Annotated in this window: 93 protein-coding genes and 2 pseudogenes (1 of these 95 only partly in view); 52 read left to right on the plus strand and 43 right to left on the minus strand. The window is 64.3% G+C overall.

Annotated elements, in window-relative coordinates; translation table 11 throughout:
- The 4 genes from IVB13_RS26970 to IVB13_RS26985 all read left to right on the plus strand — a co-directional run.
- Nucleotides 1-790, plus strand: the 3' portion of a protein-coding gene (locus IVB13_RS26970; RefSeq protein ID WP_247299325.1) for an aldehyde dehydrogenase family protein. 707 nt of this gene lie to the left of the window's left edge; 790 of the gene's 1497 nt are visible here — the last part of the coding sequence; its start codon lies beyond the left edge, outside the window; the stop codon is at nt 788-790.
- 119 nt (nt 791-909) lie between these two features.
- Nucleotides 910-2037, plus strand: a complete 1128-nt coding sequence (locus IVB13_RS26975; protein ID WP_026232520.1) for an alkene reductase — start codon at nt 910-912, stop codon at nt 2035-2037.
- Nucleotides 2038-2254: 217 nt separating this feature from the next.
- Entirely contained in the window at nt 2255-2758 is a 504-nt protein-coding gene (locus IVB13_RS26980) for a GFA family protein (protein WP_018453376.1), read from the plus strand.
- Between the two features lie 105 nt (nt 2759-2863).
- The gene (locus IVB13_RS26985; RefSeq protein WP_018453377.1) at nt 2864-4525 is read left to right on the plus strand and encodes a thiamine pyrophosphate-binding protein; all 1662 of its coding nucleotides are present in this window, start codon (nt 2864-2866) and stop codon (nt 4523-4525) included.
- Nucleotides 4526-4685: 160 nt separating this feature from the next.
- Here the strand turns inward: IVB13_RS26985 and IVB13_RS26990 are convergent, their stop codons facing one another.
- Complete coding sequence (locus tag IVB13_RS26990) at nt 4686-6065, minus strand: LLM class flavin-dependent oxidoreductase (RefSeq protein ID WP_018453378.1); 1380 nt, start codon at nt 6063-6065, stop codon at nt 4686-4688.
- A 241-nt stretch (nt 6066-6306) separates the two neighbouring features.
- Between IVB13_RS26990 and IVB13_RS26995 the strand changes: the two genes are divergently transcribed.
- The 6 genes from IVB13_RS26995 to IVB13_RS27020 all read left to right on the plus strand — a co-directional run bounded on the left by IVB13_RS26995 (nt 6307) and on the right by IVB13_RS27020 (nt 11994).
- Nucleotides 6307-7716, plus strand: coding sequence for a M20 family metallopeptidase (locus IVB13_RS26995; protein ID WP_018453379.1), 1410 nt, complete (start codon nt 6307-6309; stop codon nt 7714-7716).
- Between the two features lie 99 nt (nt 7717-7815).
- Complete coding sequence (locus IVB13_RS27000) at nt 7816-8727, plus strand: amino acid ABC transporter substrate-binding protein (protein WP_026232521.1); 912 nt, start codon at nt 7816-7818, stop codon at nt 8725-8727.
- A 115-nt stretch (nt 8728-8842) separates the two neighbouring features.
- On the plus strand, nt 8843-9574 hold the full coding sequence (locus IVB13_RS27005) for an amino acid ABC transporter permease (RefSeq protein ID WP_026232522.1): 732 nt from the start codon (nt 8843-8845) through the stop codon (nt 9572-9574).
- A gap of 4 nt (nt 9575-9578) precedes the next feature.
- Nucleotides 9579-10271 (plus strand): ABC transporter permease subunit, encoded by a 693-nt coding sequence (locus IVB13_RS27010; protein ID WP_018453382.1) that lies wholly within the window; start codon nt 9579-9581, stop codon nt 10269-10271.
- An 8-nt stretch (nt 10272-10279) separates the two neighbouring features.
- On the plus strand, nt 10280-11011 hold the full coding sequence (locus tag IVB13_RS27015; protein ID WP_018453383.1) for an amino acid ABC transporter ATP-binding protein: 732 nt from the start codon (nt 10280-10282) through the stop codon (nt 11009-11011).
- A gap of 122 nt (nt 11012-11133) precedes the next feature.
- Nucleotides 11134-11994 (plus strand): D-amino-acid transaminase, encoded by an 861-nt coding sequence (locus tag IVB13_RS27020; RefSeq protein WP_018453384.1) that lies wholly within the window; start codon nt 11134-11136, stop codon nt 11992-11994.
- A 158-nt stretch (nt 11995-12152) separates the two neighbouring features.
- On the opposite strand, the gene IVB13_RS27025 is transcribed toward IVB13_RS27020, so the two are convergent.
- The 3 genes from IVB13_RS27025 to IVB13_RS27035 all read right to left on the minus strand — a co-directional run bounded on the left by IVB13_RS27025 (nt 12153) and on the right by IVB13_RS27035 (nt 15556).
- Entirely contained in the window at nt 12153-12614 is a 462-nt protein-coding gene (locus IVB13_RS27025; protein WP_026232523.1) for a carboxymuconolactone decarboxylase family protein, read from the minus strand.
- A gap of 29 nt (nt 12615-12643) precedes the next feature.
- Entirely contained in the window at nt 12644-14257 is a 1614-nt protein-coding gene (locus IVB13_RS27030) for an MDR family MFS transporter (protein WP_018453386.1), read from the minus strand.
- A gap of 117 nt (nt 14258-14374) precedes the next feature.
- A complete protein-coding gene (locus IVB13_RS27035; RefSeq protein ID WP_247490908.1) occupies nt 14375-15556 on the minus strand; it encodes an HlyD family secretion protein in 1182 nt (393 codons plus the stop codon).
- Nucleotides 15557-15831: 275 nt separating this feature from the next.
- Here IVB13_RS27035 and IVB13_RS27040 point away from each other — a divergent pair, with 275 nt between their 5' ends.
- The gene (locus tag IVB13_RS27040) at nt 15832-16743 is read left to right on the plus strand and encodes a LysR family transcriptional regulator (RefSeq protein WP_247299329.1); all 912 of its coding nucleotides are present in this window, start codon (nt 15832-15834) and stop codon (nt 16741-16743) included.
- Here IVB13_RS27040 and iaaH read toward each other — a convergent pair.
- Together iaaH and IVB13_RS27050 are read right to left on the minus strand one after the other, a co-directional pair.
- Complete coding sequence (iaaH, locus tag IVB13_RS27045) at nt 16738-18162, minus strand: indoleacetamide hydrolase (protein ID WP_247490910.1); 1425 nt, start codon at nt 18160-18162, stop codon at nt 16738-16740. The genes IVB13_RS27040 and iaaH overlap by 6 nt on opposite strands.
- 75 nt (nt 18163-18237) lie before the next feature.
- A complete protein-coding gene (locus tag IVB13_RS27050; RefSeq protein ID WP_247490912.1) occupies nt 18238-21687 on the minus strand; it encodes an indolepyruvate ferredoxin oxidoreductase family protein in 3450 nt (1149 codons plus the stop codon).
- Between the two features lie 153 nt (nt 21688-21840).
- Between IVB13_RS27050 and IVB13_RS27055 the strand changes: the two genes are divergently transcribed.
- Entirely contained in the window at nt 21841-22296 is a 456-nt protein-coding gene (locus IVB13_RS27055; protein WP_018453391.1) for an Lrp/AsnC family transcriptional regulator, read from the plus strand.
- Nucleotides 22297-22399: 103 nt separating this feature from the next.
- Here the strand turns inward: IVB13_RS27055 and IVB13_RS27060 are convergent, their stop codons facing one another.
- The 4 genes from IVB13_RS27060 to IVB13_RS27075 all read right to left on the minus strand — a co-directional run bounded on the left by IVB13_RS27060 (nt 22400) and on the right by IVB13_RS27075 (nt 25999).
- Nucleotides 22400-23185, minus strand: a complete 786-nt coding sequence (locus tag IVB13_RS27060; RefSeq protein WP_018453392.1) for a fumarylacetoacetate hydrolase family protein — start codon at nt 23183-23185, stop codon at nt 22400-22402.
- Nucleotides 23186-23200: 15 nt separating this feature from the next.
- Nucleotides 23201-24568, minus strand: coding sequence for an LLM class flavin-dependent oxidoreductase (locus tag IVB13_RS27065; RefSeq protein WP_018453393.1), 1368 nt, complete (start codon nt 24566-24568; stop codon nt 23201-23203).
- Nucleotides 24569-24604: 36 nt separating this feature from the next.
- Complete coding sequence (locus IVB13_RS27070; RefSeq protein ID WP_018453394.1) at nt 24605-25657, minus strand: Ldh family oxidoreductase; 1053 nt, start codon at nt 25655-25657, stop codon at nt 24605-24607.
- Between the two features lie 72 nt (nt 25658-25729).
- Complete coding sequence (locus IVB13_RS27075; RefSeq protein ID WP_247395396.1) at nt 25730-25999, minus strand: hypothetical protein; 270 nt, start codon at nt 25997-25999, stop codon at nt 25730-25732.
- On the opposite strand from IVB13_RS27075, the pseudogene IVB13_RS27080 reads away from it, so the two are divergent.
- A pseudogene (locus tag IVB13_RS27080) lies at nt 25953-30067 on the plus strand (EAL domain-containing protein). The gene IVB13_RS27075 and the pseudogene IVB13_RS27080 overlap by 47 nt on opposite strands.
- Here IVB13_RS27080 and IVB13_RS27085 read toward each other — a convergent pair.
- From IVB13_RS27085 to IVB13_RS27100, 4 genes are all read right to left on the minus strand, one after another.
- Nucleotides 30041-30382 carry a hypothetical protein gene (locus tag IVB13_RS27085; RefSeq protein ID WP_018453396.1) on the minus strand — a complete coding sequence of 114 codons (342 nt, stop codon included), beginning with the start codon at nt 30380-30382 and terminating at the stop codon, nt 30041-30043. The pseudogene IVB13_RS27080 and the gene IVB13_RS27085 sit on opposite strands and share 27 nt — an antisense overlap.
- Nucleotides 30383-30665: 283 nt before the next feature.
- The gene (locus IVB13_RS27090; RefSeq protein WP_018453397.1) at nt 30666-31475 is read right to left on the minus strand and encodes a WecB/TagA/CpsF family glycosyltransferase; all 810 of its coding nucleotides are present in this window, start codon (nt 31473-31475) and stop codon (nt 30666-30668) included.
- Complete coding sequence (locus tag IVB13_RS27095) at nt 31468-33837, minus strand: exopolysaccharide transport family protein (RefSeq protein WP_018453398.1); 2370 nt, start codon at nt 33835-33837, stop codon at nt 31468-31470. Before IVB13_RS27095 ends, IVB13_RS27090 begins: the two co-directional genes overlap by 8 nt.
- Nucleotides 33838-34128: 291 nt before the next feature.
- Complete coding sequence (locus IVB13_RS27100) at nt 34129-34929, minus strand: methyltransferase (RefSeq protein WP_018453399.1); 801 nt, start codon at nt 34927-34929, stop codon at nt 34129-34131.
- Between the two features lie 394 nt (nt 34930-35323).
- On the opposite strand from IVB13_RS27100, the gene IVB13_RS27105 reads away from it, so the two are divergent.
- Nucleotides 35324-36352 carry a glycosyltransferase gene (locus IVB13_RS27105; protein WP_018453400.1) on the plus strand — a complete coding sequence of 343 codons (1029 nt, stop codon included), beginning with the start codon at nt 35324-35326 and terminating at the stop codon, nt 36350-36352.
- A gap of 15 nt (nt 36353-36367) precedes the next feature.
- Here the strand turns inward: IVB13_RS27105 and IVB13_RS27110 are convergent, their stop codons facing one another.
- Complete coding sequence (locus tag IVB13_RS27110; protein ID WP_018453401.1) at nt 36368-37354, minus strand: glycosyltransferase; 987 nt, start codon at nt 37352-37354, stop codon at nt 36368-36370.
- Between the two features lie 246 nt (nt 37355-37600).
- Between IVB13_RS27110 and IVB13_RS27115 the strand changes: the two genes are divergently transcribed.
- The 4 genes from IVB13_RS27115 (at nt 37601) to IVB13_RS27130 (ending at nt 42281) form a co-directional block, all read left to right on the plus strand.
- Nucleotides 37601-38668: a glycosyltransferase gene (locus IVB13_RS27115; RefSeq protein ID WP_018453402.1), complete on the plus strand. Its 1068-nt coding sequence runs from the start codon at nt 37601-37603 to the stop codon at nt 38666-38668.
- A 41-nt stretch (nt 38669-38709) separates the two neighbouring features.
- Nucleotides 38710-40110, plus strand: a complete 1401-nt coding sequence (locus IVB13_RS27120) for an O-antigen ligase (RefSeq protein WP_018453403.1) — start codon at nt 38710-38712, stop codon at nt 40108-40110.
- A gap of 65 nt (nt 40111-40175) precedes the next feature.
- Nucleotides 40176-41321 (plus strand): GNAT family N-acetyltransferase, encoded by a 1146-nt coding sequence (locus IVB13_RS27125; protein ID WP_247299339.1) that lies wholly within the window; start codon nt 40176-40178, stop codon nt 41319-41321.
- A gap of 75 nt (nt 41322-41396) precedes the next feature.
- Nucleotides 41397-42281, plus strand: coding sequence for a class I SAM-dependent methyltransferase (locus IVB13_RS27130; protein WP_247490915.1), 885 nt, complete (start codon nt 41397-41399; stop codon nt 42279-42281).
- Nucleotides 42282-42284: 3 nt separating this feature from the next.
- On the opposite strand, the gene IVB13_RS27135 is transcribed toward IVB13_RS27130, so the two are convergent.
- The 4 genes from IVB13_RS27135 to IVB13_RS27150 form a co-directional block, all read right to left on the minus strand.
- Nucleotides 42285-42512, minus strand: a complete 228-nt coding sequence (locus IVB13_RS27135) for a hypothetical protein (protein WP_157642889.1) — start codon at nt 42510-42512, stop codon at nt 42285-42287.
- Between the two features lie 31 nt (nt 42513-42543).
- Nucleotides 42544-43143, minus strand: coding sequence for an NAD(P)H:quinone oxidoreductase (wrbA, locus tag IVB13_RS27140; RefSeq protein WP_018453406.1), 600 nt, complete (start codon nt 43141-43143; stop codon nt 42544-42546).
- Nucleotides 43144-43278: 135 nt separating this feature from the next.
- The gene (locus IVB13_RS27145) at nt 43279-43977 is read right to left on the minus strand and encodes a pirin family protein (protein ID WP_018453407.1); all 699 of its coding nucleotides are present in this window, start codon (nt 43975-43977) and stop codon (nt 43279-43281) included.
- A 36-nt stretch (nt 43978-44013) separates the two neighbouring features.
- Nucleotides 44014-44766, minus strand: a complete 753-nt coding sequence (locus tag IVB13_RS27150; RefSeq protein WP_018453408.1) for an SDR family oxidoreductase — start codon at nt 44764-44766, stop codon at nt 44014-44016.
- Between the two features lie 117 nt (nt 44767-44883).
- Between IVB13_RS27150 and IVB13_RS27155 the strand changes: the two genes are divergently transcribed.
- Nucleotides 44884-45819 (plus strand): LysR family transcriptional regulator, encoded by a 936-nt coding sequence (locus IVB13_RS27155; RefSeq protein WP_085350126.1) that lies wholly within the window; start codon nt 44884-44886, stop codon nt 45817-45819.
- A gap of 129 nt (nt 45820-45948) precedes the next feature.
- On the opposite strand, the gene IVB13_RS27160 is transcribed toward IVB13_RS27155, so the two are convergent.
- Nucleotides 45949-46206 carry a hypothetical protein gene (locus IVB13_RS27160; protein ID WP_026232525.1) on the minus strand — a complete coding sequence of 86 codons (258 nt, stop codon included), beginning with the start codon at nt 46204-46206 and terminating at the stop codon, nt 45949-45951.
- 154 nt (nt 46207-46360) lie between these two features.
- Here IVB13_RS27160 and IVB13_RS27165 point away from each other — a divergent pair, with 154 nt between their 5' ends.
- Together IVB13_RS27165 and IVB13_RS27170 are read left to right on the plus strand one after the other, a co-directional pair.
- A complete protein-coding gene (locus tag IVB13_RS27165) occupies nt 46361-47344 on the plus strand; it encodes a tripartite tricarboxylate transporter substrate binding protein (protein ID WP_018453411.1) in 984 nt (327 codons plus the stop codon).
- Nucleotides 47345-47439: 95 nt separating this feature from the next.
- Nucleotides 47440-47796 (plus strand): hypothetical protein, encoded by a 357-nt coding sequence (locus tag IVB13_RS27170; RefSeq protein ID WP_018453412.1) that lies wholly within the window; start codon nt 47440-47442, stop codon nt 47794-47796.
- 68 nt (nt 47797-47864) lie between these two features.
- Here the strand turns inward: IVB13_RS27170 and IVB13_RS27175 are convergent.
- From IVB13_RS27175 to IVB13_RS27190, 4 genes and pseudogenes are all read right to left on the minus strand, one after another.
- A pseudogene (locus tag IVB13_RS27175) lies at nt 47865-48705 on the minus strand (adenylate/guanylate cyclase domain-containing protein).
- Between the two features lie 55 nt (nt 48706-48760).
- Nucleotides 48761-49228: a YbaK/EbsC family protein gene (locus IVB13_RS27180; protein WP_018453414.1), complete on the minus strand. Its 468-nt coding sequence runs from the start codon at nt 49226-49228 to the stop codon at nt 48761-48763.
- A 21-nt stretch (nt 49229-49249) separates the two neighbouring features.
- Nucleotides 49250-49999 (minus strand): haloacid dehalogenase type II, encoded by a 750-nt coding sequence (locus IVB13_RS27185; RefSeq protein WP_018453415.1) that lies wholly within the window; start codon nt 49997-49999, stop codon nt 49250-49252.
- A gap of 92 nt (nt 50000-50091) precedes the next feature.
- Nucleotides 50092-51102, minus strand: a complete 1011-nt coding sequence (locus tag IVB13_RS27190; protein WP_026232526.1) for an NAD(P)-dependent alcohol dehydrogenase — start codon at nt 51100-51102, stop codon at nt 50092-50094.
- 84 nt (nt 51103-51186) lie between these two features.
- On the opposite strand from IVB13_RS27190, the gene IVB13_RS27195 reads away from it, so the two are divergent.
- On the plus strand, nt 51187-51534 hold the full coding sequence (locus IVB13_RS27195) for a MerR family transcriptional regulator (RefSeq protein ID WP_018453417.1): 348 nt from the start codon (nt 51187-51189) through the stop codon (nt 51532-51534).
- A 112-nt stretch (nt 51535-51646) separates the two neighbouring features.
- Here the strand turns inward: IVB13_RS27195 and IVB13_RS27200 are convergent, their stop codons facing one another.
- Nucleotides 51647-52531, minus strand: a complete 885-nt coding sequence (locus IVB13_RS27200) for an amidohydrolase family protein (protein ID WP_247299343.1) — start codon at nt 52529-52531, stop codon at nt 51647-51649.
- Between the two features lie 322 nt (nt 52532-52853).
- Here IVB13_RS27200 and ykgO point away from each other — a divergent pair, with 322 nt between their 5' ends.
- The 3 genes from ykgO to IVB13_RS27215 all read left to right on the plus strand — a co-directional run bounded on the left by ykgO (nt 52854) and on the right by IVB13_RS27215 (nt 54120).
- On the plus strand, nt 52854-52979 hold the full coding sequence (ykgO, locus tag IVB13_RS27205) for a type B 50S ribosomal protein L36 (RefSeq protein ID WP_006611362.1): 126 nt from the start codon (nt 52854-52856) through the stop codon (nt 52977-52979).
- A 117-nt stretch (nt 52980-53096) separates the two neighbouring features.
- On the plus strand, nt 53097-53735 hold the full coding sequence (locus tag IVB13_RS27210; protein ID WP_026232527.1) for a tetratricopeptide repeat protein: 639 nt from the start codon (nt 53097-53099) through the stop codon (nt 53733-53735).
- Nucleotides 53736-53859: 124 nt separating this feature from the next.
- Entirely contained in the window at nt 53860-54120 is a 261-nt protein-coding gene (locus IVB13_RS27215; RefSeq protein WP_018453420.1) for a hypothetical protein, read from the plus strand.
- A 12-nt stretch (nt 54121-54132) separates the two neighbouring features.
- Here IVB13_RS27215 and IVB13_RS27220 read toward each other — a convergent pair whose 3' ends face one another.
- The gene (locus tag IVB13_RS27220; RefSeq protein WP_007596968.1) at nt 54133-54315 is read right to left on the minus strand and encodes a hypothetical protein; all 183 of its coding nucleotides are present in this window, start codon (nt 54313-54315) and stop codon (nt 54133-54135) included.
- Nucleotides 54316-54640: 325 nt separating this feature from the next.
- Here IVB13_RS27220 and IVB13_RS27225 point away from each other — a divergent pair, with 325 nt between their 5' ends.
- Nucleotides 54641-55597, plus strand: coding sequence for an alpha/beta hydrolase (locus tag IVB13_RS27225; RefSeq protein ID WP_247299345.1), 957 nt, complete (start codon nt 54641-54643; stop codon nt 55595-55597).
- A 108-nt stretch (nt 55598-55705) separates the two neighbouring features.
- Here the strand turns inward: IVB13_RS27225 and cycA are convergent, their stop codons facing one another.
- On the minus strand, nt 55706-56101 hold the full coding sequence (gene cycA, locus IVB13_RS27230; protein WP_247490917.1) for a cytochrome c-550 CycA: 396 nt from the start codon (nt 56099-56101) through the stop codon (nt 55706-55708).
- Between the two features lie 273 nt (nt 56102-56374).
- Between cycA and IVB13_RS27235 the strand changes: the two genes are divergently transcribed.
- Entirely contained in the window at nt 56375-57868 is a 1494-nt protein-coding gene (locus tag IVB13_RS27235; protein WP_085350117.1) for an FAD-linked oxidase C-terminal domain-containing protein, read from the plus strand.
- Between the two features lie 53 nt (nt 57869-57921).
- On the opposite strand, the gene IVB13_RS27240 is transcribed toward IVB13_RS27235, so the two are convergent.
- Nucleotides 57922-58257: an antibiotic biosynthesis monooxygenase family protein gene (locus IVB13_RS27240; protein WP_026232528.1), complete on the minus strand. Its 336-nt coding sequence runs from the start codon at nt 58255-58257 to the stop codon at nt 57922-57924.
- A gap of 214 nt (nt 58258-58471) precedes the next feature.
- On the opposite strand from IVB13_RS27240, the gene IVB13_RS27245 reads away from it, so the two are divergent.
- The 4 genes from IVB13_RS27245 to IVB13_RS27260 all read left to right on the plus strand — a co-directional run bounded on the left by IVB13_RS27245 (nt 58472) and on the right by IVB13_RS27260 (nt 62901).
- Nucleotides 58472-59710, plus strand: coding sequence for an FAD-binding protein (locus IVB13_RS27245; protein ID WP_085361264.1), 1239 nt, complete (start codon nt 58472-58474; stop codon nt 59708-59710).
- Complete coding sequence (gene glcF, locus IVB13_RS27250) at nt 59707-61029, plus strand: glycolate oxidase subunit GlcF (RefSeq protein WP_018453426.1); 1323 nt, start codon at nt 59707-59709, stop codon at nt 61027-61029. The genes IVB13_RS27245 and glcF overlap by 4 nt, the downstream gene beginning before the upstream one ends.
- A 99-nt stretch (nt 61030-61128) precedes the next feature.
- Entirely contained in the window at nt 61129-61482 is a 354-nt protein-coding gene (locus tag IVB13_RS27255; RefSeq protein ID WP_083926345.1) for a histone, read from the plus strand.
- A gap of 414 nt (nt 61483-61896) precedes the next feature.
- Entirely contained in the window at nt 61897-62901 is a 1005-nt protein-coding gene (locus IVB13_RS27260; RefSeq protein ID WP_026232529.1) for a TorF family putative porin, read from the plus strand.
- Between the two features lie 244 nt (nt 62902-63145).
- Here the strand turns inward: IVB13_RS27260 and IVB13_RS27265 are convergent, their stop codons facing one another.
- Entirely contained in the window at nt 63146-64909 is a 1764-nt protein-coding gene (locus IVB13_RS27265; protein ID WP_247490919.1) for an ABC transporter ATP-binding protein/permease, read from the minus strand.
- A gap of 312 nt (nt 64910-65221) precedes the next feature.
- On the opposite strand from IVB13_RS27265, the gene IVB13_RS27270 reads away from it, so the two are divergent.
- Both IVB13_RS27270 and IVB13_RS27275 read left to right on the plus strand, forming a co-directional pair.
- Nucleotides 65222-66886, plus strand: a complete 1665-nt coding sequence (locus tag IVB13_RS27270) for an L-lactate permease (RefSeq protein WP_247490921.1) — start codon at nt 65222-65224, stop codon at nt 66884-66886.
- A 138-nt stretch (nt 66887-67024) separates the two neighbouring features.
- Nucleotides 67025-67423: an META domain-containing protein gene (locus IVB13_RS27275; RefSeq protein WP_247490923.1), complete on the plus strand. Its 399-nt coding sequence runs from the start codon at nt 67025-67027 to the stop codon at nt 67421-67423.
- Between the two features lie 196 nt (nt 67424-67619).
- Here the strand turns inward: IVB13_RS27275 and IVB13_RS27280 are convergent, their stop codons facing one another.
- The 3 genes from IVB13_RS27280 to IVB13_RS27290 all read right to left on the minus strand — a co-directional run bounded on the left by IVB13_RS27280 (nt 67620) and on the right by IVB13_RS27290 (nt 71105).
- On the minus strand, nt 67620-68831 hold the full coding sequence (locus IVB13_RS27280) for a hypothetical protein (protein WP_247490925.1): 1212 nt from the start codon (nt 68829-68831) through the stop codon (nt 67620-67622).
- A gap of 199 nt (nt 68832-69030) precedes the next feature.
- Entirely contained in the window at nt 69031-70662 is a 1632-nt protein-coding gene (gene groL / locus IVB13_RS27285; protein WP_085350111.1) for a chaperonin GroEL, read from the minus strand.
- 146 nt (nt 70663-70808) lie between these two features.
- The gene (locus IVB13_RS27290; protein ID WP_247490927.1) at nt 70809-71105 is read right to left on the minus strand and encodes a co-chaperone GroES; all 297 of its coding nucleotides are present in this window, start codon (nt 71103-71105) and stop codon (nt 70809-70811) included.
- Between the two features lie 313 nt (nt 71106-71418).
- Between IVB13_RS27290 and IVB13_RS27295 the strand changes: the two genes are divergently transcribed.
- Nucleotides 71419-71940 (plus strand): hypothetical protein, encoded by a 522-nt coding sequence (locus IVB13_RS27295; protein ID WP_007596953.1) that lies wholly within the window; start codon nt 71419-71421, stop codon nt 71938-71940.
- A 249-nt stretch (nt 71941-72189) separates the two neighbouring features.
- Here IVB13_RS27295 and IVB13_RS27300 read toward each other — a convergent pair whose 3' ends face one another.
- Entirely contained in the window at nt 72190-72969 is a 780-nt protein-coding gene (locus IVB13_RS27300; protein ID WP_018453435.1) for a protein phosphatase CheZ, read from the minus strand.
- Nucleotides 72970-73283: 314 nt separating this feature from the next.
- On the opposite strand from IVB13_RS27300, the gene IVB13_RS27305 reads away from it, so the two are divergent.
- A complete protein-coding gene (locus IVB13_RS27305) occupies nt 73284-74078 on the plus strand; it encodes a L,D-transpeptidase (RefSeq protein WP_085385433.1) in 795 nt (264 codons plus the stop codon).
- Between the two features lie 73 nt (nt 74079-74151).
- On the opposite strand, the gene IVB13_RS27310 is transcribed toward IVB13_RS27305, so the two are convergent.
- The 5 genes from IVB13_RS27310 to IVB13_RS27330 all read right to left on the minus strand — a co-directional run bounded on the left by IVB13_RS27310 (nt 74152) and on the right by IVB13_RS27330 (nt 79237).
- Nucleotides 74152-74964 (minus strand): DUF2076 domain-containing protein, encoded by an 813-nt coding sequence (locus tag IVB13_RS27310; RefSeq protein ID WP_018453437.1) that lies wholly within the window; start codon nt 74962-74964, stop codon nt 74152-74154.
- Between the two features lie 136 nt (nt 74965-75100).
- Nucleotides 75101-75946 carry a ChbG/HpnK family deacetylase gene (locus tag IVB13_RS27315; protein ID WP_247490928.1) on the minus strand — a complete coding sequence of 282 codons (846 nt, stop codon included), beginning with the start codon at nt 75944-75946 and terminating at the stop codon, nt 75101-75103.
- Nucleotides 75943-77004 (minus strand): glycosyltransferase family 2 protein, encoded by a 1062-nt coding sequence (locus tag IVB13_RS27320; RefSeq protein WP_204512399.1) that lies wholly within the window; start codon nt 77002-77004, stop codon nt 75943-75945. The genes IVB13_RS27315 and IVB13_RS27320 overlap by 4 nt, the downstream gene beginning before the upstream one ends.
- Before the next feature lie 100 nt (nt 77005-77104).
- Nucleotides 77105-78082, minus strand: coding sequence for an ATP phosphoribosyltransferase (gene hisG, locus IVB13_RS27325; RefSeq protein WP_018453440.1), 978 nt, complete (start codon nt 78080-78082; stop codon nt 77105-77107).
- A gap of 3 nt (nt 78083-78085) precedes the next feature.
- A complete protein-coding gene (locus tag IVB13_RS27330) occupies nt 78086-79237 on the minus strand; it encodes an ATP phosphoribosyltransferase regulatory subunit (RefSeq protein ID WP_204512398.1) in 1152 nt (383 codons plus the stop codon).
- A 733-nt stretch (nt 79238-79970) separates the two neighbouring features.
- On the opposite strand from IVB13_RS27330, the gene IVB13_RS27335 reads away from it, so the two are divergent.
- A complete protein-coding gene (locus IVB13_RS27335; RefSeq protein WP_247490930.1) occupies nt 79971-80915 on the plus strand; it encodes a helix-turn-helix domain-containing protein in 945 nt (314 codons plus the stop codon).
- Between the two features lie 9 nt (nt 80916-80924).
- On the opposite strand, the gene IVB13_RS27340 is transcribed toward IVB13_RS27335, so the two are convergent.
- Nucleotides 80925-81677, minus strand: a complete 753-nt coding sequence (locus tag IVB13_RS27340; RefSeq protein ID WP_018453443.1) for a 16S rRNA (uracil(1498)-N(3))-methyltransferase — start codon at nt 81675-81677, stop codon at nt 80925-80927.
- Between the two features lie 209 nt (nt 81678-81886).
- On the opposite strand from IVB13_RS27340, the gene IVB13_RS27345 reads away from it, so the two are divergent.
- Nucleotides 81887-82546 (plus strand): hypothetical protein, encoded by a 660-nt coding sequence (locus tag IVB13_RS27345; RefSeq protein ID WP_085350104.1) that lies wholly within the window; start codon nt 81887-81889, stop codon nt 82544-82546.
- Complete coding sequence (gene ubiA, locus IVB13_RS27350) at nt 82543-83475, plus strand: 4-hydroxybenzoate octaprenyltransferase (RefSeq protein ID WP_018453445.1); 933 nt, start codon at nt 82543-82545, stop codon at nt 83473-83475. Before IVB13_RS27345 ends, ubiA begins: the two co-directional genes overlap by 4 nt.
- Here the strand turns inward: ubiA and IVB13_RS27355 are convergent.
- On the minus strand, nt 83472-83990 hold the full coding sequence (locus IVB13_RS27355) for a DUF6101 family protein (RefSeq protein ID WP_018453446.1): 519 nt from the start codon (nt 83988-83990) through the stop codon (nt 83472-83474). The genes ubiA and IVB13_RS27355 overlap by 4 nt on opposite strands.
- 264 nt (nt 83991-84254) lie before the next feature.
- Here IVB13_RS27355 and IVB13_RS27360 point away from each other — a divergent pair, with 264 nt between their 5' ends.
- The 7 genes from IVB13_RS27360 (at nt 84255) to IVB13_RS27390 (ending at nt 90375) form a co-directional block, all read left to right on the plus strand.
- Nucleotides 84255-85658, plus strand: coding sequence for a TldD/PmbA family protein (locus IVB13_RS27360; RefSeq protein WP_247490932.1), 1404 nt, complete (start codon nt 84255-84257; stop codon nt 85656-85658).
- Entirely contained in the window at nt 85645-86463 is an 819-nt protein-coding gene (locus IVB13_RS27365; protein ID WP_018453448.1) for a 3'(2'),5'-bisphosphate nucleotidase CysQ, read from the plus strand. The genes IVB13_RS27360 and IVB13_RS27365 overlap by 14 nt, the downstream gene beginning before the upstream one ends.
- A 60-nt stretch (nt 86464-86523) precedes the next feature.
- The gene (locus tag IVB13_RS27370; protein WP_007596929.1) at nt 86524-86766 is read left to right on the plus strand and encodes a DUF4170 domain-containing protein; all 243 of its coding nucleotides are present in this window, start codon (nt 86524-86526) and stop codon (nt 86764-86766) included.
- Entirely contained in the window at nt 86763-87476 is a 714-nt protein-coding gene (locus IVB13_RS27375) for a lysophospholipid acyltransferase family protein (protein ID WP_018453449.1), read from the plus strand. The genes IVB13_RS27370 and IVB13_RS27375 overlap by 4 nt, the downstream gene beginning before the upstream one ends.
- The gene (locus IVB13_RS27380; protein ID WP_018453450.1) at nt 87439-88785 is read left to right on the plus strand and encodes a 3-deoxy-D-manno-octulosonic acid transferase; all 1347 of its coding nucleotides are present in this window, start codon (nt 87439-87441) and stop codon (nt 88783-88785) included. Before IVB13_RS27375 ends, IVB13_RS27380 begins: the two co-directional genes overlap by 38 nt.
- Nucleotides 88778-89794 carry a tetraacyldisaccharide 4'-kinase gene (gene lpxK, locus IVB13_RS27385; protein WP_247490934.1) on the plus strand — a complete coding sequence of 339 codons (1017 nt, stop codon included), beginning with the start codon at nt 88778-88780 and terminating at the stop codon, nt 89792-89794. The genes IVB13_RS27380 and lpxK overlap by 8 nt, the downstream gene beginning before the upstream one ends.
- A gap of 140 nt (nt 89795-89934) precedes the next feature.
- The gene (locus IVB13_RS27390) at nt 89935-90375 is read left to right on the plus strand and encodes a GYD domain-containing protein (RefSeq protein ID WP_247490937.1); all 441 of its coding nucleotides are present in this window, start codon (nt 89935-89937) and stop codon (nt 90373-90375) included.
- Nucleotides 90376-90702: 327 nt separating this feature from the next.
- Here IVB13_RS27390 and IVB13_RS27395 read toward each other — a convergent pair whose 3' ends face one another.
- On the minus strand, nt 90703-90897 hold the full coding sequence (locus IVB13_RS27395) for a hypothetical protein (RefSeq protein WP_083926320.1): 195 nt from the start codon (nt 90895-90897) through the stop codon (nt 90703-90705).
- A gap of 492 nt (nt 90898-91389) precedes the next feature.
- Between IVB13_RS27395 and IVB13_RS27400 the strand changes: the two genes are divergently transcribed.
- Nucleotides 91390-91695 (plus strand): hypothetical protein, encoded by a 306-nt coding sequence (locus IVB13_RS27400; protein WP_247490939.1) that lies wholly within the window; start codon nt 91390-91392, stop codon nt 91693-91695.
- Between the two features lie 16 nt (nt 91696-91711).
- Here IVB13_RS27400 and IVB13_RS27405 read toward each other — a convergent pair whose 3' ends face one another.
- A complete protein-coding gene (locus IVB13_RS27405; protein WP_007596922.1) occupies nt 91712-91939 on the minus strand; it encodes a DUF2093 domain-containing protein in 228 nt (75 codons plus the stop codon).
- 175 nt (nt 91940-92114) lie between these two features.
- On the opposite strand from IVB13_RS27405, the gene IVB13_RS27410 reads away from it, so the two are divergent.
- The gene (locus IVB13_RS27410; protein ID WP_247490941.1) at nt 92115-92939 is read left to right on the plus strand and encodes a dienelactone hydrolase family protein; all 825 of its coding nucleotides are present in this window, start codon (nt 92115-92117) and stop codon (nt 92937-92939) included.
- Between the two features lie 223 nt (nt 92940-93162).
- A complete protein-coding gene (locus tag IVB13_RS27415; RefSeq protein ID WP_166517608.1) occupies nt 93163-93333 on the plus strand; it encodes a hypothetical protein in 171 nt (56 codons plus the stop codon).
- A gap of 263 nt (nt 93334-93596) precedes the next feature.
- On the opposite strand, the gene xseA is transcribed toward IVB13_RS27415, so the two are convergent.
- The gene (gene xseA / locus IVB13_RS27420) at nt 93597-95219 is read right to left on the minus strand and encodes an exodeoxyribonuclease VII large subunit (RefSeq protein WP_247490943.1); all 1623 of its coding nucleotides are present in this window, start codon (nt 95217-95219) and stop codon (nt 93597-93599) included.
- 137 nt (nt 95220-95356) lie between these two features.
- Here xseA and IVB13_RS27425 point away from each other — a divergent pair, with 137 nt between their 5' ends.
- The 4 genes from IVB13_RS27425 (at nt 95357) to IVB13_RS27440 (ending at nt 97819) form a co-directional block, all read left to right on the plus strand.
- Nucleotides 95357-96466 (plus strand): alpha/beta fold hydrolase, encoded by a 1110-nt coding sequence (locus IVB13_RS27425; protein ID WP_247490945.1) that lies wholly within the window; start codon nt 95357-95359, stop codon nt 96464-96466.
- Nucleotides 96463-97017 carry a hypothetical protein gene (locus IVB13_RS27430; protein WP_085361283.1) on the plus strand — a complete coding sequence of 185 codons (555 nt, stop codon included), beginning with the start codon at nt 96463-96465 and terminating at the stop codon, nt 97015-97017. Before IVB13_RS27425 ends, IVB13_RS27430 begins: the two co-directional genes overlap by 4 nt.
- The gene (locus IVB13_RS27435) at nt 97017-97316 is read left to right on the plus strand and encodes a transcriptional regulator (protein ID WP_018453460.1); all 300 of its coding nucleotides are present in this window, start codon (nt 97017-97019) and stop codon (nt 97314-97316) included. Before IVB13_RS27430 ends, IVB13_RS27435 begins: the two co-directional genes overlap by 1 nt.
- Nucleotides 97317-97639: 323 nt before the next feature.
- Nucleotides 97640-97819 carry a hypothetical protein gene (locus IVB13_RS27440; RefSeq protein ID WP_085357155.1) on the plus strand — a complete coding sequence of 60 codons (180 nt, stop codon included), beginning with the start codon at nt 97640-97642 and terminating at the stop codon, nt 97817-97819.
- Nucleotides 97820-98170: the final 351 nt, after the last annotated feature.

The following is a 98170-nucleotide window of genomic DNA, read 5'->3' on the forward strand; positions in this document are numbered from 1 at the left end:
CGTCGACAAGGTTGCCTTCACCGGCTCGCATGTCACGGGCCAGTCGATCATCCGCGCCTCGGCCGGCAACCTCAAGCGCGTCTCGCTCGAGCTCGGCGGCAAGTCGCCGGACATCGTGTTCGCGGATGCCGATCTCGATGCGGCCGTGCCGGGCGCTGCGATGGCGGTGTTCGCCAATTCGGGACAGATCTGCAGCGCCGGCACCCGGCTTTTCGTCGAGCAGTCGATCTATGAGGAGTTCGTCGGCCGCGTGGCCGAGTTCGGCAAGAAACTGCAGGTCGGCAACGGCCTCGATCCCAACACCCAGATCGGACCGCTGGTGTCCGAGCAACAGCTCGAGCGCGTCACCAGCTATCTCGACATCGGCCAAAAGGAAGGCGCGCGGGCGCTTGCCGGCGGTGGCCGCGTCACCGAAGGCGCGCTTGCAAAAGGCTTCTTCGTCTCGCCGACAGTGTTCGCGGGCGTCCAGGACAATATGCGCATCGCGCAGGAGGAGATCTTTGGTCCCGTCATTTCGGCGATCGCGTTCAAGGACATGGACGAGCTGGTCAAGCGCGCCAACGCCACCACGTTCGGTCTCGGCTCGGGCCTGTGGACGCGGGACGTCAGCAAGGCGCATGCGGTCGCGAAGAGGCTCCGTGCCGGTTCGGTGTGGGTGAACTGCTACCAGGCGATGGACCCGGCCGTGCCCTTCGGCGGCTACAAGATGAGCGGCTACGGCCGCGAATCCGGCAAGCAGCACGTCGAGGAATATCTCAACGTGAAGGCGGTGTGGATCAAGACGGCGTAACACTGGTCTTTCCCGCGTTCCGCGGGAGGGAATATCTGCTTTTGCAGGGGCGGCGCCTTCTCTCGGTAGCCGCCCCTCGCTATATGATGCGCATCCTTCCTTCGCCATTCGAGGCCAGCATGAAATTCGAGGCGTTGTTTCAACCGTTGCAGGTCGGTCCGTACACGCTCGCGCATCGCGTCGCGATGGCGCCGTTGACGCGCATGAGGGCCGAGCGCGAGAGCTTTTCGCCGCGGCCGCTCAACGCCGAATATTACGGCCAGCGCGCCACCCAAGGCGGCCTGCTCATCGCCGAGGCCTCGCCCGTGCTCTCGCACGGCCGCGGTAATCCAGCGACGCCCGGCATCTATTCGGAGACGCAGATCGCGGGCTGGCGCAAGGTGGTCGACGCCGTGCACGCCAAGGGCGGCATCATCTTTCTCCAGCTCTGGCACGTCGGCCGCGTCTCGCATTCCTCCTTCCACGGCGGGGAGCTGCCGGTCTCGGCCTCCGCGATCCCGATCAAGGCCGAAGGCATGAAGGCGATGACTGCCGACGGCAAGATCTCCAACTATGAGACGCCGCGCGCGCTGGACACGGATGAAGTCAAGGGCATCGTCGAGGCCTTCAGGCAGGGTGCGAAGAACGCGCTGGCCGCCGGCTTCGACGGGGTCGAGATCCACGGCGCCAACGGCTATCTGCTCGAGCAATTCCTGCAATCACGCAGCAACCAGCGCACCGATCAATATGGCGGTTCGATCGAGAACCGCGCGCGGCTTCTGCTCGAAGTGACCGAGGCCGCGATCGACGTCTGGGGCGCGGGCCGCGTCGGCGTGCGGCTGTCGCCCCACGGCATCGCCAATGATTCCGGCGAGCCCGATCCGATGCCGCTCTACACGCACGTGGTCAACGCGCTCGACAAGCTCGGTCTTGCCTATCTGCATTTCATCGAACCGCGCTCCAGCGGCTCGGGGCGCGCCGAAGTCAACTGGCAGAACGTGCCGTCGGCGATGCTGCTGTTCCGCCCGCTCTACAGCGGCGTGCTGATGACCGCCGGCGGATTTACCGGCGAGACCGCGAACGCCGCCATTGCGGAGGGGCATGCTGACATCATCGCCTTCGGCCGCATCTTCATCTCCAACCCCGATCTGCCGCTCCGCCTGCAGCACGATTACCCTCTCACGCCGTATAACCGTGCGACGTTTTACGGTGGCGAGGAGAAGGGTTATACGGATTATCCCGCGTACGACGAACTGACGCCGGTCTGACACTGCTGTAGCCCGGATGAGCAAAGCGATATCCGGGGTTCACTCAAGCTCTGGTCTTCCCGGATGTCGCTTCGCTCATCCGGGCTACAGAGTTATTGTGTTGCCCCGACTGACACCACGAACTCCGTCATTGCGAGCGCAGCGAAGCAATCCAGACTGCCTCGGCGGCAAGACTCTGAATTGCTTCGCTGCGCTCGCAATGACGAGAGGAGAGACAATGGCCAAAGCCGCAGCCGCCGCAGGTATAGCCACCGGCCAGTGCCTCTGCGGCAGGGTTACCTTCGAGATCGACGTTCCCGCACGCTGGGCCTGGCACGATCACTCCGCCGCCAGCCGTCGCGCCCACGGCGCCGCCTATGCAACCTATGTCGGAAGCTGGAAGAAGCGGTTTCGCATCACCGCAGGTAAGACGGCGCTGACGCGCTACGAGGACAAGGCAACGAAGACCGCGCGCAGCTTCTGCGCGCATTGCGGCACGCCGATCGCATATGAGCGCCCGCGCGGGCCGCATATGGTCAACATCCCCCGTGCGCTGTTTAGGGAACGCACCGGCCGCCAGCCGCTCTATCACATCGCGATCGAAGAGCTGCAGGAATGGACCTATACCGGCGAGCCGCTGGTGCCGCTGAAAGGCTTTCCCGGTGTGGTCTGGCAGCGCTCGAAAAAAAAGAAGCGGGCGAGCGGCGAGGATCCGTTCGAGTTGGGGCGCGAGGAGATGTAGCGCTGTCCCACGCAACGCAGCCATGACCGCGCTTCCTTGCGCGCCTCCCGCGATTTCGGCCATCATGCTTTTTGCCTTGCGGCAACGTCCGCCTCTGGAGGAAACATGAAGAACAAGATCACCGGCCGCTCCGCCTTTCTCGCGTTGCTCAAGGACGAGGGCATCACGCATCTGTTCGGCAATCCCGGCACCACCGAGCTGCCGATCATGCATGCGCTGAAGGATCACCCTGACCTCGCCTATGTGATGGCGATGCAGGAGAGCCTGGTGGTGGCGATCGCGGATGGCTATAGCCGCGCCTCCGGAAAGCTGGTCGCCTGCAACGTCCATGTCGCGCCCGGCCTCGGCAACGCGATGGGCTCGCTCTACAACGCCCAGTTCACGGGCACGCCGATGATCCTGACCGCGGGCCAGCAGGAGCAGGGCCACGGACTGATGGAGCCGGTGCTGTATGGGCCGCTGGTGCGCATGGCCGAGCCGCTGGTGAAATGGGCGGTCGAGGTGACGCGGCTCGAGGATCTGCCGCGCATCGTGCGCCGCGCCGCAAAAGTCGCAACCACCCCGCCGACCGGGCCGGTGTTCATTTCATTGCCCGGCGATATCCTCAACAGCGAGGCAGGGATCGATCTCGGTCGCTCCACCCGCATTGACGCTCGCACAAGACCATCGGATGAGGCACTGAAGGCGTTCGCCGCCCGACTGCTCAGGGCCGAGCGTCCCGTGATCGTCACCATGGACGAAGTGGTCAAGAGCGATGCGCTGATGGAGGCCGCCGAACTCGCAGAACTACTCGGCGCGGCTGCCTACCAATCCTCGACGCCCTATGGCTCGCACTTCCTCTCGGAGAGCCCGAGCTTCGTCGGCACGCTGGCACGTGTCCAGAAAGTCGCGCGCGACACGCTTGCGCCCTTCGACCTCTTGATCGCGCTCGGCGGCGATCCCTTGCGGATGTCGGTCTACAGCGAGGTCGACGCGCTGCCGGAGGGCCTTGGCATCGTGCAGATCGGCCTCGGCGATTGGGAGATCGCCAAGAACTACGGGGCTGAGATCGCGCTGAAGGCGGATTTGAAGGAAACGCTGCGCGCGCTGATCCCGGTGTTGAAGGAGATGGGCGGCGCTGCCCTGGCGAGCCGCGCGAAGCAACGGCTGACCGAACTCGCGCCGAGGAACTGGACCGCGCGGCGCACCGCGCTGGTCGAGCAGATCGGCAAGGCCGCGGACCGCAGCCCCATCGATCCGGACTGGCTGGTGCTGCAAATGGTCGAGGCCATGCCCGCTAATGCCATCCTCGTGGACGAAGGCCTCACCTCGAGCCGCCAGATCACGGCCTTGCGTGCGCACCGCGATCGCTTCGGCTATCACGGCCTTGCCTCCGGCGGCATCGGCTGGGGCCTGCCGGCCTCCGTCGGCGCCAGCATCGCCAATCCCGATCGCCCGGTGGTCTGCTTCTCCGGCGACGGCAGCGCGATGTATTCGATCCAGTCGCTGTGGACAGCGGCGCATCACAAGCTGCCGCTCAATGTGGTCATTGCCAACAATGGCGGCTACCGCATCATCAAGCAGCGCCTGCTCGCCTTCCACGGCGACGACAATTACGTCGGCATGGATTTTGTCGATCCGCCGGTGGATTTCGCGGGCGTGGCTAAGGCGCTGGGATGTGAGGCAATCAAAGTCAGCGATCCCCGAGAGTTGAAGGCGACGCTGGCGTCGGCGTTTGGCCGGCCGGGGACGAAACTGATCGAGGTGATGGTGGACGGGAAGCTGTAGGGCAGCGTCACCTGCGGCATTGGTGCCGCCACATTATCAGTCGTGATCACCCGCGAAGGCGGCTGATCCAGTATTCCAGAGCCGGCGGTGATTGAGTCGAGACGCTGCGGCGTACTGGATGTCCCGGTCAAGCCGGGGCATGACAGCGTACCTAGCGGCGCTACCCCTTTCTCCCCACTCTGAACCCTGCCGCCGGATGCGGCGCACCTAGCCGCGCCCGCCCCTCGCCGAACAGCTTCTCGCGTAGCGTGCCCTGCGCGTACTCCGCCTTGTACCGCCCGCGTCGCGTCAGCTCCGGCACCAGCATGTCGGCGATGTCCTCGAAATCGCCGGGTGAGATCGCGAAGGCGACGTTGAGGCCGTCGACATCGGTCGCCTCGAACCACGCCTCGATCTTGTCCGCGACCATTTCCGGCGTGCCGACCACGACGGGACCTGCGCCGCCGACGCCGACATGCTCGATGACGTCGCGCACGGTCCAGACGCGATCGGGATCGGCGCGGGTGACGTTATCGAGTGCGCTGCGGCCGGCATCGTTCTGAACATGGCGCACCTGCTGATCGAGCTCGTAGCCGGAGAAGTCGATTCCGGTCCATCCCGACATCAGCGCCAGCGCGCCTTCCGGGCTGATGTGGCGGCGATAGTCGGCATATTTTTCGTTCGCTTCGGCTTCCGTCCGCCCGAGGATGATCGTCATCATCGAGAACATCAGGATTTCCGCCGGATTGCGGCCGAACGCGGCGGCCTCCTGACGGATCGCCGATACGCGCGGCGCGATCACCTTGGCTGACGGCCCCGACATGAACACGCATTCGGCGTGCCGTGCCGCGAACTGCCGTCCGCGCGGCGAGGTGCCGGCCTGATACAGCACGGGCGTCCGCTGCGGCGACGGTTCGCTCAGGTGGATGGTGTTGTTGATGCGGTAGTTCGCGCCCTCGTGGTTGACGCGATGGACCTTTGTGGGATCGGTGAAGATGCCGCGCGTGCGGTCGCGCAGCACGGCGTCGTCCTCCCAACTCCCTTCCCAGAGCTTGTAGACGACCTCCATATATTCGTCCGCGATCTCGTAGCGGTCGTCGTGCCCGATCTGCTTGTCCTTGCCGGCGCCGCGCGCGGCGCTGTCGAGATAGCCGGTGACGACGTTCCAGCCGATACGCCCCTCGGTGAGATGATCGAGCGTCGACATCCGCCGCGCGAACGGATAGGGCGGCTCGAAGGAGAGATTGCTGGTGACGCCGAAGCCGAGATTCTGCGTCACGGCGGCCATTGCCGACAGCAGCAGCAGCGGATCGTTCGAGGGCGACTGGGCTGCGTTGCGCAAGGCTGCGTCAGGACTGTTGCCGTAGACGTCATAGACGCCGAGCACGTCGGCCAGGAACAGTCCGTCGAAACGGCCGCGCTCCAGCGTTCTGGCAAGATCGATCCAATAGGGCAGGCGGTTATATTCGGCAGTGCGGTCGCGCGGATGGGTCCACAAGCCCGGTGATTGGTGCGCGACGCAATTCATCGCAAATGCATTGAGCCTGATCTGCTTGGCCATGATGGTCCCCCGGCGCCCTGTACCGGGCGCTCTTCGAATGATAGAGCTGCGCCCGAACTTGGCGAAGTTCTTGCATATAGCGCGACGTTGGCAAGGCCAAAATCAGCGGCGCTGCCGCGCTTGGCAAGCCAATCTCAAGAGAGCAAGAACGAAATCCCAAGACTATCGAAGTCCCCGCCACTTTCGGAGGCCTGCCCGTATCGGGTATGCTCCTTCGCCTCGCAACCTAAAAAAGAAAATAATGACCAGAGCCGATGCCATCGCCCGCGCCCGTGACGATTTTGAATCGGGCGCGTTCCTCGCCGAACTCGACCGCCGCGTCGCCTACCAGACCGAGAGCCAGAATCCGAACCGGAGCGTCGAGCTGCGCGCCTATCTGGAACAGGAGATGGTGCCCGCTTTTGCCGCGCTCGATTTCGAAAGCCGGATGATCGAATCTCCCAGCGGCAAGGCGCCGTTCCTGTTCGCCGAACGCCGCGAAAGTGAGACGGCGCCGACCGTGCTGATCTACGGCCATGGCGACGTCGTTGACGGGATGGAAGGCGAGTGGCGCGACGGCCGCGATCCCTGGCGCACCACGGTTTCGGGCACGCGTCTCTACGGTCGCGGCACCGCCGACAACAAGGGCCAGCACAGCATCAACATGGCGGCACTCCGCGCGGTGCGCGAGGCCCGCGGCGGCAAGCTCGGCTTCAACGCCAAGTTCATCCTCGAGATGGGCGAGGAGATCGGCTCGCCGGATCTCGGCAAGGTCTGCGATCTCAATCGCGATGCGCTCAAGGCCGATCTGTTCGTGGCCTCCGACGGGCCGCGCCTGTCCGCCGACCGTCCGACCCTATTCCTCGGCTGCCGTGGCGGCATCCGCATTCATCTCGATGTGAACCTTCGCGACGGCGGCCATCACTCCGGCAATTGGGGCGGTGTGCTCGCCAACCCAGCGACCATTCTGGTCAACGCGATCTCGACGCTGGTCGACGGCCACGGCCGCCTTCAGCTGGACGCGCTGAAGCCGCCGCGCCTCACCAACCAGATCCGCAGCTATCTTGCGGACGTGCAGGTGGTGCCGACCGAGGACGAGCCGGCGTTGGCCGAGAACTGGGGCGAGGAGGGTCTTTCGGCGGCCGAGCGGCTCTATGCCTGGAACACGCTCGAAGTGCTGGCGATGTCGTCGGGAAACATCGAGAAGCCGGCCAACGCCATTCCCGGCCACGCCAATGCCGTGCTGCAACTGCGCTTCGTGGTCGGCACCAAGGTCGACGGCCTGATCGAAGCCGTCCGTGCGCATCTGGTCGAAAGGGGTTTTCCGATGGTCGAAGTGCGGGCCGCACAGAGCTTCGCGGCATCGCGCACCGATTTCGACAGCCCCTGGATCGCATGGGCGGCGAATTCGGTGAAGGAGACCACCGGCAAAGTGCCGGCGGTGCTGCCGAATTTCGGCGGCTCGCTGCCCAATGACGTGTTTTCCGAGATATTGGGCCTGCCGACGATCTGGGTGCCGCACTCCTATCCCGGCTGCTCCCAGCATGCGCCCAATGAGCACATCCTGCTGCCATTGACCGAAGAGGCCTTGACGGTGATGGCCGGCCTGTTCTGGGATCTCGGGGAATTGCCAAGCCCGCTAACAAGCCCGCTAACGCGCCCGCCGGCCTGAGCCGTTAACCGGAGCCGCGATCCAGCCAAAAGTCACATTCTATTCCAACCCAATTTGTGCTTGCATCCCGCCGGCATCATCCTGAAAGGGGACCAAAACGTGAAACATTTCCGTAGCATCGGCCTCGCGCTCGCCGCGACCTTCGCCGTCGGCCAGGCCGGGGCCGAGGAGCTGACCGGCACGCTCAAGAACATCAAGGACACCGGCGCCATTACGCTCGGCTTCCGCGACTCCTCGATCCCGTTCTCTTATCTCGACGACAACCAGAAGCCCATCGGCTACGCGATGGACATCTGCTACAAGATCGTCGACGCCGTGAAGAAGGAGCTCAAGCTCGACAAGCTCGAGGTCAAGCTCAATCCGGTGACCTCGGCGACCCGGATCCCGCTGATGGCGAACGGCACCATCGATCTCGAATGCGGCTCGACCACCAACAATGCCGAGCGCCAGAAGCAGGTTGCCTTCACCAACACCCATTATTTGACCGCCAGCCGCTACGTCTTCAAGAAGTCGAGTGGCCTGAAGGCGATTGACGACCTCAAGGGAAAATCGGTGGTTTCCACTGCCGGCACCACCAACATCAAACAGCTCACCGAGGCCAATGTTGCAAAAAGCCTCGGCGCAAACATCATTCCGGCCAAGGACCACGCCGAGGCCTTCCTGATGGTCGAGACCGACCGTGCGGTCGCCTTCGTGATGGATGATATCCTGCTCGCGAGCCTCGTTGCCGGCTCGAAGTCGCCCGATGACTACGTCATCTCCAAGGACGCGTTCTCCAAGCCTGAGCCCTACGGCATCATGCTGCGCAAGGACGACGCGGCCTTCAAGAAGGTCGTCGACGCGGCGACCGCTGCGCTCTACACCTCCGGCGAGGGCCAGAAGATCTACGACAAGTGGTTCACGCAGAAGATCCCGCCGAAGGGCCTCAATCTCAACACGCCGATCTCGGCCGAGCTGAAGAACGAGTTTGCCAAGCCGACGGACTCGCCAAACCCGGACGATTATAAGTAAGCTATAACCTCGATCTTTCGATCGGGATCGTGTCCGGCCATCTTGACTCCAGGATGGCCGGACATTTGCATAGGCGCCAGGACATCGATGACTGGCGCGTTCGCGCGGGGGACACGTGAACTACAACTGGAACTGGGGAATCTTTTTCCAGCCGAACCCGATGGGGACCGGCACCTATCTCGACATGCTGTTGTCGGGCCTGGTGCTGACCCTCAAGACGGGTGCGCTCGCCTGGATCATCGCGCTGATCACCGGATCGATCGTCGGCGTGATGCGCACACTGCCGTCGAAGGGAGCGTACTGGTTCGGCTTTGCCTATGTTGAATTCTTCCGCAATATGCCGCTGCTGGTGCAGCTCTTCCTGTGGTTTTTCGTGCTGCCGGAAGTGTTGCCAAGGTCCGCGGGATTGTGGCTGAAACAACTGCCGAACGCGCCGTTCTGGACGGCCGCGATTGGCATCGGGTTCTTCATGTCGGCGCGCGTCGCCGTGCAGTTGCAGGCCGGCATCGGATCGCTGCCGCGCGGGCAGAAGATGGCGGCGACCGCACTCGGCCTGACGACCCTGCAGGCTTATCGCTACATCCTGCTGCCGATGGCTTTTCGCATCATCCTGCCGCCGCTGACGTCCGAGTTCCTCAACACCATCAAGAACACGGCTGTGGCCATCACCATTGGTTTGCTCGAACTGACCGGCCAGGCGCGCTCGATGCAGGAATTCTCGTTCCAGGTGTTCGAGGCCTTCACCGCTGCGACCATCCTCTATCTCCTCGTCAACGCCGTCGTCGTGACCGCGATGCGCTTCCTCGAGCGCTGGGTCGCGATCCCCGGCTACATCACGGGGAAGTAGCGCCATGTTCAGCAATTTTGATTTCGGGGTCATCATCCGCACGCTGCCCTATCTATTCTATGAGGGCATGACGTTCACGCTGATGCTGACCGGGCTTGCTGCACTCGGCGGCCTCGTCTTCGGCACGGCGATCGCGCTGATGCGGCTGTCCGGCTACAAGGTGCTGGGCCGCATCGCGGGCGTCTATGTCGACTTCATGCGCTCGCTGCCGCTGGTGCTGGTGATCTTCTGGTTCTACTTCCTGGTGCCCTATATCGGGCAATGGGTAACTGGCGCGTCGCGTCCGATCAGTGTCGGCGCGTTCGCGTCCTCGCTCATCACCTTCATCATGTTCGAGGCCGCGTACTTCTCCGAGATCATGCGTGCCGGCATCCAGTCGATCTCGCGCGGCCAGCCGGCCGCAGCCAACGCGCTCGGCCTGACCTACGCCCAGACCATGCGCTACGTCGTTCTGCCGCAGGCCTTCCGCAACATGCTGCCGGTCCTGATCACGCAGACCATCGTGCTGTTCCAGGACACCTCACTGGTCTATGTGCTGTCGATCACCGATTTCCTCGGTGCGGCTAGCAAGGTCGCGCAGCGCGACGGCCGTCTGGTCGAAATGTATCTATTCGCAGCGATCGTCTACTTCACCATCTCCTGTATCGCGTCCTTCGGCGTTCGCCGCCTGCAGGCGCGCATCGCCATCATTCGATAGAGTTTGCCATGATCGAGATCAGCCACGTCGACAAATGGTACAGCCCGGCCTTCCAGGTGCTGACCGACTGCACCACCAGCGTCGCCAAGGGCGAGGTGGTCGTGGTCTGCGGTCCGTCGGGATCAGGCAAGTCGACGCTGATAAAATGCGTCAACGCGCTGGAGCCATTCCAGAAAGGCGACATCAGCGTCGATGGCACTAAGGTCAACGACCCCAGGACCAATCTGCCCAAGCTGCGCGCGCGTGTCGGCATGGTTTTTCAGCACTTCGAGCTGTTTCCGCATCTGAAGATCATTGATAATCTCTGCCTCGCGCAGCAGAAGGTGCTCGACCGGTCGCGCGACAAGGCGGTGGCGAAAGGCATGCAGCTGCTGGAGCGGGTCGGCCTGAAGGAACAGGCGCAAAAATTTCCCGCGAACCTGTCCGGCGGCCAGCAGCAGCGCGTGGCGATCGCCCGCGCGCTCGCGATGGATCCCATCGTCATGCTGTTCGACGAGCCGACCTCGGCGCTCGACCCCGAAATGGTGAGCGAGGTGCTCGACGTCATGGTAGACCTCGCCCATGAGGGCATGACCATGATGGTCGTGACGCACGAGATGGGCTTTGCCCGCAAGGTCGCCAACCGCGTGATCTTCATGGACCGCGGCGAGATCGTCGAGGACGCCCCGAAGGACGATTTCTTCGGCAAGCCCCGCAGCGACCGCGCGCAGAAGTTCTTGTCGAAGATTCTGTCGCATTGATCCCACTGTCATTCCGCGACGTGCCTCCTGGCGCCGGTCGGGAATGACGGGTTGAGGGTTTCGTGGCACCGACAAATCCCTTATACCAGCGGGTAATCCCTATTCCCGCCAGGAGACCTGCCTTGGATCCGATCGCCTATGTCAACGGCTCATTCGTCCCGCTTTCGGACGCCAAAATTTCGGTCCTCGATCGCGGCTTCCTGTTCGCCGACGGCATCTATGAGGTCTCGGCCGTGCTCGACGGCAAGTTGGTCGACAATGCCTCGCATCTGGCGCGGCTGGAGCGCTCGGTCGGCGAGATCAAGCTGAGGCTCCCGGAGACGGTCGAGCGCATCACCGAGATCCAGCAGGAGCTGATTGCACGCAACAAGGTCGAGAACGGCCTCGTCTATCTCCAGGTCACCCGCGGCGCCGACAAGGGCCGCGACTTCGCCTTCCCCAAGGGCGACGTCAAGTCGAGCCTGGTGATGTTCACGTCGGAGAAGGACATCATCAACGCCGCCTCGGCCAAGACCGGCATCAATGTGATCACCGTGCCCGACATCCGCTGGGAGCGGCGTGACATCAAGAGCGTAGCATTGCTGGCGCAAGTGCTGGCAAAGCAGGCCGCGGCCGAAGCCGGTGCGGGCGAAGCCTGGATGCTGGAAGACGGTTACGTCACCGAAGGCGGTTCGTCTTCAGCGTTCATCCTGACCCAGGACGACGTCATCGTGACCCGCAAGAACTCCAACGCGATCCTGCCGGGCTGCACCCGCAAGGCGGTGGTGGCGCTGGCGGAAGAGCGTCAGCTCCGCGTCGAAGAGCGTTCCTTCACGGTCGCCGAGGCGCTCGCCGCCAAGGAAGCCTTCGCCACCTCGGCGTCGCTGTTCGTCCAGCCGGTGGTTGCGATCGACGGCAAGAAGGTCGGCGACGGCAAGCCCGGCCCGATCGCCATGCGGCTGCGCGAGATCTACGTGGAGTTCGCGAAGGCGACGGCGGTTTAAGCTACCTACCGCCGTCATCGCCCGGCTTGACCGGGCGATCCAGTACTCCGTGACGGGAGTGCTGGACTCGAGAAGCCGCGGCGTACTGGATGCCCCGGTTAAGCCGGGGCATGACAGGCGAATGTATTGAGGCAGTTTGGCCTCCACACATCAGCACCTCACGCCACCGATGCCTTCACCTTCACCGGATGAACCGCACGGAACGCGATCGCGATTCGGTTCCAGGCATTGATGGCGCCGATCAGCATGGTCAGGTTCACCGTCTCCGCGTCGGAGAATTGCGGGCGGACCTGCTCGTAGACGTCATCAGGCGCGTGCGTCTCGGAGATCAGCGTCACTGATTCCGTCCAGGCCAGCGCCGCGCGCTCGCGGTCGGTGTAGAGCGGTGATTCGCGCCAGGCGTTGAGCAGATAGATGCGCTGCTCGGTCTCGCCGCGCTTGCGGGCGTCCTCGGTGTGCATGTTGATGCAGAAGGCGCAGCCGTTGATCTGTGACGCCCGGATCTTGACGAGCTCGATCAACGATTTCTCAAGGCCCGTCGACTGGATCTGCTCTTCCAGTGCCATCAGCGCCTTCATCGTGTCGGGTGCGGCCTGGTAGAAATTCATGCGGGGTTTCATGGTCGTTCTCCTTGCTGGCTGGGTTGACGTCAGTGGGCGCCGCCGGCCGAGGCGTGGCCGGCCTTCTTCAGGAAGAGGGTGGCGATCAGCGCGACGATCAGGGCCACGCCGAGCAGATAAAAGGTGTCGCTGAAGGCGAGGATATAGGCCTGCTTCTGCACGATATGGCCGATCGCAACATAGGCGCGATGCAACGCGTCCGCCCGATCGAGAATGCCGTGATTGACGAAGTATTGGGTGAGCTGTTCCAGCCGCGTCCGCGTCGCCTGCTCGAACAGCGAGACTGACTGCATCAGCACGTTGGAGTGATACTGCTCGCGCTTGGTCAGCAGGGTCTGCAACAGCGCGATGCCGACGGCGCCGCCGAGGTTGCGCATCATGTTGAACAGGCCGGAGGCCGAGCCCGCGTTCTCCGGTTCGATGCCTGAGGTCGCCACCGCAGACAGCGGCGCCATTACCAGCGCCTGGCCGATCGCACGAACCACATTGGGCCAGAGCAATTGATCGGCGGCATAGTTGCCGGTCATGTAGATGTTCATAAAGTTGGAGGCCGCGAACAGGACGAAGCCGACGCCGATGATGAGCCGCGCATCGAGCTTCTGCATCAACCGCGGGACCAGCGGGATCAGCACCAGCTGCGGCAGGCCGGTCCAAGCCAGCACCATGCCGATCTGCTCGGCATTGTAGCCCTGGATGCGGGCCAGATATTGCGGCAGGATGAACACCGAGCCGTAGAGCGCGATTCCCAGCAGGAAATTCGCGAGCATGCCGAAGCCGAAATTGCGGCGGACCAGCAGACGCAGGTTCAGGAGCGGCTTCTTCACGGTGAGCTCGATGATCAGGAAGGCGCTCAGCGCCACGGCCGCGATGACGGACAGCTTGACGATGAAGGGCGAGCCGAACCAGTCGTCTTTGTTGCCTTCCTCGAGCACGGTCTGCAGCGCCGACAATCCGATCGCCATGGTGATGATGCCGGCCCAGTCGCCGTCGCGCAGCAACGACAGCTTCATGGGCTTTGCATCGAGCGCGTACCAGAGCATGCCGACCATGATCGTGCCGGGGACAACGTTGACATAGAAGATGTACTGCCAGCCAAAATTCTCGGTGAGATAGCCGCCGATGGTCGGGCCGATCGCGGGCGCGAACGTCGCCGACAGCGCGAACAGCGCAAGGCCCACGGGTTGCTTGGCGCGCGGCAGCAATGTGATGATGAGTGTGAACGCCATCGGAATCAGCACGCCGCCGGTAAACCCTTGCACCGCCCGCAGCACGATCATCTGCGGCAGGTCTTGCGCCAACGCACAGGCGGCTGACAGGACCAGGAACAGGACCGCATTGGTGAGGAGATAGATGCGGATCGAGAACACCTGCGCCAGCCAGCCGGACAGCGGGATCACCACGATCTCCGCGATCAGATAGGAGGTCGAGATCCAGCCGCCGTCATCAATGCCGGCGCCGATCGCGCCCTGGATATCGGCGAGTGAGGCATTGACGATCTGGATGTTCAGCACCGCCATGAAGGCGCCGAGCGTCGCGCCGATCACGGCGATCCAGGTCTTGGTCGAGACGGCGGGCGTTGCGGGGGCCGCGACGGGAGCGGGGATATCGGCCGTGGTATTAACGGTCGGTTGGAGCGTGCTCATGGAAGCCTCGTCTCGGTTACGGAGACAGGATGGATCAGGCAGTTCGTTTCGATAATCGACCAAGTTTGGGAAGGATCATCCGGTAGGACTTGATAGTCCCGCCGGACCTTTCCGGCTTCAACCGCCGTTCGGACGGGCCGCGTTGTCGGCGAGATGCTTCGCCGTCTCACGCTCGGCCAGCACGGTCTGCTTGGTGTCGACGGTCGGCACCGCGGACATGCCGGGGCGCAGCAGGCCGGTCAGGCTGTGGTCGTCGAGCACGATCTTCACCGGCACCCGTTGCACGATCTTGGTGAAATTGCCGGTGGCGTTGTCGGGCGGCAGCAATGCGAATTCAAGGCCGCTCGCCGGCGACAGGCTGTCGACATGGCCGCGCAGGGTCTGGTTGCGGAAACTGTCGACGTGCAGCTCGACCGGCTGGCCGGCGCGGACATGTGTGAGCTGCGTCTCCTTGAAATTCGCCACGACATAGACCGCATCGAGCGGCACCACCGCCATCAATTGCGTGCCGGCCTGCACGAACTGTCCCACGCGCAGTGAGCGGGCGCCGACCGTTCCGTCGACCGGCGCGGTAATCTCGGTGTAGGAGAGATTGAGCGTCGCCTGCTCCGCGACCGCACGCGCATGTTCGAGCTGGGCAATAGCCTGCGCGCGCTGGGTCGTGAGCACGTCGACCTTGCGTTGCGCGGCCACGAGGCCCGACCTGGCATGTTGCAGTTGCGCGTTGCTGGCGCGCAACGCGGCGTCAGTCTGTTGCGCGCGCTGAATCGTGCCGGAGCCCGACTTCATCAGGTCGTCGTAGCGGGCGCGCTCCTCCTGCGCAAATTTCAGATTCGCGTCCGCAGCAGCGACATCGGCTGTGCTCTGCTCGATGATCGGCTGCTGGAGTTCGAGCTGGGCGTCGAGGTTCCGCACTGCCGCTTCCGCCGCAGCGACATCGGCGCGGGCCTGATTGAGCGCCGCCTTGAAGTCGCGGTCGTCGATCTTCGCCAGCAGCTGGCCCGCTTTGACCTTTTCGTTGTCGCTGACCAGCACCTTGGCGATGTAGCCCGAGACCTTTGGCGCGATGATCGTGGAGTCGGCCTTCACATAGGCGTCGTCGGTTGTCTCGAGATAACGGCCGTTGACCCAGTAGTCGTGTCCGTAATGGACAACCGCAGCCGTGCCCGCAAGGAACGCGAGCGCCAGCGCCGCCCGCCGGACCGTATTCCGGGCGGGACCACGCACCGGCGCCGTCGGGGTAGCTTGCGGTATTTCAGTCGCTTGCTGAAAGTTTTTGGTGCGGGGCATCTCGGACATGGCAGTCTCCTTCGGCTGACCCAGACTATCGGTCTTCCTCGTCCGATCGATAATCAGCGAAATGCCGAAAGGATTATCCGCTGACAGTGGATAGTCCCGGGATCTCGCCTTGGCCCGTATGATCTATCGAGCCGGAGGTACGACTGCCCCAGAGCGATTGCCGCGCCTGTCGAGGGATTGCGGCTAACGCATCCGCGCTGCCCGCAGGAGCGGTTTGATGGATAATCGGACGGAATTCCTTGCGATTATCTCTCAAGAGCGGATAATCAGTCGGCATGGACCGATTGACCAGTCTCGAAGTCTTCAGCCGGGTGGTCGAGACCGGCGGCTTCTCTGCAGCAGCCCGCAAGCTCAACATGTCGACCACCATGGTGAGCAATCACGTCCAGGCGCTGGAAGACCGGCTCGGCGTGAGGCTGCTTCAGCGCACCACGCGCAAGGTCAGCCTCACCGACATCGGCAAGGCCTATTACGACCGCTGCATCCAGATACTCGCCGAAATCAAACAGGCCGACGATATCGCGAGCGAATTGCAGTCGGTGCCCCGCGGCACGCTACGGATCCACGTCGCCACGCACATGGTGCCGTTCGTTGCGCCCGTGGTGGCGAAGCTCCTGTCGTCCTATCCGGAGCTCAAGATCGATCTGCGGATGGGCGAGGCCGAAATCGACCTCATCGAAGAAGGCTATGACGTTGCTCTGCGCATGACCGCGCCGCCGGATTCGAGCCTGATCGTTCGCAGCCTCGCAACCTGGCGGCACGTGCTGTGCTGCTCGCACGACTACCTCGAAAGGCACGGTCGCGTGCAGAAGCTCGATGAGCTCACCGCGCACAATTGCGCCCGTCACTTGAATTATCCGTTCGGCGAAGATTGGCGCTTCTTCGATCGCAAGGGCACGCCGGCATCGGTGCGCATCTCCGGCAGCTTTATCACCAACAGCGGTGAGGCCTTGCGAAAGGTGGCGCTGGAAGGCGCTGCCGTCTGCCTGATGGCCGGTTTTCTCGTCCAGGGCGATCTCGAAGCCGGTCATCTCGTTCGCCTTCTGCCCGAATATCGTCCCGTCGAGATGTCGATGAACGCGGTCTATCCGCACCGGCATCATCTGTCGGCGAAGGTCAGGACCTTTATCGACATGCTCGTGCATCACAGCGCCGAGCAGCAGAAGCTGATCAATCCCTATTCATGAGCGGGGTGGCGCCGGCAGCCGTCCGAACACTTTTTCAAGCGCCATGCCGAGCGCAAGCAGGCGGCGGTCGCTGCCTGCAGGGCCATCCAGCTCGAGTCCGATCGGAAGTTTGCTGACCGCGCCGAGCGCAATCGGGATCTGGATGCCGGGAATGCCGGCATTGCTGCCGGGATCGGTGTTCTGGATGAACAACCCGAAATTCTCGAGGCTGCTGGAATCCGGATTGGAGGCAATGGCGACGCGCGGCGTGGTCGGGAAGGCGATGGCATCGAGCCGGTTGTCGGCGAAAGTCCTGCTGTAAAGCACCTGGAGCGCGGGGCGTGCACTATTGATCGCGGCGTCATAGATCGGCTTGGCGTCAACCAGCGTGCCATCGGGGGCAGGCAGTTTGCGCGGGATCACCAGGCCATCATAGGTGCCCTTGACGTCGGCGCTGGAGATGTCCCTTGCCATCGCCTCGATGCTGAGGCCCGTGCCGGTGTGGTCCAGATAGGCGACCAGATCGTCATAGGCTTCGTACAGCGCGACCGGAAAGCTGACCTGGCCATTGAACTCGGCCAGTTGCGGCATTTCGATCTCGACCATCGTGACACCCTGCGCTTTCATCTTCGCCACTGCTGCCTGGAAAGCGGCGTTGGTGTCAGCGTCGAGATTTGTCAGCATCGACCTCACGATGCCGATTCGCATCTGCTTCAGATCGGCCGCCTGAACGGCTTCGCCACCTGCTATGACGCGGTCGAGGAGTTCGACATCCGCCGCGGTCGCCGCCATCGGGCCCGCGGTGTCGCGGGTGTGCGAGATCGGCGCGATGCCAGCTTGCGGATAGCGTCCGACCGTCGGACGCAGCGAGGCACATCCATTCAGTGCGGCGGGGACCCTGACCGATCCGCCAGTGTCGGTGCCGAGCCCGCCCGCGACGATCCGCGCGCCGATCGCGACGCCCGTTCCTGAGGAGGAGCCGCCCGCGATCAGGGTGCGGTCATAGGCGTTGCGCACGCCGAACTCCGTGCCGGTCTTGAATGCGGTGTTGTAGCCGGAGATGCCGAAAGCGAGCTCGTGCATGCTGGTCTTGCCGATGATGACCGCGCCCGCCGCGCGCAATTTTGCGACCACCGGCGCGTCGGCCCTCGGAACGTAATGCTTCAGCGCCGGCGTTCCTGCGCTGCAGGGGAGCCCCGTGACCTCGATATTGTCCTTGATCACGATGGGAACACCGCCGAGCGGCTTGTCCTTGTTGTCGTTCGCGTCGAATGCGGCCGCAGCCTTCAGAGCGCCGGCCTCGTCCAGGGTGACGAAGGCATTCAGATCGGCATTGGCCTTGGCGCGGGCGAGAGCTTCCGTCGTGAGCGCGGTGCTCGTGACTTTTCCGGCGCGGAGGTCGGCCACAGCCTGGGTCAGGGTCAACTGGTCGAAATCCATGAGGCGTCACCCGGTTGCAGGAGCGCCATCAGGGCGCCCCTCGGCTCCAGAGGCTGAAGTCTCGTCGGCGCTCCGTCAACCGTAGGCGCGCATCCTTGCAGGTGATGGCGCATTGAGCTCGGCGAACAGCCGTTCGACCTCGGCCTTCACCTTCCCGATCGCGGCGTCCTTAACCGGCCCGTAGCCCCGGATATCCATCGGCGCTTTTGCAATGGCGACCAGGCTTGGCAGTTGCGCCGCGTCGAGTCCGCCGAGCAGCCGTTTGATGACGCCATCGTACCAGGTGATGAGTTCCCGCTCGGCGCGCCGCTCCGCCGTGTAGCCGAACGGATCGAACGGCGTCCCGCGCAATCCCTTCACCCGCGCCAGCATGGCGAGCGGCATCTGGATCCACTGTCCGAAGGCGTGCTTGCGCGGACGTCCGCGGGCATCGCGCTTCGACGGCAGGAACGGCGGGGCAAGGTGATATTGGATGCTGAAGTCGCCTTCGAATTCGCCTTTCAACTCGTCGAGGAAGCCGGTCTGCATGTGCAGGCGCGCCACCTCGTACTCATCCTTGTAGGCCATCAGCTTGAACAGGGCGTGCGCGACCGCCTGGGTCAATGCCTCGCTATTCAGGCTGGCTTCGGCATGGCGAACACTTGCAACGCGCTCTCGATAGCGCGCTGCGTAGGCATCGTTCTGATAAGCCGTGAGGAAGTCGGCGCGGCGGTCGATCAGCTGGTCGAGCGTCTCGGCCTTCGGCGCTTCGTCCACCTTCGGCAAGAAGTCGGGATCGGCGGCTGCAATCCGGCCCCAGGCGAAAGCCTGCTTGTTGCTTTCGACCCCGACGCCGTTGAGCTCGATCGCGCGCAACAGCGCCGACAGCGAGACCGGCAGCAGCCCGCGCTGCCAGGCAAAGCCCAGCATGACGATATTGGCATAGACGGCATCGCCGAGCAGGCGCTCGGCCAGCGCATTGGCGTTGATGGTGTCGAGATTGCCGTCGCCGATCACCTGGCCGATCGCACGCAGGCGGGCGGGTGAGGCGAGATCGGCGTCACGGAAGCGGACGACGTCGCCGGTCGGCATCTCCGCGGTGTTGACCGCGGCGCGCGTACCTTTTCGATAGGTGCCGGACGCCTTCGGCGAGGAGCTGACGACGAGGTCGCAGCCGATCAGCGCATCGGCCGCGCCCTGGTCGATACGGACCTGGTGCAATGCGTCGGGGGATGCGGCCAACCGGATGTAGCTCAGCACCGGCCCGAATTTCTGCGCAAAGCCGGTAAAATCCAGCACCGAGACACCGTTTCCTTCGAGGTGGGCCGCCATGCCGATCAGCGCGCCGACCGTGATCACGCCGGTGCCGCCGACGCCGGTGACGAGCAGATCATAGGGACGGTCGAGCGTTGCGGGCGCGGGCAGGGGAAGCGTGGCCGCGTGGCCGACCGCGTCGATCCGACTCGCGCCCTTCTTCCGGCGCCTCGCGCCCTCGACGGTGACGAAGCTCGGGCAGAACCCGTTGAGACAGGAAAAGTCCTTGTTGCAGGATGAGAGGTTGATCCGGCGCTTCCGGCCGAACGGCGTCTCCTTGGGCTCGACGCTGAGGCAGTTGGATTCGACCGAGCAGTCGCCGCAGCCTTCGCAGACGAGATCGTTGATATAGGCGAAGCGTTTGGGATCGATCATCTGTCCACGCTTGCGGCGACGCCGTTTCTCTGTCGCGCAGGTCTGCTGATAGATCAGCACCGAGACGCCGGGAATATCGCGCAGCTCGCGCTGCACGCTGTCCATCTTCTCGCGCGGATGGAGGGACACGCCGACCGGAAGATCGCCTGGCGGAAATTGCGCCGGATCGTCCGACACCAGCGCGATGCGCGCAACGCCCTCGGCGCGGACGCTGTGCGCGATAGCGTGGACGCTGATTGGGCCGTCGACGGGTTGGCCGCCGGTCATCGCCACGGCATCGTTGAACAGGATCTTGTAGGTGATGTTGGCCTTGGCGGCGATCGCCTGCCGGATCGCCATCGAACCCGAATGATAATAGGTGCCTTCGCCCAGATTCTGGAACACGTGCATGTTGCCGGTGAAGCGTGACGAGGCGGCCCAATTCACGCCTTCGCCTCCCATCTGGATCAGGGACGATGTCTCGCGGTCCATCCAGCTGGCCATGAAATGACAGCCGATGCCGGCCAGCGCCTTCGAACCCTCGGGCACTTTCGTCGATGTATTGTGCGGGCAGCCCGAGCAGAAATAGGGCGTACGCGTCGCACCGCTGACGTTGATCGTGCGCGAGGCCTCAGGCATCAAGCCGGCTGCGCGTGCGGCGAGATTGAGGCCTGGGAACATCGGATCGAGACGGCGTGCGAGCACCCCAGCGAGCGCACGCGGTGACAATTCGCCGATCCAGGAGATCAGCCGCGCCCCTTGCTCGTCATGCTTACCGACCATGCGCTCGGGTTTTTCGCCCGGATAATCGTAAAAATATTCCTTGAACTGGCTTTCGATGATGCCGCGCTTCTCCTCGACGACAAGGATCTCGCGCTTGCCCCTCACGAACGCCATCGCGTCATGCAGCGCCAGCGGCCAGACCATGCCGACCTTGTAGATGTCGATGCCGATGCTGCGGCAGTCCGCTTCGTCGAGACCCATCAGCCGCAGCGCTTCCATCAGATCGAGATGGGCCTTGCCCGTGGTGACGATGCCGTAGGTGGCGTCCGGGATGTCGTAGATGTGACGATCGATCGGATTAGCCTTTGCGAAGGCGTAGACCGCGTGCTTCTTCGCCTCCAGCCGCTCCTCGATCTGCGGGCCGGGCAGATCGGGCCAGCGATAGTGCAGGCCGCCGGGTGGCGGCGTGAAGTCTGGCGCGTGGAAGGCCCGCGGTGGGCGCAGCGCGACGGACGCGCCGGATTCCACGATCTCAGAGATCGCCTTGAAGCCGACCCACATGCCGGTGAAGCGGCTCAGCGCGTAGCCATATTCACCGAATTCGAGATATTCGCTGACGCTTGCGGGGTGGAGCGTCGGCATGAACCAGCTCATGAAGGCGACGTCGGACTGGTGCGGCATCGAGGACGAGACGCAGCCATGGTCGTCGCCGGCGACCACCAGAACGCCGCCATGCGGTGAGGAGCCGTAGGCGTTGCCGTGTTTCAGCGCATCGCCGGAGCGATCGACGCCGGGGCCCTTGCCGTACCAGAGAGCGAACACGCCATCGACCTCGCGGTCGGCTTGCGTCTCGACCTGTTGTGAGCCGAGCACGGCGGTCGCGGCAAGATCTTCGTTCACTGCGGGGAGGAATTCGATGCGGTCCCGCTTCAGTCGCTCGTGGATGCGCCACAGCTCGAGGTCGATCCCGCCGAGTGGCGAGCCGCGATAGCCTGAGATGAAGCCCGCCGTGTTCAGCCCCGCGGCACGGTCGCGCCGCACCTGGTCGAGCGCGATGCGGACGATGGCCTGCGTGCCGGTGAGGAAGACGCGGCCCCGTTCGCGATCGTAGCGGTCGGAAAGCTCGTAAGGATCGAGAGACGAAATGGCGGCCATGCGGACCTCCCCACGGCATCCTTGCCGGATGGGAGAAGGGTAAGCCTGGGCAACTGGTAGGTCTTACCTTTCTTTCCGAATGGCGTACCTATTATGGTAGAGTTATCCAAAACGATCTACGGGAAGGTAGATTAATCCATTTTGGTGGTTTCCATGATCGAAGACCAGGACGCGCGGATTCTCGCCTATCTTCAGAAGGACGGCCGCGCCACCAACCAGCAGCTCGCCGACGCAGTCGGCATGTCGACTTCGGCATGCTGGCGCCGGGTGCGCGCGCTGGAGGAGAGCGGTGCCATCCGGGGCTATGCGGCCCTGGTCGCGCGCGAGCAGGCCGGCTTTGCGATGTCCGCGATCCTCCACGTCTCGCTGGAACGGCACGACGCAAAATTCGTCGACGAGTTCGTCGCGCGGGTGACCACGCGGCGTGAGGTGCTGGAGTGCTTTGCGACCACGGGCGATGCCGATTACCATTTGCGTGTCGTCGTGCAGGATATGGCGGCGTACAACAGATTCCTCGACGACTTCATGTTCCGCATTCCCGGCATCCGCTATGTCAGAAGCAACGTGGTGCTGAAGGAGATCAAGACGGGCGTCGCGCTGCCGTTTTGAGCTTGTGCTGAGGAGGCCGCGTAGCGGCCGTCTCGAAGCGCGACGCCACAACCGGGCCTTCATCCTTCGAGACGCTTGCTTCGCAAGCTCCTCAGGATGAGGATCACCGCTCCTCCCGCACGAACCTGTTCCGCAGCGTGCCGATGCCGGTGATGTCGATCTCCACGACGTCGCCGTGCTTGATATCAGGCGAGGCACCATCCGTGCCCATCCAGATCACATCGCCCGGCCATAGCGTAAAATACTTGGTCAGCTCGACTAGGAACGGCACCACGCCAAAGATCATGTCGTTGGTGTGGAAGCGGTTGGTCTCCTTGCCGTTGACCCGGACGATCGTTTCCATCTTGTCGAGGTCGGCCTCGGTCTCGATCCACGGGCCCATCGGCTTGAACGTGTCGGCGTTCTTCGAGCGCCACAGGCTGCGGTCGGCCTTCTGCCAGCTGCGCTCGCTGACGTCGTTGCCGATGGTGTAGCCGAAGACGCAATCCATCGCATTCTGATTGGTGAGATGCTTCACCTTCTTGCCGATGACGACAACGAGTTCGCCTTCGTAGTGGATCTTGTCCGTCGCAAAGGACGGGATCGCGACGTCCTCGTCATGCGCAATCAGCGCGTTTTGCGCGCGATAGCCGATCTCGGGGCGGTCGGGGACAGCAGGCACTTCGCCGCGCTTGTCGGCGGCTTCCTTCAGATGCTTGAGGTAATTCAAGCCGACGCAGTAGAAGGTGCGCGGAATCAGCGGCAGTTCGATCTTGACCTGCGAGAGCTGATACGTGCGCGAGGTGCGTTGCCATTCTCCGAAGGGATCGCCCTCGATCGCGATGACCTGGTCACCCTCGACGATCCCCCAGGACGTCTTGTCCGCAGCGGTGAATTTCAGCCAGCGCATGCCGTGTCTCCGTTGTTATTCCGCGGCATCGCGCGGCTGCACTTTCCAGTCGCCGGCAGCCGGCCGCTTGAGCCCGAGATTTTCCCGCAGCGTCTTGCCGCGATATTCCTTCTGGAACAATCCGCGCCGCTGCAATTCCGGGACGATATGTTGCACGAAATCGGCATAGGAGCCGGGCACATAGGTCGCGGCGATGACAAAACCGTCGCAGCCGCGCTCAACGAACATTTCTTCGAGCTTGTCCGCGATCTCCTTGGGACCGCCGACCATCGCATCCTGGACCTGGCCGCGGCCGGAGAAGGTGACGAAGTCGCGCGCGCTCGGATTGCTTTTGCCGGAGTTCTTGAGCACGCCGTCGCGGATGCCCAGAATGCCCTGCATGCTCTTCAGCTCTGCAGTCGTCAGCGGCTCGTCGAGATCCTTGGAGGCGAAATCGTAGTTGAGCGCTTCGGCCAGCAGCGACAGCGCGTCGATCTGCAGCGGCAGCTTGTTGATCAGCGCCATCTTGTCTTCGGCCTCGGCTTTGGTCGCGGCGCAAACCGGTGTCGTCAGGTTGCAGAGGAACATCGCCTCCGGATCGCGGCCGGCTTTCGCGGCCTCGTTACGCACCGACGCATAGCCTTCCTTGGCGGCGGCGAGATTGCGTGCAGCGGTGAAGATCACCTCACCCCATCGTCCTGCAAAGCGCTGGCCGCGGCCGGACGCGCCGGCCTGGATGATCACGGGATGGCCCTGGTCGGAGCGGGGCACCGTGAAGGGACCGCGGGACTTGTAGAATGGGCCCTTGTGATCGAGCCGCTTCACCTTGGCCGGATCGGCAAAGCGGCCGCTCGTCTTGTCCATGATGAGCGCGCCGTCTTCCCAGGTGTCCCAATGGCCGAGAACGATCTCCATGAATTCGTCGGCGCGGTCATAGCGGGCGTCGTGCTCGGGATGAGAATCCCGGCCCATGTTGAAGGCCTCGCCGTCATTGAGCGAGGTCACGACGTTCCATCCGGCGCGTCCGCCCGACATCAGGTCGAGCGTTGCGAAGCGGCGGGCGATGTCGAAGGGCTCGAAATAAGTCGTCGAGCCGGTCGCACCCAACCCGAGCTTCTCCGTCACCATGCCCATCGTCGTCAGCACGATCAGCGGATCCATCTTCACGCAGCGGATGCCGTATTCGACGGTGTGGGCGTGATCGTTGCCGTAGCGGTCCGGCATCGCCAGCCGGTCGTCGAAGAAGGCCATGTGGAACTTGCCGGCTTCGAGGATTTTGGCGATCTCCTGATAATAGTCCGCCGACATCGAATCGTCGCGCGAGTCCGGATGTCGCCACGAGCTCGGCAAATTCGTGCAGTTCTGGGCCTGAAGGAAGCCGACCAGTACCATCTGCCGCGTCATGCTGCTGTTCTCCGAATTGCGTCAGGCCGAAATCCGTCAGGCCAGGTCGAGGACCGTGTCGAGCCTGTACTCGCGCGCCAGCGCGCGCAGTTTTTCCCAGGTCGCATCCTCGATCTCGATGCCGTCGCGCAGGCGCTGCTGCTCACGCAAGCCCTCGATCTCACCGGGATAGAACACGCCCTTGCTGCCCTCGGAGGGCGGGGTCGATTTGAGATAGTGTGCGAACTCGGCGACCTCGCGCTTGAAATCCTGCAGCGGGCGAAACGCGGCGACGTTGAACACGGCCATGAAGCAGCCGTCATTGTGCCGGCCCGTGGGCTCGACGCCGAAACCGAGGCCGGTGAGCAGGCCGCACAGGACCTCGACCATTGCGGCGAGGCCGCTGCCCTTGTAGCCCTCGGTGCCGCCGAGCGGCAGCAGCGCGCCGCCCTTGCGATACTGGGTTGGATCGGTAGTGTGCCGTCCCTCGGCATCGATGATCCACCCCGGCGGGATTTCCTCGCCGCGGGCGACCGCGAGCTGGATCTTGCCGGCCGCGACCGCAGAGGTCGCCATGTCCAGGTAGAACGGCGCATCGAGGTCGGACGGCACCGCGATCGAGATCGGATTGGTGCCGAGCCGTGCCTCCTTGCCGCCGAATGGCGCCACATGCTTCGGCGAACGGCCGGAATCCGCCGTTGCGATCCCGATCATGCCTTCGCGCATTGCCATCAGCGGATAGGCGGCGAGGCGGCCGACATGGCTTTGCCGGAACACGGTGCAGGCGGCGACATTCGCCGTCTTCGCTTTCTCGATCGTCAGCGCCATCGCCTTGGCGTTGACGTGGAAGCCAAAACCCCACTGGCCGTCGATCACGGTCGTCGTCGGCGATTCCTGCACGATGGTCCATCTGGCGCCGGGCACGATGTGGCCGGCCTTGATCCGGTCAACATAGGTGGGAATGGCGATCACGCCGTGGGAATCGTGGCCGGCGAGATTGGCGTTGACGCAGCCGTTTGCGACCGCGTCGGCCTCTTCCTCGGAAGCCCCGGCAACCCGAAGCAGCGCTGCGCTGATGCGCGTGAGGCGGTCGGCATGGACGATCGGCATGGCGCTTCCCCGGCATGGTGCCCTTAACAGGCTGCTTGTTGGGCGCCATGGTCTCAAAGCGCGGCTGCGATATCAATCTCCTGTAAACCAATACAGGGCTGCAAATTCGCAGCGAGCAGGGCCGTCGGGCGAAGATTCGTCCCGCGCGGTGGCATTTTCGACAGATTGGCGCAGGTCGTTCGCAGCTCGTTCACTTTGATCGATGGTTTGCAGCGCGCAATAACGACCACTTAGGCGATCGCCGGTCATAACGTCATCCGGGAAAAAAAGGCAGAAATGCCCGGGAGCTGAGATCGTGCCGACGACACTCGCGCGCACCTTTGCGGCGTTGAGCGCCATCAACGAAGCGATCCTCTACGCGAAATCGCCGGATGAGCTGTACCAGAAGGTCTGCGACGCCGGGTTTGCGAGTGGAGACTTCATGGCCGTGGCCGTGTTCCTTGTGGAGCCGGATGGCCATAAGCTTCGCTTTGCCGCTGGTCGCGGCGATGACGTGGCGCGGCTGAGCGCGATCGAGATCACCACGCAGGCTGGCACGCCGGAAGGCTTGGGCGTGGGCGGCGAGGCGTTCCGCAGCCAGAAGCTCTGCATCAGCAACGATTTCCTGAACGATCCGCGTTCGCTGGCATGGCGCAACGGCGCGGTGGCGGCGGGTGTCGGCGCGGCCGCGGCGCTACCCCTGGTCTGCATGGGACGCAGTATTGGGGTGTTGTATGTTACGCGGTCGGGCGCCGGCTCGCTCGACGAGGCGATGGTCTCGTTGTTCGAGCGGATGTCGGCCAATATCTCTCACGCGCTGGAGAGCTTCGCGACCGAGGGAGCCCGCCTGGATGGCGAGCGGGCAGTGCGGCGGCTCAACCGCATGTTCGGCGCGCTCAGTGCGACGAACGAAGCAATTCTGCAAGCCAGCACTGAGCTGGACTTGTACCAGCGGGTCTGCGACGCCGCTGTTTATAGCGGCAAATCGCTTGCCACTTTCGTTCTGCTGCACGAGCCGGATTCCGAATGGCTGACGCCGGTGGCAGCGACCGGACATAATCTGGATCTGATCAGACAGTCGCGCTACTCGATTGATCCGGAGAGTCCCTACGGCAAGGGCATCTCCGGCGAGGTGTTCCGGACCCAGCAAGCGATCGTCGAGGACGACCTCGTCAATCGCACCAAGGGGACCACCTGGGAGCAGGCCAACGTCAATGCCGGCGCCGTCGCCTGCGTGGCTGCTCCATGATCAAGCGTGGCACCAGCATCGGCGTGCTGTTTTTCTTCGTGAGCAAAGCCTGGGCGAAAGACGAAGGCATCGTCGCATTGTTGCTGCGCATGACCGAAAACGTGTGCTTTGCGCTCGAGAACTTCGACCGCGACAAGGAGAAGGCCCAGATCGCCTTGGAGGAGGATCGGCTGGCGCGTATGTACGCAGCGCTAAGCGCGACGAACGAAGCCATTCTGCGGGCAAGGTCGCGCAGCGAACTGTTGGATCTGGTTTGCGAAGCCACGGTGCACGGCGCCAAGTTCGCCTCGACCTCCATTGCATTGCTTGACCGCGATGCGGGACTGCTTCGTGTTGTTGCGTCCTTCGGACCGAACGCCGAGGAAGTGCGATCCTTCAGGCTGTCGGTCAGCGACAAGGAGCCGGAAGGACGAGGGCTGACCGGCACCGCGTTCCGGACGCGGCGGCCCTGTATCAGCAACGACGTCCTGGCAGACGCCCGCCTCAAGCCTTGGCACGCCAGCGCGCGTCGCAATGGCATTAGGTCCTCAACCGCGATGCCGCTATTCAACGGCGACAGCGTCGAAGGCGTATTCCTGTTCAATTCGCCCGAGTGCGGCACTTTCACGGACGAATTCGTCGAGCTATTGCGCAAGCTCCAGGCCAATGTCGCCTTCGCGTTGGAGAACTTCGACCGTGCCGACGAGAAGGCGAAGGCCGACAGGCAGCGTGACAGGTTGAGCGGCATGTTCGAGGCGCTGAGCGCGACGAACGAGGCAATCATGCGCGCCAAGACGCGCGAGGAGCTGTTCGAAGGGGCGTGCCAGGCAGCCGTGCTCGGCGGCGTATTCGCCTCGGCGACAATCGGCATTATGGACGACCAGCGTGAACTCGTTCGCGTGGTCGCCGTGAAGGGGCGCCTCCAGGAGCGGATGGTGGGACGCACCTGCTTTGTTTCCGCCGACCATCCTGAGGGTCGCGGAATCATAGGGATGTCGCTGCGGACCCGCGGGCCCAGCGTCATCAACGACTATCTCCACGACCTCCGAGCGGCGCATTGGCACTCTAAGGCGATCGAAGATGGAACGCGAGCGGCTGCCAGCTTCCCGCTGCTGCGCGCCGGCCAGGAGCCGATCGGCATTCTGCTTTTCCTCGCGCCGGAAGAGAATACGTTCACACCCGATATGGTCGAGTTGCTCGGGCGCCTCGCCGAGAACGTGTCATTTGCACTCGATAATTTCGATCGCGCCGAGGAAAAGGCCCGCAACGAGGCGCGGACGGAGCGTTTGGCTCGCATGTTCGCGGCGCTGAGCGCGACCAACGAGGCGATCATGCGGGCGAAGTCGCGCGCCGAACTGTTCGACCTCGTCTGTCTCGCCGCATCGAACGGCGCCAAGTTCACCTCGACCACCATTGCGCTGGCGAGGGTCGATAGCGATCAGCTGGAGATCGTGTCGAGCGCCGGACCGTCGTCTGACACCACGCGCAATGTCCGCCTATCAATCGACCCCGAGCGCCCCGAGGGGCGCGGAATGAGCGGCACGGCGTTCCGCACCCGCCAGCCCTGCATCAGCAACGACTATCTCAATGACGATCGCGTTCGCGCCTTTCATTCCATTGTCCGCAACGACGGCGCGCGGTCGGGCGCGGCTTTTCCCCTCGTCGCACACGATCGGGCCGTCGGCGTCATGATCTACATGTCGACCGAGCCCGGCACCTTCACGGCCGAGTTCGTCGAGCTGTTGCAGCGCCTCGCCGACAACGTCTCCTTCGCGATGGAGAATTTCGACCGGGCCGACGAGAAAAACCAGGCCGACGAGCGAATCGAATACCTCGCTTCGCACGACAGCCTGACCGACCTGCCGAACCGCGAGACCTTCAACGGGTTGCTGCATGAGGCGATCGACGAGGCGCAGCGCCACGATCAGCGCTTTGCGGTGCTGTTCATCGACCTCGATCGTTTCAAGGTCATCAATGATTCGCTGGGCCACGAGGCCGGCGACCTGCTCCTGCTCGAAGTGGCCAACCGGCTGCGTGGTGCCCTGCGCGCAAGCGACGTGGTGGCGCGGCTCGGCGGCGACGAGTTCGTAGTGATCCTCGATCAATGCGGCGAGGTCGACGACGTCCAGCGCATCGCGACCGGGCTGCTGACGGCGCTTGCCGAGCCCATGGAGCTAGCGGGGCACGAGTGCCACACCACGGCCTCGATCGGCATCGCGATGTATCCGACCAACGGCTCCGACGTTCAGATGCTAACAAAGAACGCCGACATGGCGATGTATCTCGCCAAGGAAGATGGCAAGAACGGCTATCGCTTCTTCTCCAAGGAAGTGAAGACGCAGTCGATCGAGCGGCTGTCGTTGGAGAGTGCGCTGCGCCGGGCGCTGGAGCGGAATCAGTTCACTTTGAACTACCAGCCCAAGGTGGACATGGAGACCGGCCAGATCACCGGCGTGGAAGCCCTGCTGCGCTGGAGGCATCCCGATCTCGGCAGCATCTCGCCGGCGCAGTTCATTCCGCTTGCGGAGGAGACCGGATTGATCGTGCCGATCGGCCGCTGGGTGGTGAAGGAGGCCTGCGCGCAAGCCATGGCCTGGCAGCGCCGCGGCCTTTTGCCGGTATCGATGGCGGTCAACCTGTCGCCGCGCCAGTTTGTCGACGAGCATCTCTTGCAGGACGTCGACGAGGCGCTCGCCGCAAGTGGAATGTCGCCGGTGCTGCTCCAGCTCGAAGTCACCGAGAGCATGATGATGCGCAACGTCGGGCGCGCGCTCAAGGTGCTCGACGCCATCCAGAGTCGCGGCATCCGTCTCGCCATCGACGATTTCGGCACCGGCTATTCGTCGATGTCTCTGATGAAGCATTTCCCGATCGACACCATCAAGATCGACCGCTCCTTCGTGCGCGACCTGCCGCAGGATTTGGAAGACCAGGCGATCGCGCAGGCGATCATCAGCATGGGCAAGGCGCTCGGCATGACCGTGGTGGCGGAAGGCGTCGAGAATGCCGAACAGGAGGCATTCCTGCGCGCCCATGGCTGCGACGAGATGCAGGGCTTCCTGATCTCCAAGCCGCTGCCGGCGCGGCAGATGGCCGAGCTGCTGCAGCCCATGGAGCTGCCCTACGCGCCGCCGCTCCAGCCGGAGCCGGACCATGCCGCCACCGCGGCCGCGGCGCTACGGTTGAAAAGCGCTGTCGTCTGACGGCTGCGGGTGCAGCTCGCGGGCGTCGTCTTCCTTGATTTCCGCCTTGCGCGGAAAATCATCCGGCCAGGTCGGCGAGGTTTGCTTGGCGAACAGGGCGAGCAGGGCGTGCGCGCCTTCGGCAAAGCTCGAGTCGTGGCTCAGACCGAGTTCAGAACACCACGCGTGTGGCATCGGCTCGTGCGCGTCGAGCACCGCCATTGCCGGACCCCACCACCAGGCCGGCGCTGGCGATCGTTCGCCCTCCGGTACGGCCTGCCAGAGGACGAGCTCGTCCATCATGCGCTCGAATTGCAGGTTTGCGGCCTGATGCATTCGTTCCGTGCTCCCTTGGGTCGCGCCTGAAAGCAGGCCGATGCGCGGACTCGATCGTGGCCTTCGCTGTGAAAAGCTGGCTCGCGCAATTGGCTGAGCCGATTGTGCCGCTTGTGTCGGCGGCCATACAAAACACGCGGCGGCCGGGAAAGTTGCCGACACCGACTGTGACAGTCTCTTTAGCCGCTTATGAGCCCGGCCCGCAAGGCGCAATACCGGCGCCGCTGGCGTTGAAATAGCGCAGGCGGGGCTGGCAACCGGCGGCGATCATGTCGTCGTCTACTCAGCGATTATTAAAGGGCCGATGGCGGCTGAACAGCAGATAGATTGCGCGTGGGTTGGTGGTTAAATAGCGCCAGAACAGGCGGCGGGGCTCGAGCAAGGTGCGCCAAGCCCATTCCAGCCCGATCTTCTGCATCCATCGCGGCGCGCGGGCGCGGCTTCCCGACAAGAAGTTGAACAGGCCGCCGGATGTCTTGATGACGCCGACATTGGTGAGATGCGGGGTGAATTCCTCGACGAACGCCTGCTCGTTTGGCACGCCCAGCGCAACCCAGAGATAATCCGGCGCAAGCGCGTTGATCTCGTCGACCTTCGCGCGCAGCGCGTCGCCACGGAGATAACCGTGGCTGTAGCCAACGATCTTGAGGTTTGGATACATCTTTCGGACGTTCTCGACCGCAAGGGCGTTCTCGTCCTCGCTGGCGCCGAACATGTAGAAGGTGCGGCCGACCGCTTCAGCCTTGCGCGCGACGACGTGAAACAGGTCCGTCGTGGCGACCCGCTCGGGCAACGGAAACCAGGATTGTAGCCTGGACGCCGCCACCAGCGGCTGGCCATCGGCGTTGATCAGGTCAGCGCTGCGGAACAGGCGCTCGGTCTCGGGTTCGGTCGAGCACCGCGCCAGCACCTCGCCATTGGCCGAGGTCAGGTGCAGCGGACGGCCGATGCGATGGCGCGGATCGGTCGCCTCGATCATGAAATTTGCGGTCGCTTCCAGATCGAGTGCGGCCATGCGAAGGCCGCCGATGGTGATCCGCGGCACGTCGGCGGTTGCGGCCCGGCCATCGAGATTGATGCGGCGCTCAAGCATATTGTCTGCCTCGTTGGCGAGCTTGGGCCATAGGGGTGAGTTCGTCGAGCACGACGCCGACGAGCTTGCGCTCCGCGCGGCCGAGTGTGCTCAAGATCTCCTCCAGGCCGTCGTTGATGTCGAGGCTGGTCGGCAGCACCGCCACCAGCGCGTCGGCATCATCGAGCAGCTTACGGCTGCCGGCCGTGAGTGGCGCCGCGGGGCCGTCAAGGATCACAAGGTCATAGCCGCCGGCGGAGCGCGCCTGCTCGATGGCCTTGCGGATGGCGTCAGTGGCCTTGCCGGCGTCGCGTTCGGCGGCCGGCAATATCGAGATGCCGTTGAGTGTCTTGATCTCGCGCGCGGCCTTGCTGCCGATCGAAAGCCATCCGACCTTGCTGGGCTCGCTCTTGACGGGACGGCTGACCTTGTTCGAGAGCGGGTGCGCCTGATGGTCGGCATCGATCATCAGGACCCGGGCGCCGTCGCGCGCGGCCGCGAGCGCGAAATTCAGCGCGGTCACGCTGCGCCCGGTGGTCTCACCGGCACCGACGAGCGCGATGACCGGCATTGTCTTTCCGCCGGCGCGCCGGGCCGCCGTAGCGCGCATGTCGCGCCAGGCGTTGAGCAGCGTCGTCAGTGGAAAGCAGGGGCGCAGCGTTGGCCAGCCGAGCCGGGTGAGGTCGATGCCGCCGCCGGTGGCGAGAATGGCACCGAGCGTGTGGATGACGTCGGCCTCCTGGAGGCGCGCGATCAGCGGCTTTTCGATCAGGGGCTTCTCGACCATCGAAGGTTGCAGCGGCGGGGCGGCGAGTTCCGGCAGTGCCTCCGCGACTTCCGGGGCTCGCGAGACCGGCTGGGACCGGGCAGTCTCCGGCGCCCGCGAAGGCTCTGGAGCTCGCGGAGCTTGCGGCAACGGAGTGCGATTGGGACGGGCCGGCGCCGGTGCGAACGCACCGGCCACCAGCAGCTCTGCCGCGACGAACCAGCTCGATGCAGCGATTGCGCCGAAGATAAAGCCGATCATGGCGAACAGGCTCATCGCCGGCGGGAACGAGCGCCGCTGCGGCACCGTCGCTTCGCCGATGATTCGGGCCGCCGAGGTGTTCAGCGTCTCCTGCTCCTCGGTCTCGCGCGAGCGCTTGAGGAAGGATTGATAGACGTCACGGCTGGCATCGGCTTCGCGCTCGAGTTCGCGCAGGCGCACGGCGGCCTGGCTGAGCTGGACGCTCTGCCGCTTCTGCGCCTCCAGCGCCCGGCTGAGCGAGGCTTCAAAGTCGCGGGCGCGCGTCAAATCGTTCTTGGCGGACTGGGCGAAGCGGTCGATCTCTTCGTTGATGGTGCGCTTGAGATCCTCGACCTGCTTTTCGGTCTGGCGCAGCGCTGGATGACGCGGGCCGAGTTCGCCGGCCTGCTCCGCATATTTCTTGCGCGCGTCGGCATATTGCGCGCGCAGGTTGGCGATGGTTGGCGATTGCAGCGCCTCGGAGTTCGCGCCTGCATCTGCCGTCGTGCGCCGGCTCGCCTCGATCTGGTCGAGGCGCGCCTGCGCGTCCATCGTCGCGGCGCGGGCGGCGGAAAGCCGCTGGTTGCTGGCGGAAAGCTGCTGGTCGCTGATCAGCGCGTCCTGGGTGCCGACGAAATTGTTCTGGGCCTTGTAGGTCGCGAGCACGGTCTCGGCGTTGCGCAGCCGCTCGCGCAGTTCCTTCAGGCGGCCGGAGAGATCGTTGGTGGCGCGCCGCGCGGCTGACGCCTGCGAGTTGCGGGACTCCGCGAGGTAGGCGCTGGTCAGCGTGTTGGCGAGCATTGCCGCTTTCGCCGGATCGGTCGACCAGACTTCGATATCGACGATGAAGCTCTTCTCGGTCTTGCGGATCGTGATGTGCCGGTTCAGCGCCTCGAGGGCGGCGAGCTGCACTTCCTTTTTCTCCGCGGCGGAGGGCGCGTGGGGCTGAAGGCCGATCAGGCCGAGCAGCGACGACATCACGCCTTTGCCGTCGGCGCCGCCGCCGAATTCGGGATCCTTGTCCAGATCAGCCTGCTGGATCACCTGGAGCAGCACGCTGTTGGAGGTGATCAGGCGCGCCTGGCTCTCGACCACCATCGACATGCCGGAGACGTCCTGCGCGCGGGGCGTTAGCTCGCGGTCGACGAGCTGAAGCTCGCGCGGGTCGACATAGAGCTGGGCGGTGGCGGTGTAGCGGGGCGTCAGGCTCTTGCCCACGGTGACGGCAAGCGTCGCACCGAGCAGCGCGGCAACGGCAATCGCGATCTTCCGCCGCCAGAGCAGATTGACCAGCTCCAGCACGTTGAAGCCGGCCTGAGGCCGGTGCTGCGGGGCCTCCGGTCTGGCCCGATCTATCGGCTGGTTATAGTCAAGCATGATCCCCAGCTTTCATTCCAAGTGCCGCGAGCTGAGGGGGTACTCTTCGCTCTACGCCACGCACCTCAGATATAGGTGCCCACTCAACGCAACAGGGAAAATTAACCATACTCATTGAGGGACTATTCACCGAAATGGCAAACAAAGCGTTTAAGCGCGTGCCTCTCTTCGACGCGTCGTCGTGACGCGTGCGATGGCGCGGTCCTTCAGAGATTAACGGTTCGTTACCCCGTGCGGCGTGGCCGCGAGGCTTCGCTGGTCTTGCGATCGGCCGCGCGCGCACCATGGCCGTCAGCTTTTCCGCAGGATGACGTGATAATCGCCGCGGCGGACGTCGGTCCCGCGCGGGAGCACGGCGTTGAGAACGGCGGCGCCGGCGTCGACCAGGGCTGCGAACAGCGGCTTGCGCCGGCGCATCTCGGGATAGCGCGGGCTCTCGACCTCACGGCGGTAGATCATCTCGAGGCCACTGGCGGCGGCGAACGCTTCGAGCCTCGGCAGCGACACCAGGGGATGGAAGAAGGTCGGGAACGGCGGCTCGCCCGGCAGGCCGGCATCCTTGATGCCTCGAATGTGCCGGTAGAACCAGACGTGGAACCAGTGCGGCGAGTATTTGGTGACGACCCCGGACAATGAGCGCGGATTGGGCGCGCCGATCAGAATCATCCCGCCGCGCTTGAGCGCATCGCGGAAATTCAAGAGTGCGGCGTCGACCTTGGGAAGATGTTCGATCACGTTGTAGCAGATCACCAGATCGAAGGTCTCGCGCCCGAAGCGGTAGGTCTGGACGTCGCCGAGGATCGCTTCGTCCGCGTAGCTGTTGTTGCGAACCTGGTCCTCGTCGATGTCGACGACGGTGACCTTGCTGCGGTTCAGCAATTCCGGTGGCAGGACGCTGCACGAGCCGCCTCCGGCTTCGTAGGTGGCGAGCTGGCCCCGTGGCAGTTCGCGGCGCAGTACGTCGTGAACGGCGAGCAGGCTGTCGCGGGCTTCACCGGGGACGAGATCGTGCAGCGCCTGAGTGTGTGCAATGGCCGCGGGAATTTGGACCGCCGTGGTTGTCGCGAAATCGATCGTGGCTGGCTTGTTCATTTTTTTCGGACCGCGCTTGTTCGACTTAAATTTACAGGAAAAATCTCGTGTGCCCGTAGAGCAAATCCGATGCCGCGACGCTTCACCCGCCGCGGTGCTTACGATGGGGTTAATGAGCATGTGCGTTAACTACGGCATCCTCCGCGCCAGCCGCCGTCGGCACGGTGGACCGCGAATTGCAGTATCACGCGTGCAAGGTTTCGCGGCAGAAACACCCGAAAGCGGTTAAGTGCATGGATGGCGGAACATCGGCGGCCTTGGCGCCGTCGTCAGGCTCAAACCGGCCGTTCATTTTGGGACGCATCCGTCCCGGGGCGATGTGCCGTCGCGGGACGGCGCTGATCCCGGGATCGAAGCAGGGCTTTTTCAATCTATCTCGGACATCTAGAACGTCATGACATTGATCCCGACAGACCTGTCCGCCACGCGTATCTCGCATGCCGTGCGCGATCCCAACCGGGAGATCGCGGCCAGCTCCCGGATCATCGACCTGTCGGTTGGTATCGTCGTCTGCATCCCCTGCTTCCGCCGCCCGCAGCATCTGCGGTTGACACTGGACTCGCTCGCCAGCCAGCGCACCCCGCGCTCTTTCGCCGTCGTCATGGCCGAGAACGATGCGGTCCGGCGCGAAAGCGCGCCGGTGGCCGCGGAGTATCTCGCCGATGGCAGACTTCAGGGTGTCTGCCTGGTCGAGAAACGGCAAGGCAACGTCCAGGCGATCAACGCCGCCTTCGAGACGGCGCTGGCGCTGTTTCCCGCCGCGACCCGGTTCCTGATGATCGACGACGACGAGATTGCCTCGCCCGATTGGCTCGAGCTGATGGTCCGCACCGCGGAGGCGACCGGCGCCGATGTGGTCGGCGGGCCGGTGCTGCCGGTCTTCGAGGACCACCGCATGCCCTGGCTTTCGCGCCACCCCGTTTTCTGTCCCGCCTATGATTACAGCGGCGCTGTGCCCTTGATCTACGGCTGCGGCAATTGCCTGATCACGCGTGCGGCGTTCGAGAGCTTTGCCCGTCCCGCCTTCGACCCGCGCTTCAACTTCCTCGGGGGCGGCGACTGCGATTTCTTCGTGCGCTGCCGCGACGCCGGCATGACCTTCCACTGGACGGCGGAAGCAGTCATCACCGAGACCGTGCCGCAAAGCCGCACCAGTTTCGGCTGGATCGTGAAGCGAGGCCTGCGCATCGGCGCGATCAATTATCGTGTGCAGTCCAAGGCCGCGCAGGGCGCTGCGGCGCGAGTGTGGGTGTTTGCGCAGATGCTCGGGAGGTTGCCGCTGTCGCTGTTGCGCGCGGCCGCTCTGCTGAAATCGTCGAAAGCCGTCGTCGCGATGCATCCCGTGATGGTCGCGCTCGGCTCGGCGCTCGCCGCGTTCGGCATCGAGCCGAAGCCCTATGAGGCCTCGAAGATCGTGTCCTGACGCCGAGGCGGCGGGCTAAATACCGAAGCAGGCGAGGGCGACCCTGACCGCGGAACGCGGCAGCGATTTGAGCGAGCGGCGCCCGACTATCCCGAGATAGGCGAAGGCCTGGCGATATCTACCGAAGCGGACCGCTTGCATTGCCGAATACGTGACGAGATGAACCTCGGCGGCCTGGCGCAGCCCGGCCGCCATGCCCGCGGGCAATCGCGCCATGATCAGCCCGTCGTCGAACACCCGCGCGATCGCCGGAAAGAAATCCTGTGGCGTCCGCACCGCCGCGTTCATGGTGTTGGCCGTGTGAAGGCGGTAGTCGAGCAGAAGGTTCGGCGCAAATTCGAATTCGCCGATCGCGGCAAGGCGGCACCAGCAGTGCCAGTCCTCGCAATATCTGAGCGAGACGTCGAACCCGCCGATGGCGCGGAAGGCCTCTGCACGTGCGAGCGCAATGCCGCCATTGACGATGAAGTTGCCGGCGGCGAGCCGCGCCAGCACGTCGCCGGACGGTTTGCGGCGGCCCTTGAGCAGATCCCGACGGCCGATCTGCCGTCCCTCGCTGTCGATCGTATTGTAGTCGCCGTAGACCAGAACCGCTCGCGGCGCGCCACGCGCAGCCGCCAGCAGCGCCGCGACCGCGCCGGGCCGCAGGCGATCGTCGGCATCGAGGAAGAGCAGCCATTGGCCGTTCGCATGCTGCGCGCCGAGATTGCGCGCTGCCGATACGCCGGCGGCGCCGTTGGTCATCAGGCGCAGTCGAGGGTCACGAATGGCGCGGACGATGGCGGGGGTATCGTCGGTCGAGCCGTCGTCCACGACGATCACTTCGGTGACCTCGGTTTGTGCCAGTGCGCTGGCGAGGGTTTCGCCGACATAAGCCGCAACATTCTTGGCCGGAATGACGACGGACACCGACGTGGTTGAGCCGACCTGCAGCGGGACGCGCGCCGCTGGAACGACGCGCGATGTGGCAGGCAATTCGAGAATGTCTTCCGCGGTGATCAAGATACGGCTCGCCTTTAACGGTCTGTTAACCAGGGCGCATCTGCGCTTGGCAATGCGATCGATCGCAACCCTGGCCGCCCTCGATGATACTCGCATCGGGAAAAAAGCGTCGCCACGAAGGCTGCCGCAGCGTTGGTTTCGTCAATTAGCGTTAAGCCGCCGGCATTAAGCCTGTGGCAAATTAGGAAGAGTGCGACAGCCGGTCCCATGCGAGAATGCGCATCAGGCCGCCGCGGATGGACACCAGTGCCCGCAAAGACATTCGACTACGATCCCGACGATATGGTCCTCAACCTGTTCTACGAGGACAAGGATGATCGCTGGTTTCCCGGCGACCGGCATCTGCGGCGCATGGCGCGTCGCATGCTGCTTGGCGAGCCGCGCATGAGCGGGCAGCTGCGCGTGTTCCTCAATCTCTGTGCGGGGCTCGATCGGCTCGGTATCCGCTATCGCGTCAACGACTATGGCTACATCGCGCGGCATCCGGGCGAACTCGCCTGCATCATCGGCCGCACCTTCTTGCTCGACAAGTTCGCCTGGAAAAATCCGATCCTGCTCGGCGTCGCCGCCCACAATCATCCGCTCGACGATCCCGACCTGTTCAAGCGCCTGCCGGTGAAGAAGGTCGTGGTGCCCGGCCCGTGGTACGCCGACATGTATCGGCCGCATTGGCCCGACACGGAGGCCTGGCCGATCGGCATCGACACGGATCTCTGGGCACCGCCGGCGACGTCGCAGAAGAGCGTCGACGTCCTGATCTACGACAAGGTGCACTGGGACCGCGATCGCTACGCGGCGGAGCTGATCGAGCCCGTCCGCGCCCGGCTCACGAGGGAAGGCCGCTCGTTCGCCGAGCTGCGTTACGGCAGCTACAAGGAAGAAGACTATCGGGCCGCGCTCGCGCAATCGCGTGCGATGATCTTCCTCTGCCAGAACGAGAGCCAGGGCATCGCCTATCAGCAGGCATTGTCTTGCGGCGTGCCGGTGCTGGCCTGGGATCCAGGCGGGCCGTGGCGAGACCCCGACTACTATCCGCATCGGGTCCAATTCGCGCCGGTGTCGTCGGTGCCGTACTGGGACGATCGTTGCGGCGCCAAGTTCGTCGACATCGCCGGGTTTGAGGCGGGCTGGGATGATTTCTGGGCCGGGTGCGCCGCCGATACGTTCGATCCCCGCGGTTTCGTGCTGGACAACCTGACGCTGGAACAGCGCGCGCTTCAATATTACGAGATCGCGCGGAGCATCGTGCGGCAGCAGGCGGTGCCGCAGCGCCCCGCTGGACTGGTTGACGGATGCTTAACAGGGATCGGCTAAGACTTCGAGCTTCCCCCGGGCTTCACCACCAGCCTTGAGCCATGGATCGCAGCGCCATTGACATGACCGACGTCGAGGCCCGATCGTTCGGCGGCGTCCTGCGCGATGGGCTTGCAGGGGTCGACGCCGTGCGGGCGGCGCGCTGCCTCGTCGCAGTCGCAGCGCTGCTCCTCGTGCTGGTGACGCTCGATCCGTTTCCCGACCTGCGCAGCGAGGATGTCACCACCGTCGTCGGCGGACGAATGGCGCTCACTTATGTCGCCTGGGGCCTGCTGGCCGCGCTCGCAGTCCTGTTGGTCGCCGCAACGGATGCGCCCGCGCTTAAGACGCTGGTGACGCCGCTGCATCTCTGCCTGGTCGGCTGGCTGTTGATCAGCATCGTCTTCTCCGAGAATCGCGGAGTCTCGATGCAGCGCTTCATGCTCGCAGCCAGCGTGATGTCGCTCGCGGTGCTGTTGCCGTTGCTGCCGCCGACGCAGCGCAGCTTCAACCTGTGCCTCGGCGGCGCCGCCCTCGTACTGCTTGCGCTCTGCTATCTCGGCGTCTTCGTGGCGCCGCAATACTCGATCCACACCGCACTCGACGTCACCGAGCCGCAGTTGGCCGGCGACTGGCGCGGCAGCTTTGGTCACAAGAACATCGCTTCGCCGGTGATGACCATCCTGATTTATGTCGGCATTTACCTGTCTGCCATTGGTTCGTTCTTGATGGGGCCGGCCATCGCCGCGCTGGCTGGAATCTTCCTGATCTTCACCGGCGGCAAGACGTCGTCGGTACTGTGCCTTGCGATTTATGCGCTCGCCTCGCTGGTCTGCGTGACGCCGGGCCTGTGGCTGAAGCGGATCATCTGCTTCGTGCCGCTGATCGCGATGAACCTGCTGACGGTCGGCAGCGTCATGAGCCCGGCGCTCGGAGCGATGACGCGGCTGCTTCCGCTCGATCCCACCTTCACCGGCCGTTCCGCCATCTGGGAGTTCGCGCTCGCAGCTGTCGCGGAGAAGCCGATCATCGGTCACGGCTACGCCGCGTTCTGGGACGACGTGACCGCGCGGCAGACCGCCCAGGGCGCCGAATGGGCGACGAGCGCGGCGCACAGCCACAACAGCTATCTCGACCTCGCGGTCACCATCGGCCTGCCGGGGCTGTTGCTGGTGATCCTCGTCTTCGTGCTCGCGCCGCTCGGCAATTTCCAGACGGCCCGAACTCACAACCGCAGCGGTGCGTTGGCAAAGCTGTTCCTGACCGTATGGCTGTTCGGCCTGTATTACGGGGCCACCGAGACCTTCTTGCTCGAACGGCAAAATCCGATCTGGTTCATGTTCACTGTTGCCGTGGCCGGCCTGCACTTCCTGGCCAGGTTCCAATGCGTCGCGGAAATGGAACCGGACGACTTGTCGCAGCCGGTGCCGCCGCAATGGCATCGGCTTAACGATAAGCTGTGAGCTCACTTGTGGCCGCGACAAAACATAATCTATCTGGAAACGCCCAGTAATCGTATGTCCCGCGGATGACGATCCTCAGCGTCGAGCAACCAGATGGTCTTGTGTCCAGCGCGTCGGCAATCGCGGTCGATTTCGTGCGTGATTGGCCGCGGGCCGCATCGCGCCTGAACGCAGGCCATCGCACTGCATTCCAGCATGGCTACTGGCTCGGCGCCTGGTACGAGGCGTTCCACGATCTCTCGCCGCTGATTGCATTGATCTCCGATGCCACGACCGGCAGGGACATCGCAATCGTGCCGATGATCAGCCACCTCAGGCGCGGCATCCGCATCGTCGAATTCGCCGATCTCGGCGTTTCCGACAACAACGCGCCGATCCTGGCGCTCGATGCCGCGTTGGACGCGGCGGCGGCGGATGCGATCGGCACGGCGCTGATCGACGCATTGCGCGCATTGCCGGACCGCTTCGATTTGCTGCGCCTGAAGAAGATGCCGGCCCAGATCGGCGGCAACCCGAACCCGCTGGTGTCGCTCGGCCGGATCGGGTCCTGCTCGCTCAACGGCAACCTCGTGCTGACCGGCGACGACTATGAAGATTACCAGGCCTCGATCAAGCGCATGCAGATGCCACGCTGCTGGCGCGTCTTCAACCGTCACGCCGGCGCGCGATTCGAGATCGCCACCGATGTCGCGCGTGCGCGCGAGCTGCTGGACGTGATGGATGCCCAGCAGCAGGCGCGCATGCGAAAGCTCGGCTCGCGCTTCGTCCTCAACGACGAAACCCATGCGCAGTTCTATCGCGAGGTCGCGCGTCGGGGCGTCGCGAACGGTTATGCCGTCATCTCGGCGCTGGTTTGCGACGAGGCCATTGTCGCCACCGCGCTCGGCGTCAGGTTCGGTGAGACCTATTTCCTGCTGCGCATCAGCCACACCGGCGATTCCTGGTCGAACTGCTCGCCGGGGCTGCTCGTGACCGAGCGCACTATGGCGGCGCTGCATGCGGAAGGCGTGCGCCGTTTCGACCTCAGCATCGGCAACCAGGACTACAAGCGCCGCTTCGGCGCCGAGCCGGTGCCGCTGACGGATGTCAGCGTCGCGCTGTCCTGGCGCGGCATGCCCTTCGCGTGGCGCGACCACGCCGCGCAGGGCCTGCGTCGTCACCCCAGGCTTGCCGCCTTTGCGGCGCAGGCGATGGGCAAGAGGACGCGCTGACGCGCCGCCCTGGATTGTAGGGTCACTCGATTATCGCAATCGTTGTGTTATCGTCGCCTGTTTCCCGGAGGCGACATGGAAGATCGTTCGGCAAAATATCGCGCATTCTATGCACAGTTGATCAGCGCCGCGGCGAGGGCCGCGGACCCCCGTATCGAAGAAGCGTTTCGCACCGTCAGGCGCGAGACGTTCGCCGGACCCGGGCCGTGGTCGATCTCGGTTGGCGGCCACCCCTATGTTGTCACACCCGATGATGATCCCGCTTTCCTCTATCAGAACACGCTGCTCGCGCTCGACAGCGCGCGGGGTCTCAATATCGGGATGCCCGGCGCGCACGCCTATTGGCTCAGCGGTTGCGCGGTGAAGGAAGGCGAGACTGTGATCCAGATCGGCGCGGGGAGCGGCTATTACACCGCAATCCTCGCGCATCTCGTCGGCCCCGGCGGCCGCGTCCATGCCTACGAGATCGACGAACGTCTGGCAGGCCTCGCGCGCGAGAATCTGAAGGACATCGCCCATACGGACGTGCGGGATCGATCGGGCATCGCGTCCGATCTTCCCAAAGCCGACGTGATCTATGTCTGCGCGGGTGCGGCGCAGCCGGCCACCGAATGGCTCGATGCCTTGCTGCCCGGTGGGCGGCTGGTGTTTCCACTCGCGCCCGAAGGCATGATCGGCGGCATGTTGATGATCACGCGCCCCGACGAGGGGGCGGTCTGGCCCGCCAAATTCCTCGGGCGTGCCCAATTCATCGGCTGCGCGGGATTGCAGAACGCGAATGCCGCCCGGCGACTGGCCGAGGCGTTCGCAAGGGGGTGGGAGGGCGTGCAGTCGTTGCGGAGAGAGGGCGCTCCCGACGAGACCTGCTGGTTCGCCGGTGAGGGCTGGTGGCTGTCGACAGCGCCGGCGCCTGTCGCGACTGCGCCCATTAAGCCCAACGCGGACATCACGCAGGCCTAGTGGCTAGAGCATCATGACTTCGCGCAGCCGGCACAGTGAAAGCGGCCGCGTGAGGCCTTGAACAGGCTCCGGCAATACCAGCGCCGCGCCAGCGCCTGAGCGGGCCTGCGGATCATCTGCGCGATCAACAAGAGTTCGAAAGCCATTCGTATCGCTTTTGGTGAAATATCCTGGCCACAGAGATGGGGCGGCATCTCCAGAAGAGAATGCCGCCCAGATCGCACCTGCCATGCAGTGGTTCGGACGTAAAGCTTAACCGCGCTCAGCCGTGCAGCTTCCTGGCTGTCTCCGCGATCTGGCGGCCCTGATAGCGTGCGCCGGCGAGCTCGTTGGCGCTGGGCTGCCGGCTGCCGTCGCCTCCGGTGATCGTGGTGGCGCCGTAAGGCGCGCCGCCGGTGACCTCGTCGAGCTTCATCTGGCCGGCAAAGCCGTAATTCAGGCCGACCACGACCATGCCGAAATGCAACAGGTTGGTGATGATCGAGAACAGCGTCGTCTCCTGACCACCATGCTGGGTCGCGGTCGCCGTGAAGGCGCCGCCGACTTTGCCGTGCAGCGCGCCCTTGGCCCAGAGACCGCCGGCCTGGTCGAGGAAGTTCGCCATCTGCGAGGCCATGCGGCCGAAGCGGGTGCCGGTGCCGACAATGATCGCGTCGTAATTGGCGAGGTCGTCGATCGTGGCGACGGGGGCGGCCTGGTCGAGCTTGTAATAGGACGCCTTGGCGACCTCGGCCGGCACCAGCTCGGGTACGCGCTTGATGTCGACGGTGGCACCGGCTTCGCGCGCGCCTTCGGCAACGGCATTGGCCATCGTTTCGATGTGGCCATAGGCGGAATAATACAGGACGAGAACTTTGGTCATGATGTCTCCGATGGGATTGAGTGAGTGCTTTTTTTGGGTCGTCATGCCCGGGCTCGTCCCGGGCATCCACGTTCTTGTTCGCTCGTCGCGGGGCGTGGATGGCCGGGACAAGCCCGGCCATGACAGAGAGAGCCGTTACGCCGCGTCGACGAGCACGATCTCGGAATCTTCGAGTGCCGTGATTTTCAGCCTGTCCTCGTCGCGGATCGCGGCGCCGTCGCGGGCGTTGACGCGCACGCCGTTAATTTGGACTGACCCCGCCGCGGGCACCAGATAAAGGTGCCGCGACTTGTGCGGCACGTACTCGGCGCTCTCACCGGCCTTCAGCGTGGTGGCGAGCACCCGCGCATCGGCGCGGATCGGCAGCGCGTCCGTGTCATGCTCGAAGCCGCTCGCGATGGTGACGAGCTTGCCCGAGCGGTCTCCTTTCGGAAACGGCTTCGAGCCCCAGGTCGGCTGCCCGCCGCGCGCGGTCGGCTCGATCCAGATCTGGAAGATGCGTGTCTTGGTCGACTCGAGATTGTACTCGGAGTGGCGGATGCCGCTGCCGGCGCTCATCACCTGCACGTCGCCCGCTTCGGTGCGGCCTTCGTTGCCGAGGCTGTCCTGATGGGTGATCGCGCCCTCGCGCACATAGGTGATGATTTCCATGTTGGCGTGGGGATGGGCGGGAAAGCCGGTGTTCGGCGCGATCTCGTCGTCGTTCCAGACCCGCAAGGCGCCGTGACCCATGTTGTCGGGGTCGTAATGGCTTGCGAAGGAGAAATGATGCTTGGCATTGAGCCAGCCGTGATCGGCGCCGCCGAGCTTTGCGAAGGGTCTGAGTTCGATCATCTGCGTAATTCCTTGTTTTGGCGGATGGCGCCTTGATCAGGCGCCAAAACCGCCGTCGACGTTGAGCACCGTGCCGGTGACGAAGGAGGCTTCCGGACTTGCGAGGAACACGACGCCAGCCGCGACTTCCTCGGGGCGGCCGAAGCGCTGCAACGCGTGCTGCTTGCGCTGGGTCTCGGCGAACTCGCCGCCGTCCTTCGGGTTCATGTCAGTGTCGATCGAGCCGGGCTGCACCACATTCACGGTGATGCCGCGTGGGCCGAGGTCGCGCGCTGCGCCCTTGGTGTAACCGACCACGGCGGCCTTGGTGGCGACGTAGTCCGCAAGACCCGGGAACGAGGCGCGATCGGCGAGCATCGAGCCGACGGTGACGATGCGGCCGCCTTCGCCCATCAATTGCGAAGCGGCGCGGATCGCAGCGATCACGCCATGCACGTTGATGGCATCCTGGCGGGCGAGCGCTTCGGTGTCGGCATTGGCGTCATCGATCGCACCGCCGCTCGCGACGCCGGCATTGTTGACGAGGATGTCGAGATGGCCGAACTCCTTCGCGACGTCGTTGACGAGCTGCGTCACGTCCTTGGCCGAGGCCTGGTCCGCCTTGAAGGCGCGGGCATTGACGCCTCGGGCCTTCAACTCGGTGACGACGGCTTCCGCCTTTTCGGGAGAGGCAACGTAGCTGATCGCGACATCCGCGCCTTCATCGGCGAGGGCGCGAGCAGAGGCCGCGCCGATACCGCGCGAGCCACCAGTGACGAGGGCAACCTTGCCTGAGAGCTTCTTGGTCATTGGATTTCTCCATTCCTGAATTTCTGATGACCCTTGGATAAGCCTCTGTTTGTGGTATAGAAATAGAAACTGTCGAAACACATTGTTTCCTTAAACATCCCAATTGGATCCGCCCTCATGGCCAAACTCCCCGATTTCGAGGCGCTCGCGATTTTCGCAAAAGTCGTGGAATTACGGTCGTTTGCGGGGGCCGCTGGTGAGCTCGCGATGTCCAAGGCAACGGTGTCCAAGGCGGTCACGCGCCTCGAAGAGCGGCTCGGCGCCCGGCTGTTCAACCGCACCTCACGCCGGCTCGCGCTGACCGATGCCGGGCATAAGCTCGCCGAGCGTGCGACGCGCCTGCTGTCCGACGGCGAGGCGGCGGAGAACGAGGCGCTGGCGCAATCGGTCGCACCGCGCGGCCTCGTGCGGCTCGCCGTGCCCATGACATTCGGGATCAAGGCGGTGGCGCCGCTGCTGCCGGAGTTCTTCGAGGCGTATCCGGAGGTCTCGGTCGATCTGCACTTGAGCGATGCGACCATCGATTTGATTGGCGAGGGCTTCGACATGGCGGTGCGGATCGCGCGGCTGCCGGATTCCTCGCTGATCGCCCGCCGGCTCTTCACCATGCCGCGTTTCACGGTGGCCGCGCCGTCATATCTCGAGCAACACGGGCGGCCGACGCATCCGATGCATCTGGCCGAGCACAAATGCTTCAGCTACGCCTATCTCTCCACGCCCAACGTCTGGCACTACACCAACTCGGCCGGCGAGCAGGCCAGCGTACGTCCGGGCGGACAGCTCCGCGTCAACAACGGCGAAGCGGTGATGCCGGCGCTGATCGCCGGCCTCGGCATCGCCGACCTTCCGGAATTCATCGTCGGTGACGCCATCTCCTCCGGCGAGGTCGAAGTGATCCTGAAGGACTGGAAGCAGGTCGAAGGCGCCGTGCATCTGGTGACGCCACCTGGCGGCCCGCGCCCCGCGCGCGTCGAGGCGCTCGGTGATTTTCTCGCGGCGAAGCTGCCGGGGACGTGCAAGCGGCGAGTGCGCGGAAAGGCAAAGCCGTCTTAGAAAAGCCGTCGTAGAGCGAGCGGCTTCATCGACCTCCATCATTGCGAGGAGTGAAGCGACGAAGCAATCCAGAATGTCTCCGCGGAGGTATTCTGGATTGTTTCGCTGCGCTCGCAATGACGGGTTGGACTAAGACACCTTCTCACCATTACGCACCACAATTCGCAAGCTCGGCTTCAACGTCTCCTCCAGTTGCGACTTCAAATCATGAACACGCGGATCGCGCGAACGCTTCGCGCAGACCGCGTATTGGTGCACGGATTGCGCCAAGGCGCGTCGCGCTTCCGGCGTTCGCGTCACGTCCGGCTTTGAAAGCCGCAAGACGATGGCGGCGAGATTCACCAGCATCTCGTCCAGCGCCACGTCAATGGTCTGAAGTCTATTCATCGCTCCACTCCCTGGGAGGCAACGGTGAGCCCAGGGGGGCGTTCCTGACCGGGCGGAACATGGATAATGCTTCGTTAATCCCGCCGCGCGGCTTGTTCTTGCGGACGGTCACGCTAGGCTGGCAGCGAAATAAGAAAACAGGGGGAAATCTGCCATGGATCGACGCGATGTCCTGCGCGCGGCTGCCGCATTGCCGTTGTTGCCTGTGTTGTCGAGCGCGGCTTTCGCGCAAGCCTATCCCTCTCGCAACGTCACCATGATCGTGCCGTTTCCGGCCGGCGGCCAGGCGGATCTTGCGGCGCGCCCCGTCGCACAGGCGCTGGAGCGAATCCTCGGCAAGGCGGTCATCGTCGACAACCGCGCCGGCGGTGGCGGTGGATCCGTCGGCAATGCCGCGGCGGCGCGCGCCGAGCCCGACGGCTACACGCTGCTGATGACGCTGTCCTCGCTCGCGGTGCTGCCCGAGGCCGACCGGCTGTTCGACCGTCCGGTCGCCTACGAGCTCTCGCAGTTCATGCCGATCGCGCGGGTGCTGGCCGATCCCACGCTGCTCGCGGTGCCCGCCTCGGCGCCATGGAAGACCGCGCAGGATTTCGTCGAGGATGCCAGGAAGCGTCCCGGCCAGATCACCTACGGCTCATCGGGGCCTTACGGCACGCTGCACGTGGCGATGGAGATGTTTGCGAGCAGCGCCGACATCAAGCTGCTGCATGTGCCGTTTCGCGGCGCCGGACCGGCGCTCACCGCGCTGCTCAGCGGCACCGTGCAGGCGATCGCCGCCGCACCGGGAACGCTGAAGCCGCAAGTGGAGGACGGCAAGCTGCGCGTGCTCGGCAATTGCGGCGCCAAGCGCGTCGCAAGCTTCCCCGATGTGCCGACCTTCCAGGAGCTCGGTTACAAGGACGTCGAGATGTACATCTGGGCCGGACTCTTTGCACAGAGTGCTCTTCCCGCGCCGATCGCGACTCGCCTGCGCGAGGCGATGGCGCAGGTGATGACGAGCCCCGACGTGCTCAAGGCCTTCGAAACGTCGGGCAGTCTCGTTGCCTATCAGGACGCGCCGGCGTTTGCCGAGTTCGTGGCGGTCGACAGCGCGCGGCTGATTGCTGCGGTGAAGAAGATCGGCAAGGTCGAATAGGTTCCTGGCCCATTTTCACAATTTTTTGTTGGTCCAGAACCTCTCCGCGTCTCATTGATTGAACAGAATTCGAGAGACTCGCGAAGGAATCGGACATGCGAACAGAGCGGATCGCGCTGGGTGTGGCGCTTGCAATCGGCGGCATCGTCGCGCAAGGCGCTGCATCCGCTGAAGAGTATCGCGGAACCATGGAGCAGCAGATGGCCTGCACGCCGGATGTGTGGCGGCTGTGCAGCGATCAGATCCCTGATGTGAGCCGCATTACGGCCTGCTTGCGGCAGAATACGCCCCAGCTCTCCAGCGGCTGTCGCGCGGTGTTCCAGTCCAACAACCAGATGCCGCCGCAGCAGCAGGTTCCGGGCAATCGCGCCGCGCCGGCGCCGCGATACAACAATGTGCCGCCACCACCTCCGCAGGCGCAGCCGCGGCCTTATGACGATAGCGACGAGTAGTGCTGCCCAAGCATGATCGGGGCGCGCGCGCGCAGCAGTGGGCGCGAAGCGCGGTTGTGCCGCCTCGTTCAGCGCTCGCCCTTGCCGTCCGACTCAGGTCGATCCCGGAGCGCCGTCCGCATGATGGCGCCGAAGAGCAAAGCTGCCACCGGCCAATGGAACCAGATCTTGTGCATGCCGGTGAAAATATTGATCAGAATCAGAAAGGCCGACACCGTGAGGGCCGCCGCAACCGGGCGGGGCAGCTTCGCCAGTCCGTCTGAAACGAAGCCCATCCAATTGGATGACTCGGATCTGTCGCGGTGCGCGGCGTCAGTTTGCGAGCCCGCACTTGCGGTCTGAGATGTCAGGCGTTCGCCAGGCGGAAAGCTCCGTGCTTGAGCGGCTTGGCCGCTCATGGTCACACGATAGCTGGTCACGGGGAGCAATGTTTTTCATTGGACGCTGGCCGAGGCAGTCGAAGCCAACAGATAATTTGTTGTGCACCTGATCATAGGCGGAGCTGGAGATCACGATACCACCGGGTTCGGCAAGTTCTTGCAGACGCGCCGCGATATTGACCCCGTCTCCATAGAGGTCGGAACCATCCACCATCACATCGCCGAGATTGATGCCGATGCGAAACCGCATCGGGGGAGGTGGGCCCGAATCCTGGTTGGAAATTTCCTGCTGAATCTCGACCGCACACTGCACGGCTTCCACGACGCTGGCGAATTCGGCGATGACGGCATCGCCCCAGGTATTCACGATCCGGCCGTCATGGCGCTCCACCAATCGCGCGATGGCCGTGCGATAGCGGCGGAGTGTCTCCAGCGTTCCCGCCTCGTCTGCTTCCATGAGACGAGAATAGCCGTGCACATCAGCGCATAGCACGGTGGTCAGCCGCCGTTTGACCTTATCATCGGGCATGGTCCGTACATTAGCGTCCCTGACCGGCAAATGCATCAGGCATCCCCCAGCTGCCTTACGGCCTGACTTCGCAGACATCGACCCATTCAGCCCGGGTCAGCTCCGCCATCCGCTCCGGCGTGATGCGCACGGCGCTGTGGGTCGAGCCGGCGGCCGGCACCACCACGTCGAACGCTTTCAGCGAGACGTCGCAATAGACCGGCAGCGGCGCCTTTAATCCGAACGGGCAGACGCCGCCGACCTCGTGGCCGGTGATCTCGGCGACCTCTTCCAGTCCCAGCATTTTCGGCTTGCCGCCGAACGCCGCCTTCACCTTCTTGTTGTCCATGCGCGAAGTGCCGGCCGCGACGATCAGGATCACGCGCTCGCCGATCCGCAACGACAGCGTCTTGGCAATCCGTCCGGGCTCGACGCCATAAGCCTCGGCGGCCAGCGGCACTGTCGCGGAGCTGATCGGGGATTCGATAACTGATATGTCGGGGGCTTTCTCGGCGAAGAAGGCGCGAACGGATTCCAGGCTCATTCAGGTCGGCTCATTCCAGACTTACCGTTGGGCGGCGATGCCTAAGCAACTTGGCAGTTCCGAGAGCGCCCGGACGCGATGATCCGGCGCAAAGCCGAGCTCGTCCATCTGGGTGCGGATCGCCTTAAACATCGTCAGCGGTGCCACGAGTTCGTTCTCGACGCAAGCCAGCGCCATCGCTTCCGGCGTCACCCGTTCGATCCAGGCAACGTTCAGTCCGAATGCTTTCGCGCCCGCGACATCCCAGGGATTGGAGGAGACGAACAGCACCTCGTCAGGCGCGGTGCCGAGCACCTCGCCGATCAGCTCATAGGCCTCCGGGCTCGGCTTGAAGATCTTCTTCTCGTCGACGCTGATCGTGGCGTCGAGCAGGGCGTCGAGGCCGGAGTTGCGCACGAGCGCATTCAGCATGTCCGGACTGCCGTTGGAGAGGATGGCGAGCTTTCGCGGTTTCAGAGCCGTGAGCGCCGCCGTCGCATCCGGATAGAGATCGAGATGAAGGTACTTCTCGACGACGCGCTCGAATGCCTCATTCTCGTAAGCGAGCCCGAGCACGCGCAGCGTATAGGCAAGCGAGTCGCGCGTGATGGCTGCAAAGTCCTGGTAGCGCCGCATCAGCGAGCGCAACCAGGTGTATTCGAGCTGCTTGATTCGCCAGATCTGCGTGATGATCTCACCGTAGCCCGGAAACGCATCCTCGGTGGTCTCGGCGACCGACTGGATATCGTAAAGCGTTCCGTAGGCATCGAAGACAACGGCTTTGAGACTCAATTGACCTGTCCTCCGGGATCGTTGCGGTCCACGGACTATACAAGGCGCCGCGGTATCGATCCAACACGGAAACGCGAACTGAGCCCTCGCTTTTAAAGCCTGATCACGATCTTGCCGAAGTGTGAGCCGGTCCGCAGGTGCGCATACGCTTCGGGAACGTCGTCGAAGTCGTAGACCCGATCCACGATCGGGTGGATCGCGTGTTCGGTCAGGAAGCGATTCATCGCGGCAAAGTGTTCGACCGATCCGACGGTGACACCAATGATGTCGGCATTCTCCCACTGCAGGCGCGCGAGGTCGGGCTTGGGACCGAACCCCGTCAAGACACCGATCTGGACGATCTTGCCACCCGAAGCGACCGATCGCAGCGATCGGTCATAAGTGCCGGGACCGCCGAGTTCGAGGATGTGACTGGCACCTGCGCCATTCGTCGCCTTCATGAGGACGACATCCCAGTCAGGGGTGTCGCGGTAGTTGATGAGGATCGAGCCGCCCAGCGCCTTGGCGCGGGCGAGTTTTTCATCCGAGGAGGATATCACGATCGCACGCGCCCCCAGCGCCGCTGCGAATTGAAGCCCGAACAGCGCGACGCCGCCTGTTCCCTGGACCAATAGCGTGTCGCCTTTGTGCATCCCGCCGCGTGCGATGAGGCCATGGAAAGCCGTGACGCCGGCACAGGGCAGGGTCGCTGCCTCCACCGCGGACAGATGGGCCGGCACTGAGACCAGCGCGGTCGCCGGCAGCACGACATACTCAGCCAGCATTCCGTCCATCGTGTTGCCACCGAGGGATGACGGAATATAGCTGGACTTGAACGGCCCCGAGATCCAATCGCGGAAGAACGACGCAGCGACGCGGTCTCCGAGTCGCCATTGCGCGACGCCGGCGCCGATGGCGTCAACGACACCCGCACCGTCGGAGAGTGGCACGCGGCCGTTGATCTCGCCTTGGCCTGCACGGTCGAGGATCAGGAGGTCGCGGTAATTCAGACTTGCCGCTTCGACCCGAATGCGGACCTCGCCATTGGCGGGTTCGGGTTTGCTGATTTCGGCGCGCGCAAGGCGGCCAGCACCAGCATGGCCATTCAAATGGTAGGCTTTCATCGTTGCTCCCTTCACAAGTGGCATTCACTTGGACGAGCAAAGTCTTTAGGGTCTGACAGTGCTGTCAGGGTCAAGGGGCTTCAGATGAAAATCGGCGAACTCTCCCGGCGGACGGGGGTCAGCGTCCGAATGCTGCGCTACTACGAAGGCGAAGGACTGCTCACGCCGCTGCGGACGAACTCCGGCTATCGCGACTATGGCTTGGCCGAAGAGGAAACCGTACGGCGCACCAAGATGCTCGGCGGCGCGGGAATGACGCTCGAAACCATCAAGCGGTTGCTCCCATGCGTGAGGAACAACGATCCAGCTTTCACGCCGTGCAACGAGCTGCGAAAAATACTCACTCAGCAGGTCGGCCTGATCGACGAACGTATCGAGACGCTCAGCCAAAGCCGGACAATCCTGGCCGGCTTCCTCGCAGGCGTGAACTGATCGCATAACATAGCCATCAGATTCACCGCGCCAAAGTCTTAGGCCCTCAGGGCCGGAGCATGAGGGCTTCGATAGCAGCGTCGAAGCCCTCGATGCGCTGACGAGTACGCGCCTAGATCCCCAGCAGCTTGCGCGCGTTGGCCTTCAGCACCTTCGGCCGGATCTCGTCGCGGATCTCGATCTTGGCGAAATCCGACAGCCAGCGGTCGGGCGTGATCACCGGCCAGTCCGAACCGAACAGCATCTTGTCCTGCAGGATCGAGTTGATGTAGCGCACCAGGATCGGCGGGAAATATTTCGGCGACCAGCCCGAGAGGTCGATGTAGACGTTGGGCTTGTGGGTCGCGACCGACAGCGCCTCTTCCTGCCAGGGGAAGGAGGGATGGGCGAGAATGATCTTGAGCTCGGGGAAATCGGCCGCGACGTCGTCCATGTACATCGGGTTGGAATATTTCAGCCGCATGCCCATGCCACCGGGCATGCCCGAGCCGACGCCGGTCTGGCCGGTGTGGAACAGCGCGATCGCGCCGCCATTGTTGATCTCTTCATAGAGCGGATAGGCCATGCGGTCGTTGGCGTAGAAGCCCTGCATGGTTGGGTGGAATTTGAAGCCGCGCACCCCGTATTCCTCGATCAGCTTGCGCGCCTCGCGCACACCGAGCTTGCCCTTGTGCGGGTCGATCGAGACGAAGGGGATGAGAACGTCGAGATGGTCGGAGGCGATCTCCAGCATCTCCTCATTCTTGTAGCGGCGGAAGCCGGTCTCGCGCTCGGCGTCGACCGGGAAGATCACCGCGGCGATGTTCTTGGACCGATAGTAGGCGGCGGTCTCCGGCACGGTCGGCGGATGCTTGTGCGGCGACTTGAAATAGTCCGCCATCTGCGCCTGGAAGTCGTCATAGCCGTCGTCGGGATGGGTGCCGCAGGGCTCCTCGGCGTGGGTGTGGATGTCGATGGCAACGACGTCGTCGATGTTCGGCAGCTTCAGCTTCGGCATGGGTTTCCTCCCGACGGGTTGTCGAATTGATTATATGATATAACGAATTTGGCAAGGCATTGTGGGGACAAGGCGTTGTGGGATCGGCGTCGTCCGAGATGATTGAGCCCGATCCGGCCGCTTCTACTTTGCATCGGGTTGTTTTCCTGAATTTGCTGGGTGCGATCGGGCCAGTTAACATTGACATCCGGTCCTCCCATGCCTTAAGAACCGCCCCGTCCCGGGCGGTCGGTCCGCCAGCGGGAAAATCTCATTTTGCCTCATTCGCGCGTGCCGAAACGGTAGTGCCGAACACGGCCTTTCGAACGTTCAGGATTCTGCCATGAAGGTCCGTAACTCGCTGAAATCGCTGCGCGGTCGCCATCGCGCCAACCGCCTGGTCCGCCGCAAGGGCCGGGTCTATGTGATCAACAAGGTGCAGCGCCGCTTCAAGGCTCGCCAGGGCTGATCTGGGCGGCTGATTTCGCCCTGCCTGACGCTCGCGCGCCCGCAAGACCACGGTCTCACACGAGTTTGACGCCGCCCCTGCTTTGCAAGGGCGGCTTTGCGCGTTTAGACTTCGACCATGGCAGTGAGATTCCTCTTCGCGCGCACCCTGTGTCTGGCTCTTGTGCTGGGAGCCGCCGGCCTCGCTCCGGCGCTGGCGCAGGCTGATCCGCCGGCTCCGCCCGGCAAGCAGAAGAAACTTCCGGAAGCGCCGGCCAAGCTGCCCAAGGTCGACCGCACCAAGAATCTCGATTTCCTGTTCGGCGCGCTGAAAGCTGCGCCCGACGAAGCCAGCGCCAAGCATGTCGAGGCGCGGATCTGGGCGATCTGGATCCAGACCCCGAGCGACACCGCGGCGCTGCTGATGGCGCGGGCCAAGACCGCCGTCGACGCAAAGAAGATCGAGGTTGCGATCAAGCTGCTGGATTCGGTCGTCAAGCTCAGGCCCGACTACATCGAGGCCTGGAATCGTCGTGCGACGCTCTACTACATGCAGAACGATTATGGCCGCTCGCTCGCCGACATCCGCGAGGTGTTGATCCGCGAGCCTCGTCATTTCGGCGCGCTCGCAGGCCTCGGCATGATCATGCAGGAGGTCGGCGACGAAAAGCGCGCGCTCGAAGCCTACCGCAAGGCGCTCGCCGTCAATCCGCACCTCGAGAAGATCCCCGACCAGGTCAAGGCGCTGACCGAGAAGGTCGAAGGCCGCGATATTTAGCGGACAAGTCGATCATTGCTCGAGCGAATGCGGCGCAGGCGGATTAACCACGATGACACGCGCCGCGTTACAAGGGGTGTGGATGGCACCGCCGCAGGCCTACCTTCATGGCGGGAGCACAGCCATGAAGCGTTTGATCTTTGCAGGTATGTTGCTGTTGGCGTCGGGCACGGCGAGCCTCGCCGACGGACTGTTCTGGGTGGTCGGCAATCGCGCCACCGGAAAATGCAACATCGTGACCAGCAATCCCGTGATCTTCGGCGACGTCTGGTTCGGTGACGGTCCTTACAAATCGAAGGCCGACGCCAAGCTTGCCCGTTCGACCATCCGCGCCTGTCCCGCACCCACGCCTGACGAGGAAAAGGACGAGGACAGCACGAACTAGGTCGACAGCAATCTAGTGCAAAACGCTGCCTTCGCGCTCGGCGAGGCCGCGATCGACCGCTGCGGCGTAGGCCTTTGCAAGCTCCGTCTCGAGGTGCTCGTTGATCAGCAGCAGCGCGCGCACGGCACCGCGCAGGTCACCGTGGCAGCTTGCCACGATCTCGTCGATCGCAGTATCTTTGGATCTCAGGCTCATCGAAATTCTCCGGTTCAAATCAGGATAAATCCTGCCGGTCTTCCCGCATCCCTGAGGGTTGCGAGCACGATCGGCGCCCACCTGCGTCTAAATGGCGGAACCGACCATGGCGATTATAAGGAAGCCGCGATGACGAGTGCATGAAGCTGTTTCGAAGCCTGCGTGCTCCGGGGAGCAGTATTGATTTCATTGCGTTTTTCTCGCTTGAATTATGCACATATCCACAGCCCCGGCATTTCAAGTGGAGCGCGGGGGCTCCCCGGGCGAAACTGCCGGCCGCAAGCCACGTAACTGCCCTGTGCCTTGGGTCGCCCGGATTCCGTCCATGATCGTGATGTCAGTCGTGACCGCGCTGGTTGTGCTGGCGCTGGTCACGCAGGCCGGCGTCCTCGCCGTGCAACGCGCCTTTCCACCGCAGGGCCGGATGATCGAGGTCGAGGGTGCCGTGCTTCACCTCGTCGATATCGGCCCGCGCGATTCGGGCCTGCCGATCGTGATGCTGCACGGCGCGAGCTCCAACCTCGAGGCAATGCGGCGGCCGCTCGGCGATCTCCTCGCCAGGAACCATCGCGTCATCCTGATCGACCGTCCCGGCCACGGCTGGAGCACGCGGGCGCGGCGGCAGGATTCGACGCCGGAGGTCCAGGCGCGAATGATCGATGAGGCGCTCGGCAAGCTCGGGATCGATCGCGCGGTGTTCGTGGTGCATTCCTGGAGCGGCGCGCTCGGCGCGCGGCTGGCGCTCGATCATCCCGGCCGCGTCGCGGGCCTTGTGATGCTCGCGCCCGTCACCCATCCTTGGCGCGGCGGCGTCGGCCGCTACAACGAGATCATCGCAACGCCCGTAATCGGCCCGCTGTTCGCCTACACCATAACCCTCCCGCTAGGCTATTTCCTGAGCGAGTCCGGCGCGCGCAACGTCTTCCTGCCGCAAACGATGCCGGACGGTTTCGTGCAGGACTCCGCGACGCCGTTGCTGCTGCGCCCGCGCGAGTTCATCGCCAATGCCTATGATCTGGTGTCGCTGAAGCAGGCGGTGGCTGCGCAAGCTCCGCGCTACGGCGAGATAACGGCGCCGGTCACGATCATCGCCGGCGAACCCGACAAGACGGTAAAGACCGCCATTCACGCCCGCCCGTTCGCCGCCACCGTGCAGAATGCCAAGCTGATCGTGCTGCCTGATCTCGGCCACATGGTGCAGAACGCGGTGCCCGATCTCGTGAAGACAGAGATCGAGACGATGATCGGGAAAATCGTCCCGGCGCAGGCGACCGCCGATTAGAGCGTTTTCGAGCGAAGTGGATGCCGGTTCGCGTGAAGAAAACGCGTCAAAACGAGAAGCTGGAGCTTCGGTTCAGAACCGAAGCTCCAGCGGCCGCCGTTCCCGCGCTTACTGCTTGATCTTTCCGTCTTTGTCGAACTGCGACACGTAGGCCCAGAGATTGTTGATCTCGGTCTCGTTCTTGATGCCGGCGAACGCCATCTTGGTGCCGGGGATCTTGGCCTTGGGGTCCTTGATGTATTCCTTGAACACGGCCTCTTTCCAGGTGATGCCGGAATTCTTGTTGGCGTCGGAGTAATTGTAGTCCGGCGCGGTGCCGGACTTGCGGCCGTCGAGGCCGTTGAGCTCGGGGCCGACCTTGTTCTTGGCGCCTTCGCCGATCGCGTGACAGGCCAGGCATTTGTTGAACGACGACTTGCCGGCCGCGACGTCCTGCGCCATCGCGGCGGGTGCGGTGGCAATCGCGGTGAGGATGGTCAATGCGCCAAAAATCAGTTTTGTCATCGGGTGCTCTTCGTCTCTTCCCTGGGGGCTGGTCAGTTGCATGCCTGATCGGCAACGGTCGGACCTGCCGGTTTTGGCAGGCCTGCTCGGATTGGACAAGCCGCCAAACCATGGCAGGTTTCACGATTTCCTACTTGTCCCAGAGCGAACTCGCGCAGGATCGTCGATCCGACTTTCGGACGGCCTACCCAAACCACCGCGGACGTGGTTGATTTACCGCGACAAATCGATCATGCGGCCTTGGCCGGAAGGATATGCCATGAAGGAAATGTTATGGCCATCATGATGCCCGCGAGCGACCAGGCCGTGCTCGCGCGCCGCGCCGAGATCGTGGCTGCATTGCGCGCAATCGTGCCGGGCGAAGGCGTGATCGACAGCGCCGCCGAGATGCGGGCCTATGAATCCGATGGGTTGACGGCCTATCGGCAGCCGCCGATGGTCGTTGTGCTGCCCGACACGACCGAGCAGGTTTCGCTGGTCCTGAAATATTGTGCAGGGCAGGGCATCAAGGTGGTGCCCCGCGGCTCCGGCACCTCGCTGTCCGGCGGCGCGCTGCCGCTGGAAGACGGCGTGCTTCTGGGCCTCGGCAAGTTCAAGCGCATCCGCGAGATCGATTTCGACAACCGCGCCGTCGTCACCGAACCCGGCGTCACCAACCTCGCGATCAGCCAGGCCGTCGCCCATGCTGGGTTCTACTACGCGCCGGATCCGTCATCGCAGATCGCCTGCTCGATCGGCGGCAATGTCGCGGAGAATTCCGGCGGCGTGCACTGCCTGAAATACGGCATGACCACCAACAACGTGCTCGGCTGCGAGATCGTGCTGATGAGCGGCGAGATCCTGCGCATCGGCGGCAAGTCGGCGGAAAACTCCGGCTACGATTTGATGGGCGTCATCACCGGCTCGGAAGGCCTGCTCGGTGTCATCACCGAGATCACGGTGCGCATCCTGCAAAAGCCGGAGACGGCGCGCGCGCTGATGGTCGGCTTCGCGCAAGTCGAGGCGGCCGGCGAATGCGTGGCGCGCATCATCGGCGCCGGCATCATTCCCGGCGGCATGGAGATGATGGACAAGCCCGCGATCCACGCCGCGGAGGCCTTCGTCCATGCCGGCTATCCGCTCGATGTCGAGGCCCTCCTCATCATCGAGCTCGACGGTCCCAAGATCGAGGTCGACGAGCTGATCACGCGGGTCGAGACGATTGCGAACGCTTGCGGCTCGACCACCTGCCAGATCTCGACCTCGGAAGCCGAGCGCAATCTGTTCTGGGCCGGCCGGAAAGCCGCCTTCCCCGCCGTCGGCCGCATTTCGCCCGACTATCTCTGCATGGACGGCACCATCCCCCGCGGTGCGCTGCCGAAGGCGCTGGCGCGCATCCGCGAGCTCTCGGAAAAGTACCAGCTCGGTTGCGCCAACGTGTTCCATGCCGGCGACGGCAATCTGCATCCGCTGATCCTCTACGACGCCAACAAGCCCGGCGAGATCGAGCGCGCCGAAGCCTTCGGCGCCGACATCCTGCGCGCCTGCGTCGAGTTCGGCGGCGTGCTCACCGGCGAGCACGGCGTCGGCATCGAGAAGCGCGATCTGATGCCGGAAATGTTCAGCGAGATCGACCTCAACCAGCAGCAGCGTCTGAAATGCGCCTTCGACGCGCAGGGCCTGCTCAATCCCGGAAAGGTGTTTCCGACCCTGCACCGCTGCGCCGAGCTCGGCCGCATGCACGTCCATGCCGGGAAGCTGGCATTCCCGGACATCCCCCGGTTCTAGGCGCTTGCGCCGATGGAAGGGCTTGCGATGCACGCCTCTTTCCTCGGCAATGCCTACAGCAGTCCGTATTGCGCCCGCTCGCGCTTCGCCAGCAGCGGCAGGGCTTCGCCAGCGATCCAGGTCTTGAAATGCGCGCTCTCCTGGTGCGCCTTGAATGCCGCCTCGTCGCGGAACAGTTCGTAGAACAGGAACTGGGCCGGATTGTCCTTTGCGCGCGAGATCAAGAACAGCTTGACGCCGTCCTCGCGCTGGGCCTCCGGCAGGAAGCGGTCGAGGATCGCGGCGATCTTGTCGGCCTCGCCCGGCTTCGCTTCCCATTGCGCGACGACGAGCAGGCCGCCGCCGTCGACGGCGTCGCTGAGCGATTTCTGCGTGGCATAGTGGTTCATGATGTCGTCTCCGTCGGTTGGTCTCTCGGTGCAGATTTGTAGCGATCGGCTGTCGGCTTTGGTTCGCCGGTGATCGAAGTGTCGATGTCGTGAATGCTTCGATGAGGATCGAATCTTGGCCGTGGCTCCGAGGTCGAGCCGGATCGCGCGGCAATGGCCGCTGTCGTCACGCTGCATTTGATTTTGGCGGCGAATTTCGCTACCGCCTTTGCCCGTGGATACGCTCAAGGTACGAGACGCCAAAGACGTCGAAGAGGTGGTGCGCGCGGCGATTGCCAATGAGCAGCCGCTCGAGATCATCGGCCATGGCTCCAAGCGCGGCATCGGCCACGCGATGGCGACCAACGCCGTGCTCGACGTCTCCGCGCTGAATGCCATCACCGGCTACGAGCCCAACGAACTCATTGTCACGCTCCAGGCCGGGGCGCCGCTGGCCGACGTGCTGTCGCTGATCGATGCCAAGAACCAGCAATTCGCCTTCGAGCCGATGAACACCGCGCCGCTGCTCGGCACGCCCGCGCTCGGCACCATCGGCGGCATGATCGCGGCTGGCCTGGCCGGTCCGCGCCGGATCAAGGCGGGCGGGGCGCGCGACCATCTGCTCGGGGCGCATGCCGTCTCCGGTTTCGGCGACAGCTTCAAGACCGGCGGCAAGGTGGTGAAGAACGTCACCGGCTACGACCTCTGCAAGCTTCTCGCCGGTTCCTGGGGCACGCTGTCGGTCATGACCGAGGTCACGCTGAAAGTGATGCCCAAGCCGGAGGCCGAGCGGACGCTGTTGCTGCGCGGGCTCGACGATGCCGCCGCCAACAAGGCAATGACGGCGGCGCTCGGCTCGCCCTTCGACGTCTCCGGGGCCGCGCATCTGCCGACATCGGCGTTCCGGACCGAGATCGAAGGTCTCGGCGATATCGCAGGCCAGGGCGAGGCGCTGACCGTGCTGCGGCTCGAGGGCATTGCCGCCTCGGCCGCCCACCGTGCCGGCTCGCTGCGCGAATTGCTGGCGCCGTTCGGAACCGCAATTCTCGTCGAGGACACGGCGTCAGCGGCGCTGTGGACCACGATCCGCGACGTCCTGCCGTTCGCGGCCAGTGGCGCGCTGGGGGCCTGGCCGGTCTGGCGGATCGTCTGCCCGCCGGCGTCGGGCGCGGCGCTCGGGACCCTGCTGGCGCGCGAGACCGGTGGCGACGTGATCTACGATTGGGGTGGTGGACTGATCTGGGCGGCGGTGCCACCGAAGCCGGACGCGCATGCTCGGGCCGTGCGCGAACGTACGAATGCCGCCGGCGGGCACGCCACGCTGATCCGGGCGGCCGAGGACATCAGGCGCGCGATCGATGTATTCCACCCGCAAGCCCCTGGCCTTGCCGCGTTGAGCGAGCGGGTCCGCGCCAGTTTCGATCCGAAGATCATCCTCAACCGGGGGCGGCTGACGCGAGGCACTGCCGCATGAAGACCGAATTCTCACTCGCGCAGCTCGCCGATCCCGACATCGCGGAAGCCGACAAGATCCTGCGCGCCTGCGTCCATTGCGGCTTCTGCACCGCAACCTGTCCGACCTATGTGCTGCTTGGCGACGAGCTCGATAGCCCGCGCGGCCGCATCTATCTGATCAAGGAGATGCTGGAGAAGGACCAGACGCCGACGGCCGAAGTGGTCAAACATGTCGACCGCTGCCTGTCGTGCCTGGCCTGCATGACGACCTGCCCCTCGGGCGTGAATTACATGCATCTGGTCGATCAGGCCCGGGTCAGGATCGAGCAGCGTTACGAGCGGCCGCTCGCCGAGCGGCTGCTGCGCCGAGTGCTGGCCTTCGTCCTGCCGCACCCGCAGCGTTTCCGCGCCAGCATGTGGCTGGCGCGGCTGGCCCGCCCGCTGGCCGCGTTCCTGCCGACGCCGCGGCCGTCGGCGACGCCCGGCCTGGTTCTGCGCCTCAAGGCGATGCTGGCGCTGGCGCCGGACCGGCTGCCGCCGCCCGGGCCCGCCGCCGGCAGTGTGTTCGCGGCACTCGGCAAGAAGCGCGGCCGGGTCGCGCTACTCCAGGGCTGCGCCCAGCAGGTGCTGGCGCCGCGCATCAACCAGGCCGCCATCAGTCTCCTCACGCGCCACGGCATCGAGGTCGTCCTTGTCAGGGACGAGCAGTGCTGCGGCGCCCTGACCCATCACCTCGGCGACGATCAGGACGCATTGGCACGGGCTCGCGCCAATGTCGCGGCGTGGCGCGCGGAAGCGGCCGGCGAGGGGCTCGACGCCATCCTGGTGACGGCGTCAGGCTGCGGCACCGTGATCAAGGACTACGGCTATCTTCTGCGCGAAGACGCTGCGTTTGCCGCCGATGCGGCGAAGGTCTCTGCGCTCGCCAAGGACATCACTGAATACGTCGCCGGCCTTGGACTCGCGGCCACGACGCGACAGGACAACATCGTCGTCGCTTATCACTCTGCGTGTTCGTTGCAGCACGGGCAGAAAATCACGGGCCTTCCGAAAGAATTGCTTTCCAATAACGGATTCGTGGTGAAAGATGTGCCGGAGAGCCATTTGTGTTGCGGTTCGGCGGGGACTTACAACATTCTCCAGCCCGAGCTTGCGGGCCGGTTGCGCGATCGCAAGGTCGCCAACATCGCGAGCGTCAAGCCGGACATGATTGCCGCAGGCAATATCGGCTGCATGGTGCAGATTGCCAGTGGCACGTCAGTTCCGGTCGTACACACGATTGAGCTTCTCGATTGGGCTACGGGCGGGTCGCAGCCGGCATTGAACGCGCAAGACTGAGCTTTCGAAGACTAAGCTTTCGAGGGCTGAGCTTTCGTCCGGAGGTAACGGCTGAAGACACCCGATCGACCATTGTTCGGCGGCAACAGGAGGATCACGATGGCGAAAGCGAAGAAGAAAAAAAGCAAGAAGGCCAAAAAGGCCAAGAAGGCAGTAGCGGCGAAGAAGACCTCAAAGAAGGCAGCCAAGAAGTCCGCGAAGAAATCCGCGAAGAAGTCTGCCAAGAAGGCTCCAAAGAAATCTGCGAAGAAGGCCGCGCCAAAGAAGGCCGCTAAGAAGGCTGCGCCTAAGAAGGCCGCCAAGAAGGCTGCGAAGAAAGCGGCGCCGAAGAAGGCGAAGGCAGCTCCGAAGCCGTCAACGCCGGCAGCTCCGGCTCCCGAGCCTGCCGCCGAGACAAGCTGGGCGATGCCTTCGTCTTCTGCGGACACGACACCGGCCGAAGGACAAGGTTAGGCCCAAGGTCAGGCCAAAGGCTGGATCCAATCCGACGACCATGATCGGCAACAGGAAGGCCGCAGCGGCGATGCTGCGGCCTTTTTGCATCGGCGCGCCGGCGCGCGGGGATGATCTCGTCGGGAAGCAGCCTGATTCGTGGCACGGGCAGCACGGTACCGCCGGACCCGTACTAACGCGGGCCTCCCAGTGCACTTTGGAATGCAAATAATGTGATCGAGAAGACACACGGGCTGACAACCTTTCGTGGAATCGTCAGAACGCCCAAAAAGTCGGCAGATGCCCGCGTTTTTTGCTTCACGGTTTGCCTCACCCCATCCAGATTGCCGCAGTTACGAAATTTGCAATCAGGTCGAGCGTTCCGGGGGCTTCCGGGATCCGGCTGGGGTCTTAGAACTGGTGATGGGGATCGAAATGAAAAAAGTGGCTTTGTTGGCAACGGCGCTGGCAATGGTGACGGGCTCGGCTTTCGCGGCAGACATGCGAGTGAAGGCACTGAAGGCCCCGCCGGTGGTCGCGTTTGATCCCTGGGATATCGCCTTCGGCGGCGCCATCATGAGCGACTACATCTTCCGCGGCGTCACGCAGTCGAACCACAAGCCGTCGGTCGCGGCCTATTTCGAGCCGCGCTACAACGTCAACAAGGACCTCCAGCTCTACGTCGGCGTGTCCGCCGAAAGCATCTCCTTCGCCAATCGCGCTGCTGCTGAAGTGGACATCTACGGCGGTATCCGCCCGACCTTCGGCGCCTTCGCCTTCGATATCGGTGTCTGGGGCTACCTGTATCCGGGCGGCAGCTGCGCCGACAACGTGCTCACCGGCGGCATTCCGGGCGGCAACGTCTGCGGCGTCAGCACGACCACTATCTTCCTCGCCGACGGCAACGTCATGAAGAAGGACGTCAGCTTCGTCGAAGTCTACGGCAAGGTGAACTACACCATCAACGACAGCTTCACGGTCGGCGCGACCGAGTACTACTCGCCGAACTTCCTGAACTCGGGTGCCTGGGGCAACTACGCTTCGTTGACCGCCAAGTACACGGCGCCCAGCACGGCCTTCGGTGCTTCCGGCATGGGCATGTACGTCTCGGGTGAGTTCGGCCGGCAGTGGTTTGGTACTTCGGACGCCTTCTACGGCACCGGCGTCGGCACCGTTTTCGCCAACGGTATCCCCTACAAGGACTACAACACCTGGAACATCGGCATCGGCTTCACCTACAAAGTGTTCACGCTGGACCTGCGTTACTCCGACACCGACCTGAACAAGGGTGATTGCAACGCCTTCACCAGCGCCTTCAACGCCACCGGCACCACCAACGTCACCGCGATCAATCCGGGCGGCGCTGGCTCCAACTGGTGCGGCGCGGCCGGCATTGCCAAGCTGTCGTTCGACCTGACGGCCATGAGCAACCTGAAGTAAGCTTCTTCCCGAAGCGACTTGATGAGGGCGGCAGGGCAACCTGCCGCCCTTTTGCTTTGGGGCTTTGGGGCGTAGGCCAGGGGGCCCGCATGGTTCGAGACGGCCGCCTCCGGCGGGCTCCTCACCATGAGGGGTCACAGATCTCACCGCGAGGACAGACCTCATCCTGAAGGCCGAAAAAGGCGGGCGTCTCGAAGCACGGCCGCAACCAAGGGCCATAGCCTCAGAGCTTCGTCGGGCCGTCTCAGCGTGCCGCGCTCGGCTCCTTCTCGACCGGCACACCACCGTCACCGAGGACGTGGATCGCGCCGTGCTTCACCATCGTCACCTTGCGGGTATGGAAGGCTTCCAGCGTCGAGCGGTGGCCGATCGAGACGAGGGTGGCCTGTGGCAGCTTCTCCGCCAGCAGCCGGTACAGGCGGGCCTCGGACGGCTCGTCCAGCGAGGCCGTGGCCTCGTCCAGGAACAGATAGTCCGGCGCGTGCAGCAGCGCGCGGGCGAGCCCGAGGCGCTGCTGCTCGCCCAGCGACAGCATCCGGTTCCAATGACCGTCCTCCTCAAGCCGCTCGGCGAGGTCGAGCAGGCCGACCGCGATCAGCGCGTCCCTGACGCGTGCAGTTTCAAATGCGCCCGGCGCGGCCGGATAGACCACCGCGTCGCGCAACACGCCGACCGGGAAATAGGGGCGCTGGGGCAGCATCATCAGCTTCGCTTTTTCCGGGACGAAGATGGTGCCGGTGCCGAACGGCCAGATGCCGGCGATGGCGCGGAACAGCGTCGACTTGCCGGAGCCCGACGGTCCGGTCACCAGCACGCGCTCCGGCGTCTGGACGGAGAAGGCGTCGGTGGCGACCAGCGGCGTGCCGCTCGGCAGGTTCACGCAGAGCTGTTCGAGGGTGATATTGCGATTGCCGCCGGCGGCCTTGAGGGCGATCGCAGGCTCGTGCGGCGGCAGGTGCGCGGCCGCATCGACCGACATCTCGAAGCCGTCGAGGCGGGCGACGATCGAGCGCCATTCCGCCAGCGATCGGTACGCCGTGACGAAGAACGACAATGCGCCCTGTACGCTCGAGAAGGCGGAGGCGGTCTGCATCATGTCGCCAAGCTGGATCTTCTTGGCGAAGAAGGCCGGCGCCACCAGCACGTAGGGAAAGATCACGGCGGCCTGCTGATAGCTCGCGGTGAACGCGGTGAGGCGCTTGGTGCGGCTCATGATGGCATACCAATTGCCGATCACGAAGCCGAAGCGGTCCAGCAGCCGGCCGCGCTCGGCGCCTTCGCCCTTGAGCAGCGCGATCTGCTCGGAATTCTCGCGGACGCGGACGAGGTTGAAGCGGAAGTCGGCCTCGAAGCGCTGCTGCTCGAAATTGAGATTGACCAGCGGGGCACCGATCCAGTGCGTCAGCGCGGTGCCGAAGATCGCGTACACCAGCGCGCCCCAGCACAGATATCCGGGGATCATGAGGTCGGCGCCGAACAGGTGCAACGGCGCAGCGTTGGAAAGCCCCCAGAGGATGATCACGAAGGAGAACAGCGTCACGATCGACGAGAGCAGGCCGAGCCCGATGGTCAGGGTCTGCTCGACGAAGTTCTTGACGTCCTCGGTGATGCGCTGGTCCGGGTTGTCGGCCGCATCGCCCTTGAGCTGCATGCGGTAGTGGGTGGCGCCTTGCAGCCATTCGCCCAAATAGTGCCGGGTCAGCCATTGCCGCCAGCGGATCTGGAGCCACTGGTTCAGGTACAGCTTGTAGACCGCCAGCGCGATGAAGGCGGAGGCGAGGCCGATGAAGATCCAGATCTCCCTGACGAAGCTATCCCAGTCACTTGCCTGCAGTGAGCTGTAGAACCGGTTCTGCCATTGATTGACCAGGACGTCGATCGCGACCAGCGCCAGCTCCATCGCGATGACTGCGGCAAGCAGGCCGCGGCCGGCCCATTTGTCCTCCGACCGGAAATAGGGGGCGGCGATTCGCCAGACGATCGCGAGCGTGGCGCTGATGTTCTTCACAGAGCTCTGTCTCCTGAGGGATGTGCACAACTGCCCGGGGCCAAAGACTTGGGACGACGGCGGAAATCGGCGCGCTTAGACTAAAGTCGCAAGTCCTGCAATTTGCGTTGGCTTGTCGCAGCTTGCAACCCTAGCATGGGGCTCGACGGCGCGGGGTGGGGGCCTTCGGGATTTCGCGAGCTTGTGAGCGGACGGGAACCGCTGCATTCGCGAGGAATTCGCGTCCGGCTCGGGGGTTATCGCTTCAGGGTCAAGCAGGATCGGCTGTCCACGCGGGCCGCCTGCAGCACACATGCGTGGGGGAGGAAGATCATGTGGAATCAAGTTTATGACCCGTTGCACAGCCCCGTGCTGTCGACGATCGCGGCGGCAGTCCCTGTCGTCACATTGCTGGTCCTGATCGCGAGCGGACGGGTCCAGGCTCATATCGCAGCGGTCATCGCCGTGATCGTGGCCAATTTGATCACGATCTTCGTCTTCACCATGCCGGCGAACATGTCGATCCGCGCCTCGGTGCTGGGCATCGTCACCGGGTTCTTCCCGATCGGCTGGATCGTTCTCAACGTCATCTTCCTCTACCAGGTGACGGTGAGCACCGGGCGCTTCGAATTGCTCAAGCGCGCGGTCGGCGGCGTCACCGAGGACCGGCGGCTGCAATTGCTGCTGATCGCGTTCTCGTTCGGCGCCTTCTTCGAAGGCGCCTCGGGCTTCGGCACGCCGGTCGCGATCACGGGCGCCGTCCTGATCGGCCTCGGCTTCTCGCCGCTTGCAGCAAGCGGCCTGTCGCTGATCGCCAACACCGCGCCGGTCGCTTATGGGGCGCTGGGCACGCCGATCCAGGGCCTTGCCTCGGTGACCGGGCTTGATCCCTACATCCTCGGCGCGATGGTCGGCCGGCAATTGCCGTTCTTCTCGCTGATCGTGCCGTTCTGGGTGGTGTGGGCGTTCGCGGGCTGGAAGGGCATGAAGGACGTCTGGCCGGCGATCCTGGTCACCGGCGTGTCGTTCGCTGTCCCGCAATTCGTGATCTCGAACTACGTCAATCCCTGGATCGTCGACATCGGGGCGTCGCTGATCTCGATGGGGGCGCTGATCCTGTTCCTGAAGGTCTGGCAGCCCAGGCAGCTCTGGCTGTCGCCGGCGCTGCGCGGCCGCGATGAATCGGCCGCCACCATGGCCGCGGCAAAACCGATGGACAAGACGCCGCTGACGCAGAGCGAGCTGTTCAGCGCGCTGCTGCCGTGGATCATCGTCTGCATCGTGATGCTGATCTGGGGCAATGGTGGATTCAAGACCTGGGCGAACTCGATCTTCACCTGGAACTATCCCGTTCCCGAGCTGCATCAGATGATCAACAAGATGCCGCCGGTCGCGCCGGGGCCGACGAAAGAGAGCGCGGTGTTCGGCTTCACCTATCTCTCGTTCACCGGCACCGGCATGCTGATTGCGGCGATCATCTCAGGCTTCCTGATGGGCGTCGGTCCTGGCCGGCTCTTGACGGAATACGGGCGCACCATCCGGCTTTGCGCGATCTCGCTGATCACGATCTCGGCGATGCTCGCGATTGGCACGCTGACGCGGCTCTCCGGCGTGGACGCGACGCTCGGCCTCGCCTTTGCTGCAACCGGCGTGCTCTATCCCTTCTTCGGCACGCTGCTCGGTTGGTTGGGCGTGGCGCTAACGGGATCGGATACCGCTTCCAACGTTCTGTTCGGAAATCTTCAGAAGATCACCTCCGAGCAGCTTGGTCTATCGCCGATCCTGATGGCTGCGGCGAACTCGTCCGGCGGCGTGATGGGCAAGATGATCGACGCCCAGTCGATCGTGGTCGCGTCCACCGCGACGAATTGGTACGGGCACGAGGGCACGATCCTGCGCTTCGTGTTCTGGCACTCGATCGTGCTGGCTTCGTTGGTCGGCGGGTTCGTGACGTTGCAGGCCTATGTCTGGCCGTTCACGGCGATGGTCCTGAAGTAGCAGGCCACGCCCGGCTTCAACCCAAATCCCCGCGAGGTTGCTCCTCGCGGGGATTTTTGCGCCGCGCATGGACGAACCTTCTCAACGGCGCCGCCGTCTTATAGAAGGTGCCGCAAATCAGGTCGGTCGAGAGGTCTCATGGTTTCGTTCAGCCAGACGGTGTGTGCGGCGGTTGCAATGCTCGCGATGTCCACGCTCGCGCGCGCGGAGGACGGTTTTCCGTTCGGCACCGAGATGACGCTGGAGGCGCTGCCGCAGCCGGGCTCGAAGCGGATTCCGAACATCGAGATCGGCGACAATGGCGAGGTCGTGCTGGAGCTCTGGTGCAAGGGCGGCAAGGGCCAGTTCTCGGTTGCTGGCAACACCGTGATCTTCGTCCCCGGCCACATCCAGGACCGCTCCTGCCCGCCGGCAAGGGCCCAGGCCGACGACGATCTCGTTGCAGCCCTGGGCAGTGTCGAGACCTGGAAGCGCCAGGGTGACGTGCTCACGCTCGTCGGCCCCAAGCCGCTGCGCTTTCGCGTCAACGGCAATTAGCCTCTGCTGTCATTCCCCGCGACCCGGCTACGCCAAGGCTTCGCCGGGGTTGAGGTCCAGAGGCGCCGAAGCTTTAGCACAGGCGGCAAGCGGGGAATCCAGTACGCCGCGGCTTCTCGATTCATCAAAACCTTCTCGGAGTACTGGATCGCCCGGTCAAGCCGGGCGATGACCGAGAGTTGATGCGCGGGCTACATCACTTCCACACAGACTTGTCGGCGTCCCAGCGCTGGCCTTTCAGCTCCTTGGCGAGCGCCTCGACCGAACCGTTGTCGTCGGGCTGATCGCCTTCCTCGTCCGCGGTCGCTTCGTCCGAGAGATTGAGCTTGGCGCCGCTGCTCTCGTCAGTGGTCGTGGTCGCGGGACTCCCGATCCAGAGCATGAGCTTGTCGGTCGTGCCGGGCTTGTCGGGCGAGACGAGACCCGCAACCTCGATCGTGTCGGTGAGCTCGAGCGCGGGAAAGTCCTGGTTCGGCCGCTTGAACACCAGCTTGAGCTTGCCGGTCGCCGGGTTGAAGCTTTGCGAGACCGGCTTTGCCGCGAGCGTCCTGCTCAGCACGCCAGCCACCGCGGCCGCGAGCTTGTCGCGGTTGATCTTGTCGCCGTCGCGCCAATCGGCGGCGGGAATGCGGATGGTGCGGTCCATCTCGGTCATGCCCGCGGTCCAGCCCGCGGCGGTCACGCCGGGCGTCGCCTTGAATTTCGCCAGCAGCGCGCCGGCGCGCTCCGGATCGACCGACATATTGATGGTCTGCTCGCCCGCGCGTAGCGCGTCGCAGCCGACGGTGAGACTCGCCAGCGTCACCTCGACGTCCTGGCCCTTCAGGCTCTTCAGGAACTCGGTCGCGGCATCCAGCTTGACCTTGACCGCGATCGCTTCCGGCGAGACGTCGGTGAAATCCTTTGGTTGGGGCGTGATGCCGTCGTCGGAGGTCTGGTTGTCGAGGAATTCCTTCTCGCTGAGATCGGAATTGTCGGGCGAGGTGACCTCGGTCACGGTCTGGCCAATGCTGATCTGGCCGCGGAATTCGAACGTGTCTCCGGCCTGTTTGCGCAGCAGCTTGACTGTGACCGGCGCCTTCGCGCCGAGGCTCTGCGTCGTACCCGTCAGGTTCTGGCCCGCGACCTGGAGATTGACGACGAAGCGGTCCTTGCGGTCGGAATTCTTCGCGACGGGATAACAGACGTCGAGCACGGCTGCGGTGACGGTCTTGCCCTGGCGTGTCTCCTTCAGGATCACGTCGGCATTGCCGTCCATCAGCCCGTCGATCGAGGTGAAATAGCGCGTCTCGACGCCGCCGGGCGCCGTGGCCTTCGGCGCCAGCTTCATCTGGGCGGATGCGACCTCAGGCGAAACTGCAAGCAGAGCCGCCAGAACGGCCGTGGAGCAAAACACAAGCGCGCGCATCGACGAAATCCCTGAGGCAATGGGGCATGACTCGGAAAGTGTGAAGCGGTTTTCCGTTGAGATCAGGCCCAAACAATTCGAATCGGCGTCACCGTAGTGGGTTTTGGCTGCCGGTTGAATTGGAAAGCACGGGTCATGATCGGCAAAAAAGAAGGCCGCCCGGAGGCGGCCTTCGCAACACTGCAATGGAACGGACGGCTTAGAAGCCGCCCATACCGCCACCGGCCGGCATGCCGGAAGCGGCTTCCTTCTTCGGCGACTCCGCGACCATGGCCTCGGTGGTCACCAGCAGGCCGGCGATCGAGGCGGCGTCCTGGAGTGCGGTGCGCACCACCTTGGCGGGGTCGATGATGCCCTTCTCGACCATGTCGACATACTCCTCGGTCTGGGCGTCGAAGCCGAAGGTCTCGGACCTGTTCTCCAGGATCTTGCCGACGACGATCGAGCCTTCCACGCCCGCGTTCTCGGAGATTTGGCGGATCGGGGCTTCCAGCGCCTTCAGCACAATGTTGATGCCGGCCTGGACGTCGGCATTGGCGTTGGTCAGACGGCCGACCGCCTTCTTGGCGCGGAGCAGCGCGACGCCGCCGCCGGGTACGATGCCTTCCTGCACCGCGGCGCGCGTGGCGTTGAGCGCATCCTCGACGCGGTCCTTCTTCTCCTTGACCTCGATCTCGGTGGCACCGCCGACGCGGATCACCGCGACGCCGCCTGCGAGCTTGGCGAGGCGCTCCTGGAGCTTCTCACGGTCGTAATCCGAGGTGGTTTCCTCGATCTGGGCCTTGATCTGGCCGACGCGGGCCTCGATCTCCGGCTTCTTGCCGGCGCCCTTGACGATCGTGGTGTTCTCCTTGTCGATCACAACCTTGCCCGCGCGCCCAAGCATCTTCACCGTGACGCTCTCGAGCTTCATGCCGAGGTCTTCGGAGATCAGCTGGCCGCCGGTGAGGATCGCGAGGTCCTCGAGCATGGCCTTGCGGCGGTCGCCGAAGCCCGGCGCCTTGACGGCGGCGACCTTCAGGCCGCCACGGAGGCGGTTGACGACCAGGGTGGCCAGCGCCTCGCCCTCGACGTCCTCGGCGATGATGACGAGCGGCTTGCCCGACTGCACCACGGCTTCCAGCACGGGCAGCATGGCCTGCAGGCCGGACAGCTTCTTCTCGTGCAGGAGGATGTAAGCGTCCTCGAGTTCGGCCGTCATCTTCTCGGGGTTGGTGACGAAGTAGGGGCTGAGATAGCCGCGGTCGAACTTCATGCCCTCGACGATGTCCACCTCGGTGTCGAGTGACTTGTTCTCCTCGACGGTGATGACGCCCTCGTTGCCGACCTTCTGCATCGCCTGCGCGATCATCTTGCCGATGGCGGCGTCGCCGTTGGCCGAGATGGTGCCGACCTGGGCAACCTCGGAGGAGGCGGCGACCGGCTTGGCGCGCTTCTCGATGTCCTTGACGACGGCCGCGACCGCGATGTCGATGCCGCGCTTGAGGTCCATCGGGTTCATGCCGGCGGCAACCGACTTGGCGCCTTCGCGGACGATGGACTGGGCCAGCACGGTCGCGGTGGTGGTGCCGTCGCCGGCGAGGTCGTTGGTCTTGGAGGCGACCTCACGCACCATCTGGGCGCCCATGTTCTCGAACTTGTCCTCTAGCTCGATCTCCTTGGCGACGGTGACGCCGTCCTTGGTGATGCGGGGCGCGCCGAACGACTTCTCGATGAGCACGTTGCGGCCTTTCGGGCCGAGCGTCACCTTGACGGCGTTGGCGAGAATATCGACGCCGCGCAGCATGCGTTCGCGCGCGTCTCCGGAAAACTTGACGTCTTTGGCAGCCATGGTCTGCAATTCCTCTTCTTTTTTCGTGATGTGTCTTGCTTATTGGGTCGCCTCATTCCGGGGTCCGCGATCGAACCCGGCGGAATGATGCATGCCCGGATCGAGTGACCCGGGCATGCATTCAGCGGCCGTTCAGGCGTCTGGCCTTAGGCCATCACGCCCATAATGTCCGACTCCTTCATGATCAGGAGCTCATCGTTGTCGATCTTGACCTCGGTGCCCGACCACTTGCCAAACAGCACACGGTCGCCGACCTTGAGGTCGATCGGGATCAGCTTGCCGGCCTCGTCGCGGCCACCGGGGCCGACGGCGACGACTTCGCCCCGGGACGGCTTTTCCTTGGCCGTGTCCGGAATGATGATGCCGCCCTTGGTCTTTGACTCGGCGTCGATACGTTTGACCACGACACGGTCATGCAGCGGACGAAATTTGGATTTAGTCATGACGTTTCCCTTTGGAGGCTCGCTTCGGAAGGAGAGGAAGTGGGCGGGCGGCGCTTCCGTCCACCCTTCCCGAGGATCGATCGGCGCGCGTTAGCAATCCATCTTTCAGAGTGCTAATGGTGCGCCCGGGAATATGGCTTGGCCGCGATCCTGTCAAGCAAAGGTGGTTAAGCGATTGGTGAGACGGATATAGGATGGTGACATTGGAAACTTGTTCGGGGTGCCGGCGTATTAAAGGACGTCATTGCTCCGGCAGCGGTTTTGCGCTTGGCTGCGTAAGGGGTGCGGCCATGGTTTTGTCCGGGGGAATGCCATGATCAGTTCAGCTCACGCGCGCACGGTCGCCAATCTGGCGGCGGCTTCTTGCCTGGCGCTGCTGCTTGGTGCCTGCGGCGGCGGCATGAGCCTGCCGTCCTTTTCTTCGTCCTCACCGCCCCCCGAGGCCGAGCCCGGCACCGGTCCGGAAATGCCCGCGTCGATCCGCGCCGACGAGATCGTCGGGCGCTGGGGCCTCGCCTCATTCCAGAACCCGGCCGACCGCGCCCGCACCGAGGCTGCCGCCCGGGCCCAATGCAAAAATCCTTACGTGATCACCGCCGGCTCCTCCGGCGGCGTGATCATGCATCTGGCGGACCAGGCAACACCGCAGGAACTGCGGCTGAAGGGTTCGCCCAGCGGCAAGAATTATATTGGGCCGGCGGGTCCGACGCCCGGCGAGCAGGACCGCGAAATCGTCTCCTTCGACGGCCGCGTCCTCATCACCCGCTTCATCGACAAGGACGCCGCCACCCGCTACGGCAACATGGTCTACGTCCGCTGCGCGCCGAGGGCGTAGTCTCTATCCTTCGTCATGCCCCGCGACCCGGCTACGCCAAGGCTTCGCCGGGGTTGAGGTCCAGGGGCGCCGAAGCTTTAGCGTAGGCGGCAGGCGGGGCATCCAGTACGCCGCAGCTTCTCGGCTCAATCATTGCCGTCTCTGGAATACTGGATCGTCCGCCTGCGCGGACGATGACAGCAGGGGACGATAGACAACAAAAAAACGCCGGCTTGCGCCGGCGTTCGTTATTCAGAGCGTCGCGTCCGTTCAGTCGAACAGCGCGTCGATGTCGTCCTGCGAGGCGTGGCCGACGTCGCCGGCGAGCTTCGGGCCGTTGAGAAGCTTGTCGTCATCGCTGCGAGTGTCGACCTGCGGCACGACGTGAGACTTGATCGCGTCGACACCGCCCCAGATTTCCATCATGGAATTGATGTGCTGCTCGATGAACTTCATCGTGCTCATGACCTTGCTGATGCGCTGGCCGGTCAGGTCCTGGAAGTTGCAGGCTTCGAAGATCGAGATGACGCGTTCCTGGATATCGTCGGCGAGCCGCTTCTGCTGATCGGCCGATTGCACCTTGGCCATCGCGCTGGCCGCCTGGTCGATCGACTCGGCGGCTTCGAGGATCTGCTGGGTCGCCTGTTCGGTGCCGCCGACGACCGCGCCGAGCTCGCCATTGACCTTGGCCATTTCGCCGCCGTCGAAGCTCTTGCCATGCAGTGTCGCGATCTCGCGCTTGGTGCGGTCGATGGCGTCGTGGATGAGGTCGAGCTCGACCTTCAGCTTCTCGCACTGCTCGATCTGCGCCCGGTAAGTATCGAGCATGGTACGGGCTTCGGAGAGCTCGTGGGCGGTGGAGGCGTCGATCGCCGCCATGGCGGCGCTGCCGGACAACGGCGCGGTGCCCTTCGCCATCTGCGTGCGGATCGCACGCAGCTCGGCCATGATCTCGCTATGCATCGGCGCAGCCTCCTCAATCATTTCGGGGCTGGGCATCTCGCCGACAATAGCCTCCTCGACACGAAAACGTTTGCGGTGAATAGCCATCAAGAACTCCCCCCACCTCACTCACGCGTCTTTGTAGGCAGAAGCGATTTAACACGAAGTTCACAGCCGGAACTGTCGTGCGGCTGCGCGCGACGGCGTGCAAACGGGCGATTAACCATGCGTGCACGGCGTTCATCGAAAATAAACGCTGATCGCCAAATTGCGCCGTTGCCGACGATGTGGTGAATCGAAATGGCGTTTCCGTTTACCAAACAAAACGGCTTTTGCTCTTTATTGACCACGTCGCGGATGCGGATCAGCCATCACCTCGCCACGACGCATGTGATCTAGACGAAACAGTACAGAGTACGTCGATGTTCAAGAAAATGTCTGTTGCGCTGCTTGGCAGCGCTTGCACCTTCATTGCCGGCGTCAACAGCGCCAGCGCCTTCGACAATAGCGTGCCGAACGATCCGCCCGCGGTGCTGTACCAGCCGCAGGTGCCGCCTGCGCCCGTGCGCGTCGCCTCCAACATGGGCGGTGGCTTCATCGAGTTCATATTTGGCGACGGGCCCGGTCGCGGTCCGGCCTACGCTCCGCAGCAGCCGGTGTATCAGCAGCAGCCAGGTTATTATGACCAGCGCCGCCTGCCGCCGATGGGCGAACCGCAGATGCAGGGCGCAAGTCTCCAGCAGGAGGCGGTCGATCCGCGGCAGCGTCAGTTTGACCCGAGATTCGAGAAACAACTCGTTGACTATAGCGGCAACGAAAGCGCCGGCACGATCGTGGTCGATACGCCGAACAAATTCCTCTACCTCGTCGAGGGCAACGGCCGCGCGATGCGCTACGGTATCGGCGTCGGCCGCCCCGGCTTCACCTGGTCCGGCGTGAAGTCGATCACGGCCAAGCGCGAATGGCCGGCCTGGACGCCGCCGGCGGAAATGATCGCGCGCCGTCCTGACCTGCCGAGGCATATGGAAGGCGGCCCCGAAAATCCGCTCGGTGCGCGCGCGATGTATCTCGGCTCGACGCTCTACCGTATCCACGGCTCCAACGAGCCTTGGACCATCGGTACCAACGTCTCCTCGGGCTGCATTCGCATGCGCAACGAGGACGTCATCGATCTCTACGGCCGCGTCAACGTCGGCACCAAGGTCGTGGTGATGTAGGCGCATAGCGCTCGGAACCAAAAACGGCCGCCTCATCGGCGGCCGTTCTCGTTTGGAGCAAGGATAAGAAGCGTCAGGCGTAATCGCTGCCGCCATCGTCGCCGCCGCCGAAATCGCCGTCGTCGGCGAGGTCGACATTGCCGCCGTCATTGTCGTTCTGATCGTTGTAATTCTGGTCGTCGTTCGAAGCGTGGTCGGCGAAGCCCTGCCGGGAAGCATCACCGCGGTTCGAGCCGATGTCATCGAGGCCGGCATCGCGCGCGAGCGAGCCGCCGGACTGATCGCTGCCGGTCCAGGGGCTGCGATCGCCCAGAGCATTGGTGTCGCCGAAGGCCTGCTGATGCGATCCGCCCATCATGCCGCGGATGCTGGAGAGCAGCAGCGAGCCGCCGACGACGCCGGCCGCGGCGGCCGCCGCCGTGCCGAGGAACGAGCCACCGCCACCGCCGATCGGCGGCGCACCATAGCCCTGACCCGGTCCTTGGCCGTAGGCCTGTCCGTACGGTGGTTGGCCATAGCCCGGCTGTGGCTGCTGCATCGCCTGGCCGCTGTTCCAGACCGGCCGCGAGTCACGCGGCGGTACGTTCGGAACCGAGCCGCGCGACGGACCCCCGCCGAATAGCGTGTCGCGCATGGTGTCCAGGAAACCGCCGGACTGCGCCTGCTCGGGCGCCTGCGCCGCCTCCAGCTCCTGGATGCGATTGTGAGCACGCTTCAACGCCTCGTCCTGCAACAGCACGGTCTGCACCAGCGCATAGATGGCGCCGGGCGCCTTGCGCAGGCCGTCGGAGATCGCGGCGATCGCGTCGGGATCGCGCGGTGCATTTTCCAGTTTCGAAAGCCGGTCGAAAAGCTCGTCGACGAGCTGGCGTTCCTGCGGCGTCATGGTCAGTCTCCCTCGCGCAAAACAAGCGCGAGGCAGATGTAGGGTTCCATTGTGGCCCCAACAGTGCCGGCTGGATTAAATTTCGGTATGCGACAAGCTGCCCCGCGGGGCGGCTTTCTCGCAAACTTCGCCGGTTTTACCCCAGCGTGACGCCGCTGTCCGTCAGCAGGCGCGCAAAGGCATCGCCGGCGAGATAGGCGTGCTCGCGTTCGCGGACATCCGTCATCGGGTCGAGCCCGGTGAGAATTTCGTCGACGAAGCCGGGATGACACATCACGAGGCCGCCATCCGGCAGGCCTTCGAGAAATTGCCGCATCAGCTCGCCGAAATCGGCCGCCTGCGTGAAATCATAGGCGCCGGCGAAGCCGGGATTGAAGCTGAGGCCCGCGCTGCCGGCACGGCGGCGGAATTGCGCGCTGAGAATGTCGAGCACCATGGCTTTCGGTGAGGCCAGCCGCTGCATCAGCGGCAGGTCGCGGCCGCCCTGGCGCACCCAGGCTTTTGGCGCGACTTCGCTCACCGCATCGACAAAGCCGTCGCGCACCTGCGGGTAGAGCTGCACATGCTGATGGCCGTCGACGAAGTCAGGCGCGCGTCCGAACGCTTTCGCGAAGGCTGCCAGCTGCGCCTTGACCTCGTTGCGAAAGAACTCGCGGTCGAGCCTTCGGGCAAGACCCGCGCGCAGCAGCTTCGGAAACGGGAGAAACATGTCGCCGTCGAGCGGACGGAAATGCATGGTGAGCGGCCGGAACGGTGCCGACAACGTCACGTGCAATCCGATCGCGCAGCGTGGGCTCGCTTGCGCTGCCGCCTGGAGCGCCTCGATCTCGCTGCGCTCGACCGCAGGTCCCACCATCATCACCGAGGTAGCGTTGAGACGGCCGCGTTCGATCAGGTCGCGGATGGCGCGATTGACGCCCGGGCTGATGCCGTAATCGTCGGCGCAGAGCCAGATCCGCCGCAGCGGCGCGGCCGCGCTCATTCGGCCGCCGTCCTCTTCGCGGCGTCCAAGCTTGAAGCGTCCTGGGCCTTCTCGGTTTCGAAATGCTTTTCACTGTGCTCGGCGACGAAGTAGATCGGGCGCGCCTTCAGCTCGGAGAGGATCTTGCCGATATATTCGCCGACGATGCCGATCATGATGAGCTGCACGCCGCCGATCGTCATCAGGCCGATCACGAGTGAGGGATAGCCGGGCACCTGCTTGCCGGTGGTCAAGACCTCCCAGAGGATCGACAGACCGAACAGGAACGCTCCGCCGGCGAGGATCACGCCGAGCAGGCTGGCGAAGCGCAGCGGCGCCACCGAGAACGAGGTGACGCCTTCGATCGAAAGACCAAGCAGGCGTGCGGCGCTGAAGGTCGTCACGCCATGGGTGCGCGGCGCGGGCTCGTAATCGACGCGGATCTGGCGGAAGCCGATCCAGCTCGCGAGGCCCTTGAAGAAGCGGTTGCGCTCGGGCAGCTGCCTCAGTGCTGCGACCGCGCGCGGCGACAGCAGGCGGAAGTCGCCGGCGTCTTCGGGAATCTTCTGGCGCGCGCCCCAATTGATCAGCGCATAGAAGCCGCGTCCGGCGAGCCGCCGCAGGAAGGGCTCGTTGTCGCGATGCGCCTTGGCGGTATAGACGACGTCGTAGCCGTCCTCGATCCAGTGCCGCACCAGTCGCTCGACCAGCGACGGCGGATGCTGGCCGTCGCCGTCCATGAACAGCACCGCGCCGAGCCGGGCATGGTCGAGGCCGGCCATCAGCGCGGCCTCCTTGCCGAAATTGCGCGACAGCGACACCACCTGGACGTCGACCGCGTCGGCCGGCAGCGAGCGGGCGATCGACAGCGTCGCGTCCGCGCTGCCGTCATCGACATAGACGACCTCGCAAGCCAAGCGATAGCGCTCCCGCAAGGTCTTTGCGAGATCGCAGATGCGCTGGTGCAGGGCGGCGAGGCCCGCGGCTTCGTTGTAGAGCGGGACGACAATCGACAGCCCCTTCGCGGCGGCGCTTGCCGCGTTGGTCGTCATGCCGGAAACGTCAGAGCCCAGCGTCATCGATCAAGGTTCCAGAGGCGTTCAAGGTCATCTCAACAGCATATGGTAGCTGCCGTTTGCTGTCGCTACGCTGAACGGAATTGCTCAACAAACTTTGGGCTCACTGCCGCAGGAACGCCTCGAGCCTGGCGAACAGCGGGTTCTCCCGGTCGAACACGTAATCCAGCGAAACCACCGAGACGGTCTCGGCGCCATGCCCGCGCAGGAAGCTCGCGAGTGCATAGAGCTGGCCCGGCGGGCAGTGCAGCGTGAGCATGCCTGACGAGGTCGGTCCGCCGAACGGGGCTTCGACGCCGAAGCGCTCGTGGGCCTCGGTGAGCATGGCCGCGTCGCACTGGCGGAAGCGGGTGCGGACTTCGCGGTATTTGTTGGCCCGCGCCCGCGCCGCGATGTGATCGAGGATGATTCGCGCGGTCTCCCGCGCTTGCGGCGACCAATCGGCGTCCCTTGAGGCGACCAGATTGGCCTGGCTGCGCAGGATCACGCCGTCGTCGAGCACCCGCAATCCGTTGGCGGCGAGCGTCGCGCCGGTCGTGGTGATATCGACGATCAACTCGGCGCTGCCGGCGGCCGGTGCGCCTTCGGTCGCGCCCGTGCTTTCGACGATGCGGTAATCGGTGATGCCTTGGCTCTGGAAGAAGGCGCGGGTGAGATTGATGAACTTGGTCGCGACCCGCATCCGCATGTGATGCTGCTCGCGGAAGCCGGTGGTGACGTCGTCGAGGTCGGCCATGGTGCGGACGTCGATCCACGCCTGCGGCACCGCGACGACGACGTCGGCATAACCGAAGCCGAGGCCTTCGATCAGGGAGACGCGCTTGTCGGCGTCCGCGATGGTCTCGCGCACCAGATCCTCGCCGGTGACGCCGAGATGCGCCGAGCCGCGGGACAGTTGCGAGGCGATCTCGCTCGCCGAGAGATAGGCGACTTCGACATTGTCGAGGCCCGCGAGCGTGCCGCGATAGTCGCGGGCGCCGCCCGCCTTCGACAGCTTGAGCCCGGCGCGGGCGAAGAAGGCCTCGGTGTTTTCCTGAAGGCGACCCTTGGAGGGAACGGCCAGAACGAATGGCGCGCTCATGACTTAAGCTCCCACCTTGCGGCCGATCCGGGTCAGCGCATCCACCCAGACCGAGAAACCGACCGCGGGGATCGGCTCGGCCGATCCAAGCTGGGTCATCAGCCCGTCATAGCGGCCGCCGGCAACCAGCGGCTCGGCGCCGTTGCCGCGGTGATGCAGCTCGAATTCGAAGCCGGTGTAGTAGTCGAGCCCGCGCCCGAACGCGGTCGAAAACCGCGTCCCCTTCACATCGATGCCGCGCGCCGCCATGAAGCCGACCCGGCTTTCAAACTGGTCGATCGCAGCACTGAGGTCGAGCTTCGCATCATTGGTGAGCGCGCGCAGCTCGGCCACGGCGTCATCGGGGTTACCCGATATCGACAGGAAACGCTTGAGCACGGCGATGGCTTCGCGCGGCAGCGCGCCGCCCTTCAGCGTCGACTGCTCGAGGAAGCGGTCGGCAATCTCGGCCGTGGTGCGGCCGCCGACATTGGTGGTGCCGGCGATCGACATCAGATCGGTGACGAAAGCGAGTGCTGCCTTGCGGTCGGAGCCGGCGAGCGCCGCGAGCACGCCCTCATATTCGCTGCGGGTCGCTGTGGTCGCGGCTGCCAGCCGTTCCAGATCCTGCTCCAGGCTGATCTTGCGGTTGAAATCCTTGACCAAGCGGCGGCGCCAGACCGGATAGAGGTCGAGCGCGTCGAGCAGCGCGTTGAACAGCGCCACGTCGCCGGTGCGGATCTCGACGTCGCGAACGCCGAAGGCGGCGGTCGCCTCCAGCGCCAGCGCCAGCATCTCGGCATCGGCCGCGGCGCGGTCCTGGCGGCCGAACGACTCGATGCCGGCCTGCAGGAATTCGCTGCTCTGGCCGTTGCGGTAGCGGAACACCGGGCCGAGATAACTGAACCCGGCCGGCTGGCCGGCACGGCCAGAGCTGAGGTAATCGCGGGCCACCGGTATGGTCAGGTCCGGGCGCAGGCAGAGCTCATCGCCGGAGAGGTCCGTGGTCAGGTACAGGCTCTTGCGGATGTCCTCGCCGGAGAGATCCAGGAACGGTTCGGCCGGCTGCAGGATGGCGGGCTCGGCCCTGACATAGCCGGCCTGGCCGAACGACAGCAGCAGCGTGTCCGCCCAGGCGGCGGAGCCGGCAGCGTTTGAGGTGGCAGTCGCGGTCATCTTGGGGTCCATCGTCCCGGTGGAACCGGGCAGGGCAAGCAGGGAACGAATTGCCGCAGGCCTTAGCATGGCCCGAAAGCGGTTTCGACCTCCAAAGGATCAATCGCTTAACCGGAGCGACGCGCCGTCAGCAGAGGATGCGAAGCCCAAATCAGGTATCGTCGCCAAGCTAGGTAATATAATACCGATCGATCGCGCTGCGGCCGACCCAGTTAGGTTGGACGCCTCACCCTCATTCATTTCGGCCAGGCAGGTCTCCGGGCCGCTTTCACGAAGGAATGGGCCGCCTGGGCGGAAAGCTCGGCCCTCGCATGTAACCTCATCCGCGAACTGCTTGGCCCGGTTGAGGATGTCCACTGGTCTCATGCTCAATTTGGGTAGGGCGGACGATCCGTTCGCAGAGCCTTGGTTTACCATGCGAAAGTTGGTTTCCGATTCATGCGACAACGCACAGATGTAATCCGAACGGTCGCGCGACACACGCTGGCCTATATGCTGTTTTGATTAGCGAGATGTTCCGGCACTACGACTTAGATCCACTCGACCTTCTGATCGTTCGTGCCATTCTCAATGCCCCGCGACCTGCGGCGCGCCGGGGCCAGAGGGCCGGGTGGTTTGCGTCGCGCTAAAGTCGCCGTCTCTACGAAGAAGGTCAGGTAAGCAGCAGAACATGGATCAAAGCCGTCTAGTCCCTGCTCGCGAGGCAATGCAAAAGATAGCGGCGGATCGCTTGATGTCGTTCCAGGATCTCAAGCCATCCTCGGCGCTCGAGCTCAAATCGTATGACATCGATCATTTCGGTGAGACCGAGAAATACGCCGGCGCATCGAGCATGCCGTTGTCTGTCGGGACGACCGCGATCATGCGTGCCCGGCTCACCTTGCCGACCCTGACCCTGTCGCTGTTGAAAACCTTCCCCCGGATCATTCGCGGCTATCAGCTCACCAATGCTGCCGCAGTGGTGGTACCGATGGATCACGTGACCTCTGCCCGCATCAACGGGCAATCGATCGGCGGTTCTGTTGTCATTCTAAAAGGCGGTTCAGATTGCTTGGTGCATGAGCCGGAGGGGCGTCTGCTGGCGGTGGTCTACTTCAGTCCATCCGGGCGGGAGCCATTGCCTGAATTGAGCGATGGATGCCATTTGCTGAATCCGGCGCCGGACGTGCTTGCCTCGCTGCGCCGTCTGATCTCGATCTCGCTTGAAACCGCGGCAAATGACCCGGACTTCCTGAACGAGCCGGCTTCGCAAACGATTGTCGAACGATCACTGCTCAGCACGATGGATGCGGCGATCTGGTCCAGTGTCGCAAGCGCACCTGCGTCGTCCACCACCGAGCATTATCGGCGGATCGTGGCTGATATGGAAAAACTGATTCGGCGCGATCTGATGATCTGGCACAAGACCACCGAACTGGCGGAACAGGCGGGCGTGTCGGTCCGGACTCTCCAGAGTGCGACACGGGCCATCTGCGGCATGAGCCCACATCGCTATAGCCGGGTCTTGCGCCTCTGGTCGGTACGCAAGCAACTGCGCACCGGCCGAGCAGGCCGGAGTGTGAAGTCGTGCGCGCTTGCGCATGGTTTCTGGCATCTCAGCGAATTCGCAGGGAGCTACAGAGAGGCTTTCGGAGAGTTGCCTTCGGAGACCCTGAACCGATCGCTACGAGGCGAATAGCAACGTGCCTTAGCCGCGTTCGCCACCCCAGTCGCCCAGCACCGCCTGAACCAGCGCCAGCGCGGCCACCGCGGCGGTGTCGGCCCGCATGATGCGGGGTCCGAGCGCCAGCCGCAGGATTTTCGGCTGCCGCAGCAGCAGGACCCGCTCTTCCTCGGCAAAGCCGCCTTCGGGTCCGATCAGCACGTCGATTCCCTCCCCGGCGCGTGCGGCTTGCAAGCTCCGAATGGGGTTTTCGAGCTCCGCCGCCTCGTCGCAGAAGATCAGCAGCCTGCCAGCGGCGCGCTGGGTCAAGAAGCGCTCCAGCGGCACCGGCTCGGCAACGGTGGCGATGCTGAGAATGCCGCATTGCTCGGCCGCCTCGACGACATTGGCGCGCATCCGCTCGGTATTGACGCGTGAGGCCTGGGTGAATCGGGTCAGAACCGGCTGCAGGCTGGCGGCGCCCATCTCGATGGCCTTCTGCACCATGTAGTCGAGCCGGGCATGCTTGAGCGGAGCGAAGATGTAGGCGAGGTCGGGCAGCCGGTCCTGCGGCCGGGTCTGCTGGAGGATGACGAGACCGTCCGGCCGCTTGCGGCCTTCAATGGCGGCCTGCCACTCGCCGTCGCGGCCGTTGAACGCCAAAACCTCGGCCCCGGCGGCAAGCCGCAGCACATTGCCGAGATAATTGCTCTGGTCGCGGTCGAGCTCGACCCTGCCGTCCTGGGCAAGCGGGGCGTCGACGAACAGGCGGGGGCCGCGGAAATCGTGGGAAGGCATCGTCAAAGGTCCGATTTGCCGCCGTTCTTAACCGAAAGCAGTCCTTTCGGGGTAAATTTTGCCAAAATGGTGCGTCGGCGCGCCGCGCTCCCGCCCTATTCAACGGGTTGTTAAGGGCCGGCGGGAATCGTAAAATCGCGAGCACGGTGGTTGCGCTTCAATTGGGAAGACGCCGAACCCCGCAAGCTCCTGCCGGAGAGACTGCCTTGATGATCCGTCATTTGATGGTTCCGATCACTGCCGCCATGGTCACGATGGGCGCCGTTGGTGCCTATGCGCAGGGCTTCCCCGCGCCGCTGCCGGGCCAAGCCCCAACCAGTTCCGCCTTCCCGCCCGTCAATGGCTCGGCGCCCGTCGCCTCCGTCGGCGGCGCGCCGCAATCCTCCTTCCCCGTGAATGGCGCCGCTCCTGTCGGTGGCGCCGGCGCCTTCAGCGCGGCCCCGCCGACGCAAGCCGGTCCCGGCGAGGACTGCATGAAGGCGTTCATGCCTCTGCGCGAAGATGCCGAAAAACGCGGCAAGCTGATCAAGGCCGCGAGCGACCGTCACGCCCCGCCTGACGAGGCCTGCAAGCTGATCCGCAACTTCAGCCAGGCTGAGACCAAGATGATCAAGTACATCGAGGCCAACGCCTCGAAGTGCGGGATTCCGGCGCAGGTCGGCGCGCAGATGAAGGACGGCCACAAGAACACCGAGGCCATGGCGGCGAAGGTCTGCAATGTTGCGCAGCAGATGCAGAACCAGCCGCGCGGACCGGCCGGTCCGTCGCTGAGCGAAGTGCTGGGTTCGGGCTCGCCGCCCGAGGCCAATGCCGGTAAGAAGGGCGGCAGCACCTTCGACACACTCAACGGCAACGTCCTGACGCGATGAGCGACACGTCAGCCCGAGTTGCCGATTCCACCGGCAACTGGGTCGATACGCGTGCGCCGCAATGGGCGCGGCCTTATCTGCGCTTGTCCCGCTTCGATCGTCCGATCGGCTCCTGGCTCCTGTTGATGCCGTGCTGGTGGTCGGCGGCGCTCGCCGCCGGCATGGCCCATGACGTCCGCGGCCTGCCGCTCACCATCGTCCTGTTCTTCATCGGCGCCTTCGTCATGCGGGGGGCAGGCTGTACCTGGAACGACATCACCGACCGTGACCTCGACGACAAGGTCGAGCGCACCCGCTCGCGGCCGCTGCCCTCCGGCCAGGTGAGCGCGAAGCAGGCGCTGGCGTTCATGGTCGCGCAGGCGCTGATCGGGCTCGTGGTGTTGCTGCAGTTCAACCGCTTCGCGATCCTGACCGGCATTGCCTCGCTGCTGATCGTCGCGATCTACCCGTTCATGAAGCGCATCACCTGGTGGCCGCAGATCGTGCTCGGGCTCGCGTTCTCCTGGGGCGCCCTGATGGGATTTGCCGTCACCTTCGGGCGGATCGATGTCACCGCGCTCGTGCTCTATGCCGGCGCGATCTCCTGGGTGATCGGCTACGACACGATCTACGCGCATCAGGACGCCGAGGACGATGCGCTGATCGGCATCAAGTCCACCGCGCGCCTGTTCGGTGCGCATACGCACCAGGCGCTGATACTGTTCTACGGCCTCGCGGTGCTGCTGATCGGCGTGGCGCTGGCGTCGGGCGATGCGCGCTGGCCGGCCTGGCTCGGACTTGGGGCCTTCGCCGTGCATCTGGCCTCGCAGATCGGGCGGCTGAATATCAGCGATGGCGATCTCTGCAAGCGCCTGTTCTACTCGAACCGCGACGCTGGGCTGTTGTTGTTTGCGGGTTTGCTGGCCGACGCGGTGATGCGGACGGCTTAACTCCGGGCGATGATCTCGCGCTCATCGCGATGCACCGACAACTCCCGTGCGACACCGGTGCGGCGGCGCATCAGAAATTTCGGACGGCGATCGCGAATCGGGTTGGCGCGGCGACGGCGCGGCGCGGGCTGGCGTGCGCCTTCGTCGAGCTGCGGAAGTGCGAACAGCTCGCTCCAGATTGCCCAGGCCTCAACGAGTTCGTCGCCGTCGGCGCTGACCAGCAGCGGAATGGAGAGCGAGGGATCGCGATGAACGAGGACGAGGGTCTGGGCCTCGTCGTTGCCGCGCAGCGCGACGCCGGTGAAGTCGCTGACGCGAACATTGATTGCCATCCGCATGCCGCGGACGGCACGGTGCAGCACGACACGTTCGCGATGAAGCTCGATCTGCCGTACATATCCGTCGGCGCGCGGATCATGCGCATCGAAGCGGACCGGAAGGGAAAGGGGGTCGAGCCGCAGGGAGCGGCTCGACCCGGCGGGAGCGATCCCGCTTGTTGCTGTTTGACGCCTCACGGCTTTAGTTCTCCCCGCCAGGATTATGTTCCCGGTCGATGCGAGGACCTTAGCGCGAGCCTTTCCGAAACCGCTTAAAAAGGCTGGTTAATCCAACCTCACCGCCGCGCATGATTGACAAGACCTTGGCGCGCATGATTGACGAGACGTTGCGCGCAAGGTGCGAATCTGAGCTTTTGGTGGGCTGAAAATGCTTGAAGTCCGCGCGATCAGGGCACATCTGTGGGTTCCGGTCCCGCAGCCCGCCCCAACAGGATTTCGTTTGTGAACCCTTCACCAAGCTCGACGCTTTCGCCCAAGGATTCGTCCACAGCCAGCCGCGACCTGTTCGACCAGTCTGCGCTCTCCGATCTCGCGCAGCGGCTGGTGGAGGCTGCAAGGCGCGCCGGCGCGGATGCGGCCGATGCAGTCGCCGTGCGTGGCGTCTCGCAAGGCGTCGAGGTCCGCGACGGCCGCGTCGAGGAATCCGAACGGTCCGAGGGCGACGATGTCGGCCTGCGCGTGCTGGTCGGCCGCCGTCAGGCGGTGGTCTCGACCAATGATACCAGCGGCGATGCCGTGACCAAGCTTGCCGAGCGAGCGGTTGCGATGGCGCGCGTCGCGCCCGACGACAAATATGTCGGCCTTGCCGATCCGGCACTGCTCGCGCGCGACTTCCCCGATCTCGATCTGCTCGACCCTGACGTGCCCGCGACCTCGGAACTCGAGCGTCGCGCGCTCGAAGCCGAGGCTGCGGCGCTTGGTGTGAAGGGCGTGACCAAATCCGGCGGCGCCTCGGCCTCCGCCGGCATGGGCGGCATGGTGCTCGTCACCAGCACCGGCTTCCACGGTTCTTATCTGCGGTCCAGCCAGGGCATCTCCGCCACCGCCATTGTCGGTGACGGCACCGGCATGGAGCGCGACTACGACTTCACCTCGGCGCCGCATGGTGTAGACCTCTTGTCACCGGAGATCGTCGGCCGTTCCGCGGGCGAGCGCACCGTGGCGCGCTTCAATCCGCGCAAGGTCGAGACCTGCAAGGTGCCTGTGGTGTTCGATCCGCGCGTCGCGGGCTCGCTGGTCGGTCACGTCGTCGGCGCCATCAATGGCGCTTCGATCGCGCGCAAGACCAGCTTCCTGAAGGACAAGCTCGGCCAGCAGCTGTTCGCCAACAACATCCGCATCATCGACGATCCGCTGCGCAAACGCGGCCTGCGCTCGCAGACGTTCGACGCCGAAGGCGTCGCCGTGAAGAAGATCGCGCTGATCGACGAAGGCGTGCTGACGACCTGGCTGCTCGATTGCGCGACCGCGCGTGAGCTCGGCCTCACCACCACCGGCCATGCCCACCGCGGCGTGTCCTCCTCGCCGTCACCCGGCCCGTACAATCTGCATCTTGAACCCGGCACGCCGACGCCGGCCGAGCTGATCTCCGACATCAAGCAGGGGTTCTACGTCACCGATTTGATCGGCTCGGGCGTCAACGGCGTCACCGGCGATTACAGCCGCGGCGCCTCCGGCTTCTGGATTGAGAACGGCGAACTCACTTATCCCGTGAGCGAGGTGACGATCGCCGGCCATCTGTTCGAGATCTTCAGGTCGATGCAGCCGGCGAACAATCTCGAGTTCCGCTACGGCGTCAATGCGCCGACGGTGCGCATCGAGGGTTTGACGCTTGGCGGACGTTGACGCGAACGCAACCGGCGAAGCCATCCTGACGCGCGACGCGGCGCTGCTGCAAGAGACGGTGCGGGAGGCGGGCGCACTCGCGCAGTCGATGTTCCGCACCGAGCTGAAGAAGTGGACCAAGGGCGCGTCCTCGCCGGTCTCGGAAGCCGACATTGCCGTCAACGATCTCCTGGAAGCGCGCCTGCGCGCGGCGACGCCCGACTATGGCTGGCTGTCGGAGGAGAGCGCCGACGACGAGGTGCGGCTGTCGCGGCGGATGACCTGGATCGTCGATCCCATCGACGGCACCCGCAACTATCTCAATGGCCATGACGAATGGTGCGTCAGCGTGGCGCTGGTCGAGGATGCCTCGCCAGTGCTGGCCGCGGTGTTCGCGCCGACGAGCGAAGAGTTCTTTTTCGCCGCCCGCGGCCAGGGCACGACCCTCAACGAGGTGCCGGTGCGGGCGACGTCGGGATCCGAGCTTGACTTCTCGCGGGTCGCGGGTCCGAAGCCCCTGGTCGAGCGCCTGAAGCCGTCACTGGGCGAGATCAAGCTGCATCCGCGAATCGGTTCGCTCGCGCTGCGTCTGTGCCGGGTCGCTCATGGCGCGCTGGATGCGGCTTTTGCGGGCGGCAACAGTCATGATTGGGACCTTGCGGCGGCGGATTTGATCGTGCAGGAAGCCGATGGTAGGATGAGCGATCTCTCCGGAGATCCCATCCTCTATAACCGCCGGCAAGTCACGCATGGGGTGCTGGTGGCAGCGGGTCGCGATCGTCATGCGAACATTGTCTCGCATTTTCGAAACCGCCCCTTGCCGTGAAGCGCTTTCTCGTGCTTGTCGAACACTGCTTTGCCGGGCAGCCCGTTAGGAACAGAACCGATGCCAGATAGTGCCCCGCAACAACTGCTCCACCTCGTCGTCGGCGGCGAGCTCGTCGATCTCGAGCACAACACCTTCAAGAACCTCGACGACGTTGAGATCGTTGGCCTCTATCCGAACTATGCGACCGCGCACGCCGCCTGGCGCGCCAAGGCGCAGAGCACGGTCGACAACGCGCAGATGCGCTATTTCATCGTCCATCTCCACCGGCTGCTCGACCCGAATCAAGAACCGGCGCGTTGAAAAAGCTGCTTCGCAATACGCTGAGGAGCAGCTTCGTTCAGCGTGCCGTCGGAATCCTGGCGGCCGAATATCTGCGTCTGGTCTGGCGGACGAACACATTCACGTTCGATCCGCCTGACGTCTATGACCGCGTCGAACCGCAGATCCCGGCGATCTTCGCCTTTTGGCACGGCCAGCATTTCCTCACCCCCTTCATCAAGAACAAGGACTGGTACAAGGCCAGGGTCCTGATCTCCCGTCACCGCGACGGCGAGTTCAACGCGATTGCCGCCGAGCGGCTCGGCATCGGCACCATCCGCGGCTCCGGCGACCATGGCGGCGCGTTTCACCGCAAAGGCGGGGTCGGTGCCTTCAAGGAAATGGTGCGGACGCTCGAGGACGGTTGTAATGTCGCGCTGACCGCTGACGTCCCCAAGCGCTCGCGCGTGGCTGGGCTCGGCATCATCATGCTGGCACGGGAATCGGGGCGGCCGATCATGCCTTTTGCGATGGCGACCAGCCGCTTCGTCCGGCTCAAGAACTGGGACCGCACCACCATCAACCTGCCGTTCGGGCGGGGCGCGTTGGTCGGCATCAAGGAAATCCACGTTCCGCCGGATGCGGACGCCGCCACCATGGAAGCGCTGCGGCTCGAGCTGGAGGAGACCTTGAACGAGGCGACCCGCCGCGCCTATGCGCAACTCGGCCGGCCGGGACCTGCAGATGCCTAAATCGCTACCGGGCTCGCTGCCGTTGACGCTGCGGATGTACCGGCGCCTGGCGCGCGGCCTGGTGCCGCTCGCGCCTGTGCTGATCAAGCGGCGCCTGAAGCAGGGCAAGGAAGATCCCGCGCGCGTCGGCGAACGGCGGGGCCTGTCCCGGGACGTGCGACCGCACGGTCCGCTGGTCTGGATTCACGGCGCCAGCGTCGGCGAGGTCCTCGCCGCGGCGGCCCTGATCGAGCGCTTGCGCGATCTGAACCTGCGCATTCTGCTCACCTCGGGCACCGTCACGTCGGCTGCTATTGTCGCAAAGCGCTTTCCGCCCGACGTCATCCATCAATACGTGCCGTATGATTCCCCGCGCTACGTCGCGCGCTTCCTCGACCATTGGAAGCCGTCGCTGGCGCTGTTCATCGAATCCGATCTCTGGCCGAACCTGATCCTGGCAGGCGCTGCGCGTCGCGTGCCGATGGTGCTGATCAACGGGCGGATGTCGCCGCGCTCCTTCCCGCGCTGGCGCCGCATGCAGGGCACCATCTCGGCGCTGCTGTCGCGTTTCGACATTTGTCTGGCGCAGTCGAAGACCGATGCCGAGCGCTTCTCGGCGCTCGGCGGCCGGGACGTCGTCACCACGGGCAATCTCAAGCTCGACGTGCCGGCGCCGCCGGCCGATCCTGCCAAGCTCGAACGGCTGATGGCGATGACGCGCGGGCGTCCGATCATCGTCGCGGCCTCGACCCATCCGGGCGAGGAGGAGATGCTGGTGGCGGCGCATCGCAGCCTCAGCGGTTTCTTCCCGCAGCTCCTGACCGTGATCGTGCCGCGCCATCCGGATCGCGGCTCCTCGATCACAGGCCTGATCACGGCGTCCGGCCTGAAGCCGGCTCTGCGCTCGCGCGACGAGCTGCCGACGGCGACCACCGACGTTTATATCGCCGACACCATGGGCGAGCTCGGCCTGTTCTATCGCCTCTCGGACATCGTGTTCATGGGCGGATCGCTGATCCGCCATGGTGGCCAGAATCCGATCGAAGCGATCAAGCTCGGCGCGGCCATCGTCCATGGTCCGCACGTCTTCAATTTCGCCGACGTCTACGAGGCGCTCGATCACAGCGGCGGTGCGCGCCAGGCCGACACGCAGGAGCTGCTCATCAAGCAGCTCGGCCAGCTGCTCGCCGATCCTGCCGTGCGTCACAAGATCCAGCAATCGGGCGCCGGCGTGGTCGAGGATCTCGGCGGCGCACTCAACCGCACCATGACCGCGCTCGAGCCTTATCTTCTGCAGTTGCGGATCGAGATGGGGGCCGCCAATGCGTGAGCCGGCCTTCTGGTACCGGCCACGTTCGCTCGAATCGTACGCGTTGGGGCCGCTGGGTGCGCTCTACGGCGCGATCACCGAACGGCGGATGCTGCGCGAGGGCGTCGACGCCGGCATCCCCGTGATCTGCGTCGGCAACTACCATGTCGGCGGCGCCGGCAAGACGCCGACCGTGCTGGCGCTGACGAAGCTCCTGCGCGAGCTCGGCGAGACGCCGGTGGTGCTCAGCCGTGGCTATGGCGGCAGCCTCAAGGGCCCGGTGATGGTCGACCGGACGCGTCACACCGCGTCCGACGTCGGCGACGAGCCGCTGATGATGGCGCGCGACGTTCCCGTCACGGTCGCGCGCGACCGTCTCGACGGCGTCGTGCTGGCGAAGTCGCAAGGCGCCACCGTGATCCTGATGGACGACGGTTTCCAGAACCCGCGTCTTCTCAAGGACACCTCACTGATCGTGATCGACAGCGAGCGCGGCCTCGGCAATGGCAAGGTGTTTCCGGCCGGTCCGCTGCGTGCGCCGCTGAAGGCGCAGCTCGCGCGCACCGACGCGCTGGTCGTGATCGGCGGCGGCCGCGCCGCCGACGATGTCGCGGCCGAGCTAGCCAGGCGCAACAAGCCGGAACTCCGCGCGCGGCTGAAACCCGACGCCGAGGCGGTCGCAAGACTGTTGGGCAAGCCGGTGTTCGCGTTCGCCGGCATCGGCGATCCCGAACGGTTCTTCCGTACGTTGCGCGCCAGCGGCATCGACCTCGCGCGCACGCGCGCCTTTGCCGATCATCACATGTTCTCGAACGAGGAGATCGCAGCCCTCGCTGCGGAGGCGGGGCGCGAGCAGCAAACATTGGTAACGACGGAAAAGGATCTTGCTCGCCTGCACGGCCGTGAAGGCGTGCCGGATGACATCGTGCCTTTCGCGGTGCAGCTCGAGTTCGATGACCCGGTTGCGCTTCGGCAATTGATCAGCGATCATCTCTACAAGGCGCGCGAGCGGCGGTTTTCCAGGCGATGATCTCGTAAGGTGGGCGAGATCTGATCGGGACGACATGTCGCACTGATGAATTTCCTTCCGCACGTTCGGGAGTTGATGTAGCCTCGCATGAGAGCCGTCACCGGGACGTGCCGAACTCCCGGAAATCATCGACGGCGTTTATGCCCACGGCGGGCAGTACCTTCATCATTTCAGATGCAGCGGCCGTAACGACGAGTTCGGAATGGCAGGAAAGTCATTGCCAAAAACCCAGAGGGGAACATGCCATGCATTTTTGCCTCACCGGACAATACACACCCCGCGCTCTCAATGCCATTTTGGAGAACCCCAAGACCGATCGTCAGGAGGCGGCAAGAAAACTCATCGAAGCGGCCGGCGGAAAGCTGATTTCGATGTTCAGCGTTGCGGCCGACGGCCCAGGCGTGTTGGTGATTTTCGATGTGCCTGATCCAGGTGCGGCTCCGGCCATCTCCGGCCTGACCGTCACGGCGGGCACCCTGCAGAACGTGAAACTGACGCGGCTGTTCACGCAGGACGAGATCAAGCAGGTCCGCCAGAACGCGGCGAAGCTGCGTTCTTCGTATACTCCGCCCGGAAGCTGACATACGGATCTAAAGCGAAGCCGCCGCAGTCGAAGGAAGCGGCGGCAACGCTCATCTCACAGCAAGAATCACGTCTGCAACCGAGGCAAGGCGAAGGCCTTCCAGCCTGCGTTGACGAACCATGCTGTCCGGTGCGTGCTGCGTCCGCGGCGTTCAGCAGTCAATCATGCTCACCACGCCCCAACGGCCATCAATCCGATAATGGTCAGGCACGAGACGCAGGCCACCATGGCGGTATAGTACTCGGGTGTATTCATTGCTGCCTCCCAAACTGTTGCCAACTGCTTGGTCACTGCTACGGGGAGAGATCGCCGGTCTCGGGCCGCTTCAATTCGGCGCGCGGCGACCGGTCTTGCGTTGTGCGTCCGTCCTCTCATCGTCACCCTGATCCGGATGATGATGCGCGTCGAGAGCTTCAAAGCGTTCAGCTGCGATCAGAAGCTGTTTCCGCATTTCAGCGAGGCGGGCGCGGCAATATTCACGATAGAGCAGGTCTAATATGGTGGGCATGATCACCCCCATCGTTGATTTTCGATTACAGATATTCCACCGCAAATTTTCGAGGTGATCGTAGCCCGACAGATGGCTCTTCGATATGAGCCCGTTCACAGACGGCGCCAATTCCAGAGCTCAGTGGCCGCTTGGCTGACTTGATTGTCTGTGCGATAAAAAGAGCAGGGCCAGTTACCTAAGATGAAGCATAGCGGCGCTTTGTTTCACCAAGACTTCGTCAAACAACCTAAGAGCGCCAATCGCAACAAAGAATCCAACCACAACGCGAAATAACTAACCATGGAGTGCAAGCACTCTTCGATGCAACGCGGATTGGCATAACGGAAATCATCTCGGCTGTGAGAGCAGCATTTCTGATGCGTCCGAACATGCCTCGTGAAAAAGCTGCACCGCTCGTGCTATGCCGGCAGGGCAGCTGCGCTTTGCCCATCGACAGCAGCCTGCCATTCAGGCGCCATTCATCGCAAGCTCCTATCGTTTTCAGACGCTCAGGAGAATGCGATGAAGTTGCCGTCCGCCGCCGTTGCCGCCAGTCTTGTGGGTCTGATCATTGCGCCGGTGTTTGCACAGACGGCACCGCCGGCGGCGTCCACCGCCACAGTGTCGGTCCCCGCGACCAAGCGCGTGACGTGTCTTTCCACGACGGCAAGCCTGAAGGGACAGGACAAGCGCGACCAGATGCAGCTCTGCATGGCGCAGGCGCGGCTCGATTGCCTGAAGCAGGCGATCGATCAGAAGATCGTCGGCGAGACCAGGAAGAGTTTCATCAAGACCTGCGTGGGCGCGGATGGCGCGGAGCAGCGATAGACGCGCGGCTGCGGCCTCACGCCTGCGGCTTGGGCGCGCCCGGGTAATGCCGCTCGAGCACGGCGGCGGGCGTGGCGTAGGCTTCCTGCAGGTCCACGCTCCAGTATTTCAACTCGTCGAGCGGGATGCGCGTATCGGTGATCGCGCAGCGCACGAAGGTCCCCGGCGAGATCACGCGGAAATCGCCGTCGAGATACTGCACCTGCGCTTCGCCATGGCCCGAGGGGCCGAACTTGTTCAGCACGGTCGAAAGTCTCCGTGGAAGGCCGCTCCGGGATCACCTGGGAGGGCACGATGTGTTGGACGGGATGTAGCATAGATAGGGTGGCTTGTCCGCCCGGTAAACCCACCGGTTTGTGATGTTTTGGCGCCGTTTCCGCGTGATAGTGCTTGAGCGAAGGATCCAACGGCAAAGTTCGATGCGCCTTCCGTTCACCGCCCTGTTCCTGACGTTCCTGATCTCGGCCGCGCACGGCTCGCCGGCACCGCAGCCGGTCGAGATTCCGCTGGCGTCCGGCGTGCTGCATGCGCAGCTCTACAAGCCCGAGGGCACGGGGCCGTTTCCGACCGTGATCGCGCTCCACGGCTGCGGCGGCCTCGGTGGCCATTCCGATTCCGTCCTGCCGCGCTACCGCGACTGGGCCGAGCGGCTGCTCAAATCCGGCAACGCCGTGCTGCTCCCTGACAGCTACGGCTCGCGCGAGCTCGGGCCGCAATGCCGCGTCAAGGAGATCCACGTCAAGGCGCGGCGCGAACGCGTCACCGATATCGCGGCGTCGCGCGCCTGGTTGATGAAACAGAGTTGGGTTGCACGCGACCGCGTCAGCCTGATGGGCTGGGCCAACGGCGCCAGCGCGCTGCTCTGGGCCGTGCGTCCGCAAAACCTTGCGCGCGAGACGGGTCCGGATTTCCGCGCCGCGATCGCGTTCTATCCGGACTGCAGGATTTCCGCCGGCCTCGGGTGGAGCACACGGGTGCCGACGCTGGTGCTGATCGGTGGCAATGACGACGTCTCGTCGCCGCCGGCCTGCCGCCAGATGGTCGAGGGCGCGCATGGCCGCAGCGCGCTCGCGCGCATCGTGGTCTATCCCGGCGCCTATCACGACTTCGACCGCGCCAACACGCCGCTGCACGCAGCGAGCGGCAGCACCGACGCCGCCGCGCCCGAGCACGGCCATCTCGGCACCGATGCGGCAGCGCGCGCGGCGTCGCAGAAGGAAGTCGCAGAGTGGCTGGCACGGTGATGGCAGTGCCGTAGCCCGGATGAGCGTAGCCATATCCGGGTAGGCCTGTCCCGCATGTCGCTGCGCTCATGCGGGCTACATGTGGCGAGCGGGGCCGCCCGAGGGAACAACAGCGGACAGCCCCGCATCGACCACCGCCCTGCACGGAAAATGGCCGACCGTGACTCTACGGATCGCGCGCCGTGATGGTTTCATTTCGTAACGACGCCATCATTCGACCACGATGTCGATTAAACGCAATCCCATGCGCAACCGCTTCGTCCTGTTCTCCTCCGCCCTGATCGTCTTCACCGTCGCGGTCTTCCTGTTTGAAGCCCATGCCGGCGCGCCGCAACTCGCGCCGGAACATTGCGGCTTCTGGACCACGATCGACGCGGGATTGTCTTGCCGCTGAGACGCGCAGTATTGTAGCCCGGATGAGCGTAGCGATATCCGGGGCCGCTGCTCCCGCATGTCGCTACGCTCATGCGGGCTACGACAGCGAGTTCGTGACACGCGTCCCACACACTCACTGTCATCGCCCGGCTTGACCGGGCGATCCAGTACGCCGAGGCGGTTGTGATGGATCGAGAAGCCGCGGCGTACTGGATTCCCGCTCCTGTGCGCAATTGCGCACAAGGCGGGGAATGACGGCCAGGGTGGAACGCCGCCCTCCGCCTAAAACAAATTCCCCTGATCCACCGGCTTGCCCACGCGCTTCGGCGCAGGCTTCGCGTCCTGCGCGGCTGGCTTCGCTTGCGCCGGCGCGCGCTTCGCTGCAGCCGCGGGCCGATCCGCATCCGCGGTCGCACCGACACGGCCATCCGCAAACTCGATCTCGACCCGTGCGCCGGGACCGATCTCATTCCCCGAATGCAGCGGATGGCCGGCCTCGTCCCGCACCAGGGCAAAGCCGCGCGCGAGCACGCCGCGATAGCACAAGGCGGAGAGCAGCTTGCCGCTGTTCTCGATGCGGGCATCCAGCCGCTGCAACAGCGTCACCAGCGCGCGGCCCGCGCGCTCGGCAAGGCGATGCGTGCGCTCGCGCTGACGGTGAATCGCGTTGCGCTGCGCCTGCGCATTGGAAAGCTTCGAGGCGCGCAGGCGCACCTCCAGTCCGGCAAAGCGGTCGCGCCGCCGCCGTAAGAGCGAGCGCGTGGACAGGCCGAGCCGCTCGCCGCACACGGTGAGGCGGTGATCGGCCTGCGAGATCTGGCCGTGCAGCACCCGCAGCGTCAGCTTGGCGCCTGCGGCGGTGAACCTGCGGAAATGCGCATGCGTGTTGGCCTTGAGGCAGCGGGGCAGGGACGCACCCGCTGAATCCAGCCGCTGCCGCGGGATCGCCAGCAGATCGCCGGCGGCCGGCAGCGCGCGCGCGGCGGCGCGCAGCTCGCTGCGGCGGCTCTCCTGGCCGCGTTGCCAGCAGGACCGGGTGCGTCGCCCGAGATCGCCGACCTCGACGAAGAGATCGCTGCGCACCGGCACCGCCATCTCGGCCGCCGCCGTCGGCGTCGGCGCGCGCTTGTCGGCGACGAAATCGATCAGCGTGATGTCGGTCTCATGCCCCACGGCCGAGATCAGCGGGATCATGCTCTCGGCCGCGGCACGGACCACGATTTCCTCGTTGAACGACCAGAGGTCCTCCAGCGAGCCGCCGCCGCGCGCCACGATCAGCACGTCGGGGCGCGGAATCTTGCCGCCCTCAGGCAGCGCGTTGAAACCGCGGATTGCGGCTGCGACCTGCTCGGCCGAGCCTTCGCCCTGCACCTTGACCGGCCATACCAGCACGTGGCGAGGAAAGCGGTCCTCCAGGCGATGCAGGATGTCGCGGATCACGGCGCCGGTCGGCGAGGTCACCACGCCGATCACCTCCGGCAGCCACGGCAAAAGCTGCTTGCGCGCCTCGTCGAACAGGCCTTCGGCGGCGAGCTTCCTCTTGCGCTCCTCCATCAGCGCCATCAGCGCGCCGATGCCGGCCGGCTCCAGCGCCTCGATCACGATCTGGTATTTCGAGGACCCCGGATAGGTCGTGAGCTTGCCGGTGGCGATGACCTCGAGCCCCTCCTGGGGCTTGAAGCGCATGCGGCCGTGCACGCCCTTCCAGATCACCGCCTCGATCTTGGCGCTCTCGTCCTTGAGCGCGAAATAGCAATGGCCCGACGAATGAGCCCCGCGGAAGCCGGAGATCTCGCCGCGGACCCGGACATGGCCGTAGGTGTCCTCGACCGTCCGTTTCAGGGACTGCGAGAGCTCTGAAACGGTGAATTCGGGCGTGTTGATCAGGGGTTCCGCTGAAGGCATCGGCAAACGATTCGGCATGTGGGGATCAGACCCGACGTTAAGGATTTTTGCAGCGCCGCGCCAATCCGGGGATTGATTAGGAGAGTACTCTGTACTATAGAGTTCTCTATAGTTGATTAGTTTGGGAGGAGTAGATCATGGCAATTCGAGTGCTGCGCGGCGTTTTGAGCGGGCTGAAATGGGCCCTGTGTGCGGTCGGCGGTGTGGCGCTGATCCTGACCGTGATGATCGCAACGCCGCTGGAGCGGCCGCCGGAGATGCGATCGGTCTCCGACTCCGCCAAGGGAATCGACTGGACCACCCTCCCGCCCTTGGAGCGCTTCCAGGCCCGCGACGGCACCTGGATCGGTTTTCGCCACTACGCTGCCAAAGCGTTTTCAAGCGAAGTGGAAGCCGGTTCGCGTGAAGAAAACGCGTCAAAACAAGAATCCGGAGCCCCGTTCCGATCCCATCGGAACGGAAATGGCTCCGGCCCCGCGACCGGCCGTGGCGCGATCTTCATCCACGGCTCGTCCGGCTCCAGCGGCACCGTCAATCATGCCCTGACCCAGGCCATCGCCTCGCGCGGCGTGGAGACCTGGGCGCTCGACATCCGCGGCCATGGTGGCTCCGGCACGCGCGGCGATATCGGCTATGTCGGCCAGCTCGAGGACGACCTCGTCGATTTCGTCGCTCAAATCCGCAAGACCGCGCCGGAGCTGCCGCTCACCTTGATCGGCCATTCCGCCGGCGCCGGCTTCTCGCTGCGCGTCGCCGCGACGCCGATCATGCAGGACATGTTCGTGCGCACCGTGCTGCTCGCGCCCTATCTCGGCTATGACGCGCCGACCAACAAGCCGCATGCCGGCGGCTGGGCCAATGTCGACCTGCCGCGCTTCTTCGCGCTGGCCACGCTGCGCAAGATCGGCATCGACTGCTGTTCGCAGCTTCCGGTGCTCGCGCTCGCCGTGCCCGCGACTTCGGCAAAGTACCTCGTCTCGACCTATTCGGACCGCCTGACGCGCAATTTCGCAACGCGCGGCTATCGCACCGATTTTCCGGCGACGACCCGCCCGATCACGATCTTCGGCGGCGCCGAGGACGAGATGATGATCTCGGACAAGTACGCGGAGACCGTGCAGGCGGTGAAGCCGTCGGTCGACGTCAAGATCATCGACGGCATCAACCATATGGGCATCGTCACCAACCCGAAGGCGATCTCGGTCATCGCCGACGATGTGGCGACGCGCGGGACAGGGCAGTCATGATCGACAGCAAGGAAGCCTCGGCGGCGCTGGCCGATATCGACGACATCGTCCAGCGCGTGAAGCAATCGCAGCTCTACGAGCTGGCGAGCTTTGCTGCCGTCTGGTGGGGCGCATTGGTGTTCGCGGGCAATCTCGTGACCTGGCTTTGGCCGGTCTATGCGGGCTACGCCTGGGTTGCCGTGGACGTTTTGGGCGCCGGCGGTCTGGTGGCGCTGCGCATTCTCAATCCGCCACATTATTCCCATGGCGTCGCCTTCAACATCAGACTGCTTCTGGTGTTCGCGCTCTTCTTCGCCTTCGGTTATCTCTGCACCAGCGTGATCGGTCATTTCGGTCCGCGCCAGCTCGGCACGTTCTGGCCGCTCTACTTCATGCTGTTCTATTCGCTGGCGGGTCTCTGGTTCGGCTATGCCTTCATGGCGATCGGTCTCGGCATCTCCGCGCTGACGCTGATCGGCTATTTCTACATCGGCGAGGCGTTCCCGCTCTGGATGGCCTTCGTCAATGGCGGAGGCCTGATCCTCGGCGGCCTCTGGATGCGGCGGATCTGATGGCCGAGCTCGACGACATCATCCACCAGCCGTTGCGGCTCAAGATCATGGCGGCACTGAACGCGCTGCCGGCCACCGCAGGATTGGAATTTTCCCGGCTGAAAAAGCTCACCGGCGCCACCGACGGCAATCTCGGCGCGCATATCGAGACGCTGGCGAAAGCAGGCTACGTGTCGGTGGAGAAGGCGTTCGTCGGCAAGAAGCCGCAGACCACGGTGACTGCCACAGCCGCCGGCCGCGGCGCGTTTGCGCGGCATGTCGCGACGTTGCAGGAGATTATTGCGGGGAAGCAGGGGTAGGACGTACTCATAAATGTCGGCTTACCAACGCAAAGCGGAAGTCTCCCACCTCGGGCATGATCGATGGCTTGTGACCCGAAGCTGACCTGCGAGGCTCGCCCGTACAACGATAGTCCATATCAATTTGGGGATTGCCGGCATTGCGATGCCCGATTGCTGCGGGTCCAAAGCTATCTCGATACACGCTTCTTCAAAACCGTCCGCATCTTCAAGTGCCAGGAGCTCATTGCGACGATTGAGGCACCCACGACATCGATTAATCTATGTTAAAGCCGCGCCCCGTAACTGGGAGGTAAAACGTTCCCAACGGGGAAACGCGTGCGATGGACTACCGCGCTTATATCATGGGCGAGGACGGGCGGATCAGCGGCGTTCATGAGATGGATTGCGCCGACGACGAGGAGGCCACAGCCAAAGCGAGACAGCTGCTCGACGGCCACGATTTAGAAGTGTGGCACAGAGATCGGCGCGTCACTGTTCTCAAGCACCACACAAGACAGTAAGGCCGCTCAGTGGCGGTCGCGGCCATGCAATGTCCCCGGTCAGGCGGCCCTTAGCGGACATGCTCATCAGCTTGTCCTGACGCCGATAACCGCCCTTAGCGGACCCTCGCGAACCCGTACCTACGGGGGGAACCAAGGGGCCCGTGATGCGTTAAGAGCAGTTCGGCGGGCCGGAGGGGCGTCCGCCCATGTTTATTGCACGAACGACGCTCGTATCGGGTCGTCGTTCCTCTCGCCCCCGAGAGCCGGGCACCCGCATGTCGAACGTAGAAGAATTCCCACTCTCCGCCCGGCACCGCCCCACGGAGTTCGAGGCCCTGGTTGCGGCCGGCGCTGCCGCGCTCGATGCCA

Origin of the sequence: Bradyrhizobium sp. 17 (assembly GCF_023073515.1) — a bacterium.
GTDB lineage: Bacteria > Pseudomonadota > Alphaproteobacteria > Rhizobiales > Xanthobacteraceae > Bradyrhizobium > Bradyrhizobium canariense_D.

Coding starts and splice junctions, on each gene's coding strand:
- IVB13_RS27085 (WP_018453396.1), bottom strand. CDS start 30,382: ATGCATCAGGCCGCAAACCTGCAATTCGAGCGCATGATGGACGAGCTC.
- IVB13_RS27095 (WP_018453398.1), bottom strand. CDS start 33,837: ATGCTTGACTATAACCAGCCGATAGATCGGGCCAGACCGGAGGCCCCG.
- wrbA (WP_018453406.1), bottom strand. CDS start 43,143: ATGACCAAAGTTCTCGTCCTGTATTATTCCGCCTATGGCCACATCGAA.
- IVB13_RS27240 (WP_026232528.1), bottom strand. CDS start 58,257: ATGAACCACTATGCCACGCAGAAATCGCTCAGCGACGCCGTCGACGGC.
- glcF (WP_018453426.1), top strand. CDS start 59,707: ATGAAGACCGAATTCTCACTCGCGCAGCTCGCCGATCCCGACATCGCG.
- IVB13_RS27160 (WP_026232525.1), bottom strand. CDS start 46,206: ATGAATAGACTTCAGACCATTGACGTGGCGCTGGACGAGATGCTGGTG.
- IVB13_RS27015 (WP_018453383.1), top strand. CDS start 10,280: ATGATCGAGATCAGCCACGTCGACAAATGGTACAGCCCGGCCTTCCAG.
- ykgO (WP_006611362.1), top strand. CDS start 52,854: ATGAAGGTCCGTAACTCGCTGAAATCGCTGCGCGGTCGCCATCGCGCC.
- IVB13_RS27030 (WP_018453386.1), bottom strand. CDS start 14,257: ATGAGCACGCTCCAACCGACCGTTAATACCACGGCCGATATCCCCGCT.
- IVB13_RS27380 (WP_018453450.1), top strand. CDS start 87,439: ATGCGCAACTCGGCCGGCCGGGACCTGCAGATGCCTAAATCGCTACCG.
- IVB13_RS27390 (WP_247490937.1), top strand. CDS start 89,935: ATGCCCACGGCGGGCAGTACCTTCATCATTTCAGATGCAGCGGCCGTA.
- IVB13_RS27315 (WP_247490928.1), bottom strand. CDS start 75,946: ATGAGCGCGGCCGCGCCGCTGCGGCGGATCTGGCTCTGCGCCGACGAT.
- IVB13_RS27370 (WP_007596929.1), top strand. CDS start 86,524: ATGCCAGATAGTGCCCCGCAACAACTGCTCCACCTCGTCGTCGGCGGC.
- IVB13_RS27440 (WP_085357155.1), top strand. CDS start 97,640: ATGGACTACCGCGCTTATATCATGGGCGAGGACGGGCGGATCAGCGGC.
- IVB13_RS27055 (WP_018453391.1), top strand. CDS start 21,841: ATGATCGAAGACCAGGACGCGCGGATTCTCGCCTATCTTCAGAAGGAC.
- IVB13_RS27295 (WP_007596953.1), top strand. CDS start 71,419: ATGATCAGTTCAGCTCACGCGCGCACGGTCGCCAATCTGGCGGCGGCT.
- IVB13_RS27225 (WP_247299345.1), top strand. CDS start 54,641: ATGATCGTGATGTCAGTCGTGACCGCGCTGGTTGTGCTGGCGCTGGTC.
- IVB13_RS27335 (WP_247490930.1), top strand. CDS start 79,971: ATGTCGTTCCAGGATCTCAAGCCATCCTCGGCGCTCGAGCTCAAATCG.
- IVB13_RS27145 (WP_018453407.1), bottom strand. CDS start 43,977: ATGATCGAACTCAGACCCTTCGCAAAGCTCGGCGGCGCCGATCACGGC.
- IVB13_RS27340 (WP_018453443.1), bottom strand. CDS start 81,677: ATGCCTTCCCACGATTTCCGCGGCCCCCGCCTGTTCGTCGACGCCCCG.
- IVB13_RS27025 (WP_026232523.1), bottom strand. CDS start 12,614: ATGAAACCCCGCATGAATTTCTACCAGGCCGCACCCGACACGATGAAG.
- IVB13_RS27125 (WP_247299339.1), top strand. CDS start 40,176: ATGACGATCCTCAGCGTCGAGCAACCAGATGGTCTTGTGTCCAGCGCG.
- IVB13_RS27200 (WP_247299343.1), bottom strand. CDS start 52,531: ATGCCGAAGCTGAAGCTGCCGAACATCGACGACGTCGTTGCCATCGAC.
- IVB13_RS27010 (WP_018453382.1), top strand. CDS start 9,579: ATGTTCAGCAATTTTGATTTCGGGGTCATCATCCGCACGCTGCCCTAT.
- IVB13_RS27180 (WP_018453414.1), bottom strand. CDS start 49,228: ATGAGCCTGGAATCCGTTCGCGCCTTCTTCGCCGAGAAAGCCCCCGAC.
- IVB13_RS27195 (WP_018453417.1), top strand. CDS start 51,187: ATGAAAATCGGCGAACTCTCCCGGCGGACGGGGGTCAGCGTCCGAATG.
- IVB13_RS27235 (WP_085350117.1), top strand. CDS start 56,375: ATGGCCATCATGATGCCCGCGAGCGACCAGGCCGTGCTCGCGCGCCGC.
- hisG (WP_018453440.1), bottom strand. CDS start 78,082: ATGAGCGCGCCATTCGTTCTGGCCGTTCCCTCCAAGGGTCGCCTTCAG.
- IVB13_RS27310 (WP_018453437.1), bottom strand. CDS start 74,964: ATGACGCCGCAGGAACGCCAGCTCGTCGACGAGCTTTTCGACCGGCTT.
- IVB13_RS27320 (WP_204512399.1), bottom strand. CDS start 77,004: ATGACGCTGGGCTCTGACGTTTCCGGCATGACGACCAACGCGGCAAGC.
- ubiA (WP_018453445.1), top strand. CDS start 82,543: ATGAGCGACACGTCAGCCCGAGTTGCCGATTCCACCGGCAACTGGGTC.
- IVB13_RS26995 (WP_018453379.1), top strand. CDS start 6,307: ATGACCAGAGCCGATGCCATCGCCCGCGCCCGTGACGATTTTGAATCG.
- IVB13_RS27050 (WP_247490912.1), bottom strand. CDS start 21,687: ATGGCCGCCATTTCGTCTCTCGATCCTTACGAGCTTTCCGACCGCTAC.
- IVB13_RS27215 (WP_018453420.1), top strand. CDS start 53,860: ATGAAGCGTTTGATCTTTGCAGGTATGTTGCTGTTGGCGTCGGGCACG.
- IVB13_RS27330 (WP_204512398.1), bottom strand. CDS start 79,237: ATGACCGCGACTGCCACCTCAAACGCTGCCGGCTCCGCCGCCTGGGCG.
- IVB13_RS27260 (WP_026232529.1), top strand. CDS start 61,897: ATGAAAAAAGTGGCTTTGTTGGCAACGGCGCTGGCAATGGTGACGGGC.
- xseA (WP_247490943.1), bottom strand. CDS start 95,219: ATGCCTTCAGCGGAACCCCTGATCAACACGCCCGAATTCACCGTTTCA.
- IVB13_RS27300 (WP_018453435.1), bottom strand. CDS start 72,969: ATGGCTATTCACCGCAAACGTTTTCGTGTCGAGGAGGCTATTGTCGGC.
- IVB13_RS26975 (WP_026232520.1), top strand. CDS start 910: ATGAAATTCGAGGCGTTGTTTCAACCGTTGCAGGTCGGTCCGTACACG.
- IVB13_RS27070 (WP_018453394.1), bottom strand. CDS start 25,657: ATGCCGATCGTCCATGCCGACCGCCTCACGCGCATCAGCGCAGCGCTG.
- IVB13_RS27105 (WP_018453400.1), top strand. CDS start 35,324: ATGACATTGATCCCGACAGACCTGTCCGCCACGCGTATCTCGCATGCC.
- IVB13_RS27120 (WP_018453403.1), top strand. CDS start 38,710: ATGGATCGCAGCGCCATTGACATGACCGACGTCGAGGCCCGATCGTTC.
- IVB13_RS27210 (WP_026232527.1), top strand. CDS start 53,097: ATGGCAGTGAGATTCCTCTTCGCGCGCACCCTGTGTCTGGCTCTTGTG.
- IVB13_RS27290 (WP_247490927.1), bottom strand. CDS start 71,105: ATGACTAAATCCAAATTTCGTCCGCTGCATGACCGTGTCGTGGTCAAA.
- IVB13_RS27410 (WP_247490941.1), top strand. CDS start 92,115: ATGCGCCTTCCGTTCACCGCCCTGTTCCTGACGTTCCTGATCTCGGCC.
- IVB13_RS27065 (WP_018453393.1), bottom strand. CDS start 24,568: ATGACGCGGCAGATGGTACTGGTCGGCTTCCTTCAGGCCCAGAACTGC.
- iaaH (WP_247490910.1), bottom strand. CDS start 18,162: ATGGATTTCGACCAGTTGACCCTGACCCAGGCTGTGGCCGACCTCCGC.
- IVB13_RS27435 (WP_018453460.1), top strand. CDS start 97,017: ATGGCCGAGCTCGACGACATCATCCACCAGCCGTTGCGGCTCAAGATC.
- IVB13_RS26985 (WP_018453377.1), top strand. CDS start 2,864: ATGAAGAACAAGATCACCGGCCGCTCCGCCTTTCTCGCGTTGCTCAAG.
- cycA (WP_247490917.1), bottom strand. CDS start 56,101: ATGACAAAACTGATTTTTGGCGCATTGACCATCCTCACCGCGATTGCC.
- IVB13_RS27415 (WP_166517608.1), top strand. CDS start 93,163: ATGTCGATTAAACGCAATCCCATGCGCAACCGCTTCGTCCTGTTCTCC.
- IVB13_RS27430 (WP_085361283.1), top strand. CDS start 96,463: ATGATCGACAGCAAGGAAGCCTCGGCGGCGCTGGCCGATATCGACGAC.
- IVB13_RS27270 (WP_247490921.1), top strand. CDS start 65,222: ATGTGGAATCAAGTTTATGACCCGTTGCACAGCCCCGTGCTGTCGACG.
- IVB13_RS27130 (WP_247490915.1), top strand. CDS start 41,397: ATGGAAGATCGTTCGGCAAAATATCGCGCATTCTATGCACAGTTGATC.
- IVB13_RS27090 (WP_018453397.1), bottom strand. CDS start 31,475: ATGCTTGAGCGCCGCATCAATCTCGATGGCCGGGCCGCAACCGCCGAC.
- IVB13_RS27280 (WP_247490925.1), bottom strand. CDS start 68,831: ATGCGCGCGCTTGTGTTTTGCTCCACGGCCGTTCTGGCGGCTCTGCTT.
- lpxK (WP_247490934.1), top strand. CDS start 88,778: ATGCGTGAGCCGGCCTTCTGGTACCGGCCACGTTCGCTCGAATCGTAC.
- IVB13_RS27060 (WP_018453392.1), bottom strand. CDS start 23,185: ATGCGCTGGCTGAAATTCACCGCTGCGGACAAGACGTCCTGGGGGATC.
- IVB13_RS26980 (WP_018453376.1), top strand. CDS start 2,255: ATGGCCAAAGCCGCAGCCGCCGCAGGTATAGCCACCGGCCAGTGCCTC.
- IVB13_RS27155 (WP_085350126.1), top strand. CDS start 44,884: ATGGCCAAACTCCCCGATTTCGAGGCGCTCGCGATTTTCGCAAAAGTC.
- IVB13_RS27170 (WP_018453412.1), top strand. CDS start 47,440: ATGCGAACAGAGCGGATCGCGCTGGGTGTGGCGCTTGCAATCGGCGGC.
- IVB13_RS27305 (WP_085385433.1), top strand. CDS start 73,284: ATGTTCAAGAAAATGTCTGTTGCGCTGCTTGGCAGCGCTTGCACCTTC.
- IVB13_RS27150 (WP_018453408.1), bottom strand. CDS start 44,766: ATGACCAAGAAGCTCTCAGGCAAGGTTGCCCTCGTCACTGGTGGCTCG.
- IVB13_RS27395 (WP_083926320.1), bottom strand. CDS start 90,897: ATGGGGGTGATCATGCCCACCATATTAGACCTGCTCTATCGTGAATAT.
- groL (WP_085350111.1), bottom strand. CDS start 70,662: ATGGCTGCCAAAGACGTCAAGTTTTCCGGAGACGCGCGCGAACGCATG.
- IVB13_RS27100 (WP_018453399.1), bottom strand. CDS start 34,929: ATGAACAAGCCAGCCACGATCGATTTCGCGACAACCACGGCGGTCCAA.
- IVB13_RS27135 (WP_157642889.1), bottom strand. CDS start 42,512: ATGGCAGGTGCGATCTGGGCGGCATTCTCTTCTGGAGATGCCGCCCCA.
- IVB13_RS27035 (WP_247490908.1), bottom strand. CDS start 15,556: ATGTCCGAGATGCCCCGCACCAAAAACTTTCAGCAAGCGACTGAAATA.
- IVB13_RS27255 (WP_083926345.1), top strand. CDS start 61,129: ATGGCGAAAGCGAAGAAGAAAAAAAGCAAGAAGGCCAAAAAGGCCAAG.
- IVB13_RS27190 (WP_026232526.1), bottom strand. CDS start 51,102: ATGAAAGCCTACCATTTGAATGGCCATGCTGGTGCTGGCCGCCTTGCG.
- IVB13_RS27425 (WP_247490945.1), top strand. CDS start 95,357: ATGGCAATTCGAGTGCTGCGCGGCGTTTTGAGCGGGCTGAAATGGGCC.
- IVB13_RS27275 (WP_247490923.1), top strand. CDS start 67,025: ATGGTTTCGTTCAGCCAGACGGTGTGTGCGGCGGTTGCAATGCTCGCG.
- IVB13_RS26990 (WP_018453378.1), bottom strand. CDS start 6,065: ATGGCCAAGCAGATCAGGCTCAATGCATTTGCGATGAATTGCGTCGCG.
- IVB13_RS27040 (WP_247299329.1), top strand. CDS start 15,832: ATGGACCGATTGACCAGTCTCGAAGTCTTCAGCCGGGTGGTCGAGACC.
- IVB13_RS27345 (WP_085350104.1), top strand. CDS start 81,887: ATGATCCGTCATTTGATGGTTCCGATCACTGCCGCCATGGTCACGATG.
- IVB13_RS27165 (WP_018453411.1), top strand. CDS start 46,361: ATGGATCGACGCGATGTCCTGCGCGCGGCTGCCGCATTGCCGTTGTTG.
- IVB13_RS27220 (WP_007596968.1), bottom strand. CDS start 54,315: ATGAGCCTGAGATCCAAAGATACTGCGATCGACGAGATCGTGGCAAGC.
- IVB13_RS27400 (WP_247490939.1), top strand. CDS start 91,390: ATGAAGTTGCCGTCCGCCGCCGTTGCCGCCAGTCTTGTGGGTCTGATC.